Origin of the sequence: Brevundimonas sp. (genome assembly GCF_016742135.1) — a bacterium.
Taxonomy (GTDB): Bacteria; Pseudomonadota; Alphaproteobacteria; order Caulobacterales; family Caulobacteraceae; genus Brevundimonas.
Genome location: NZ_JACVCG010000003.1, coordinates 168416 through 277057, shown reverse-complemented (window position 1 = coordinate 277057; position 108642 = coordinate 168416). Strand labels below are relative to the sequence as shown.

Here is a 108642-nt window from a genome sequence, read left to right as displayed (position 1 = left end):
GGTCGAGGCCTGGGCTCCGGACCAGATCGTGCTCCTGCCCCTCTATCCGCAGTTTTCAACCACGACGACGGCGTCGTCGCTGAAGCTCTGGCAGGAGACCTATCGCGGGCCAGGGATCAGCCGGACGATCTGCTGCTATCCACGCCCGGAGGGCTGGATCGAGGCGCAGGCCGGGCTCATCGGCGAGGCCCTGAAGGCGGCGGGGGATCAGCCGGTCCGGGTTCTGTTCTCGGCCCATGGCATCCCTGAGTCGCTGGTGACCCGAAAGGGCGATCCCTACGCCGAACAGGTCGAGGCCGGGTGCCGCGCCGTCGCCGAACGGCTCGGCCTGACCGACTGGGGCCTGTGCTACCAGAGCCGGGTGGGGCCGATGAAATGGCTGGGACCGTCGACGCCCGAGGCGCTGGAACAAGCTGGCGGCGATGGCGTGGGAGTCATCCTGGTGCCGATCGCCTTTGTGTCCGAGCATATAGAGACGCTCGTGGAGCTCGACATCGAATACCGCGAGCTGGCCGAGGAACGCGGCATCCATCCCTATATCCGGGTGCCCACCGTCAGTGTGACCCCCGCCTTCATCTCTGGCCTGGCCGAAGGGGTGATCGCGGCGCTGGATCGGGCGGGCACGTCGCCGTTCGGCCCGGGCTGCCAGGCCGACTGGAAGGCATGCCCGTGTCAGGCGGAGCGCAGAGGGGGGGCAGCCGCGTGAACCTGTATGATCTCGCCCGGGCCCTGCACATTCTGGCGGTGATCGCCTGGATGGCGGGCTTGCTGTTCCTGCCGCGCCTCTATGCCTATGACGCCGAACTGGCCGACCGGCCCGAACCCCTGCGCGGCGAGATGCGCGGCCTGCTGCGGACCTGGCAGCGGCGCCTGCTGAAGATCATCCTCAACCCGGCCATGGCGGCCGCCTGGGCCTTCGGCCTGTGGCTGTTCTGGTTGCGCAGTGGCGGGGGCGCGGACTGGAGCTTTGCCCATCAGCCGTGGATGCTGGCCAAGATCGCGGGCGTCTTCGCGCTCAGCGGCTGGCACGGCTATCTGTCGGCCGAGTTCCGCCGCATCCAGGCGGGCACCTCGGTCCGGACCGGGCGCTTCTGGCGCATGACCAATGAGGTGCCGTTTCTGATCGCCATTGTCATGGTGCTGTCCGTGACCCTGGAGTGGGGGACGCGCTGACGTCGCGATGGCGACGGGCTTGACCCGGTGCATCGGGCGTGGTTTCCGTGGCCCTGAGCCGTCCTGCGGGGCGGTGCCCTTCTCTTCTCCCCATTTGCCCAGTCCCCGTCGCGTGAGCGACCCAGCAGATGGTGGAGCCTTCCGGATGGCCGCAAGGCCTTGAAATTCTTGGCGATTTTCTCCTGCGAGGTGTTGTTGCAGGAGGCAGCCCCTGTGTGAGTTCCCATGAGCGACACCCCAGACACCCCAGAATCGCCCGAAACCGACGTCCTGCCCGCAGAGGACGCGCATGCCGACACGCCGACGACCGAGATCGACACGACCGAGGACGATGAGGAAGACGGCGAGGCCATCGTCCCGTCCGGCCGCATCACCCTCGCCGAGCTGAACGAAAAGACCCCGGCCGATCTGGTCGCCTTCGCCGAACAGCTCGAGGTCGAGAACGCCTCCAACCTGCGCAAGCAGGATCTTTTGTTCGCCATCCTCAAGGCCCTGGCCGAGGAAGAGGTCGAGATCATCGCTGACGGGGTGCTGGAAATCCTGCCCGACGGCTTCGGTTTCCTGCGCAGCCCGGACGCCAACTATCTGCCCGGGCCCGATGACATCTATGTCTCGCCCTCGCAGATCCGCCGTTTCGGCCTGCGGTCCGGCGACACGATCCACGGGGCCGTCCGTGGCCCGCGGGAAGGCGAGCGCTATTTCGCCCTGCTCAAGGTCGACACGATCAATCTGGAAGACCCGGAACTGGTCAAGACCAAGGTCCTGTTCGACAATCTGACCCCGCTCTATCCGGAAGAGCGGCTGCACATGGAAATCCAGGACCCGACGCTGAAGGACCGCTCGGGCCGGGTCATCGACATCGTTGCGCCGCTCGGCAAGGGCCAGCGCTGTTTGATTGTCGCCCCGCCGCGGGTCGGCAAGACGGTCATGCTGCAGAACATCGCCAAGTCGATCGAGGCCAATCACCCCGAGGTCTTCCTGATCGTGCTGCTGATTGATGAGCGGCCTGAGGAAGTGACAGACATGCAGCGCACGGTGAAGGGCGAGGTGGTCGCCTCGACCTTTGACGAGCCGGCGTCGCGCCACGTGGCGGTGGCCGAGATGGTGATCGAAAAGGCCAAGCGTCTGGTCGAGCACAAGAAGGATGTGGTGATCCTGCTCGACTCCATCACCCGCCTGGGCCGGGCCTATAATGCGACCGTGCCGTCGTCGGGCAAGGTTCTGACCGGCGGTGTGGACGCCAACGCCCTGCAGCGGCCCAAGCGCTTCTTCGGCGCGGCGCGCAATGTGGAGCAGGGCGGGTCGCTGACGATCATCGCCACCGCCCTGATCGATACCGGCAGCCGCATGGATGAGGTGATCTTCGAAGAGTTCAAGGGCACCGGCAACTCGGAGATCGTGCTGGACCGCAAGGTCGCCGACAAGCGCATCTTCCCGGCGATCGATGTGCTCAAGTCGGGCACTCGCAAGGAAGACCTGATCACGCCGCGGGACCAGCTGGCCAAGACCTATGTCCTGCGCCGAATCCTCAATCCCATGGGCCCGCAGGACGCGATCGAATTCCTGCTCGACAAGCTTCGCCAGTCCAAGAACAACGCGGACTTCTTCCAGTCGATGAACACCTAATCTGGCCCTATCGCCTCGCAGGCGGTGCGAGGCTGCTTGAGGGCGTGTTTCACGTGAAACGTCCTCAAGCAGCGAGGTTCCGCGAACCGAGCGTTAGGACGAAGGAGACTTCATGAAGGTCAATGTCGAGATCGATTGCACTCCGGCCGAGGCGCGTGCCTTTCTGGGTCTGCCGGATGTGGCGCCCCTCAACGACGCCATGGTCGCCGAAATGCAGAAGCGCATGGCTGAGAATATGGCGGCCATGCAGCCGGAAGAGCTGATGAAGACCTGGACCGGCTTTGGCCTCCAGGCCCAGGAGCAGTTCCGGCGCATGATGGAAGCCGCCACAAAATGAGGCCCCGGTGACGGACACGCTCTTTGCCCTGGCCACGCCGCCGGGCCGGGGGGCGGTGGCCGTTATCCGTCTGTCGGGTCCGGACTGCGACCGTGTGCTGAAGGGGCTTGGCGTGGGCCTGCCGGCTCCGAGACAGGCGGTCGTCCGCATCCTCCGCTATCAGGGGGAGACGCTGGATCAGGCGCTCGTCCTGCGGTTCAAGGCACCCGCCAGTTATACGGGCGAGGATGCGGCCGAGCTCCATCTCCATGGCGGGCGGGCGGTGGTGGAAGGCGTCAGCAAGGCCCTGGTCGACTTGGGCGTGCGACCGGCCGAGCCGGGAGAGTTCACCCGTCGCGCCTTCGAGAATGGCAAGCTGGATCTGACGCAGGCCGAGGCGATCGCCGATCTGATCGATGCCGAAACGACAGAGCAATCCGCGCAGGCCCTCGGGCAGCTTGGGGGTGCCCTCGCCGAAGCCTATGCGGGCTTCCGTCGGGATCTCCTGACCGCCCTGTCGCTGGTCGAGGCGGAGATCGACTTTCCCGACGAAGATATTCCGGAGGCGCTCGCGAGCCGGGCAGGACCGGTGCTTGACGGCCTGGTCACGGATCTGGAGCGGGCTCTGGCGAACGGACGGCGGGGAGAACGAATCCGGGAGGGCTATCGGATCGTGCTGATCGGCGAGACCAATGCCGGCAAGTCCTCCCTGTTCAATGCCCTCGTCGAACGGGAGGCCGCGATCGTCACGCCGATCGCCGGAACCACTCGGGATGTGCTGGATGCAACCCTCGTGATCGGCGGCTATGCGGTGACCTTGTCCGATACGGCCGGACTGCGCGACAGCGACGACCCGGTCGAGGCCGAGGGGGTGCGCCGGGCCCGGGCCCGGGCCGAGGCCGCCGATCTGCGGCTCTGGGTGGTGGCACCCGGCGATCCGGTCTATCCCGCAGGTTCCCTGGTCCGTTCCAGTGACCTCTGCGTGCGGACCAAGGCGGATCTGGAGCGAACCGACTGGCCGGGTGCTGTGGACGGTATGGCGACGCTGGTCGTTTCACCCACGTCGGGTCAGGGGCTGGAGGCGCTGACCAACTGGCTGGCGGCGCGTCTTGCGCGGGACCTCAGCGGCGGGGATTTCCCGGCCCTGACACGGGAACGGCATCGGCTCAGGCTGGAAGAGGCGCTGGGTTCTGTCCGATCCGCACGGCAGGCCCTGACACGCTCGCCCGAGATGGCCGGAGAGGATCTGCGTCGGGCGGCGGCCAGCCTCGCCCGTATCACCGGAGAGGTGGGGGTGGAGGATATCCTCGGCGAGGTGTTCGCCAGCTTCTGCATCGGCAAATAGTTTCACGTGAAACAACCCGGCCACGGTGGCGAATGAGCTGGTTTTCCCCTATGTCCCGGCCATGAACACATTCGACGTCATCGTCATCGGGGGCGGGCACGCCGGCTGTGAAGCGGCGGCGGCCTCGGCGCGCGCCGGGGCCCGAACGGTCCTGCTGACCCAGCGGCTCGACACCATCGGCGAGATGAGCTGCAATCCGGCCATCGGTGGCCTGGGCAAAGGGCATCTGGTCCGTGAGATCGATGCCCTGGACGGCATCATGGGGCGCCTGGCCGATGTGTCGGGCATCCAGTTCCGCATGCTGAACCGATCCAAGGGCGCGGCTGTTCAGGGCCCGCGCTCCCAGATCGACCGGCGTCTCTATCGGGAGGCCATGCAGGCCGAACTGTCCGCAACCCCGAACCTGACCCTGATGGCGGGAACGGCGGAGCGATTGATCGTCAACGAAAACCGGGTAGTCGGGGTTGAGACCGAGGCGGGCGAGACTCTGCGCGCCGGGGCTGTGGTGCTGACAACCGGCACCTTCCTGAACGGCGTCATTCACCGGGGCGATCTGCGTATTCCGGCAGGCCGCCATGGCGAGGCGCCGTCGACGGGTCTGGCGGCCGATCTGCATGCTGCAGGCCTCGCTCTGGGTCGACTCAAGACCGGGACGCCCGCACGGCTGGATGGGCGCACCATCGCCTGGGACCGGCTGGAAATGCAGCAGGCCGACGCCGAGCCCGTGCCCTTCAGCTTCCTGACCGACCGGATCACCGTACCGCAGATCGCCTGCGGCATTACCCACACCACCGAAGAGACCCACCGGATCATCGCCAAGAATCTTGGCGAAAGCGCCGTCTATGGCGGGTATCTGTCCGGCCGGGGGCCGCGCTACTGTCCGTCGATCGAGGACAAGGTGGTCCGCTTCGCCGACAAGACCAGCCATCAGATTTTTCTCGAGCCCGAGGGTCTGGACGATCCGACCGTCTATCCGAACGGCATTTCGACGTCGGTCTCCGAAGCCACCCAGGACTCCTTCCTGCGCACCATTCCGGGGCTCGAGGGGGTGGAGGTGTTCCGCTACGGCTATGCGATCGAATATGACTATGTCGACCCGCGTGAGCTGTTGCCGACGCTGGAAGTCAAGGCGCGCCCGGGGCTTTATCTGGCCGGCCAGATCAACGGCACGACCGGCTATGAGGAGGCGGCGGCTCAAGGGTTGATGGCCGGGCTGAACGCCGCCCGCGCGGTGGGCGGACAAGACGCGGTGATCCTGCGACGCGACCAGGCCTATATCGGCGTGATGATCGACGATCTGGTCACACGGGGTGTGACCGAGCCCTACCGCATGTTCACCAGCCGCGCCGAATATCGGCTGAGCCTCAGGGCCGATAATGCCGACCGCCGTCTCACGCCGCTCGCGATCGAGCTGGGACTGGCCGGTGCAGAGCGCGCGCGAGCGTTCACCGCAAAACAGGCCGAGCTGGACGATGTTCTGGCCTGGGCCAATGAGACCCGCTTTACACCCGGGGAGGCGAAACGTCTCGGCATTCATGTGAACGCCGATGGCCAGCGTCGGTCCGTGCGCGATCTCTTGGCCCATTCCGGCGTGACCCTCGATCAGTTTCTGCCGATCCGGCCGGACCTCGCGGAGCGCAGCCCTGCGGTGCGCGACCAGCTGGTGATCGAAGCTGCCTATGCCGGCTATCTGGACCGCCAGTCGGCGGACGCCGAGGCTCTGCGGCGTGAGGAAGGGCTGCGCCTGCCGACCGACCTCGACTATGGCGCCATGGGCGGACTGTCGGCCGAAGTTCGGGAGAAACTCGCCAGGATTCGCCCCGTGACCCTGGGTCAGGCCTCCCGGATCGAAGGCATGACGCCCGGCGCCCTGACCGCCCTGCTGGCCCACGTGAAAAAGGCGCGTGTGGCGGCGTGAGCGTTCGGATCGCTGCAGACTTTCAGGACCGCACCGGGGCATCGGACGCGCGCATGGGCGAGCTGGAGCGCTTCCGCGCGATGCTGGAAGAGACCAATGCCGTCATGAATCTGGTGGGGCCTGACACCCTCCCGGACTTCTGGTTGCGGCATGCCTGGGACAGCGCCCAGCTTCTGGAGGTCGAGCCCCGGGCGCTCACCTGGGCCGATCTGGGAGCCGGGGCCGGGTTCCCGGGTCTGGTTCTGGCCATACTTCTCAAGGATCGGCCCGGGGCCCACGTCTGGCTGATCGACAGTCTGGGGAAACGCTGCCGTTTCCTGACCAAGGTCGTTGAAACGCTGGGATTGCCGGCAACCGTGGTTCATGGTCGTGCGGAAGAGCAGAAGATTTCGGTCGAGCGGGTCACCGCTCGGGCGGTTGCGCCGATGGAACGGCTGCTCGGTTATGCACAGCCCTATATGCAACGCGGTGCACAAGCCGTGTTTCTCAAGGGGGAACGGGCGGAGGAGGAGTTGCGCGAAGCGCGGAAATCCTGGCAATTCTCCCATGAACTCCGGCCGTCGCAAAGCGATCCCCGCGGCCGTATCGTCTGTATCGGGAGTCTGCGTCGTGTCCGTACCGCCTGAGACCAAGCCCGGACCGCGCGTACTGGCCGTGTCGAACCAGAAAGGCGGGGTGGGGAAGACCACCACGGCCATCAATCTGGGCACGGCCCTGGCCGCCATCGGCGAAAAGGTGCTGATCGTCGATATGGACCCCCAGGGCAATGCCTCGACGGGCCTGGGTGTTTCACGTGAAACACGGCGCGTCACCATCTATGACGTCGTGACCGATGGTAGGGCCGTGGCCGAGGCGGCGGTCGAAACGGCCGTTCCCGGGCTCCACATTATCCCGTCAGACCCCGATATGTCGGGGGTTGAAATCGAGCTCAGCCAGGCCGATCGGCGCTCCTTCCGCCTGCGCGATGCGCTGCTGGCGCACGCACGCGAAGGTCAGACCCGGTACGACTATGTTCTGATCGACTGCCCCCCTTCTCTGAACCTGTTGACCCTCAACGCCATGGCGGCTGCCGATGCTGTACTGGTGCCTTTGCAGTGCGAATTCTTCGCCTTGGAGGGGCTGACGCAGCTGATGAAGACCATCGACATGGTCCGCCAGAGCCTCAATCCCCGTCTGGAAATCCAGGGGCTGGTGCTGACCATGTATGACAAGCGGAATGCCCTGTCGGGTCAGGTGGCCAATGATGTACGGGCCCACTTCGGCGACAAGGTCTATGACGCCGTCATCCCGCGGAATGTCCGGGTGTCGGAGGCCCCATCGTTCGGAAAGCCGGCCCTGATCTATGATCTGAAATGCGCGGGCAGTCAGGCCTATCTGAAGCTGGCGCGCGAAGTGGTCAAACGCGAGCGCTCCCGCCGGCTGGCCGTGGCCTGAATTCCAGAGCAGAAAGAAGCACAAGTGTCTGAACGTCAAAGAGGTCTGGGGCGCGGTCTGTCGGCCCTGCTGGGCGAAAGCGTCGGGGAACAGCCGGTGGCCGTGTCCGGCGAGGGCGCGCCTGCGGGCGTGCGCATGCTGCCGATCGAGCTGCTGAGGCCCAATCCGGATCAGCCGCGCAAACAGTTCACCCCGGCCGATCTCGAGGAACTGACCGTCTCGATCCGCGATCGCGGTGTGCTGCAGCCCATTCTGGTCCGGGCCTGGCCGGGCGAGACGGACCGCTGGCAGATCATTGCCGGTGAACGGCGCTGGCGTGCGGCCCAGGCCGCCCGCCTGACCACCGTGCCGGTGATCGAGCGCCAGATGGACGATGTCGAGGTGCTCGAGATCGCCATCATCGAGAACGTCCAGCGGGCAGACCTCAACCCCATGGAAGAGGCGAATGCCTATGCCCAGCTGATGGAACGGTTCGGTCGCACCCAGGACGCGGTCGCCGGTGTGGTCGGCAAGAGCCGCAGCCATGTGGCCAACACCCTGCGCCTGCTGCAACTGCCTGTGCCGGTGCGCGAGCACGTCATGGCCGGTCGCCTCAGCGCCGGACACGCGCGAGCCCTGATTACCGCTCGGGACCCGGTGGCCCTCGCGGAAGAGGTGCTGGCCAAGGGGTTGAACGTCCGCCAGACCGAAATCCTGGCGCGTCAGGCGACAGAGGGCACCCGGCCGGTGCGGCCCTCGCAGCGGGGGGGTGCCGGCCCCAGCGAAGCCTCGGCCGACATCGAGGCCCTGCAGCAGGATCTGGCCGACGCCCTGGGCATGAAGGTCGAGCTGGCGGATCGGGGGGGGAAGGGCGAGCTGACCCTTCGCTACGCCAGCCTGGAACAGCTGGACGAGCTGTGCCGTCGATTGATGCGCCTTTGATCCGGGGTCGTGCTAGGGTGCGCGCATGACCGACGCGCCCCACAATCCCGGCAAGAGCAACCCGACCGCTGATGCCATGAAACGGGCCCTGGCGGCCAAGAAGGCCGGTAGCCGTGGTGCGGCCACGTCCGGGGGCTTCAAGCCGGGCCAGCACGAAGAGAAGACGGTCGCCCGCCAGAGCGCTGCGGCCAATAAGCCAGCCTTCCGCAAGGCGTCGAAGCGCGGTTAAACCCCTAAATTAACAGGATATTTCAGCTAGAGACCCAGCCTGCGGGCCCGGGCGGAGATCTCCAGAAACAGGCGCTCGGTGATCAGCCGGTCGGGCAGGCCGGTGGTCTTGGTTCGAACCTCGGCCAGCGCCACGGCCTCGGTGACCTCCTGCAGGTCACGCGGGGACCAGACCTTCACCTGCCGCAGGATCTCGGCTTCCTGTTTCCAGAAGACGCCGGCCGCCTTGGCGGCCTCGCGCGCGCCCTGACCCGAGGCGATGGACGCCGATATCCGTCGCAGCCGCCCCAGGTGCTGGCCCGCCGCGCGCACGGCTGCGACTGCCGCCTCGCCCTCGGCAAAGGCCCGGCGCAGGCCGGCCTGGCAGGCCGCCGCCTTGCCGCCAAAGGCCTGCTGGGCCGCGTCCTGAAACGAGGCCTGCGGTTCGACGCCCAGATGGGCCTCAAGCTCCGCCTCGTCGATCTGACGGCCCGATCCGGGCCCGATGTAGAGGATCAGCCGCTCCAGTTCCTGACGCATCAGGCCGCGTTCGCGTGGCAGGCGCGCGACGAACCGGTCCAGCGCCTCCCGCGTCAGGCTGACATTGTCGGCCTGCAGGGCTTCCCGCGTCATCCGCGCGACATCGCCGGTCTCATCCTCATAGCAGACGATGCCGACGGCGCCTGACTGGCTCTCGGCCGCGCGACGCAGTGCCGACTCCCGCCCCAGGTTGCCCGCCTCGATCACCCAGACGGCATCGGGGTTGTACTGGCCCTCGGCGTGGCCCTTCAGAACGGCGGTGAGCGCCTTTTCCTGCGGCACCCGCTCGCCGCCGAGGCGCAGTCGCACCAGCCGCCGCCCGCCCATCATCGACAGGGCCGACAGGGCGTCCTCCAGCCGTCCGTCATCGGCCTCGACGTCCGTCTCCGTCAGCAGGGAGACGTTGAAGGGGTCATTGAGGTCCGGCGTGACGGTCTTGCACAACCGTTCGGCCCGCTCGCCCACACCCGAGCGGTCGCGCCCGTGGATGAGGATGACGCGGACGGAAGGATCGGGGGCCTTCAGGAAGCGCTCGATCTCCGGAGCCTTGGAGAGCTGCATGGGCCCGGATCAGGGGCGGGCCGGGGCGGTCGGGCCCACGGCATGGATCAGGGCCAGACGGATTCGCTGGGCCAGGGTCTCTGCCGCACGCCCTTCGGCATCCTCCTGCGCGGCGATGGCGGCATAGGGCTGGTCGGACGCGGCATAGCTCACGGTTACGGTTTCGCGCCCCGCCCGGACTTCGCCTCCCGACAGCGGGGTCAGGGTCCACTGGCCGACGAGGGTCATCTCATAGCGAGCGGCCGTGTCGTCAATCCGTCGGCCCAGTGGTCTCCGGGACATTTCCAGCGCGACGTCCAGCCGCCAGTCAGGTGTGACGGCCCGATCATACAGAAGGGCATCTTCCAGCCGCTCGCGAAGGCGATAGCCCAGTCGGGTGTCGGGTGTTTCCACCGCAACGCGCGACAGGCCAGGCGCGGTCGCCTCGCCATACAGGGGCGTAAAGCCACAGGCCGACAGGGCCACGGACAGGGCCGCAGCCGCCGCCAACCCGAGGTCGCGCCGACCGCGGATCATCCGGCCACCAGGTTGACGATACGATCGGGCACGACGATCACCTTCCTGACCGAGAGATTGTTCGTCTCAAGGTAGGCGCGGACGGCCGGATTGGCCAGCGCCTCCGCTTCCACGGCTTTCGGATCGGCCCCGCGCGGCATGACGATCTCGCCGCGCTTCTTGCCGCCGATCTGGACGGGCAGGGTCAGTTCGTCATCGGCCGCCAGCGCCGGGTCCCATTCGGGCCAGGGGGCGTCCAGAACCATGCCGTCCTCTCCGAGCGCGCTCCAGCATTCCTCGGCCAGGTGGGGGGTGAAGGGGGCGATCAGGCGGGCAAAGGCTGACAGGGCCTCACGCCGGGCGATTCCTCCGGCTCCCGCATGGGCGCGCAGGGTCGACAGAAAGCCATACAGCTTCGCGATGGCCGAGTTGAAGCGGAAGCCCTCAACCCCCTCGGTCACCGCCTTGATGGCCTTGTGGGTTTCCCGGCGCAGGGCCAGATCGGTGTCCGCCTGATCGGGGGCCGTCCCGTCAAAGCCGTCAAACTCGGCCCAGACGCGCTGGACGAAGCGACCCGCGCCTTCCAGCCCGCCGGTGGTCCACTGGACATCGCGCTCGGGCGGGCTGTCGGACAGGACGAACAGACGCCCCGCGTCGACACCGTGGCTGTCGAGGATTTCCTGCGGTGCCACGACGTTCTTCTTGGATTTCGACATCTTTTCGATGTCGCCGATGGTCAGTGGCTCGCCGGTCGACAGGCGGGTCGCGACGCGCCGGCCGTCCACGGTCTCGAGGCGGACATCGGTCGGCTCGACCCAGGCCCCGGCCTCTGTGCGATAGGTCTCGTGGACCACCATCCCTTGGGTGAACAGGCCGGCGAACGGTTCCTTGACCGACATCATGCCGGCATCCGACAGGGCCCGGCTGATGAAGCGGGCATACAGCAGGTGCAGGACCGCATGCTCGACCCCGCCGATGTACTGATCGACGGGCAGCCAGTGGTCGGCGGCCGCCTTGTTGATCGCCGTCTCGGCCTTCGGGTCGGTGAAGCGGGCGAAATACCAGCTGGAATCGACAAAGGTGTCGAGCGTATCGGTCTCGCGGACCGCCTCGCCATCGCAGGACGGGCAGCGGACGTGCTTCCAGGTCGGGTGCCGGTCCAGCGGATTGCCCGGCGTGTCGAACGTCACGTCCTCGGGCAGCACGACCGGCAACTGGTCATCCGGCACCGGCAACGCGCCACAGGACGCGCAGTGGATGACCGGGATCGGACAGCCCCAGTAGCGCTGGCGGCTGACGCCCCAGTCGCGCAGGCGATAGAGCGTCTTGCCCTCGCCCGTACCGGCGGCCTCAACCCGGGCAATCACCTCGGCCTTGGCGTCGGCGATGGTCATGCTGTTCAGGAAGTCGGAGTTGAAGAGGGTGCCGGGCCCCGTCCAGGCCTCGTCGCCGACGGTGAAGTCGTCACCCGCGCCCTCGAGGCGGACCACGGGCAGCACGGGCAGGTCGTATTTGCGCGCAAACTCCAGATCCCGCTGGTCGTGGGCCGGACAGGCAAAAATCGCCCCCGTTCCGTATTCCGACAGGATGAAGTTGGCGATCCAGACCGGGATGTCCTTGCCGGTAAAGGGATGGCGGACGGTCAGACCGGTATCGCGCCCGATCTTCTCCGCCTGTTCGATCTCGGCCTCGGACGTGCCACCGCGACGGCACTCGGCGACGAATTCCGCGATCTCCGGGTCCGCCTCGGCCAGTTGCTTCGACAGCGGGTGGTCGGGTGCCAGGCCCAGAAAGGACGCCCCGAACAGGGTGTCCGGGCGGGTGGTGTAGATCTCGAGGCCGTCCTCGAATCCCGCCGGAGCCTCTCCGGAAAAGGCCCAAGTCATTTGCAGGCCGCTGGACCGACCGATCCAGTTCTCCTGCATGGTCCGCACCTTGTCGGGCCAGCGGTCCAGTGTCTTCAGCCCGTCGATCAGGTCGTCGGCATAGTCGGTGATCCGCAGAAACCACTGGTTCAGCTTGCGTTTCTCGACGACGGCTCCCGAGCGCCACCCGCGTCCGTCGATGACCTGCTCATTGGCGAGCACGGTGTTGTCGACCGGATCCCAGTTCACGACCGAGTCCTTGCGATAGACCAGGCCGCGTTCCAGCAGCTTCAGAAACCAGGCCTGCTGCCGGCCGTAATAGGCCGGATCACATGTGGCGAACTCACGCGACCAGTCCAGTGACAGACCCAGCAGCTTCAGCTGGTCCCGCATGGTGGCGATGTTGGACCAGGTCCACTCGCCAGGATGCACGCCGCGCTCCATGGCGGCGTTCTCCGCCGGCATGCCGAACGCGTCCCAGCCCATGGGATGCAGCACCTCAAACCCCCGGGCCCGTTTGAACCGGGCCACCACATCGCCCATCACATAGTTGCGCGCATGACCCATGTGGATGTTGCCCGACGGATAGGGAAACATCTCCAGCACATAATATTTGGGCTTGCCGGTCGGCGTGACCGGTGTGGTGAAGGCGTCAGCCGCGCGCCAGCGCTCCTGCTGGCGGGGCTCGGCGGTCTTGGGGTCGTAACGGGCCACGCGAAAGAGGGCTCCTTCAACGAGCCCGGCGCGGGCCGGGCCCGGATGCGTCGGTCGGGAGACGAGGCCCGACTGGGGGGCCCGTCCGGTCGGGGAGAAATGAGGCGCCGAGGATCAGCGGGCGTCGGACAGGTTGAGCTGGCGCGCGCGCGTCAGGATCGCGTTCTCGAGGTCGGTTTCGGTCTGGGGATCGACCGGAGCGGCGGTCCACTGGCCATCGGCACCCCGGACCTGCTTGACCACGGACACGTTCAGGGCATCAGCGCGAAGCCGCGTGTCGAGGATGAAGACCGTGGCCTTGAACCGCTCATTCGGAGCGGCCGGGTCGGAATACCAGTCGTAATTGATCACGCCCCCCCAGGGATCGGCGCTGGAAAGCGGCATGAAGCTGAGCGTATCCAGCGAGGCGCGCCACAGATAGGCGTTGACGCCGATGCCGACGGACGCCGCGCTGGAACTCGCGTTGTCGCGCGAACCGCCGATGATCGGTACCGAACTGCAACCCGCCAGGGCCAGGCTCGATGCCATCAGGACCAATGCTGCGCCGCGAACCACAGCCGACTGGGTGGCCATTCAGAACTCTCCGTTCAGATTCAACCTCATCGCTCCCGGACAGAAGCGCATGCGTCGCCCCGGATCACCCGGACCCGGAGCCACCCGTCCTATAGCACGGGGAAAAGGGGCAAAGACAAGGCAAAGCCGCATCTGTGGGCCGTGCGTCGGAACTCGCCCGTCCGGCGACGCCCGGGAACGGGGAATTCCCGTGACGCTTGCGCCACAGGCGATGACGGAGTCGCAGGCCGCGCAACCCTTGCCGCCGGTTTGCATTGACCGTCCATGCGGCCAGTGTCTTAGGTTTGAACCACAGAAGCGTCCGCAGGGACGTCAACCCGGGTCGAAGGCTCAAAGGGCAGGACATGCGCCAGACGCGCAACGGACAGGCGGGACGACAGCAGGCGCTCATGGGCGTGGCTGCCAGCCTGTCGCTGTCCCTGGCGGCGGCGGGACTGGCGCTTACCCTCGCTCCCGAAAGCGCGCAGGCCCAGGCGCGGACCACCCCCCGGGCCCAGGCACCGTCCGCCCAGACCCCGTCCGTGTCGCTCAGCGACGCGGATCGCGCGGCGCGCGCCGGCCAGCGCCGGGGCCTGCGCCTGAACGAGAGCGGACGCTGGGGCCTGGATTTCAACCTCAGCCAGCCGGTCGGCCGTGAGGCCGAATGGGGGGATGTGGAAGCGGGCGCCTATTACCGCGTCAATCCCAGCCTGCGGGTCGGGGCCTCGGCCGGACTGGCGGTTGCCGATCCCGACCCGGCCCGGGTCGAATCCGACACGCGGGCCCAGCCGCGCGTGCGTCTCGAAAGCATTTTCCGCTTCTGAGAATGAAGCGTTCAGTCCGCGCCAAACGCCTGCAGCACCCCGTCAATCGCCGCCAGGCCGCATAATCCGGTGCCGATCAGGGCGGGTGCCGTCTGCTCCGTAATGCCCCCCAACCCATAGGCAGGTACCGTCAGGCCCGCCACATGGCGGGTGACGACGCCAGTTCCCAGAGGAGGGCGGCCGGCACTCGCGCCACCCGCGCGAAAGACCGGCGACAGGACGACGGCGTTCAGGGCCTCGATCCCCGGTACGGCGGCCTCCCCATGCAAGGCCCCGGTGATCAGCCAGTCCGGATGGCGGGCCCTGAGCGCTGCGGCCTGATCCAGATCCCGCTCGGGCAGGTGCAGACCGTCGGCCGCGACCGCCCCGGCCAGATCGACATCCTGACCGATCAACAACCGCACGCCCCGCTCAATCGTCACGCGCCGCAGGCGGCGGGCCTCCACCTCGCGTTCGGAGCGACCGAAGCCCCGATAGACCACCCCGGCCCCGCGGGGTAGTCGCGCCGCGACCTCCCAGGGCCGGGTCGTGCGGACTGGATCGGTGAAGAACAGAAGGGGCGGCAGCACGGCCACAGCCGGGCTGACAGCCGCCGCCGCCCGGTTTAGAGCCTGTGCCGTCTGCCAGAGCTGGTTTTCGCCCGGATCGCCCGTCATGTCCTCCTCATCGCCTGTCTCCGCGCCTCCGTCCATTGCCGAGCGTCTGGCCGGGGCGCGAGCGCGGATCGGGGCTGCGGGCCGCGAAGCCGGACGAAATCCGGCGGATGTGACCCTCGTGGCCGTGACCAAGACCCAGCCCTGGGAGCGGGTGAAGGCCATGCTTGAGGCAGGCCAGGCGGTATTCGGCGAAAACCGGGTGCAGGAGGCCGACAGCCGCTGGGGCGCGCCCGAGGCCTCGGCCCACCCTGTGGAGCTGCGCCTGATCGGCCCGCTGCAGACCAATAAGGTCGAGGCGGCGCTGGCCCGTTTCGATGTCATTGAGACCCTCGACCGCGAGCGTCTGGCCGAGGCGCTGGCCCGGGCCGCCGACAAGCTGGGCAAGCGCCCGCGGGTGCTTATTCAGGTCAATACCGGCGAGGAGCCCCAGAAGGCCGGCATCGCGCCGCGCGATGCCGATGCCTTCATCGCCCGGGCACGGGACGTTCACGGCCTCATCGTCGAGGGTTTGATGGCCATTCCCCCGGTCGAGGAGGCCGCCGGGCCGCACTTCGCCCTGCTGGCCAAGATCGCGCGCCGGAATGATCTCAAGGTCCTGTCCATGGGCATGAGCGGCGATTTCGAGACCGCAATCCGCTTCGGGGCCACCCATGTGCGGCTGGGGACGGCCCTGTTCGGGCCCCGCGATGCGGACTGAACGACGGGAAAACGCGGGCGCGCCCTTGGCGTAAGGCGCGACGCTCGCCATTGTCATGCCATGCCCACGTCCAAGACCCTTCTGATCATCGACGACGACGACGACCTGCGCGAGGCGCTGGCCGAACAACTGGCCCTGCATGAAGAGTTCCTGCCCCGTCAGGCGGCCAATGCCACCGACGGCATCCGCATGGGCCGGGATTCGCGTATCGACCTGATCCTGCTGGATGTTGACCTGCCGGACATGGACGGGCGCGAGGCCTGCCGCCTGCTGCGAAAGGCCGGGGTCTCGACCCCGATCATCATGCTGACCGGCCAGACCTCGGATTCGGATACGGTGCTCGGTCTCGATGCCGGGGCCAATGACTATGTCGCCAAGCCGTTCCGCTTTGCCGTGCTGCTGGCCCGCATCCGCGCCCATCTGCGCAGTCACGAACAGTCCGAGGACGCCGTGTTCCGCATCGGCCCCTACGAATTCCGTCCGGCGGGCAAGATGCTGTCAGCCCCCGAAGGCCGGAAGATCCGGCTGACGGAAAAGGAAACCAATATCCTGAAGTATCTCTATCGCGCCGGAGCCAAGGCCGTGTCGCGCGAGGAGCTGCTGACCGAGGTGTGGGGCTATAACGCCGGGGTCACCACCCACACGCTCGAAACCCACATCTATCGCCTGCGCCAGAAGATCGAGCCCGAACCCGGGCAGGCCCGCATTCTGGTCACCGACCAAGGCGGATACCGCCTCCAGCCCTGAGACTTTCAGCGTCAGGGTTTGTCATCCCGGAAACGCCGAAGGCGTTATCAGGGACGCCACTCGCTGAGGACCGAGCCGGAGCTGCCATCCTCAAAGGCCACACGGTCCAGCTGGACGGCGGCGATACAGACCGGACGCTGATCGATGCCGGCGGCGCGGCACCGGATGGCGCGGCCGTCGGGGAAGCTGGCGAACCGTCCCTCCAGAACAACCCGATAGCCCATGGGTGAGGGGGCAGGGGCGCGACCGTCCTCGCCCCTTACGGTAAAGCGGTAGGCCTGGCCGTCGCGACGACCGAGGCGGGAGCTGTTGGTTTCATGGACCGAGGCCAGACCCACGGTCTGGGGGTCGGCCTGAGCGGCGCCGCCCATCAGGGGATCGCGCGCGATCGTCGGGCAGGCCTCGCTGCCCAGCCAGGGACGGGTAACCCAGAAACCCTCGACGGCTTCCCAGCGGTTCGCCGCCCCCGAGCCGATGATCAGGGCACTGTCGGACCAGTTCTCGGGGGTCAGCGACAGGACAAGCGTCCGGTTCTCCGGCCCCCAGGTCACGGTCGGCAGCCCGGCGTCGGCGACGCCCCGGTCGCTGTCGGCGGTCACGGCCGGGGCCGGTCGGTCGCAACCGAACGGCAGGCGAATGGCAAAGGTTCGACCGACGAGGGGGTCGGTACCGGAGGGTGCGACGCCCGTGGCATAGGTCGATCCGGCCCGCGAAATGGCGCCCAGAAACGCTGTCCGGTCGAGCGTGGTCGGGGGCGCAATATCCGGCTCGGGCACCGGCGTCTCGATGATCGGTTCGGCGTCGACGGGCTGTTCGCGGGGTTCGCGATCACACTGTGTCAGTCCCAGGGCCAGGACGGACGCCATCGCCAGTCGCGCGACAGGTGTCCACCGGATCGATTTCATCGGCTCATTTCCAACCATCCCAAGGCTTTAGCACAGTCCGCCCTCAAGACGAATTTTCGCCCCTGTATTGACGGCGGCCTCATGGGCGCGTCTTCAGGGACGGATGACCCTGGATCAGATCATAGCGCTCGGCGTCCTGGTGACCGTGGTCGGCGTGCTCATCCACGGGCGGGTGCGCGCGGATGTGGTAGCCTTGGCCGGGGCGGCCGTGCTGCTGCTGCTGGGCGTCGTGCGACCGGTCGAGGTGCAGGCCGCCTTTGCCAGCCCGGCGGTGATCGCCCTCGCCGGCCTGTTCGTCATCGCCTACGCCATCGAGCTCTCGGGCCTGCTGGGCCTGATGATCCGGCGGGCGACGCGCTGGGCCTCGCGGGTCGGCGCGGTGGGAATCTGGGTCGTGATCGGCATGTGCGGCTCGCTGGGCGGCTTCCTCAACAATACCCCGGTGGTGGTCCTGGCCGCGCCGGTGATCCGCGACGTGGCCCAGACGCTGAAGCTGTCGCCCAAGCGGTTCCTGATGCCCCTCAGTCACGTCACCGTGATGGGCGGTCTGCTGACCCTGATCGGCACCTCGACCAACCTGCTGGTCAACGACATGGCGCGCAATGCGGGGCAGCCCGTCTTCACCCTGTTCGAGATCACCCCGGTCGGCCTGTGTATCGCGGTCACCGGAGGCCTGTGGCTGTATTTCGTCGGCGCCCGGCAACTGGGCCGGACGGTGGCGGCGGACGAGGCCGAACAGGCCCGGCTGGCGGAGCTGGAGGAAAGCCGGCGCAAGGCCGAGGCCGAGGCGGCGGCGAAGCGCCGACGGATCCTGCCCTTCGGCCTGCCCCGGTTCGGAGAGGCCCGGGCCCACGAGGATGGCTCGGGCGACGCCCATCTGGGCGACGTGTCGCTGTTCGGCGCGGCCGACCGGCCCTTCGACCTGCGCCGGTCGCTGATCGCCTTCGGGGTCTTCGTCGCCGTCGTGGCCGCGGCCGGCCTCGGCTGGGCCCCGATCGCGGCCTCGGCCTTCGCCGGCGCCGTGGCCCTGATCCTGCTGCGGGTGATCACCCCCGAGGAAGCCTATGCCGGCCTGAGGCCGGAAATCCTGCTGCTCATCGCCGGCATGGTGGTGATCGGCATCGCCATCGAGGTCACCGGCCTGGCGGCGGCTGGGGCGGGGCTGCTGATCGAGGTGCTGCGGCCGTTCGGCCCCCTGGTCGGGCTGATCATCCTGTACGGGGTGACCCTGTTCGCGACCGAACTGCTGTCCAACGCCACGGTCGCGGTGCTGATCACACCCATCGCCGTGGCCCTGGCCGAGAGTTTCGGGGTCGATCCGCGCCCCTTCCTGGTCGGGGTGATGATGGCCGCCTCGGCCGCCTTCGCCACGCCGTTCGGCTATCAGACCAATGTGCTGGTCTACCAGATGGGCGGCTACAGCTACATGGACTTCGTCCGCGTCGGCCTGCCGCTCAACCTGGTCACCTGGGTCGCGGCCATGATCGCCATTCCGATCTTCTTCCCCTTCTGAGCCGTCAGACGTCCAGATCGACGCTGACCGGCGCATGGTCGCTGGGCCGCTCCCAGGCGCGCACCGGCTCGTGGATGCGGGCAGAGCCGGGCACGACGGCGGGGGTCAGCCCCGGCGAGGTCCAGATGTGGTCCAGTCTCAGCCCCCGGTTCGACTTGCGGAAGTCCTGGGCCCGATAGCTCCACCAGCTGGCCAGCTTTTCCGGTTCGGGAAAGGCGTCCCGGATCACGTCGCTGAAGCGCCCGGCTTGCTGCAGCCGGGTCAGGGTCTCGATCTCGACCGGCGTATGGCTGACGACCTTCAGCATGAAGCGATGGTTCCAGACGTCGAACTCGCCGGGGGCGATGTTGAAATCCCCGGCCAGCAGCAGCGGCGCATTCGGATCACGCCGCGCCACCTCGGCGGTCAGCCGTTCGTAGAAGTCCATCTTGTGATCGAATTTTGGATTGAGCACCCGGTCGGGCAGGTCGCCGCCCGCTGGAATATAGAAATTCTGGATCTCGACGCCCCGGACGGACGCCGAGACGCAGCGCGCATGGCCCTCGCGGCACAGGCCCAGGCTCGGGGCCTCATCCAGCGGCAGGCGGCTGGCGATGGCCACGCCATGCCAGCCCTTCTGACCGCCGATCTTCAGGTGCGGCAGGCCCATCTCCTCAAAGGCGCGCACCGGAAACTGGTCGTCGGTGCATTTGATTTCCTGCAGAAGCAGGACGTCCGTGGCGCTCTCGGCCACATAGCGGGCGACCTGGTCTATGCGCAGGCGGACCGAATTGATGTTCCAGGTGGTCAGGCGAAGGGTCATGCGCCCGCCTTAGCAGGGGATTGTGAGCCGGCGCAAAAAAACGCCCGGCCATCAGACCGGGCGCTTTCAGAGGTGTCTCTGCCGCAGGGAGGGGGATGACATCCGTAGCGGTCAATGGCTGCTCTCAGCCTGTGCTCATTCTGCAACGTCAAACTGAAAAAGTCAAATCCCAAAATGACACCGCCCTGCTGTGATTATTTCGCCACGATTCTCCGGTGCGTTGCATGCGTCAACGATTGCGTCCCGGGCGGCGGGTCGGATCGCGCAGCTGGAACAGGCTGTTCGACAGATTGCCCGCAGGCCTGAGGGTGGTCAGCTGGGTGCGGGTACGCGCGCCCTGGGCGTCGATCACCGTCCATTCCTGGAGACGCAGGGGGTCACCGGCAAAGGCCAGGGTCACGGAGCCGTCGTTCGGGCGACGGGAATCCCGCGCCACCAGGGCAAAGGCCCCCGACTCCCGGCGTACGACCCGATCGATACGCACGCCCTGGTCCAGCCGGACCTCGCGCGAGAGGAAGGTCGACAGCGGCGTCTCGCTGAGCGGAACTTGGCGGAACACCTCGAGCCGCGGGTCATAACGCATGACGTTGCTGCCGTCCGACACGACCAGCAGGCCCGCCGGATTGGTGTATTCAAAGCGCATCTTGCCGGGGCGCTGCAGCCAGAACCGGCCCGTCCGGCGCTGACCGCCCGCGCCCGTCTCGACAAATTCGCCCTGGGCCGAGGTCAGGCCGCGCAGATAGGCCTGGGCGCGGGCCACGACCGCCTGGTCCTCGGCCGACAGGCCCGCCTGGGCCATGACCGAGGGCGCGCCGACCAGCAGGCCGGTCACGCCGAGGGCGGCGCCCAGGCCAAAGTCGCGGCGGGACAGGATGTGAGGCGTCGTCATGAAATCCATCCTTGATAGTGAAGCGGATCGAGGCTCGAACATCCCCCGTCCGCAAGGCGCGGTCATGGCTCCAGCCTGACCATATTCCGGCGCTGCGATGAAGCCCCGTTCATCGAAATCGGGAGGCCCGCGCACCGACGACCCCGATCAACGCCCTTCCGGCGCGCAGGTTCACGCCCTCAAGCAGCGAGCGACCGCGTCGCGAGCGTCAGGGCGAAGAACCCTGCCCTCAAGCAGCGAGCCGCCGCGCGGCGAGCGTCAGGGCGAAGAACCCTGCCCTCAAGCAGCGAGGCTCCGCGAGCCGAGCGTCAGGGCAAAGAACCTGCCCTCAAGCAGCGAGCCGCCGCGCGGCGAGCGTCAGGGCCACTTACAACGGCGGCGGTCCGGCCAGCACGTCGCGCTTGCCGGCATGGTTGGCGGGACTGACCACGCCCTCCTGCTCCATCCGTTCGATCAGCGAGGCCGCACGGTTATAGCCGATTTGCAGCCGCCGCTGGACATAGGAGGTCGAAGCCTTGCGGTCGCGCGTGACCACGGCCACGGCGCGGTCGTACAGGTCATCGCCGGTGCCGCCGGCATCGCCGCCGTCGTCCCCGCCCTCGTCGTCAGGTTCGTCGGTGATCAGGTCCAGATAATCGGGCGCCCCTTGCGCCCGCAGATGGGCACAGACCTCCTCAACCTCGCGGTCGGTCACGAACGGGCCGTGCAGGCGGGTGATGCGGCCGCCGCCGGCCATATAGAGCATGTCGCCCTGGCCCAGCAGCTGCTCGCCGCCCTGTTCGCCCAGGATGGTCCGACTGTCGATCTTGGAGGTCACCTGGAAGGATATCCGGGTCGGGAAATTGGCCTTGATCGTGCCGGTGATCACATCGACCGACGGCCGCTGGGTCGCCATGATCAGGTGGATGCCGGCCGCGCGCGCCATCTGGGCCAGACGCTGGACCGCGCCCTCGACGTCCTTGCCGGCCACCAGCATCAGGTCGGCCATCTCGTCCATGACCACGACCAGATAGGGCATGGGCTCGGGCCGGATCTTCTCGGATTCATAGACCGGGCGGCCCTGCTCGTCGAAGCCGGTCTGGACGGTACGTTCGAAATGCTCGCCCTTCTCCTGGGCCTCCTTCGCCCGGGCATTGTAGCCGGCGATGTTGCGCACCCCCAGCTTGGACATGCGGCGATAGCGGTCCTCCATCTCGCGCACCGTCCACTTCAGCGCCACGACGGCCTTCTTCGGGTCGGTCACCACCGGGCTGAGCAGATGCGGGATGCCGTCATAGACGCTGAGCTCCAGCATCTTGGGGTCGATCATGATGAAGCGGCATTCGTCGGGGCTGAGGCGGTACAGGATCGACAGGATCATGGCATTGACCCCGACCGACTTGCCCGAACCGGTGGTGCCCGCGATCAACAGGTGCGGCATCCGCGCCAGATCGGCGACATAGGGCTCGCCGCCGATGGTCTCGCCCAGCGCCAGCGGCAACAGATGGGCAGGCTTGTCATATTCGCCCGAGGCCAGCAGATCGCGCAGATAGACGGTCTCGCGCCGGGCGTTGGGCAGTTCGATGCCGATGGCGTTCCGGCCCTGCACCACACTGATGCGACAGGCGCGGGCCGACATGGAGCGGGCAATATCGTCGGCCAGGGCCACGACGCGCCCGTGCTTCACGCCCGGGGCAGGCACCAGTTCGTAGAGCGTCACGACCGGACCGGGCCGGATCTGGTCGATCGAGCCGCGCACACCGAACTCCTGCAGCACCTCCTCCAGCAGGCGGGCATTCTGTTTCAGGGCGGTTTCGTCGACCGCGCCGACACGCTTCTCCGGCTTGGCCAGGGTCGCCAGCGACGGCAGGTCAAAGGCGCCGGGCGGTCGTACGAAATCAAAGGTCCGCTGGTCGACATCGGCGTCCTTGCGGGGGGTGCGGGCGGCCTTGGTCGGAGCGACGCGCGGCCCGGACACGTCCGGTGCGCGGGCAGCGGCGGGCGCGGCCTCCGGCACGGGTGGCGTTTCCGGATCGACGGGTCGGGGACGGGGTGGCGCGCGGCGCGCCGGGCGAGCGCGGGGCGTTTCCGAAGACGCGACCGGTCGGGGACGACGGCCCCGGCCCCGGATCCAGTCCAGTCCGTCGGTCAGATCGGCAGGCCGCAGACCCAGCGCATGGCCCAGCGCCGTCAGGGCCCCCGCCAGGAACATCAGGCCGATCGCCACGCTGACGATGACGCTGTTACCCGGCAGGCCCAGGGCATTCAGCCCTGCCACGATCACCCCGCTGAACCCATCGCCCGACAGGCCGCCCATGCCTGTGACCAGCGGCCAGATGGCGGGCGGGGTTGGTGTCGACAAGGCGGCGGCCAGGGCCAGCACGCCCAACGTTGCGGTCAGGCTGCGCATCGGGGTCACGATCAGCCGATGACGCAGGGTGTCGCCCACGGCGATGGCCAGGCCAAAGGCCAGCAGCAGCAGGGCCGCGGGCCAGGCCGCCAGCCCCAGCCCCTGCATGAACAGATCGGCGACCACCGCCCCCTGCGCTCCCAGCCAGTTGGTCGGGGCGTGGGTCGAGGAGGCGTTCCAGCTGGGATCGTTTCGATTCCACGAGATCAGGGCGATCAGCAGCAGCACTGACAGAAGCGCCTGCAGCATGCCGCGAAATCGCACGATCGCCGGCGCCTGCCAGACGATGCGGGCGCTCAGCCAGAGCCGATGACTGATGGCGAGGGCAGCGGACATGGGCGGACAAACCCCTTGCGGACGAAACGGCGACGAGACACCGACAGGGTGGCAGAGGGAGGGTTAAGGGGCTGTTTACCTCGCCGCAGACGCGGCCCTCTTTCGGGGGCCTTTCGCCGCACTGGACGCCGGGCCGTCACGGCGCGACAAGGGACCATGAGCGAGATTGCCGACACCGATGTCCTGATCGCCGGCGCGGGCCTCGCCGGGGCCAGTCTGGCGCTGGCGCTGGCGCGCGATGGGTTCGACGTGACCCTGGTCGATCCCCAGCCGTTCGAGGCCCAGCTGGCCCCGACCTTTGACGGCCGCTCGACTGCCATTGCCTTTGCCACCTACCGGATGCTTCACACCCTGGGGCTGGGCGAGGATCTGGCGCCCCATGCCTGCCGCATGGACCGCATTCTGGTGACCGACGGACGCCGGCCCGGGGCCTCGGCCAGGGCGCCTGATCCGGCCTATCTGCGCTTTGACGCGGATGAGATCGGTGACGCCACCGGCGGCGAACCGCTGGGCTATATGGTCGAGAACCGCCGCCTGCGGGTGGCCCAGGCCCGGGCTCTGGCTCAGACCGATGTGACCATCCGGGCCCCCGTCGGGGTAAGGGCGGTCGAAACGGGGCTGGGTCGTTCCCTTGTCACCCTCAGCGACGGATCACAGGTGCGGGCCGCTTTGGTGGTCGGAGCCGAGGGCCGCCGGTCGGTGGTGCGCGACGCAGCCGGCATCGGCGTGATCCGGCAGCCCTATGGCCAGAGCGGCGTGGTCGCCACCGTCCGCATGGCCGAACCCCACGGCAATGTGGCCCATGAATATTTCCTGCCGGGCGGCCCCTTCGCCATCCTGCCCCTGACCGATCAGCGCGCCAGTCTGGTCTGGACCGAGCCGACGCGGGCGGCCGAGGCCCTGCGCGGCGCGTCCGACGCCGCCTTTCTGTCCCACCTGAACCGGCGCTTCGGGGATTTCCTCGGGACAGCCCGGCCCGAGGGCCCGCGCTTCGTCTATCCGCTCGAGCTGAGCCTGGCGACCGCCATGGTCGCGCCGCAGATCGCCTTGATCGGCGATGCCGCCCACGGGGTGCATCCGGTCGCGGGGCAGGGACTGAACATGGGGCTGAAGGACGTGGCCGCCCTGACCGAGGTGCTCGCCGACGCCCGCACGCTGGGCGAGGACATCGGCGCCGAGCCGGTGCTGGAGCGATATGCCCAATGGCGGCGGTTCGACACGGTCGCCCTGACGCTGGCCTTTGATGCCTTTGTGCGGCTGTTCTCGAACGATATCGCCCCGGTCCGCGCGGTGCGTGACCTCGGCATGGCCGCCGTCAACCGCATTGCCCCCCTGCGCCGGGCCTTCATGCATGAAGCGGGCGGCGCCACAGGCGACCTGCCAAAACTCCTGCGGGGAGAGGCGGTCTAGTCCAGCGCCCGCGCTTCGCCGACCAGAAGGATCGGCACGCCGTCGCGGATCGGAAAGGCCAGTTTTGCCCCCTTCGACACCAGCTCCTGACGGGCCCGGTCATAGGCGAGCGTGCCGCGTGTCACGGGACAGACCAGCACCTCCAGCAGGCGCGGATCCACGGTCGAGGGGGTGTTGAAACTGTCGCTCATCCCGCGATCATAGAAGTGGCAGCGGCCGCGTCCAGACGGATGCGACCTATTGCAGCGAGGGCGGCGTATCCTCACCGCTGTCCGCCGCATTGATGCTCAGCAGGGTGGTCAGGGCCCTGGCCCGGGCGGTCAGATCCGCAGCCTCGACCAGCGCCTGTTTCTCGGCCACCTCGAACGGCAGGGCCATGCACAGGCTGTTGACCAGGGCCTCGGCGGGGGCGTCGCGCGCCGCATCCCAGTCGATCTCCAGCCCCCGGTGTTCCAGAAACAGGCGGAGCGACTCCAGCAGAGCCGGGCGGCCAATCGCGGCGCTCGACGGGGCCGGGATCAGGTCGGTGGCATAGGGCTGAAAGTCCGCCCGCACCTGTCGGTAAGGGGATCGGGCGGGAATTTCCTCGGCGATACGAAACCGGCAGATGCCCGTCAGGGTGATCATATACCGTCCGTCCGGGGTCTCGGCGAAATTGGTGATGCGCCCGACGCAGCCGACCGGGGCCAGGGCCGGGTTGTCCGCCGGCCCACCGGTGGTCTGCACCATGCCGACCAGGCGGTCGCCGGCCATGGCGTCATCGATCATGTTCAGATAGCGCGGCTCAAAGATGTTGAGCGGCAGCTGCCCCCGGGCCAGCAGCACCGCCCCGTCCAGCGGAAAGACGGGAATGACCTGAGGCAGGTCGCCAGCCTTGACTATGCCCTGGGCCAATGCGCCATCCCTATGAGAACAACAGCGACGACAGGCGCCGCCGTCCGTCCCTGGCCACGTCGGAATTCTGCCCCGCCGCCTCGAACACGGTCAGCAGTTGCTTGCGCGCCGCCTGATCGTTCCATTCCCGGTCGGCCTTGACGATATCCAGCAGCTGATCGACCGCTCCGGCCAGGTCGCCCCGGGCGGCCAGCACGCCGGCCAGATCAAAGCGCGCCTGATGGTCCGCGCGGTCGGCGGCAATCTTCGCCTTCAGGGCCTCGACCTCGCTGTCGTCGGCCACCTGGGCCCCCAGCGACAGCTGCGCGCGGACGCTCTGGATATCGGGATCGGTCGAATTCGGGCCCGCCATGGCCAGGGTCTGAAGCGCCTGCTCGCGGTCTCCGTCGGCCAGATAAACCCGCGCCATCCCGGCGATAGCCTTGGCATTGTCGGGCTCCAGCGTCAGCACCTGGGCAAAGGCCTGGGCCGCCCCGCCCAGATCGTCGAGCGACAGGGATTCCGCCCCCAGCGCCAGCAGTTGATCGACGTCGGAATTGCCGCTCTTGCCGCCGGTCAGCTTGTCGATGAAGGCCTTCAGCTGGCTCTCGGGCACCGCGCCCTGGAAGCCGTCGACCGGCTTGCCGTCGACAAAGGCATAGACGGTCGGGATTGATTGCACGCGCAGCTGGCCCGCATAGGCCGGGTTCTTGTCGACATCGATCTTGACCAGGGCGACGGCGCCACCGGCGGCGCGCACGGCCTTTTCCAGCATCGGCGTCAGCTGGCGGCACGGCCCGCACCAGGTCGCCCAGAAGTCGACGATGACCGGCCGGCTTCTCGACGCCTCGACCACCTGCTTCATGAAGCCCGCGTCCGAGCCTTCGACGATCAGATCGTCGGTGCTGGAGTGGCCGTTCGACTGTGCGGGATCGATCAGGGACATTCAGGCTTCCTCGGCAGGGGACAGGGCTTTATCCGCCACATGGTCATGGGGCACGGGATCGGCAACCGGGTCAACGATGCGCGGTCCCTCTTCACCAGTGAAATCGATGATCAGGGGCGTCCGTTCCAGCCGATCGAGGAAACGCCGGAAATCCGTCTGGTCCAGCGCCGTCGTCGCCGTATTGGTCAGGGGGTGAAAATTGACCACATCGGCCGTCCACAGGGCCCGGTCCAGCACGAACTGCACCCGCCCCTCTGTGTCATTGACCAGACCCAGCGCCGTCACCGACCCCGGTGTCACGCCCAGCGTCTCGACCATGGCCTCCTCCGGGGCGAACGACAGCCGGTCCGAGCCCAGCAGCTTCGCCAGCCGCTTCAGGTCGATGGTCGTGTCCTGACGCGCACTGACCAGCCACAGCTGACCGCCCCGGCCCTTCAGAAACAGGTTCTTGGTGTGGGTCCCGGGCAGAGCGGCTTTGATCGCATGGCCCTGATCCACCCGGAACACCGCCGGATGATCATGGGTGCGGGGGGCCAGACCCGCCTCGGCCATCCAGTCCAGCAGGCGGTCACGGTCAAAGGGGGCAGCAAGGCTCATTCCGCCATCATAGGTTTTGACCGCGTGCGGGGCCACCGGATAGGAGAGGGGCTGAGCCAATCTGAACCGGAGGTCCAAGGTGGAACTGGAGTGCTATCCGATGACGGCGCGGCCGCCGGACATGGTGCCGGGGCGACAGTCGCGCGCCTGGATGGACGCCTTTGCCAGCCGCCACCCCTATCGCTGCCTGCCGCTCAACATGGCCAACACCACGGGCTGGGAGATCCTGTGCCCGGTCGGCTTCACCGCCGAGTGGAACGGCGGCCCGCGTCAGGAAGACATCCGCATCACGCCCGAGCGGGTCAATTCCGACCTCAGCCACTTCGTCACCTCGCATTTCTCGCGCGGCGTGCTGACCATGCATCCCCAGTATATGTTCCGCACCCCGCCGGGCTGGCAGATGATGGCCACCGGCGCGCCCAATCACGTCAAGGACGGCATCCAGGCCCTGACCGGCCTGATCGAGACCGACTGGCTGCCCTTCCCCTTCACCATGAACTGGATCTTCACCCGCCCGGGCAAGATCACCTTCGAGCGGGGTGAGCCGTTCTGCTTCATCACCCTGATCGAGGCGCGCAAGGTCGAGGACTTCCAGCCCGTCATCCGCTCGCTGGAGTCCAACCCCGGCATGAAGGACCAGTTCGAGGCCTGGAACCGCCAGCGGACCGACTTCAACCAGCGCCTGGCCAGGGGCGACCCCGAGGCCGCCAAGGAGGCCTGGCAGCGCTACTACTTCAAGGGTGAAATCCCCGAGGCGCTGGGCAATGCGCCCGACACCCACGCCAACAAGCGGCGCCTGAAGACACCCCGACTGGGCTGACCCGGCCGGGGCGCTCCGGTCGTTCTAGCGCGTCACGCGCGGGGCCAGGTTCGAGATCACATCGCGCGCGTCAAAGGCGTTGGGGTCGCCGGCGGGCTTGGGTCCCCGGCCCATGATGATTTCCGAGGTCGCCTCGAAGCGGTCGATCTGGCGGACATTGATGTCGTTCCAGTACGGGTCGTACCGGCTCCAGGCCCCGCCGCGATAGAAGCGCCAGTAGGGGCTCCAGCCCCGGTAATAGGGATCATAGAAGGGGTCGCGCGTGCCGACATAGCGGGTGTCGCGGTCCGTGGTCCGCTCGACCGTGGCGAACCAGTCATAGCCCTCCTGCACCGTCAGCTCGGCGGCGCGCAGCAGCAGCGCCATCTCGACCTGCTCGCGCGAGGTCACGGAGTTGCCGGCAAAGGCCACGCGGAAGCGGTTGGCCTCCAGGCGCTGCTCGGCATAGCCGCCGGCGCGTCCGGGCTGCATGGGGCCATAGGGGGTCGGCGTGGCACAGGCCGCGACCGCGAGCGCCAGGGCGCTGGTGGCCACCACCAACAGGGCGGGTCGGCGAATGTTCGAGCGAGGCATGATGTCCATCTCCGAAAGCGAGGGCGTCCGCATAACAGGTGCGCGCACCCGTCATCCAAAACAAGGGGTTGGCTGTGGCCCAGCCAGGCACTTTCCACCTGAACGACGCCTGAACGGCCCCGGTTCCGCCTCCCGGCCCTACAGCCGCCCCTAAAGCCTTAGCCCGATCAGCACCGCCGCCGCCAGCAACAGCACTCCGACCCCGGCATCAAACCCGCGCCGGAACCCCGGCGCCGTCATCCGCCGCGCCAGCGCCGCCCCGCCCAGGCCATAGGCATTCATGGTGATCATATCCATGCCGACGGTCGCCAGCGCGAACAGCGCCAGCTGCGGCCCCAGCGGCCGCCCCACATCCACAAACGGCGGCAGCACGGCGGTAAAGAACAGCACCGCCTTGGGATTGGCCAGCTGCACCATGAAGCCGTCAAAGAAGGCACTGCGCCCCAGCGTCAGGCTCGGCCGCTCGGGCTTCCCCGGCGCCGCGCCCCGCACAGCCCCCCACAGGGCCTTGCTCCCCAGCCAGGCCACATACAGGGCCCCGCCCACGGCGATCACCCGGAACGCCGCCGGAAAGGCCAGCACCAGCGCCCCCAGCCCCAGCGCCGCCGCCGTGAACCACACCAGGGTCGCCAGACTCATGCCCAGCACCCCGACCACCACGGCCCGCCGCCCGCGCGCCATGCCATTGGCGATCGAGAACAGATTGGCCGGCCCCGGTGTGATCGCCAGCACCGCCATCACCCCCAGAAAGGCCGCATACCGCTCAGGATCGACGGGCAAGGCATAGGTCATGCCGCCCGATGGATGAGGGGGAGGGAGCGGTCAATACGCTCCATCACCTTTTATGACGACCCCAAATGTTCGGATCAGAATGCCAATGTCCAGAGCGACACTTCGGCGGTTTACGTATCGATGGTCGAGGCGCCCCATCATCTTGATAGGGAGATTGCTGCGTCCCGAAACCTGCCAAAGACCAGTCATCCCGGGCTTGAGGGTGCGACGTGCCGCGCGGTCTGCTGGCGACATACAATTCACCATGACCGTGGGCATGGGGCGAGGACCAATCAGGTTCATTTCCCCCTTCGCGACGTTTAGGAGCTGCGGTAGTTCATCGATGCTGAAGCGACGAGCGATCTGAGCGGCGGGGCCGGCGATTCGAGGATCATTAGTAACGAAGCCGTACCTTCGCCAGTGTTCCTCGGCTCCATCTGCCTTTTCAAGCAAGGAAATCAGGTTATATTCTGCATTCGGAATCATAGTGCGCAGTTTAAGCATTTTGAACTCAGCACCACCGCGCCCTTCGCGAACGGATGCATGAAGGAGGGGGCCGGGAGAGCGGATTTGAACTAGTATTGTGAAGGGCAAGGCGATCAGTATAGCCGGAGCCATAAGGAGAACAGCGAGGGGACGCTGAAAGACCTCCCAACCCTTTAATATGAGACCTGTCACGTTCAGACTCGTACGAGCCTAAGTATCCGGAATCGCTCGGCATAATCGACCCCGGCCTCCATGCCCCTCAAAGCGGCCAAGCGTTTCGATGCCTCGATCGACGTAGGGTGTGGATACTCACGTATTTGGGTCTCGTACGCCGATAGCGCGGCAAGTTTTACGTCGATTGTCGCGCTGATGTTTACAAGGAAGTCGCCCCCCGCGCCCATTGGGGATTGCCACCCCGGACGAGTGCCCTCGTACGTTGCGATCAATGAGGGAGTGTTGTTTGAGCCAAGCCTAAAGGCACCCAATGCGGCCTGATGGGTGAGGGTATGGTCCAGATTGTGGCTTGGCTCAGGGATGTAGCATTCGTCGTAGGCCTGCTCGGACAGCACCTCGTCTAGCGCCGAAACAAGATGAAGCATTGGTAGTGCTTCCAAGTGGATTTCGAGCCCTGGGAACAGCACCCTTGTACCGCAGACGCCCAGAATCTTCGATGCCGCATGTATCTCTTCAAGGCGTTGATCCAGTGAAGCCTCAACAGCCAAATGATAGTTGTGAACGCCGCCAGCGGCCATGATTATGATCGTGACAAGCGCCCCTTCAGCGCCGGCCCGCGCCACCATGCCACCGCAACCTAGAACCTCGTCATCGCCGTGAGGGGCAATGACGAGAACTTTTTTGCGACTCGATTCACGGATGCTCGCCATCATTGCCCCCGCCACTCATGACGTTCGTCGTGATTACCCATTCAAAAGGCCCCCTCAAAACTTGGTGGTGATGACCGGGGGCGCTGGCCAAGAGTTGGGCCTGTCTTAGGGATAGGATGCTGAATGGAATCCCGAGGCCCTTGAACCATACCCACCTGATCCAGTTGCGAACGTGATGCCGCGGAACGGTAGCCACTACTTTTCTTAGCGAGCGCTCCCGCAAGCGCCTGAAAGCGTCGATGGGGGAGAGGGCATAGTCGAGAAGGCCGATTGCGAGAACCGTTTCAAACTTGGTGGCACCGTCAAGTGAATCCCCGCAAATGGGCCTCACTTCATCGGCCCTGCCTGAAAGCACTTGAGAAGCCATGTCTGTTGACCATGCACAAATATCCTCAAGCTGAATCAGGCGCGGCCGTCCTGCGACAAGAGATGACAGCACGACGCCATCCCCGCATCCGGCATCCAAAACTGTGGACTTGTCTAGGTCCCCGACAACGCTGCGCAGAATTCGTATACGCTCCTTATCGGCATGTCGAAAAATTAGAGAACCTAACCGCGATGCGCGGTCGGGGTAAAAGCGACTGAAGTATCGCTCTCTTCGTATCGAGAGCATTCTCGTCTTCTCTTGGGTCAATGAACTGTAGATCGAAAGGATCTGGGGGACGGTGACGCGCTGGTCGAAAAGTCGGAGCGCACGTGTTCGGCCCGCTAGGCCGTATGCTGCGCGCAGTTCTCGAGAGCGAATGAGCTTGCCCAATGCATCGGCAATCTCGTTCACGGAGCCGGGCTTGACGAGCAGCCCATTCACCCCATGCTCGACGACGTCCCGGCATCCGGGAGCGTCCGTCGTCACGATGCACCGGCCCGCCGCTGCCGCCTCTGTCAGGGCCTTCGGCAAACCCTCGGCGTGGCTGGGTACGCAGACAATGTGACATTCGGAAAGAAGGGTCGCGACATCGGTGCGATGACCTAGCCATTGAACGGTGCCCTCCGTTTGCCACCGGACTAGCTCGTCCTGGGTGACTGCTGCCGCACTTCCCTCATCCAGCCCTCCTGCTATCAGGAACCGCGCGTCGGGGAACTCTAACCTCAGCAGTCGGGCGGCGCAGACGTACTCGACAATTCCCTTGCTCCGGAGAAGCCGGCCGAGAAACAAGACTTTTATAGGCCCTTCGGGCTCCGGGGTCGGACTGAAGAGATCGCAATCGACACCGGCGCCAGCCACAATCTGTGAGCGGTCCCTGTGCCGCTTGAAAATAAGGCAGTTTCGACGCTCATCATCGTTCTGGGCTATCAGAACCGCCTTTTCCGAAAGGCTAAGCGCTATGCCCCAGCGGATAACGTGACGAGCAATGCGGTTTTTCAGCCCCGACATTGTCTCGGGCGCCCCGATACCGCCCCTTGCCAGAACTGTTGGAATCCCGAGAACGCGCCCCGTCAGACCGCCCAGAACACAGGCCTTCGGGCCCAAGGTATGAATCAAGGTTGGTCGCAGTCGCCTGCACAGCCTGAAAAGTGCAGCCAGACTTGCAATTTCCCGGACGGGGTGCCCGATGGTTCGCACCAGATCGACGCGGTGCACGGTTATTCCGGGGTGGTCGATTGCATCCTGATCGAGGCCAATGGGCGCTGCGACGTGCACCTCCCAGCCCTCTGCCATAGCTGATCGGGCGAGCGGCAGCCTATGACTGATGAAGTAGCGACCCGGAACAACGACGAAAAGGATTCGTCCGAGTTTGGAGTGTGTCGTTGATTTCAGGTTTCCCTCTCCCTGCCTCAATCAACTATATACAAACTTCACCGCAGGACGAGTTCAGGCGCGCTGGCTATCCTACGCCGCCCGCAATGGCACAATCTTCGCCAACTCATCCCGCGCCGCGATCGCCGCCTTTGACAGGTCGTGCTGGGTCTGGAGGTTCATCCAGAACTCGGCCGTGGTGCCGAACACCCGCGCGAGGCGCAGGGCGGTGTCCGAGGTGACCGGCTGTTGCTCGCGCACCAGCCGCTCGATCCGCGTGCGGTCCTTCAGCCCCATGGCGCGGGCCAGGGCGCCGGGCGTCAGGCCATAGTCGGGCAGGAAGTCCTCGCGCAGATGCTCGCCCGGATGGGCCAGGGGCTCGGCGAAGGCGGTATAGTCGTGAGCGGGCTCGGGCGCGGTCATGCCGGTGTCCTCAGTGATAGTCCACGAACTCGACCTGCTCCGGGCCGTGGTCGCCCCAGACGAAGCAGATCCGGAACTGGTCGTTGACGCTGATCGACCACTGTCCGGCGCGGTCGGCGCCCAGTCTGTGCAGCCGGTGGCCCGGCGGCACGCGCAGGTCCTCGACGGTGGCCGCGGCGTCCAGCCGCTCCAGACGCCGCCGCGTCGCCCGGACCAGATCGGCCGGAAACCCCTTGGGCGCACGGCCTTCGAAGACCAGCCGTGCGTCGCGGGATTTCCAACTCCGGATCATAGCATGGTGTAGCGCGACGCGCTACGCTTTCTGGCGGATGGGCCCATAACGAACAAAACAGGAACACAGATACGCGAACCGGGCAACGAAAAAAGCGCCCCGGTCTCCCGGAGCGCCTCTTCTGTCTCAGCGATGAACCGCCGGACGTCCCGGCTCGGCCTCGGGAGGCGCTGAGGTGCCCCCCTCGTTGGCCGGGATGACGGACTTAAAAGTCCATGCCGCCCATGCCGCCCATGCCGCCCATGTCGGGGGCGCCGCCGGCCGAGGCCTTCTTGGGGGCGTCCGCCACGGCGGCTTCGGTGGTGATCAGGATGCCGGCGACCGAGGCCGCGTCCTGCAGGGCGGTGCGGACCACCTTGGCGGGGTCGATGACGCCCATCTTCACCAGGTCACCATATTCCTCGGTCTGGGCGTTGAAGCCGAACGAGGCGTCCTTGTTCTCCAGCACCTTGCCGACCACGATCGAGCCCTCGACCCCGGCGTTTTCCGAGATCTGACGGATCGGGGCCTGGATGGCGCGGCGGATGATGGCGATGCCGGCGGTCTGGTCGGCGTTGTCGCCGGTCAGGCCTTCCAGCGCCTTGGTGGCCTTCAGCAGGGCGATGCCGCCGCCGGGCACGATGCCTTCTTCCACCGCGGCGCGGGTGGCGTTCAGGGCGTCGTCGACGCGGTCCTTCTTCTCCTTGACCTCGACCTCGGTCGAGCCGCCGACGCGGATGACCGCGACGCCGCCGGCCAGCTTGGCCAGACGTTCCTGCAGCTTCTCCTTGTCGTAGTCCGAGGTGGTGTCCTCGATCTGGCGCTTGATCTGGGCGATGCGGGCCTCGATGGCGGCCTTCTCACCCACGCCGTCGACGATGGTGGTGTCGTCCTTGGTGATGGTGACCTTCTTGGCGCGGCCCAGCATGTCCAGGGTGACGTTTTCCAGCTTGATGCCCAGGTCTTCCGAGATCACCTGGCCGCCGGTCAGGACGGCGATGTCCTCCAGCATGGCCTTGCGGCGATCGCCGAAGCCCGGCGCCTTGACGGCGGCGACGCGCAGGCCGCCACGCAGCTTGTTGACCACCAGGGTGGCCAGGGCCTCGCCCTCGATGTCCTCGGCGATGATGACCAGCGGACGGCCCGACTGCACCACGGCTTCCAGGATCGGCAGCATGGCCTGCAGGCTGGAGAGCTTCTTCTCGTGGAGCAGGATCAGCGGCTCCTCGAGGTCGGCCTCCATCTTGTCGGCGTTGGTGATGAAGTAGGGCGACAGGTAGCCGCGGTCGAACTGCATGCCTTCGACGACGTCCAGCTCGGTCTCGGCGGTCTTGGCCTCCTCGACCGTGATGACGCCTTCATTGCCGACCTTGTCCATGGCGCGGGCGATCATTTCACCAACTTCGACATCGCCATTGGCGGAAATGGTGCCGACCTGGGCGATCTCCGAATTGGCCGAGACCTTCTTGGCGTTGGCCTTGACCTCGGCCAGCACGGCGGCGACGGCCTTGTCGATGCCGCGCTTCAGATCCATCGGGTTCATGCCGGCGGCGACCGACTTCAGGCCTTCCTGGACGATCGACTGGGCCAGCACCGTGGCGGTGGTGGTGCCGTCACCGGCCTTGTCGTTGGTCTTGGAGGCGACCTCGCGGATCATCTGGGCGCCCATGTTCTCGAAGGCGTCTTCCAGCTCGATTTCCTTGGCGACCGAGACGCCGTCCTTGGTCGAGCGCGGGGCGCCGAACGATTTCTGGATGACGACATTGCGGCCCTTGGGCCCCAGGGTGACCTTCACCGCATTGGCGAGGATGTTGACGCCGCGCAGCATCTTGTCGCGCGCATCGGTGTTGAACTGTACGATCTTGGCAGCCATGGAGGCAGCTCCTGTGTGTTGATTTCGTTGAAGAAGGGGGGTCGACGCGAGTGCTTAGGACAGCACGCCCAGAACGTCGGATTCCTTCATGATGATCAGGTCTTCGCCGTCGATCTTGACCTCGGTGCCCGACCATTTGCCGAACAGGATGCGGTCGCCGGCCTTCAGCTCGAGCGCATTGACCTTGCCGCTGTCGTCACGGGCGCCGGGGCCGACGGAGACGACTTCGCCTTCCTGGGGCTTTTCCTTGGCGGTGTCGGGGATGATGATCCCGCCCTTGGTCTTGGATTCTTCTTCCACGCGCTTGACCAGCACGCGGTCGCCGAGAGGACGAAACGCCATCTGTGGTATCTCCCTTTGGAATGGTCTCCCGACCGGCGCTTTGGCAGCCGCAGGGCGAGAGTGCTAATGCGGCCTGCAGGTAGGGGGGCAGCCCCCGGCCCGTCAAGGGGCGCGGCGCGGCACGCGGCAGAAATTTCTAGCGCGCGGCGGTGTCGGCCAGCTGATCCGCCCGGTCCCAGCTGGCCCGGACCTGCTGGGCGAACAGCGGCGCGGCCCGGCGCAGGGGGTCGCCGCCCTCAAGCCCAAGGCCGCTCCGCGCGAACAGGTCCCGCCGCGCCGGACGGATGACGGCCAGCGCCTCGCCCGGGCGGTCCCGGTCCGACAGGAAGTCCGCCATGCTTTCCGCCAGCCTCACGGCCTCGGGATGGCCGGGGGCCAGCCGCGCCGCGACGATCGCCTGGGCCCGCCGGTAGAGGACCTCGGCCTCGGCATGATCCCCGGTCTCCGCCAGCGCCCACGCCCGCTCTTCCAGGGTGGTGACCAGGTCCGGGCTGTCGGCACCCAGTCCCTGTTCCAGCACGGCCAGGGCCTCGGCAAACAGCGGCAGGGCCTCGGCATGCCGCCCCTGTCCAGACAGGGTGATGGCCAGATTGGCGCGCGCGATGCCGGTGAAGGGATGCTCGGGCCCGGCCAGCTCGACCGCCATGGCCAGCGCCCGCTCGAACACGGGCTGGGCCTCCACGTCCCGGTCCGCCAGATGCAGGTACCAGCCGTAGTTGTTCAGCAGCTGGGCCAGCAGGAAGGGGTCTCCCACGCCCTCCGCGATGCCGACCGCCCTGGCATAAGCAGCCCCCGCCTGATCCATCCGCCCGGTGCGCCGCAGCACATTGCCCAGATTGCTGAGCACCAGCGCCACCGTGTCGCTGTCCCGGCCATAGGCGACCTCATAGATGCCCAGCGCCCGGCGAAAGATCGGCTCGGCCTCGGCGAACCGGCCCTGGGCCATCAGGGCATTGGCCAGCTGGTTCATGGTGTCGGCGGTCAGCGGGTCGTCCGGCCCCAGCAGGTCCAGTCGCAGGCCCAGGCCGATCCGCGCGGCGCTTTCGGCCTCGGCGAAGCGGCCCAGCGCGTCCAGCGCCCGGCCTTCCTCGAAAAGCAGTTCGGCGATGGTGGCCGTGTCGGCCCGGTCCGCCAGCAGGGCCCGGGCCCGCGCGATATTGACCAGCGCCGCCTCATACCGTCCCTGGATGTAATACAGCCGCCCCTGGATCTGCAGCGGCTTGACGAGGGCGGGGTCGGCAGGACCCCGGGCCTGTTCGATCACGCTGACGGCCCGGAGCAGGGCCTGCTCCGCCTCGGCCGCGCGGTCGGTGGCCAGACGCAGGCGCGCCGTCTCGATCCAGGCGTCAGAGGCCTCGACCGGCCGGCCCAGCGCCGAAAAAGCCTCGGCCGCCTCGACAAAGCCCGCTTCCGCGACGGCCAGGTCACCGGCGTCGCGGGCCGCGACCGCCCGCTCAAGACGCTCCCGTGCCAGCGCGTCAGGCGCGGAGACCCGTATGTCGGTGCGCTCATCCACCGGGGGCGGCGGGGGCGGTGGCGGCGGGGGCGGGGCCTCCTGCGCCAGGGCCGTCTGCGCCAGCGCCATGGCGGCGATCATGACCCCGCCCGCCAGCAGGGCCTGTCCGAGGCGACGACGAAGGAACCGGATCGGGGACAGCATGGCCCGCCAAGGTGCGCCGAACGGCGTTCCGAGACAAGCCCGCCGCCGACCTCCCGGCAGATGAACACCGGATGAACGGACCCCTCCCGGCACGTTCAGGCGCAAAGGGGCATGCTCAGGCCACGAACCATATCCGATCCATCAGGAAAGGCTGATTTCATGACCCGCACCCTTGCTCTCCCGACCGACCCCGCCCGCCGCACCGCCACAGCCGGTGCCCTGACCGCCGGGCTTCTGGCGCTGGGCCTGATGGTGGCCAGCCCGGCCTCGGCCCAGAGCTATCGCTACGACCGCCATCCGGACCGCGACCGGTCCTCCAGTGGCCAGGACGCCCTGCTGGGGGCCGCCGTCGGCGCCGTGGCCGGTGCCATCATCGGCAACGGCGAGGGCGAATATATTCTCGGCGGAGCGCTCGCCGGGGCCGCCATCGGGGCCACCGCCAACCGCGGCAATGACTGCAACTACTATCGCGGGGGCCGCTGCTACCGGAACCAGGGCCACTGGGAACGCGAACACGGGATCAACAGTCGTGACCCGCGCTACTATGGCAATGACCGTCGCGACCAGCGCTACGACCGTCGCTATGATCGCCGGAATGACCGTCGCGACTACCGCTACGATCGCCGCTGGTAAGCGTCAGACCAGTCGCTCAAATAACGACCGCGTGGACGGGTCCCAGGTCTCTGGGGCCCGTTTTTCGTGGGCCGCGCCCAGCACCCGTTTGGCCAGCACCTTGCCCAGCTCCACCCCCCACTGGTCAAAGCTGTTGATGTCCCAGATCACGCCCTCGACGAAGGTCTTGTGCTCATAAAGGGCCAGCAGGGCGCCCAGCGCCTGCGGCGTCAGCCGGTCGATTAGCAGGGTCGTCGAGGGGCGGTTGCCCGGAAACGCCCGGTGCGATGCCAGCCGCTCAGCCGCGTCCCGGTCCATTCCCTGATCGATCATGTCGGCGAGGGCGGCCTCGGCCGACCGCCCGCGCATCAGGGCTTCGGCCTGGGCGACCGCATTGGACCACAGGGGCGCGCCGTCCCGGCCCTCCATCGTCTGTCGCACCACGACGAATTCGGCGGGGACGATCTCCAGACCCTGATGCAGTTGCTGGAAAAAGGCATGCTGACCATTGGTACCGGGCTCACCGAATACCACCGGCCCGGTGCCGCGTGTCGCCGGCGACCCATCACGGGTCACGCCCTTGCCGTTCGACTCCATCTCCAGCTGCTGCAGAAAGGCCGGCAGCCGTCTCAGCCCGTGGGCATAGGGGGCCACCGTCCGCGCCCGCCGCTTCAACCCCTCGGCATTATAGACCTGGGCCAGCGCCATCAGCACGGGCGCATTGTAGGCCAGCGGGGCCTCGAGGAAGTGCCGGTCCATCTCGCTCGCCCCGGCCAGCAGGCCGCGAAACGCCTCGCCGCCCAGCCCGATCACACAGGACAGGCTGACCGCCGACCACAGGGAATATCGCCCGCCGACCCAGTCCGAGAATCCGAACACCCGGCCGCAACCGAAGGCCTCGGCCTTGTCGGGCGCCGCCGACACCCCGACCAGATGCCGCCGCAGGCCGTCTTCCGGCAGGGCGGCGGCCAGCCAGTCACGCGCCAGCGTGGCATTGGCCAGCGTCTCCTGGGTCGTGAAGGTCTTCGACACCACGATCACCAGCGTCGAGGCGGGGTCCAGCCCGATCAGGGCTTCGGCCATCTCCCGCGGGTCGATATTGGCGACGAACCGCACCTCGATGGCGGGATCCAGCGGCCTCAAAGCATCCCATACCAGACGCGGCCCCAGATCCGACCCGCCGATGCCGATATGGACCACCGCCCGGAACCGTTCGCCTGTCGCGCCGGCCTCTTCACCGGCCCGGATCGCCTCGGCATACGCCACCATCTGGTCGCGCACCTGTTCCACCTGGCGCGAGATCGGCGTGCCCAGCGCCTCGAAATGCGCCCCGTCGGGGGCGCGTAGCGCCGGATGCAGCACCGCCCGGCCCTCGGTGGCATTGACCGCCGCCCCGTTGAACAGGGCCCGCTTCCAGTCGCCCACATCACAGGCCTCGGCCAGCGCCAGACAGGCGTCCAGCCCGTCTGTGGTAAAGGCCTGTTTCGACAGGTCGAGCGTCAGGCCCGCCACCTCCAGCGTCAGTCGCTCCACCCGCCCGGCCTCATGATCGAACAGGGTCTCGATCCGGGCGGCCCCGTCCCGCGCGGCGACGGCCTCGAACCGGGACCAGGCCTCGGCCCGGCGTTTCGGGTCGGTAACGGGCAGGGCGATAGACATGGGCGACTCCGGATCAGGGGGTAGGCGTCAAGGGCTCGTTTACGGCTGGGGCGTAAACCGGTGCAATCCCCAAGGTCGCCCCGATTCGGGCGGCGGCCTGACGATTGATGTCACTGAAGGGCGTTCTGGCGCCCGGAAAGGTTCCCATGTCCTGCGGACTGGCCCTCGCGACCGCCCTCCTGCTCACCAACCCTGACGTGGCCCTGGCGGCCTCGGTCGACCCGGCTACCGTGCCCGCCGACCTGACCGGTCTGGCGTCCGAGCCCCTGTTCATCGACATCGTCTCCCGGTCCGGCCGGCTCAAGAGCGTGGCCGAGGGCTGGGCCGCAACCGGCGCCATCCATACGCCCGGCTTCCTGGGCGGCAGCGAATGGCTGAACTTCCGCACCGAGGCCACCGCCCTGGGTGAGCTCAATATGCAGGGTCATCTGATCCTCAAGTCGCGCGAGAGCGAGGGCGACATGACCTGCATCCTGCGTGGCCTGTCCGAGGACCTGCCGGTCCGTCTGGCCGATATGGAGGCCGCCGACACCGCCGGTGCCCGCGACCTCGCCCTGGCCGAACTGGTGCATCTGTTCGACGACAACATCGCCGTCATCACCAGCCCGGCCCAGACCTTTCCCGAGTAGTGGCCCTCCCGGGATAGGGGCCGTTACGCCCCTTCCAGCTCGTCCGCATATTTGATCGAGCATCCATAGGGCGTGGCGAACGGTGTCGCGACCGGACGGCCCGCCTCCATGTCCGTCAGGGCGGCGCGGACATAGTTGTTGGCCCCTTCCAGATCCTCGATCTTGTTGGTCGGGCGATCATCGATCCCGCCGACGAACAGCAGCCGCCCTTCCGGATCGATGACCCGCATGTCCGGGGTGGTCTTCGCATCATAAAGGCGGCCGACCGTGCCTTCCGGGTCCAGCAGCAGATGGGTGGCGGCAGCGTTGTTGCGCGATTGCCATTCCCGCGCCGCATCCCCCTCGACATAGCCCTGCTGACCGGGGGCCGAAGAAATGATGGTCAGCCACACCACGCCATCGCCCGTTGCCTCGCGTTGCAGGGCCTGCATGGCACCCGACTCATAGTGCTTCTGGACATAGGGACAGCCCTCATTGGTCCACTCCAGAACGACCGTCCTGCCGCGGAAATCGGCCAGGCTGCGTTCCACCCCCTCGGCATCGACCAGGGTAAAGGCCGGGGCCATGTCGGCGGCCGATGCCTCGGCCGTCTCCGTCGACCCGGTCTCGGGGGCTTCGGTCGCGGGGCTACAGGCGGCCAGAAGGGCCAGGGCGGCACCGGTGGCCAGCAGTCGGATGATCATCGCAGTCTCTCCGTCAGGGTGGGCAGGAAGTCAGAACCTCATGAACCGGCCTCGCGGATCGCTTCCGCGACCAGTCCCGGCGTCAACAGTTGCGGCAAAACACGGGGGGCCTCCGTGCCCGGCGCATACAGCAGATACAGCGGAACGCCCGACCGACCGTGACGCTCCAGTTCGCGCGTAATGGCGGGGTCACGCACCGTCCAGTCGCCGACCAGATAGAGGGCGTTCGCCGCGTCCAGTGCCGCCCGGACCTGACCGGACGACAGCGCCACCCGCTCATTGATCTTGCAGGTCACGCACCAGTCGGCGGTGAAATTCACCAGCACGGGGCGTCCATCGGCCCGCGCCGCCGCGACCGCCTCCTCCGACCAGATGCCGGCCTCGGGGCCCGCCTCGACCGATGCCGGGGCCACCGTCGGTGCCGTAGGCTCCATCCGGCTGACAAGCACCAGAGCCGCAAGGCTTCCGACCAGCGACAGGGCCGCGAGGACCAGGGCCCAGCGCCCGGCCCCCGCCTGCCGCGTGCCCCACAGCCACAGGGCGAAGGCCAGCATCAGCCCGGCGATCAGGCCCAGCGCCAGCACCTCACTGCCTGCCTGCCGCGCCGCCACCCACGCCAGCCACAGGGCGGTCGCATACATGGGAAAGGCCAGTAGGCCCTTCATCCGGTCCATCCACGGCCCCGGGCGGGGCAGGCGCGCCAGCAGCGCCGGGCTGAACGCCACGACCACGAACGGCAGGGCCAGGCCCAGCCCCAGCATCAGGAACACGATCAGGGCCGCCCCCCACGGCATGATCAGGGCCGCCCCCAGCGCTGCGGCCATAAACGGGGCGGTGCACGGCGCGGCCACGGCCACGGCCAGCACGCCGGTGAAAAAGGCGCCCGTGCCGCCGGGCAGGCGCGACAGCCGCGCTTCGCCCACGGTCTGAAGGGACTGGCCGACATGATAGACGCCGGACAGGTTCAGCCCGACCGCCAGCGTCAGCAGCGACAGCCCCACCACCACGACCGGGCTCTGCAGCTGAAAGCCCCAGCCGACCGCCTCGCCCGCCGCCCGCAGCCCCAGCATCAGCCCGGCCAGCAGCAGGAAGGTCACCAGCACCCCGGCCAGGAACATCAAACCGTCCCGACGCGCCTCATGCGGGGCGTGCGCCGCCCGGGCCAGCGCCGCTGCCTTCATCGCCAGAATGGGAAACACACAGGGCATCAGGTTCAGGATCAGGCCGCCGACCAGCGCCAGAAGGGCGGCCTGGATCAGGGTGGCGACCTCGAACGGCCTCGCGGAATCGCCATTTGTGGCCGCCAGTGTGCCGCTTCCGCTGATTCCGCCCGGCAGGGGCCCTGGCTCGGCGATGATCTCGAACGCGCCCCGTCCGGTGGTTATGACCCCCCCGACTGGCCCGGCGAGCCCGCCTGCGCGAACCTTGCCGCCGGGTGCGAGGGTCAGGCTCAGCCCCTCCGGGCCCCAGGTGCCGGGCTGGGGCGCGGCATGGTCGATGATTCCGCCCTCAAACGGAAAGAAATAGACCGGCCCGGGACCCTCCGGCCCCCGAACGGCGTCGCCGGTCACGGCCAGCGTCAGGCCGCCGTCGTCGCCACGCACGATCCGCGCGCTCAGCCCGGCGGGCCGGGGCGAGGACTCCAGCACCGCCTGGATGGCGCTGGCATGGCGGGTCTCCAGCGGGGTCTGGTCCGCGGCCCCGACCGGCAGGCGCAGGCCCAGCGTCAGCTCATCCGGCACGCACATCTCGGCGCTGCACACCAGAAACAGGGCGGTCACCGACAGGTCCAGCGTCCGGCCCGGCTCGGCATCCGCCGGAACCGTGATCGGCACCGGCAGATAGACGACGTCCGAATAGCCGTAGTTCATCAGCCCCGACAGCGGCTGGCGCTCCGGCAGGGGCCAGACGATCTCGCCCGCTTCCCAGCCTTCCGGCAGGCGCCAGTCGAGCGTGGTCGCCCCGCCCGAATCCCCGGGGTTTCGCCAATAGGTGTGCCAGCCGGGCTCGATGTCCTGACGCACGGCCAGGATCAGCGTCGATCCCGGCGTCGCGCTCGCGGTCATCGACACCAGTTCGGCCGTGATCCGTTCGGTCGCGGCGGGTCCCGTGGACGAGGGGGCTTCCTGCGCGGGCGCGCTGACCGCCGCGAGCGTCAACCAGCCACCCATGAGGAGGGCCAGCAGGGCCCCGGACAGGGATTGTGATCGGCGCAGACTCTTCACCCGGTTCCTCGTCATCAGTCGGAGAAGGCGCACCCTAGACGGCGAGGACCCGCCGGGTCACGCCCCCCGGGTCCGGTCTGCGACCTCGGGTCGCGGCTATCGGCGCGGCACGGCCTCGACGATGACCTCGGTCCGGCGGCGCAGCGGCTCGGACCGGCCGTCGGCGGTCACCGCTCCGGAATCGCCCACCACCGCGATCTCGAACGCCGGCAGGGGCCAGCCTTCAGCCTCAAGCGCCGCGGTCACGGCGATCGCGCGCCGCTCCGACAGGGTCTGGTTGGCGGGCGATGATCCGGTGGCCGAGGCCAGGCCGATCACCTGCACCTTGCGGATATCGCAGTCCTTCAACTGGTCGGCGGTCAGACGGATCGCCTGGCGCGCCGGCTCCGTCAGCTGCGCCTGTCCCTCACCGAAATAGATGTCGAACCGCTTGGCGGTACAGGTCGTGGGCGCGGCGACCAGTTCGCTCCGGTCCCGGAACACACCCGACCCTTCGCACCCCGCCAGAGCAAGGGCCGCGGCCCCCGCGACGGCCATGAAACCCGGTCTCGACATCGATGACATGATCAGCTCCCACCCAACAGGCTCCCACCCTAACAGAAAAAGGCGGCCTTCCCGCATGGAAAGACCGCCTCTTGCTTCAGATTTTCAGTCCGCGATCCTTACCGCGGCGGGTTCCGGCGCGTGCCGTTTTCCCAATAGCAGTCGCCTTCCGGGTAGCAGTAGTAATACGCACCGCGCTGCTGGTCGTAGGCGCGACGCTGGTTGGCGCGGTCCTCGGCGGAACCGCGAATGGCCCCGGCCGCGCCGCCGACCACGGCACCAATGGCCGCACCGCGACCGGCATTGCCGTCGCCGACATTGTTGCCGATCACCGCACCGGCCACGGCACCGATGGCCGCGCCGGCCGCGCCCTGCCGGACGGTCTGGTTCGGATTGCCATACGGATCACTGGCACAGGCGGCGGTCAGCAGGCCCGCGGCCGCAATGGCGAAAATTGCCTTCTTCATCGTCAATCCCTTTTCCCTTCAGTTCGCCCCCGGGGTGAGAACGCTGGAATACTGCCCCGGTTCCTCGACTATATATCGCATTAAGACTGTATTAAGGTCCGGGAAGACGGCGGTCGGGGGGATGTTTGTGCCGCCGACGCTCTCGAACGTAGGGGGTTTTAGCGTATGCGGTTCAATCAGATCACTCGTATGTCGGAGGGGGATGCTGGCCCGGTCTGGGCCCGCAAGAAGCGCCGGTCCGGTGCCGGTCTCTCGGGCCTTATCGGCTTCATCATCACGCTTCTTGCCGTGTTTGGAGCCCTGACGATCGCGCTCGGCATCAAGGAACAGTCCCTTGCCGGGGGCGGGGCCGTGCTCGATGGCTGGATCACCCGGGGCGTCGACGGCGCAAGGGGTCTGGTCGGTCAGACCCCGGAGGCGGCGGAGACCGTCGCGGACGAAGCCGGAAATCTGGCCGAAAAGACGGGTGAGGCCCTCGAGACCGGTGCCGAAACGACGGCGGACGCGTTGCGCAACCCCTGAAGGCCCGCGCCTGCGGTGGAACGCCATGGCGGGTCGGCACGTTGACCGGCCATGGCTGAAACCTTGACCGTAGACGAGTCATCGCCTGCGCGGATGCTGACGACCGCCGTGCCGCTGGACTCCATCGTGGTCCTGGTCAATCCGCTGTCGGGCGGGGTCGGGGCCACCGCCGTGGCCGAGGTCGAGGCGATCCTCGCCGATTATCCCCTCCGCGCCACGATCATCGCCCTGGAACCCGACCGGTTCGAAGCCCAGGTGGATGAGGCCTTTTCCACCGGCGCCGACGCCCTGTTCGTTCTGGCCGGCGACGGGACGGCCGGTACCATCGCGGCGCGCGCGGGGCCAGACGGCCCCCTGGTCGCGCCCCTGCCCGGCGGCACCATGAACATGCTGCCCAAGGCGCTGTACGGTACCGGCGACTGGAAGGAAGCCCTGCGTCGCGCCCTGGAAACCGGCATCGAAGTCCCCGTCGCCGGGGGCCGCGTGGTCGATGCGGCCGACTCTCGCCCCTTCTTCTGCGCCGCCATTCTGGGGGCGCCCGCCTTGTGGGCTCCGGCGCGCGAGGCGGTTCGCACCGGACGGCTCCGGCTGGCCTGGCTTTACGGACAGAGGGCCCTGCGCCGGGCCTTCAGCGGACGGCTGCGCTATACCTTGGTGGGACATCACCCCTCGCGTGCCGAGGCCCTGGTTCTGATCAGCCCCACCATCTCGCGGGCGGTCGATGCCGCAGAAGGTCTGGAGGCCGCCGCCATGAATACCGCCGGGGCGGCCGAAGCCTTTCGCCTGGCGGCCCACGCCCTGTTTGATGACTGGCGGCGAGACCCGGCGGTCCGCACCCGCACAACCCGCTATGCCAGCGTCTCGGCCCGTTCGCGCATCCCCGCCGTGATTGACGGCGAGCCGACCCTGCTGGACGCCGAGGCCGAGGTGATCTTTGACGCCGTCGCCTTCCGCGCCCTTGCCCCCGCCCCCGAACCGGAAGCAAATCCGGAGGGCGAGGTCTGATGGGACGGCTCATCCAGATATCGGACATTCATTTCGGCTGTGAGATTCCGGACGCGGTCGCGGCGACTCATGCCCTGCTGCATGACACGCGGCCGGATCTGACCCTGATCACCGGCGACATCACCCAGGTCGGGGCCCGGTCCGAATTCGTCGCCGCCGCCCGCTGGATCGAAAGCCTGCCGACGCCGGTGTTCGTCACCGTCGGCAATCACGACGTGCCCTATTGGGACCTGATCGCCCGCGTCTTTCACCCCTGGACGGCGTTCGAGGCGGCGGTGGGTCATCCGGCCCATGACCACCAGTTCAGCGCCCGTCTGAGCCACACGGCCCTGATGGTGCGCGGCATCACCACGGCGCGCGGCTGGCAGGCCCGTCTGAACTGGTCCAAGGGCGTCATCGATCTGGACCAGACGGCCCGCGCCGCGGACGCCCTGACGCGGGCTCCGGCGGGGGCGCTCCGGATCGTGGCCGTCCATCACCCCTTGATCGAGATGGAGGGAGCGCCCGTCACCGGTGATGTGAAGCGGGGACGCAAGGCGGCCCAGCTGTTCGCCGACGCCGGCGTCGATCTGGTCCTGAGCGGTCACGTCCATGTGCCCTTCGCCCTGCCGATCCAGCTGGGCGACCACAGGTCCTATGCAGTCGGCTGTGGAACCCTGTCGCACCGGCTGCGGGGCGTACCCCCCAGCATCAACCGTATCGAGTGGGACGACGAGACCATCACCGTCACGGTTCTGGCGTTCGATGGACAGGCCTTTGTCGAGGACAAGACCTGGACGCTGTCGCGCCGTCAGGATACGCGCCGCGCCGAGACCGCCCCCCGGCCCGAAGCGATTGCCGAGGAAGTCCGACAGCTGGTCGAGCAGGATCCGGGCTGAGCGGACGGGCCGGTTTTGCGCGGGCGTCCGGGCGGTGCTAGACGCGCGGCCAGTCCCGCCCTCCCCGCGCCTTTCCAGACCGAGCCCCGCCATGCCCGCTGCTCCCGACTTTCCGCCCGCCCCCGATGCCGTACGCCCGGTCCGCGCCCTGATCTCCCTGTCCGACAAGGCGGGGCTGGAAGACGTCGCCCGGGCCCTCCACGACCTTGGGGTGGAGCTGGTATCCACGGGCGGCACCCGCGCCGCGATCGACAAGGCCGGCCTGCCGGTGCGCGATGTGACCGACCTGACGGACTTTCCGGAAATGATGGACGGCCGGGTCAAGACGCTGCACCCGGTGGTGCACGGCGGCCTGCTGGGCGTCCGCAACGCCCCGACCCATGCCGAGGCCATGGATCAACACGGCATCGGTCCGATCGACATCGCCTGGATCGATCTCTATCCCTTTGAATCCACCGTTGAGTCAGGCGCGGGTTTCGAGGCCTGTATCGAGAACATCGACATCGGCGGCCCGGCCATGATCCGCTCGGCGGCCAAGAACCACGGCCATGTCGCCGTCTGCGTTGACCGCGAGGCCATGGATCAGGTCATTGCGGCCCTGACGGCCGACGGCGCGACCTCTCTGGCCTTGCGGAAACAGCTGGCCGCCCGCGCCTTTGCCCGCACCGCCGCCTATGACGCCGCCGTCAGTGGCTGGTTCGCCGACCGGGTCGAGGATGCGGCGCCGGTCCGAAAGTCCATCGCCGGCACCCTGGCCCAGACCCTGCGCTATGGCGAAAACCCGCACCAGACGGGCGCCTTCTACCGCACGGCCGACCGCCGGCCCGGCGTCGCCAATGCCCGTCAGCTGCAGGGCAAGGAACTGGGCTACAACAACATCGCCGATGCCGACGCCGCCTATGAGTTGGTGGCTGAGTTCGCTGAGCCGGCCTGTGTGATCGTCAAGCATGCCAACCCGTGTGGCGTGGCGGTCGGGGCAGACCTGTCGAGCGCCTATCAGCGGGCCCTGGCCTGCGATTCCGTGTCGGCCTTCGGCGGGGTGGTCGCGGTCAACCGGCCTCTGGCCGAGGCGGACGCGCGGCTGATCACCGACATCTTCACCGAGGTGGTCATCGCCCCCGGCGCCGATGAAGCGGCGCTGGCCGTCTTTGCGGGCAAGAAGAACCTGCGCCTGATGCTGACCGACGGCCTGCCCGATCCGATGCAGGCGGGATCGGTGTTCCGCTCGGTGGCCGGAGGCTTCCTCGTCCAGTCGCGCGATCTGGCGCGCATCACGCCGGCCGACCTGACCATCGTCACCAGGCGCCAGCCCAGCGACGAGGAGGTGCGGGACATGCTGTTCGCCTTCACCGTGGCCAAGCACGTCAAGTCCAACGCCATCGTCTATGCGAAGGACGGCCAGACGGCGGGGATCGGCGCGGGCCAGATGAACCGCCGCGACAGCGCCCGCATCGCCGCCATCCGCGCCCGCGAGGCGGGAGAGGCCCAGGGTCTGCCCTCGCTGGCCGAGGGCTCGGCCTGTGCGTCGGAGGCCTTCTTCCCCTTCGCCGATGGTCTGCTGGAGGCGGTCGCCGCCGGGGCCACCTCGGTCATCCAGCCCGGCGGCTCGATCCGCGACGCCGAGGTGATCGCCGCCGCCGACGAGAAGGGCATCGCCATGGCCTTTACGGGGGTCCGTGTCTTCCGGCACTGATCGAGGGGCGCTAACGCTCGCAACGCGGTTGCTCGCGGCTTGAGGGCGACAGGGGGTGAACATGGACACGCTTGCGGAACGCTGGGCCCGGCTGGAGCCGCATGTGACGGCGGTCGGGCCGGACGACGGCCGGCCGCGTCCGGCGGTTTTGCTGTTCCATGGGTGCGGCGGGATTCGGGACCATCTGCCCCTCTATGCCGAAGCGGCGAAGGCGGCGGGCTGGCGGGCGTACATCATTGATTCCTTCGCGCCGAGGGGGTGGAGCCGCGCCTTCGCCATGGCCACGGTCTGCACCGGGCTGCATTTCCGCGGGCACGCCCGGGGTGGGGATGTGCTGGCCACGATCGACGGCCTGTCCCGCCGGCCCGAGGTCGATGCCGATCGCCTGTGCCTGGCCGGATGGAGCCACGGCGGCTGGGGGATCATGGAGGCCATGAGCGCCGACCCCCGGCCCGGGGCGCTGGGTCTCGCCGACCCCGCCGCCTGCGACCTCGCGGGGGTGAAGGGGGCCTGGCTGGCCTATCCCTACGTCGGCCTTCTGGCGGCCAACCGGATGAAGCCCTGGCGGCACTGTCCCCGGACCATCGGCGTGATCGCCCGCACCGACCACCTGACCACGGTCCGCAATGCCGAACGGGTCCATGCCATGGTCCGAAACTGTGGCGTCGAGGTCGAGACCTGGATCGCCGAGGGCACGCATTCCTTCGATGAGCCGATGAGCGCCCCGCCCATGCGCCACGACCCCGAGCTGACTCGCGAGGCGATCCAGCGCTTCACCGCCCTGCTGACGGATCTGGCGCCGGCGCTCTAGACCGGCTCGACGACCACCTCGCCCCGGATGGAATTGGCGAGATAGCAGGCCTCGTGCGCCCGGTGGTGCAGGTCGTCCAGCACCCCGGCCGGGGGAGTCTCGCCGCCCCAGCGGATGTCGGGGCGCAGGGTCACGCGCGTGATCGACACCTTGCCCCGGTCGTCCCGGCCCATCTCGGCCACGGCCGCGTCCGTATAGCGGTCAACCGTCAGGCCGGCCTTGGCCGCAAAGGCCAGAAAGAACAGCATATGGCAGGCGGAAACGGCCGCCACCAGCGCCTCTTCCGGATCGACGGCCGACGGGTCAGAGCCCGGCACCGGCGGCGCGGACGAGCCGCGCACCACGGCACCCCCGTCGAACCGCCACGCGTGGCCCCGGGAATAGACCCCGTCGGTGAACGATTGATCGCCCCTCGACCAGTCGACGGTTGCGGTATGGGTGCTCATCCTAGGCCCTCCAGAAGCCCACGATCCGCTTGACCTCATCGACCACGGGGTCGGCGACGGCGGCGGCGCGTTCGGCACCGTCAGCCAGCACGCGGTCGATCTCGGCCGGGTCGGCCATCAGGCGGCGCATCTCGGTCGTGACCGGGGCCATGGCGGCGACCGCCACCTCGGCCAGTTTCGGCTTGAAGGCGCCAAAGCCCTGCCCGGCGAACTCGGCCAGCACGGCCTCCTTCGTCTGGTCCGACAGGGCGGCATACAGGGTGACGAGGTTCTTCGCCTCGGGCCGGCCTTCCAGCCCCTCCATCGTATCGGGCAGGGGCTCGGGGTCGGTCTTGGCCTTTCGCACCTTGGCGGCGATGATGTCGGCATCGTCGGTCAGATTGATGCGCGACAGGTCGGACGGGTCCGACTTGGACATCTTGGCCTGACCGTCCCTGAGACTCATCACGCGCGGGGCCGGGCCCTGGATGACCGGGTCGGGGATCGGGAAGAAGCCCGGCACGCCAAAGTCATTGTTGAACTTCTGGGCGATATCGCGGGTCAGCTCGAGGTGCTGCTTCTGGTCTTCGCCGGTCGGGACCTCGGTGGCCTTGTAGACCAGGATGTCGGCGGCCTGCAGCACCGGATAGGTATAGAGGCCGACCGAGGCGCGTTCCTTGTGCTTGCCCGACTTCTCCTTGAACTGGGTCATGCGGTCCAGCCAGCCGAGGCGGGCGACGCAGTTGAACACCCAGGCCAGCTCCGCATGGGCGCGCACGGCCGACTGGGGGAAGATCACCGAGCGCGCCGGATCGAGGCCCGAGGCCAGATAGGCGGCGGCGATCTCGCGCGTCTGGGCGGCCAGCTTTTCGGGTTCCTGCCAGACGGTGATGGCGTGCAGGTCGGCGACGAACAGGAAACAGGGGGCGCCCGCCTCCTGCAGCTGGGTGAAGCGTTTGAGCGCGCCCAGATAGTTGCCGAGGTGCAAGGCACCCGAGGCCTGGATGCCGGAAAGGATGCGGCGCGGACCGGAATAGACGGGAGGCGTATCAGTCATGGTCAGGGCCATGCCCCAGCAGGGGCGGGAGGGCAAGAGCGGGCATCAGGCCCTGGCTCCATTGCCGCGCTGGACCAGCGCCTTCAGCTCGGAAATGCGCACCGCCCGGGTGGCGAGGGCGAGGACGGCATAGGCCAGGCCGCCGAGGGCGGTGACCAGCAGGACCGAGAGCTCCTTGGCGCCGTGGTCAAGACCGAGACCCGACAGGGCCTGTCCGACCGACGGCTCATAATACGGCCGCCCCCAGGTGGCGACGGCGACCAGCGCGCCCATACCGGCGGCGGCGAAGGCGATGCGGATCAGGCGCGAGACCAGCGCCGGGCCGGGCCGGTAATGGTCGCGCCGCCACAGCGTGAGCCCCAGCAGGCCGGCATTCGACCAGGCGGCGGCACTGACGGCGGCGGCGATGCCGGGCACGCCCATGCCCGAATAGAACAGCCCCACGGCCACCACGGCATTGACGGCCACCGACACCAGGGCAAATCGCATCGGCGAGCGGGTGTCGCCGCGCGCGAAGAAGGCCGGGGCGAGGATGCGGATCAGCACAAAGGCCGGCACGCCCCAGCCGAACTGGAACAGGGCCTCGGCCGTGGCGCGGGCGTCGACGTCGAGGAAGGCGCCGCGCGTGAACAGGGCGTCGATCAGGAAATAGGGCATGCCCATCAGGGCGGCGGCGGCGGGCAGGGTCAGGGCCATGGACAGCAGCACGGCCTGATCCATCGAGGCCTTCTGCCGCTCATGGTCGTTGGAGGCCACGGCCGCCGACAGGCGCGGCAGAAGGGCGATGCCGATCGCCACCCCCACCAGACCCAGCGGCAGCTGGTACAGCCGGTCCGCAGTCGCCAGCCAGCTGCGGCCGCCCTCGACGAAACTGGCCAGATTGCCCGAGATGAAGACATTCACCTGGGTGGCCGAATTGCCGATGGCGGCGGGGATGGCGGTGATGATGATGGCCTTGACCGCTGGCGTCAGGCGCGGGATCGCCAGGCGGATGTTGGCCCCGGCCCGGCGCACCGCCCACCAGCACAGGCCGGCCTGGGCCACGCCCGCCGCCAGCACCGCCCAGGACGCCGCATAGGCCGCGCCGACCTGTCCGCCCGTCGCCGGAATGACGGCGGCCAGCATGATCAGGTTCAGCAGGATCGGGTAGGCGCCCGAGACGATGAACCGGCCCCGCGCGTTCAGAACGCCGGACAGCAGGGCGGCGACCGCCATGCACGGCAGATAGGGCATGGTGATCTGGGTCAGGACCACGGCCAGCTTGAACCGCGCCGGATCGTTCAGGAATCCGACGTTGATGACCGTCATGATCCACGGCATGGCCAGCTGGGCGATGATCGTCAGGACCACGGTGACCATGGCGACCATGGCCAGGGCCTGCGTCGCAACCCGGTCGGCGGCCTCGGGGCCCTCGGTCTCGAGCGTGCGGGCATAGGCGGGTACGAAGGCCGCGGCGAACGCCCCCTCGGCAAAGATGCGCCGGAACAGGTTTGGGAAGCTGAGGGCGGTATTATAGGCGTCGGCGGCAGGTCCGGCCGAGGCGCCAAGCGCGGCCGAGATGACCACATCGCGCGCGAATCCCGCGCCGCGACTGATCAGGGTCAGGCCGCTAAAAATGGCCGAGGACCGCACCATGCCGCCTTCACGCCGGGTGGGCGGGGCGGAGGTGGCCGTCGCCTCGGGCGTCGGAACGGTCTCGGGGGGCAGGCTCACCGGCGGGCTCGGATCAGGACAGGAAGACCATCAGCCATAGGCCGATTTCAGATGCGTTGCACTCATCGAAAACACCGTCTGAATAGTCTGAATCCATTCCTCCCCCTTGGGGGAGGGGGACCATCCGAAGGATGGTGGAGGGGGCTCAAGTCAGCAGACATCGGGATGCCTTCGTCGGCAGGCGGCCTGCCCCCACCACCCCGGCGCTGCGCGCCGCGGTCCCCCTCCCCCGACGGGGGAGGAATTAAACACCGTCTGAACCGTCTGAACCGTCTGAACCGTCTGGAATGGCTACGCCTCCCTCGGCGGCGGCATTGGCAACCGGACAGTATGGGGTCTGCGGTGGCCAGGGCGGGCAGAACGGTGCGGGAATCTGCGGGGTGTTGAAACGGCGAGGGAATTCGGCTCGGGCCATCGTGATCGACGGCCCGAGCCCAGCAGTATCGGCCCTTCTCCCCTTGCGGGAGAAGGATGTTCGTCCTTGGCCCCACGAAAAAGGCCCCGGCGTTTCCGACGGGGCCTTTTCCTCAATCGTTGATCAGCGATCAGTCGCGGCGACGGCCGCGGCTGCGGTCGCGATCACCGCCGCCTTCCCGCTTGGGACGGCCGCCCGTGTCGTCCGACAGCGGCGGCTCGCCGCGTTCGGCGCGTTCGGCGTTGATCTTGTCGGTGATGTCCTCACCGGTTTCCTGATCGACGACCTTCATGCTGAGCTTGGTCTTGCCGCGATCGTCGAAGCCCAGGAATTTGACCTTGACCTCCTGGCCTTCCGACAGGACGTCGGCCGGGTTGGCGACGCGCTCCAGCGAGATCTGCGACACGTGGACCAGACCGTCCTTGGCACCGAAGAAGTTCACGAAAGCGCCGAAGTCGACGACCTTCACGACCTTGCCGGAATAGATCATGCCGGGCTCGGGCTCGGAGGTGATCGATTTGATCCACTCCTTGGCGGCGTCGATCTTGTCCTGTTCCGAGGCGGCGATCTTGACGGTGCCGTCGTCCTCGATGTTGACCTTGGCGCCGGTCTTCTCGACGATTTCGCGGATGATCTTGCCGCCGGTGCCGATCACGTCGCGGATCTTGTCGACCGGAATCTTGATCTGCTCGATCTTGGGCGCGAACTCGCCCAGCTCGGTGCGGGCCCCGTCGATGGCCTTGTCCATTTCATCGAGGATGTGCAGACGGCCGGCCGACGCCTGGGCGATGGCCTTCTTCATGATCTCCTCGGTGATGCCGGCGACCTTGATGTCCATCTGCAGGCTGGTGATGCCGTCACGGGTGCCGGCCACCTTGAAGTCCATGTCGCCGAGGTGGTCCTCGTCGCCCAGGATGTCGGACAGGATGGCGAACTCGCCCGAGGGCTCCAGGATCAGGCCCATGGCAATGCCCGAGACCGGCTTCTTGAGCGGCACACCGGCATCCATCAGGGCCAGCGACGAACCGCAGACCGTGGCCATGGAGGACGAGCCGTTCGACTCGGTGATCTCCGACACCAGACGGATGGTGTAGGGGAACTCCTCCGATGACGGCAGCATCGGGCGAATGGCGCGCCAGGCCAGCTTGCCGTGGCCGATCTCGCGACGGCCGGCGCCGCCCATGCGGCCCGTTTCCCCGACCGAATAGGGGGGGAAGTTGTAGTGCAGGAGGAACTTCTCCTTATAGGTCCCGGTCAGGGCGTCGATGTACTGTTCGTCCTCGCCGGTGCCGAGGGTGGCGACGACGATGGCCTGGGTTTCACCGCGGGTGAACAGGGCCGAACCGTGGGTGCGCGGGAAGACGCCGACCTCCGAAACGATCGGACGGACCTTGTCGAGGGCGCGACCGTCGACGCGGTGGCCGTTCTCGATGATGTCGCGACGCAGGACCTCGGCCTCGCATTCCTTGAAGGCGGCGGCGAATTTGGCCGGCTCGACGCCGTCCGGGTTCTCGTCGGTCTTGACCAGGGCTTCGGCGGCCTTCTTCTTGGCCACGTCGACGCCGGTGCGGCGCTCATACTTGCCGGCATGGGCATAGGCGGCCTTGATGTCCTCGCCGACCAGACCCTTGATCGAGGCGACCACGTCCGAGTGATCCTCGGGCTGGAAGTCGAACGGCTCCTTGGCGGCGTGCTCGGCCAGGTCGATGATGGCATCGATGACCGGCTGCATGCCCTTGTGGGCGAACATCAGGGCATCGAGGAAGGTGTCTTCCGACAGCTCCTTCGCTTCGGACTCGACCATCATCAGGGCGTCCTGGGTGCCGGCGACCACCAGATCCAGATCCGAGTCGGGCATCTGGTCGAGGGTCGGGTTCAGGACCAGCTCGCCGTTGACATAGCCGACGCGGGCCGCGGCGATCGGGCCCATGAAGGGCACGCCGGAGATCGTCAGGGCGGCCGAGGCCGCGACCATGCCGACCACGTCCGGATCATTCTCCAGATCGTGCTGCAGGACGGTGACGATCACCTGGGTCTCGTTCTTGAAACCCTTGACGAACAGGGGGCGGATCGGGCGGTCGATCAGGCGGGAAACCAGGGTTTCCTTTTCGGTCGGGCGGCCTTCACGCTTGAAATAGCCGCCGGGGATGCGACCCGAGGCAAAGGTCTTTTCCTGATAATTGACCGTCAGGGGGAAGAAATCGAGGCCGGGCTTGGGCGCGCGGCCATAGACGACGGTGGCCAGCACCACGGTCTCGCCATAGGTGGCCAGAACCGCGCCGTCCGCCTGACGGGCGATGCGGCCCGTTTCCAGCGTCAGCGGGCGACCGGCCCACTCGATGGTCTTGCGTTTGATATCGAACATATTTTCTCTTTCGTATCCCATGGCCGGATTGCCGATGGGGGCGGACAGTCAGGGCTATTCTCAGTCCTTCGGGCCCAGGAACCCGGATACGCCGTCGCATCCGGGCGGGGGTGGAAGAGGACCGGCGTGGCCCTCGCGTCGTGGAGGCGTCTGCCTCCGGTCCGCCGATGGCGGATAAGAGAAAGGGCCCGTCTCGCGGGCCCTTCCCGTCACCTGGCCCTAGCGGCGCAGGCCCAGTTTTTCGATGAGGGCGGCATAGCGGCCTTCGTCGACTTTCTTGAGGTGGTCCAGAAGGCCCCGGCGTTGCGACACCAGCTTGAGCAGGCCGCGACGGCTGTGGTTGTCCTTCTTGTGGGTCTTGAAGTGCTCGGTCAGGTTGGCGATCCGTTCGGTCAGGATGGCCACCTGCACCTCGGCGGAACCGGTGTCGCCGGCGCCGCGCGCATTCTCGGTGATGACTTCAGCCTTGCGTTGAGGCGTAATCGACATCGTTTAACTCCATAAAGTGGCCCTGACGCTCGCCACGCGGTGGCTCGCTGCTTGAGGGCCGTCCCTGGCTTTTTGGCGTCAGGACAGGTTGAAAACGCGGTCGGGTTCAAGCCGACCGGCCCGCATCTGACAAAGGGCGACCAGGGTTCCGTCCTCGAAGGCCGAAACGGTCCGCGAGCCGGGCAAAAGCCGGGCCTTCAGGGTTTCGATCTGTCGGGGAAGCAGAAGGATCGGCCGTCCCTGCCGAAGCGAGAAGGCATCCGTCGCGGTCACGGCCAGATCCGGGATGTCGTCCAGAGCGGTCGCGACCGGAAGAAGACCTTCCGAGGCGGCGCCCCTATGCACCATTTCCCGCAGAATATCCAGTGTGACCGCATTATCGGTCGAAAACGGCCCCACCCGCTCGCGCCGGAGCGCCGTCACATGCCCCTCGGCGCCCAGCATGACCGCCAGATCGCGCGCCAGCGAGCGGATATAGACGCCCTTGCCGGTCCGCACCCGGATCTCGACGCTGTCCGTGTCCGAGGCGGTGATCGCGGCCTCATGGATGGTCACGGGCCGGGCTTTCAGCTCGAAGGCCTCGCCCTCGCGGGCCAGGTCATAGGCGCGCTGGCCGTCGACCTTGATGGCGGAAAACCGCGGCGGCACCTGCTCGATCTCACCTACGAAGGTCGGCAGGGCGGCCTCGACCGCCTCCCGCGGGGGGCGGGCGTCCGAGCGGGCGATCTCCGTGCCTTCGGCGTCGACGCTGTCGGTCGAGACGCCCCAGGTGATGGTGAAGCGATAGACCTTTTCGGCGTCCATCATGAACGGCACCGTCTTGGTCGCTTCGCCCAGGGCAATCGGCAGGATGCCGGTGGCCAGAGGATCCAGCGTGCCAGCATGGCCCGCTTTCTGCGCATCGAACAGGCGCCGCACGATCGACACGGCCTCGGTCGAGCCCAGCGCCAGCGGCTTGTCGAGGCAGACCCAGCCGTTGACGGCCTGACCGCGCTTGCGGCGGGCCATCAGCGGATCCTCCCCACTCGCATAGCGAAGGGGGGAGGGGGACCAGCGAAGCTGGTGGAGGGGGCGAAATCAAGCGGTGCGCCGGCCGTCGCCCCCTCCACCCCTTCGGGGTCCCCCTCCCCCGCAAAGCGGCGGGGGAGGATCATTCTTCGTCCCCGTCGTCCTGCAGGTCGGCCTGAACGCGCGGGTCGGCCAGCAGGGCGTCCATGCGGGCCGCGACCTCAAAACTCTCGTCGTGGCGGAAGCGCAGGTCGGGGGTGAACTTCATGTCGATGCGGCGTCCCAGCACGCCTCGCAGGAATTTGGCGTGGGCGTTCAGGGCCTTGACGATCTCGCTTTCATGGCCGGCGACGGGGGCGGTCTCGATTCCGGCGCCCAGCGGCTCGACGAAACAGGTGGCGTGCTTGAGGTCGGGCGACAGGCGCACCTCGGTCACCGTTACCGAGACGCCGGACAGGGCCTCGTCGTGGATGTCTTCCTCGCGCAGGATGTCGACCAGGGCGTGGCGGACCAGTTCGGCGGCGCGCAGCTGGCGCTGGCTGGGGCCGTGGCCGGCCGTGTCGCTGTGTTTGCGTCGGCTCATGGCGGTTTTTCTCGCTCTATGGCGGCCGGCGAGGGGGCCGGCGCACAAGGGGGCGCGGTTTAGTCGCCCGCGCCCAACCTGTCCAGCGGCACGGCGGAGCGGGCATCGGCCAGCACGGCTCCGGCCACGACCGTCCGCCCGGGATGGACGGTCAGGCCTGCGGCCGCCAGCACCTCGGCCGTCCAGCGATTGCACATCCGCCCGATCCAGAAAGTCTCTGCCGAGGCATAGAAGCGGGTGCGCCCGTCCGGCCCCGTGGCGCTGAGCCGGGGCGCACCCCCCGGCAGGTCCAGCGATGCCTCGATCCGGGCGGCCAGGGCCTCAAAGGCGTCGGGCGACAGGGTCAGTTTCACCTGGCGCTCTGGATCGCGCACCGGGGTCAGTCGATCAACCGGGCTGAGCATGACGACCGAGGGATTGCCGGGCGCGAACAGGGCCCGGACCCCGTCGGGCAGGCGCGCGGTGACCGGGCTCTGATCGACGTAGAAGCGGGCATCGCCCCAGCCGATGCGTACGGCCTCGCCCGGGCCGAGGCCTGCGACCAGTTCGGCCAGTGGCCCGCCCCGCGCGATCAGGGGCGCGCGGTCCATGACCAGATCGGTGTGAAAGCCGTTGCTGTCGATCCGCACCGGCACGGCGTCAGACCCGCCGCGCGGCAGGTCCGGTCCGGACACGGACCAGCTGATCAACCCCAGGATCGCCCCGGCCAGTCCGGCCATCAGGATGCGGATCGCCCCGCTCATGTCCGTCTCCGCACTGCCGGTCGTCAGGGAATATCGAAGGCCAGATCGGCGCAAGCCCGGGCATCACCTTCGGGCCGGTCGGCGAAGGCCATCAGGCGCAGGGTCCGCCCCTGACCCGCCAGCGCCAGATAGCGGGGCGCGTCAGGGGCGCACAGGGGCCGGCCCCGCTCGGCGGGGATCATGTCGACGATCTCGCGCAGCTCAACCTGTTGCCCGGGTGTGAGGCCCGCCGAGGCAAAGGGCGGCTCCGATCCCGAAGCGATGCGGTGGGGCCGCGTCCGCAGGGCCCCCAGTCCGGAAATCTCCAGCCGGGCCCCGTCGGCCAGCAGCGCGGGCCAGGGCGAGGCCTCGCCCGAGGCGGCGAACGCGCCGCGCAGCGCATGATCCGCCGCCCGGGTCGGCACGGAAGAGGCCGCCGGCGTCGAGGGGGACACGCGGGCCCATATGTCGGTCAATTCGGCGCGGACACGGGTGACCGTCTGTTCCGCGCCGCGTTCGTCAAAGGCCGACAGCAGCAGGACCAGACCCAGCACCCCGAGCAGGTCGAAAAGGCGTCTCATGCGGCGCTCGGGCGGGACGGATCGGGACACATGGATCGACGCTAACAGCCATCCATGACGGTTCGAAAGCCTTATCGCGCCGAGGGGGAGGTTTCGTCAGGCTGGGGCACGGCGCCCTCGGGTAGGGTCCACTCGCCGCGATAGGAATAGCTGAGCGTCACACAGTGGCGATAGGCGCCGTCGGCCCAGCGACCTACGGCGTGCAGGGTTATGGGATCGCCCTGGCGGATGCGCCCGGTCAGCAGCCAGGCGTCGTCGGCACCGGGACACAGCGCCCGGACCAGACCCCGACCGTCGCCCTCCTTGACGATGCCATAGATGTCATTGGCGCGAATGCCGGCCGGCAGGGCCGCGCGGGTGGCGGCGGGACCGCCCCGGCGGATTTCGGCCGAGCCGCGTGCGGTGGTCGAGAACAGGCGCTGGACACTGACGGCACCAAAGAAATTCCGCCGGATTTCGATGGTGATGCCGCGCGTCAGGGCCTGGGTGACGCGGTCGGCCGCGTCATAGGCCCAGAAGCGGGTTTCGGCCGCCGCCGGGCCGGCCATGAGGGCGAGCAACAGAAGGCCTGTGGCAAGACGTTTCATGACCGGTCTCCGGTGGGGGGTGATGATCAGGCGCGTCTACAGTTCGCGCTTGATCTCCTCGACGGTGAAGCACTCGATGAGGTCGCCTTCCTTGATGTCCTGGAAGCCCTGGAACTGCATGCCGCATTCCTGGCCCGAGGGCACTTCATTGACCTCATCCTTGAAGCGCTTGAGCGTGTTGAGCGTGCCCAGTTCCAGCACGACGATGTCGTCGCGCACGATCCGGACGCGGGCACCCTTGCGGACCACGCCCTCGCTGACCCGGCAGCCGGCGATCTTGCCGACCTTCGAGATGTCGAACACCTGCAGCACCTTGGCATTGCCCAGCCAGGTCTCGCGCTGGATCGGCGCCAGCATGCCCGACAGCACGCCCTTCATGTCGTCGAGCAGGTCGTAGATGATCGAATAGTAGCGGATCTCCACCCCTTCCCGATCGGCCAGCTCGCGCGCCTGCTTCGAGGCCCGGACGTTGAAGCCCAGGATGGGGGCCCCCGCCGTCTTGGCCAGGTTGACGTCGCTTTCGGTGATGCCGCCGGCACCCTGGAAGACGACCCGGGCGCGGACCTCGTCATTGCCCATGGCCTGCAGCGATCCGGCGATGGCCTCGCTCGAGCCCTGCACATCGGCCTTGATGACCACGGGCAGTTCCGAGATCTTCTTCGAGCCCAGCTTGGCCATCATGTCGGCCAGCGACACGGGGTTGGCGGCGGTCGCCTTTTCACGCTGCTTGCGCTCGCGGAAGTCGGTCAGCTCGCGGGCGCGGGCCTCGGTCTCGACCACGGCGAACACCTCACCGGGCGAGGGCGGCTCGTCCAGGCCCAGAATCTCGACCGGAACCGAGGGTCCGGCCTCTTCCAGCTGGGCGTTGCGTTCGTCCAGCAGGGCACGAACCTTGCCCCAGGCGGAGCCGGCCACGACGATGTCGCCACGACGCAGGGTGCCGCGCTTGACCAGCACGGTGCCCACGGGGCCGCGGCCCTTGTCCAGCTTGGATTCGATCACCACACCCTCGGCCGAGCGGTCGGGGTTGGCGCGCAGGTCCATGACCTCGGCCTGCACCAGAATGGCCTCGATCAGGGCGTCGAGATTGGTGCGTTCCTTGGCCGAGACCTCGATCATCTGGGTGTCGCCACCCAGGGTTTCGGCGATCACCTCGTGCTGCAGCAGCTCGTTGATGACCTTCTGCGGATTGGCCCCGGGCTTGTCGATCTTGTTGATCGCCACGATCAGGGGAGCGTCGGCCGCCCTGGCGTGCTGGATGGCCTCGATCGTCTGGGGCATGACGCCGTCGTCCGCCGCCACCACCAGGATGACGATGTCGGTGACATTGGCGCCGCGCGCCCGCATGGCCGAGAAGGCCGCGTGGCCGGGCGTGTCCAGGAAGGTGATGCGCTGGTCATCCTTCAGGCGCACCTGATAGGCACCGATGTGCTGGGTGATGCCGCCGGCCTCTCCGGTCGCCACATCAGTGGTGCGCAGGGCATCCAGCAGGCTGGTCTTGCCGTGGTCGACGTGACCCATGACGGCGACGACGGGGAAGCGCGGCGTGGTGGCGTCGGCGTCGTCCGCCTCGGCCAGGAAGCCTTCCTCGACGTCGGACTCGGATACGCGCTTGACCGTCATGCCGTATTCGTCGGCCACCAGTTCGGCGGTGTCGGAATCGATCACGTCGTTGATCTTCATCATCATGCCCTGACGCATCAGGAATTTGACGATGTCCACGCCGCGCACGGCCATCCGGTTGGCCAGATCGCCGACGGTGATGACGTCCGGAATGACCACTTCACGCGGACGGTTCGGCACTTCCGAGGTGCCGCCCTTGCGCTTTTCCTTCTCGCGTTCGCGGGCCCGGCGCACCGAGGCCAGCGAGCGCATCCGTTCGGCGGCGTCCTCGTCACCCCCGGCCAGGGCCTGGATGGTCAGACGGCCTTCGCGGCGCTTGGGCTCGCCGCGCGTGCGGCTGATGGCCTTGCCCGGACCGGCATCCGAGAAACGGCGATCCCGATCATCCTCGGGACGACCGGCGCGCCCGGCAAAACCACCGGCGGAACGGGCGGGACGCGAAACTTCGGGCGTGGCCGGGGCAGCGGCGGGCGCGCCGCGACCGGCGGGTGCTCCCCGACCGCCGGGCGCTCCACCCGGCGCGGGGCGCGGGGCATTGGCGGAATAGCGCACCGGCTCGCTGGGCACGCGGGGGCGACCGGCGGCACCGCCGGGCGGTCCGCTGAGCGCGACCTCGCGCGCCGACCGCCCCCCAAAGGCGGGGCGTTCGGGGGGCGCGCGGCGCGGCTGGCCGGGCTTGGGCACGCGCTGGCCGAAATTGACGGCGGGCCGCGCCGGACGGGCCGGGGCCTCGGGCGCGGAAGGGGTCGTCGGGGCGGGCGCGGGCTTTTCGGCGATCGGCTCGGCCCTGGGGGCCTCGGTCTTGGCCGGCGCGGCCGGCCTGGGTGCGGTCGCGCCCAGCTTGGCGGCTTCGGCCCGGGCGGCTTCGGCCGCGGCCCTCGCGGCGGCGGCTTCGCTCTGGGCGGTTTCGGCCAGCTTGCGCGTGGCTTCCTCGCGCTTGGCGCGCTCGGCGGCGGCGGCCTTTTCGCGGGCGGCGCGCTCGGCCTGGGCGGCCTCGATGGCGCGGCGGCGGGCTTCCTGTTCCTCGGAGGACAGGCCGCCGGCATCCGTCGGGCGCGGCGCGGGGGCCTCGGCACGCGGCGGCGCGGGCCGGCGTCCGGCGACGTCAAAGCCCTGGGTGCGCGGCTGCACCGGCGCTCCGGCACGGCGCTTGGTCTCAACCACGACCGTCTTGGTGCGGCCGTGGCTGAAGCTCTGGCGGACCGTGCCGGTCGAGACGGAGCCCGTCGCGCGCGGCTTCAGGCTCAGCGGCGCGCGCGGTCCCGTCTGCGGGGTCGCGGCACCCGTGCCCGTGGCGCTGGAGGTCTCGGTCTTCTTGCCGTCCTGGGTCTTGTCGTTCTCGTCGGTCATCCGGTCGCTTCGTCTGGACGCCGGGACAATCCCGACGCCACGTATCAAACACAAAAGGGCGAGCGCGCCCCGCCTCCCCTTCAGGAGTCGGAACCCCGCCCGTCCACAGCCTGCCCGGGCCCGCCAAGGAGCCCATCGTCACAAGGGTCGTTCGGTCCGTCCCCGGAGGTGTGGCCGGGCCCGGCCCGATCCCACTCCCGCGGATGAAGCGGACGAAAACCCGCCAATCTGTTGACCTCAAGGGTCCAGCGATCCGCGCGTCCGCCTGCAAGCAGCACGCTGTGTATCGCATTTTCCAGCCCCAGGGCCAAACTCAATTCTTCCGCCCCGAATGCGCCGCACAGGCCGACGGGTCGGGCGGCGTGCCGCATGAGGGCCATCAGGCGCTGGCGCCCGTCGCGCGCGCCGTCCGCGGCCTCGATCAGCCAGGCGGCCCGACCGCCCTTGATCGCGGCCGCTGATTTCTCGAAGCCGGAGATAAGCACGCCTTCGCGGCGGGCAAGCCCCAGCTGCTCCAGACAGCGACGGACCAGCAGGCTTTCGACCTGATCGGCCAGATCGGGGGCGGCCTGGACCGGGGCCTTCGCGGCTCGCGAAAACAGACCCCTGGCAGCCGCCGTGACCGAGGCGCGGTCGGCGGCGACCCACAGGCCCCGACCCGGCAGTTTGCGCGCCAGATCGGGCACGACCTGACCGTCCGGGGCCACGACGAAGCGGATCAGGGCAGACTCGTCCATGACCTGGCGCGTGACCAGATCGCGGCGTTCCCGTTCAGCCTGTGCTTCGGCGAGCCCCATGGACGGTCCGGTCTCCCATCACGCGTCGCGGTCGTCGAGGTCGGCGTCGACGGTGTCGAGGGTCTCGCCCTCGACATCCTCTACCGTTTCATCGTCGCCGCTCTGGCCCGAGAAGACGGCGTCGGCGTCATAGGAATCCTCGCCTTCCTCCGCCTCATATTCGGGCTCGGGCTCCGGCTGCGGCAGTTCCGAGGCGTCGATCCAGCCGGCAGCCACGCGGGCCTGCAGGATCAGCAGTTCGGCATCTTCCTGGGCCAGGTTGAAGCTCTCCAGCACGCCGGGCACCTTGACCCGCTCGCCGTTCTTCATCTCATAGCCGCCGCGGATTTCGTCGGTGGCCAGATCGGCCAGGTCCTCGACCGTCTTCACGCCGGCCTCGCCGAGGGCCACCGCCATCTGCAGGGTCACGCCCGGAACCTCCAGCACGCCGTCCTCGACGCCCAGGTCCTTGCGCTTCGCGTCCAGCTCGGCGGCCTGACGGTCCAGGAAGTCACGGGCGCGGGCCTGCAGCTCCTCGGCGGTTTCCTCGTCGAAGCCCTCGATGTCCGAGATTTCATAGGGCTCGACAAAGGCCAGATCCTCGACCGTGGCAAAGCCTTCCGTGACCAGCAGCTGGGCGATCACCTCGTCCACGTCCAGCGCTTCCTGGAACAGGGTGGTGCGTTCGGCGAACTCGCGCTGGCGACGCTCGCTGTCCTGGGTCTCGGTGATGATGTCGATCTGCCAGCCGGTCAGCTGCGAGGCCAGGCGGACGTTCTGGCCGCGACGGCCGATGGCCAGCGACAGCTGTTCGTCGGGCACCACCACCTCGACGCGGTCGGCCTCTTCATCGAGCACGACCTTGGACACCTCGGCCGGGGCCAGGGCGTTAACGATGAAGGTGGGCTCGTCCGGGTTCCACTGGATGATGTCGATCTTCTCGCCCTGCAGCTCGGCCACCACCGCCTGCACCCGCGACCCGCGCATGCCGACGCAGGCCCCGACCGGGTCGATGGAGCTGTCGTTCGACACGACGGCCATCTTGGCGCGCGAGCCGGCATCGCGGGCGGCGGCGCGGATCTCGATCACGCCGTCATAGACCTCGGGCACTTCCTGGGCGAACAGCTTGGCCATGAAGCCGGGGTGGGCGCGCGACAGCATGACCTGCGGGCCCTTGGCCTCGGGCCGGACGTCATAGATGTACGTGCGGATGCGGTCGCCCACGTTGAACAGTTCGCGCGGGATCGAGTCGTTGCGGCGCATGATGCCCTCGCCCCGGCCCAGGTCGACAATGGTGTTGCCGTATTCGACGCGCTTGACCGTGCCGTTGACGATCTCGCCGACGCGGTCCTTGAACTCCTCGTACTGGTTGGCGCGCTCGGCCTCGCGGACCTTTCCGGTGACGACCTGACGGGCCATCTGGGTCTGGACGCGACCGAATTCGAACGGCGGCAGTTCCTCGACATATTCCTTGCCGACCACGGCGTCCGGATCGCGCTTCAGCGCATCGCGGAGACGGACCATGGCCGAGTCGTTGAACTCTTCCAGCTCGTCCTCGGGCTGCCAGTCGTCCTCGACGATGGTGACGTGGCGGGTCAGGGACAGTTCGCCCGTCTTGGGATCCAGGCTGGCCCGGATGTCGTGGTGAGCACCGTAACGCGACTTGGCACCCTTCTGGATGGCCTCCTCGATCGCCTCGATGACGATCTCGCGGTCGATGTTCTTCTCCTGCGCCACCGCATTGGCGATCTGGAGCAGTTCGAGACGGTTCGCGGAAACGCCGGTCACGGCCATGGGTCAGTCCTCGGAGTCGGTAGAATGGGTGTCGATGTCGGAAGCGGTACGGGCGGCGCGCCTTTCGGCCCCCGCCTTCATCAGGTCGTCGGTCAGGACCAGCTTGGCGTCGACCAGCCAGTCAAACGGGATCAGGGCGGTGTCCTCCTCGCCCTCGAGGTCGATGCAGACATGGCCTTCGTCGGTCCCCGCCAGGGTGCCCTTGAAGCGCTTGCGGCCCTCGATCATGCGATCGGTTTCCAGTCGCGCCTCATAGCCCTGGAACAGGTCGAAGTCAGACAGCCGGGTCAGCGGCCGGTCGATCCCGGGCGAGGAGACCTCCAGCCGATATTCGCCGGCGATCGGATCGGCGGCGTCGAAGACTTCCGAGATGGCGCGGCTCAGACGGGCGCACTCCTCAACCGAGATGTCGTTGTCCGAGGGGCGCTCGGCCATGACCTGCAGGCGACGACGCTGGGTACCCCCCATCAGCCGCACGCGCACCACCGCCAGGCCGAGAGTCTCGGCTATGGGGTCGATCATCTCGATCAGGGCGCGGTCTTCGGCGGTCCTGGCGCGCACGCGGGCTGTACTCCAACAAAAAAGCGGCCGACCGTCTCAGGGCCGCCGCTTGATCACGACGCCGTTTGACGCCGGTCCAACGATGTGGCCCGCCCTATAGCGCCCCCGGCGCGGCTTGTCAGCCCCCTTGCCGCGTATCGGGCTTTGCAAGCCCCGTTTCCTCGCCTAGAGGCCCTTCCATGGAGATTCACTGGATACCGCAGGACACGCGCGGCAGCCTCGGCGTGTCGCGCCGGCCGCCCGGCGGTGAGGCGATGGAGGCCGTGCTGGTGGCCCAGCTGGGCTATGTCGACCGGGTCGTGACCCTGCTGGAGGCGGACGAGGCCGAGCGGCTGGAGATCGCTGACGAGGCCCGGGTCTGCAAGGCGCACGGCGTCGCCTTCGACAATCTTCCGGTGCCGGACCACGACATCCCCCCCGACGTTGCGGCCTTCGATCGTCTGGTGAAGCGGCTGCGCAAGCGTCTGGAAGCGGGCGAGCGGATGGTCATTCACTGCAATGCCGGCCTGGGCCGGGCGCCGACGCTTGCCTGCTGCCTGCTGGTGGCCGGGGGCCTGCACCCGGATGAGGCGGTGCTCCGGGTCGGGGCCGCGCGCGGTCGCACCGTGCCCGAAATGGACAGTCAGTACGCCTTTATCCACGCCTTCGCCGAACGTCAGGCCGCGACAGCGTCCCGTCGGCGTTCGAAGAGCAAATAGACCGGCTCGGTATCGCCCAGCCGCTTTTCCTCGTAGCGGGTGCGGATGTGGTCGGGGGGCGCGATCCGCCAGTCGTCGGCGCTTTCGGCCATCCAGACCAGGCCGGGCGTTTCCAGAAACCGCGCCAGCGCCCAGTCGGCATAGGCCTTCCAGTCGGTGACAAAGCGCAGGCGGCCGCCCGGCTTCAGGATGCGGGCCAGCTCTGCGGCGACATCGGTCTGGACCAGACGCCGCTTGGCGTGGCGCGCCTTGGGCCAGGGGTCGGGGAACAGGATCAGCACATGGTCGACCGAGGCATCCGGCAGGGCGGCCAGCACCGCGCGGGCGTCATCGGCGTGAATGCGGACATTCTTCAGCCCGCCCTCCTCGATGTGACGCAGGGCCGAGCCGACGCCGTTCAGGAAGGGCTCGCAGCCGATCATCAGCGTGTCGGGGTGGCGCGCCGCCTGCCCCGCCAGATGCTCGCCGCCGCCAAAGCCGATCTCCAGCCACACCTGTCTCGCGCCGGGCATGAGCGCCTGCGGGTCCAGCGGGCCCTCGTCCGGGTCCGGCAGGGCGACCGCCGGCAGCAGGGTGTCGAACAGGGCCGCCTGGCGCGGCTTCAGCGCGCGCGATTTGATGCGGCCAAAGCTGCGGATCGGGCCGTAGGAGGAGGGGTCGGACATGGGTTTCGAGTGGCGAGTGGCGAGTGGCGAGGAAGGCGCTGCGGTTCCGAACCGGGGTACGGCTCAGCAGGCCTGCCAGCCATAGGGCGTCACCGGGTGGGTTGAAAGGGTCTCGCCACTCGTCACTCGCTACTCGCCGCTCTCTTTCAAGCCAGCGCCTTCAGCCGGTCGACCAGATCGGTCCTCTCCCAGCTGAAGCCGCCGTCGGCTTCTGGCTCGCGACCGAAATGGCCATAGGCAGCGGTGCGGGCATAGATGGGCTTGTTGAGGCCCAGATGCCTGCGGATGGCGCGCGGGGTGGCCCCGCCGATCAGCGCCGGCAGCTCGCGCTCCAGCACCTCTTCGGAAATCCGGCCCGTGCCGTGCAGGTCGACGTGAATCGACTGGGGCTCGGCCACGCCGATGGCATAGCTGAGCTGGATGGTGCAGCGGTCGGCCAGACCCGCAGCCACGACATTCTTGGCCAGATAGCGACAGGCATAGGCCGCCGAGCGGTCGACCTTGGTCGGATCCTTGCCGGAAAAGGCCCCGCCGCCGTGCGGGGCCGCCCCGCCATAGGTGTCGACGATGATCTTTCGCCCGGTCAGGCCCGAGTCGCCATCGGGACCGCCGATCTCGAAGACGCCGGTCGGATTGATGTGCCAGACCGTTTCAGGGGTGATGAAGCCCTCGGGCAGGATATCCTCGACCACGGGTTTCACCAGCGCCGTGACGTCGGCCTGGGACAAGCCCTTCGCGTGCTGGGTCGAGACCACGATCGAGGTGGCGCGCACCGGGCGGCCGTTCTCATAGAACAGGGTGACCTGGCTCTTGGCATCCGGCTCAAGTCGCTTTTCCCCGCCGTGGCGCAGCTCGGCCAGACGACGCAGGATGCGGTGGCTGTAGGCCAGGGTGGCCGGCATCAGCTCGGGTGTCTCATTCGAGGCATAGCCGAACATGATGCCCTGATCCCCCGCGCCCTCGTCCTTGGTCTCCGTGGCATCGACCCCGACGGCGATGTCGGCCGACTGGCCGTGCAGATAGTTGGAAAAGGTCAGCCTCTCCCAGTGGAAGCCGTCCTGCTCATAGCCGATGTCGCGCACGGCCGCGCGCACCACCTTTTCGATCTCGGCCTCGATCCCCGGGGCCCAGCCGCCGTTCTCCCAGATGCCCTTGCCGCGGATTTCCCCGGCCAGCACGACCCGGTTGGTGGTCGTCAGGGTCTCGCACGCCACGCGCGCCTCGGGGTCCTTCGACAGGAACAGGTCGACGATGGTGTCCGAGATGCGGTCCGAGACCTTGTCGGGGTGCCCCTCGGAAACGCTCTCCGAGGTGAAATGGAAGGAGGTACGGGACAAGGGCGAACTCCGCGCGGCCATGGACGCCAGGGATGGGCCGCCAGACATATAAAGATATGCTTATATGTTCAAGCGCTGTCGCAGGCACAGCAGGACCGGCGCCGCGACGGCGACGATCACCGACTTGACCGCCATGCCCCACAGGAAGGGCCAAACGCCCGCCGACAGGGCCCCTCCCGGGCCCAGCCGCAGGGCCAGCCCGGACCAGCCGAGCGCCAGAATGATGGCGTGGCCCGCCAGCGCCAGGCCGAGGGCGGTGACGATCTGTCGCCCCCATGGCCGGTCCATCAGATCACCGCTCAGGCCCCCCACGAGGCCAGCAGCCAGCACAAAGCCCGCCAGATAGCCGGCGGTCGGCCCCGTCAAGGCGGATAAGCCCGAGCCCCCGCCCGCGAACACCGGCAGCCCCACGGCCCCCGCAGCCAGATAAAGCAAACCCGCCGCCAGTCCCCGGCGCGGCCCCAGCGCCAGTCCCGCGGCCAGTACCGCCAGGGTCTGCAACGACTGCGGCACCGGCGACCCCGGCACCGCCATATCCACCCGCGCGCCCAGCGCGATCAGCCCGACGAAGGCCAGGGTGGCGACGAGGCCCGGAAGATGACGAACAAGGGGGGATGGGGTCATGGAAGGAAGTGGTGCCGCCTAGGTGACTCGAACACCTGACCCCCGCATTACGAATGCGATGCTCTACCGGCTGAGCTAAGGCGGCCCACATCGGCGGGCCTGACCGGCCCGGCGCGAGGGCGGTGTTTATACGGGGCCGGGCGGCTTGCCAAGCGTCTCCGGGCGAAGCGTGTCGAGAAGGGCGTCCTCGTCCGGCCGGTCGGCGATGCGAACCTCGGCAAAGCCCAGGGCCTGCAAGGGTTCGGCCACGGCTTCGGACAGGGCAAAGGCCCAGCGTCCCGGGGCCGAGGCGGCGTGGCGGCGGGCAAAGGCGGAGGCTGCGCGCGCCGAATGGAACAGGATGCCGTCGACGGGGGCGGGGGCCGCGATATCTGTCTCGACCGTCTCATAGACCGCACGCGGCATGACGCACACCTCAGGGCCGACGAGGGCGGCAAGGTCGGCGGCGGGCCGGGCCGGGCCGGGCACCAGAACGGGGCCTGGGGCCGCCTTCCGGATCAGGGCGGCGAGGGCGCGGGCATCGCCGGAGGCAGAGCGTACATCGGTGAAGCCGGCGGCCCGGGCGGCGTCCGCCGTGGCGTCGCCGACGCAGAACACCGGCAGGGGGCGGTGGGGGCTTAGCCCGGCCCAGACGGCCACGGCATTGCGACTGGTGAAGGCCAGCGCCGCGTGGGCGGGGACGGGGCTCTCACCCGCAAGGACGCGGACGGCCAGCAGCGGCGCGATAACCGGGTCATGACCCAGTGCCGCCAGCCGGTCTGCCGTATCGCGGGCGGCGGGCCGGGTGCGGGTGATCCACAGGCGCATGGCCCTAGTTCTCGAAGGGCTCGCCGTCGGCGAGGGCGCGGTTCTGGACGGTCTGGCCAAGGGCCTCGGCCGCCGCCTCGACGTCGGAGGAGAGCGGAATCCGGGCCATCTCGCGCCAGCGGCGGGTGCCGTCCGGGCGCAGGCGCTCGGCGATCAGCACCAGATCCTCGCCCTCCAGCCAGGCATGGGCACCGACGGCGGTGCGGCAGGAGCCCTCGAGCGCCCGCATGGCGGCCCGCTCGGCCATGATGGCCAGTGCCGTGGCAGGGTGGTTGAGCGCCGGGCCCCAATGCTCGAGGCCGGGCGCGCCCTCCTCGCGCGTCTGCAGCGCCAGGGCCCCCTGACCGGGCGCGGGGACGAAATCCTCGACCGGCAGCAGCGCGCGGATGCGGTCGCCCCGACCCAGCCGGTTGAGGCCCGAGGCCGCCAGCAGGATGGCCTCGAACTCGCCGTCGGCGACGCGCTTCAGCCGGGTGTCGACATTGCCCCGCAGCAGCTCGATGCGGAGGTCGGGGCGCAGGGCCAGCAGCTGCGCCTGACGTCTCAGGCTGGCGGTGCCGACGCGGGCCCCCTCGGGCAGGTCCAGGACGCTGTCGAACCGTTCGCTGACGAAGGCGTCGCGCGGGTCCTCCCGCACGGGAATGGCGGCCAGTTTCAGGCCGGGCGGCGGCTCGACCGGCACATCCTTGAGCGAATGAACCGCCAGATCGCAGCGCCCGTCGATCAGGGCAGCCTCAATCTCCTTGGTGAACAGGGCCTTGCCGCCGACCTCGAGCAGGCGCCGGTCCTGAATCCGGTCGCCGGTGGTGACGATGGGTACCAGCGGCAGGCGCGCGTCCATCTCGGCCGCCTCCACGCCCAGCGCCTCGGCCAGAGCGTCACGAACGTGACCGGTCTGGGTCATCGCCAGGGTCGAGCGGCGCGTGCCGATGCGGAGGGTGAGCGTCATGGTGGAATCGTCGCCGTTGCGTCGCGGGTTGCGGGCCGCTACCTCGACCCGGTGAACAGGATTGTGGCCACCCCGATGAGCATGGACACCAGAGCCGCGCCCTATAGCACGGGGCCGGGCACGGCAACCGGGCCGCTTGTCCTGCTGGGGATTGAGACCAGCTGCGACGAGACGGCAGCCTCGGTGGTGCGTCAGGCCGCAGACGGCACGGTCGAGGTGCTGTCTTCGGTGGTCCACAGCCAGATCGACGACCATGCGGCCTATGGCGGGGTGGTGCCCGAGATCGCGGCGCGCAGCCATGTCGAGACCATCGACGGGGTGGTCAAGCGCGCGCTGGAGGAGGCCGGCTGTGACTGGAGCGATCTGGATGGCGTGGCGGCGACCGCCGGGCCCGGGCTGGTCGGCGGGGTCATGGTGGGCCTCAGCTATGCCAAGGGCGTGGCGCTGGGGCGCGGCCTGCCGCTGGTGGCGGTCAACCATCTGGAGGGGCATGCGGTCTCGGCGCGGCTGGGCCGGCCGGTGGCCTGGCCCTTCCTGTTGCTGCTGGTCTCGGGCGGGCATTGCCAGCTGCTGGAGGTGCGCGGCATCGGCGACATGAGCCGGCTGGGCACCACGCTGGACGATGCGGCGGGCGAGGCCTTTGACAAGATCGCCAAGGCCATGGGGCTGGGCTATCCGGGCGGCCCGGCGCTGGAACGGCTGGCGGCCACCGGCACGGATGAGGGGGCTGAGCGGTTCGACCTGCCCCGGTCGCTGCTGGGACGCCGCGATTGCGACTTTTCCTTCTCCGGCCTGAAGACCGCCGCCGCGCGCCTGTCGCAGGGGCTTGAGACCGAGGCCGACAAGGCCGATCTGGCCCGCGCGGTGCAAAACGTCATCGCCCGCCAGCTGGCCGAGCGTTCGGTGCGGGCGCTGGACCTGTTTTCCGAAAGCCATCCGGATATCGACCGGCCCGCCTTTGTCGTCGCCGGCGGGGTAGCGGCCAATGCCACGGTGCGCGCCCGCCTGACCGCAGTGGCTGAGGCGCGCGGATTCGACTTTGTCGCCCCGCCCATGGCCTATTGCACCGACAATGCCGCCATGATCGCCCTGGCGGGCGCGGAACGGCTGCGGCTCGGTTTGACCAGTGATCTGGCCGTGGCGGCGCGCCCCCGCTGGCCGCTGGACGAGGCCCGGGCGCTGAGCGACCCTACCCACGCGCCGGGCCGCAAGGGCGCCAAGTCATGAGCTGTCAAACCGGAGCAGACCGATGCAGATGAAGACGGCAGGCGTGATCGGGGGCGGCGCCTGGGGCACGGCCCTGGCCCAGGTGGTGGCGAGGGCGGGCTTTTCGGTCACCCTGCAGGCGCGCGAGACCGAGGTGGTCGACAGCATCACCCGCGACCGGGTCAATGCCGCCTTCCTGCCGGGGATCGAACTGGATCCGGCCATTCGCGCGACCACCGACATGGCCGATCTGTCTGACTGCGATGTGGTGCTGGCGGTGCCCCCGGCCCAGCACCTGCGAGACACGCTGGCGGCCTTTCGCCCGCATTTCCGCCCGGGCACGCCGGTCATCCTGTGCTCCAAGGGTATCGAGCGCGGCACGCTGAAGCTGATGACCGATGTGCTGGCCGAGACCCTGCCCGAGGCCATACCCGCCGTCCTCTCGGGGCCCAGTTTCGCGGCAGAGATGGCGCGCGGCCTGCCCTCGGCCGTGACCCTGGCGGTCGCCGATGCCGAGCTGGGCGAGGCCTTGATGGCACGTCTGTCGCCGCCCGGGTTCCGCCTGTACCTGACCGACGACCTGATCGGGGCCGAGGCGGGCGGGGCGCTCAAGAATGTGCTGGCCATCGCCTGTGGCATCGTCGAGGGCCGTCAGCTGGGCCGCAGCGCCCACGCCGCCCTGATCACCCGGGGCTTTGCCGAAATGACCCGCCTGTGCGTGGCCCTGGGCGGCCGGGCCGAGACCGTCGCCGGCCTGTGTGGCCTCGGTGATCTGGTGCTGACCTGCTCCAGCCCGCAATCGCGCAATATGAGCCTCGGCATGGCGCTGGGCCAGGGCCAGACGGTCGAGCAGGCGCTGGCCGGAAAGCGGTCCGTGGCCGAGGGGTATCAGAGCGCGCCGGCCGTCCGCGACCTGGGCCTCAAACTGGGCCTCGATATGCCGATCGCCTATGGGGTCGCGGCCCTGCTGGCCGGGGACGCAACCGTTGATCAGGTGATAGAAAGCCTGCTGTCGCGTCCCCTGCGCGCCGAGACGGACGGATGACCGGGGAGGCCGAGCCCGGGGCCCCCGACCTTGAGCGCAAACGCGTCTGGAAGACCCCGGCGGGTGTCGCCCTCTGTGCACTGGACGACATCGCCGAGCCCGGTTCGCGCGGCTTTGTTCTGCAGATCGGCGAGGCGTATTTTCATGGGTTCGTGGTGCGCAAGGACGGTCAGGTCGCGGGGTGGGTCGACCGTTGCCCGCATCAGGGCTTTCCCATGGCTATCGAGCTGGACCGCTATCTGACCCCCGACGGATCGCTGATCCTGTGTGGCTGGCACGGGGCGGTGTTCGAACCACTGGACGGCGCCTGCGTCGGCGGCCCGTGCGCCGGTGCGCGCCTGACGCCTTGGCCGGTCGAGGCCTCGGGCGGTGTGATCCGGACAGCTTAACGCTTCAGCCGATCGGCATTGGCGATGGTCGCCCGGTGAAAGGGCCTCAGCGCGTCCTGTCCCGCCGTCTCCATCCTCCGGGACAGCGCAAGGCCGGTCTCGGCGGCTCGGTACCAGAGGCCCAGCATCCAGGCGGTTTGCAGCGACGCGACGGTCAGGGGATTGCCCGCCGTCAGGACCGCGCGGGCCGTCCGAGCGGCTTCACCGGCCTCGCGCGAGGCGGCCTCTGACATCTGACCGGCAATATGATGCAAGTGTCGGCTGGTGGCTGCCGCCGAGGCTGACAGGGCCTCTACCTTCTCGCTGGCCATCAGCCGCATTTCGGTGTGATCGGCGTTCAGGGGGTCCGCCAGACCCTCGGCCATCAGGCGCAGGCGGGCGGCGATGACCTCGGGCGCCCGGGCCAGAAGTTCCGGTCCGTGCTGACCGGACTTCGCCCGCCTGCGGCCCGTCATTCCGGCGCGACCTCGGCGGAAAAGGCCGCCACATCCTTGATCAGGGCCGGCACGGCGGCGTCGATGATCTGCTGGCCCTTTTCCGGACTGGCCTGGGCGGGGTCCGAGCCGATCCGCCCGTCGGGGAAGCGGGCGCGGTAGTCCAGCGCATCGCGGATCGGGCCGACCGGCGCGATCTTCGGCGCATAGTCGGCGGTCTTGATCCGGTCGGGATAGGCCGCCTGGGTCACGGCGATTTCCGACGGGGTGGCGTGCATGCCGTGGCCGGTCGGGAAGATCGAGCTGCAGAGGGCGTGAATGCCCGGCAGGTCCCACCAGTTGGTCAGCTTCAGAGCGAACGGCGCGCGTTCCTCGAGGAAGCTCCACTCGGCATAGATTTCGGCGAAGGTCGCCTCGATGGTCGCGACATTGCCGCCGTGGCCATTGAGGAAATAGATGCGCTCGAAGCCGTGTCGCGTCAGCGAGCTGACCCAGTCGGAAATGGCGGCCATGAAGGTCGAGGGCCGGAACGAAATCGTTCCTGGGAAGGCCAGATGGTGCTGGGCCATGCCGATGTTGAAGGTCGGGGCGATGACCAGGCTGTCGTCCTGCCTTTCGGCGGCGTGGGCGATGATTTCGGGGCACAGCCAGTCGGTGCCCAAAAGGCCGGTCGGGCCATGCTGTTCGTTCGAGCCGATCGGCACGATGACCGTCTTCGTGGTCTTCAGCCGGGCCTCGATCTCGGGCCAGGACGACAGATGGATCAGCATGACAAACTCCGCAACTCAGATACAGGAACAGCGCCCCCCCATGGGCCGGACCCGCATACGCCGATTGGTCGCAGCCGACAAATGGCGACTTGGCCCGCACGCCCCGGGCTGGCAGGAACAGGGTTCGAGGGAGGCGGCTCTGGCCCGGACGACGGTGAAGACCAAAGTTAAGGCAGTAACCGGCAGGGCCCGGGGCGCGCGCGGCTGGCCGCCCGATCCCGCACGCGTCGAGGCCATTTTCGCCCTGCTGGCGGCGGTCATGCCCGAGCCGAAGACCGAGCTGAATTTCACCAGCCCCTATACACTGGTGGTCGCCGTCGCCCTGTCGGCCCAGGCGACGGACGTCTCGGTCAACAAGGCTACCGACCGGCTGTTTGCCGTCGCTGACACCCCGGAGAAGATGCTGGCGCTGGGGGAAGAAGGCCTGATCTCCTACATCGCCTCGATCGGCCTCTACCGGAACAAGGCGAAGAACGTCATCGCCCTCAGCCGCATGGTGCTGGAGCAGCACGGGGGCAAGGTGCCCCTGACGCGCGAGGGCCTGCAGGCCCTGCCGGGCGTCGGCCGCAAGACCGCCAGCGTGGTGCTGAACGAGCTGGAGATCGAACCCGCCATCGCCGTCGACACCCATGTGTTCCGCGTGTCCCACCGACTGGCGCTGGCCAATGCCGCGACCCCCGACAAGGTCGAGGCCCAGCTGCACCAGATCGTGCCTGCGGGATGGCTGCCGAAAGCCCACCACTGGCTGATCCTGCACGGCCGCTACACCTGCGTGGCGCGAAAGCCGAAATGCGAGGTCTGCGTGATCCGCGACCTCTGCCCATCGGTCTCCGACTTGGAGCTGCTCGGCAGGAGGGTTTAGGGTCGTGAACGATCACGGGAGGCTCCCTTGCGTCGCTATCCGTCCCCATTGACCCTGTCCGCCGGCGGTATGGCCATCGTCCTTGTGGCGACGATCGGCGTCGTCTGGAGCGCCATGAGCCAAGGCAGCGACGTCAGCGAGACCCTCCCTGCCATCATGGCCACAGTCTATTTGGATGAGCTACTTCCCAGGCTGGCGGTGGCTGTGTTCTTCGTTCTGGGCGGATATCTGCTGACCCGGTCGGGGCCTCAGCCGAATCTTCCGGTCGTCGCTGCCGCCTGCGCGCTCACAGGGATTCTGGCGTGTCTGTACCTGATCATTCGCGCTGAACTCGCGTTTGCGGAGGCCTATCCGGACGGGAGCATTTCAGCCGGCTGGCCGCCCGGCGAGGCGCGGGCAGAGTTACTGCCGATTCCCTACCTGGCCGCTCTTGTGCAGGCGCTTATCGGGCTTGTCGCCAGCACCATCCTGCTGACAGCCATGGCCGTCAAACGCTCGCAGGCCTGAGCCTCAGGTTTTCGCCGGTCGTCAACGATTGAGGCGCTCGGCGACGGCGGTGACGAAGGCCTGACCGCCGTCCGGTGCATGATTGAGATAGAAGTCCGGCTCGATCAGCTCGGCCTCCATCAGCAGCCACTCGCCCTTAGCCCCGCGCGCCAGGTCGATGCGGGCATACAGCAGCTCTTCCCCGACCGTGGCCAGCACGCGTTCGGCCAGCGCGAGGGCCACAGGGTGGGGGTCGGCCTCGGCCCCATAGAGGCCGCCGAACTGCTGCTGGATGCGGAACTCGCCGGCGCGGGGGCGTTTTCGCACCGCATGGCTGAAACGACCGCCGAAGAATAACAGGGACAGCTCGCCCTCGGTCTCCAGCGCGGCGATGAAGGGCTGGATCAGGGCCGGGCAGTCGGGCGCCTCGGTCAGGGCCTCGCCGCGCGCCAGACGCGTGGTCTGCCAGCCTCCGCCGGAGACACGCGGTTTGACCACCAGTTCGTCTGTGCCGAGGGCGTCAAAGGCCGACGCGACCTGATCCGGCGTGATTTGCTCACTCCAGATCGTCGCCGGGATGGGGACGCCCGCCGCGCCCAGCCGCTCCAGATAGGATTTGTCGGAGTTCCAGCCCAGCACGGACGGCGGGTTCAGCATGCGCACGCCCGCCGCCTGCCAGGTCGTACAGGCCTTCATCCAGCGGGCGTGATCGCGGTGATAGCCCCAAGCTACCAGTGGCAAAACCAGATCCGCCCCCGCCAGACCCTCCGCCCGGTCGACATGGTCGGTCCAGGCCTCGGACCGGGCCGTGAGACCGCCTGCGGCAAGGGCGCTGACCAGCCGGTCGCGCACCTGCGGCCACTGCCCCGCAAAGGACGGGTCGTCGGGATTGGGGGTCAGGATCACAATGTCGGTCATTGGCGCCTCATAGCGGAAATTGCCGCACCGGGAAGCCGCGTTCCTGCGCCCCCACTGGCCATCGCCGACCGGGCGGGCTAAGCGGCGCCCATGACCCACTCCGCCCCCGCCCATGATGTCTGCGCTGTCGGCAATGCCATCGTCGATGTGCTGAGCCCCTGCACCCCCGAATTCCTGAGCGACAAGGGGCTGGAGCCCGGCTCGATGCGACTGGTCGACGAGAGCGAAAGCGCGACGCTCTATGCGGCCATGGCGGCCGGGGTCGAGGCCTCGGGCGGTTCGGCGGGCAATACGGTGGCCGGCATCGGCAGCCTCGGCGGGCGCGCGGCCTATATCGGCAAGATCGCCGACGACCAGCTGGGTAGTGTCTTCGCCCACGACATCCGCGCGGCGGGCGTGACCTTTGACACACCGGCGCTGACCGGCGGCGCGGGCACGGGCCGCTGCCTGATCAATGTCACGCCCGACGGCCAGCGCACCATGTGCACCTTCCTCGGCGCCGCCAACCAGCTGGCTCCCGAAGACGTCGATCTGGCCCGGGTGGCCGACAGCGCCATCGTCTATCTGGAAGGCTATCTGTTCGACCCGGCCCCGGCCCGCGCCGCGTTCGAGGCGGCGGCCGAGGCGGCGCACAAGGCCGGCCGCAAGGTCGCCATCACCCTGTCCGATACCTTCGTCGTCGCCCGCTGGCGCGCCGAGCTGCTGGCCTTCCTCGACGGCTCGACCGACATCGTCTTCGCCAATGAGGCCGAGGCCCGGGCCCTGTTCGAGACCGACGACGTTGAGGCGGCGACCGCGGCGCTTGCCGAAAAGGTCGAGGTGGTCGCCGTGACGCATGGGGCCAAGGGCTCGGTGCTGGTGCGCGGCGATGAGCGCGCCGAGATCGCCGCCGAGCCGGTCGGCATGGTCGTCGATACGACCGGGGCGGGCGATCAATATGCCGCCGGGGTGCTGTTCGGTCTGGCGCGCGGCCTGCCGCTGGAAACCTGCGGCCGGCTGGGTGCGATCGCCGCCGCCGAGGTCATCTCGCACTGGGGCCCGCGCCCCATGACCTCGCTGAGGGACCTCGCCGGGGTGGCGGGTATCCGGCTTTAGTCCACCCGCTCCAGGGCGGCGACGAAGAAGCCGTCCAGCCCGCCCTTATCCGCCCACTGGCCGGGCAGGATGCGCAGCCAGCCCTCGAGCGTCAGGGCCTCGAGCGGGGCACCCACGGCCGCCGGATCGGCCACCACGGTGCGGAACGCCTCATTGCGGCGCAGGAAGGCGGTGATCTGGGTCTCCCCTTCCTCGCGTTCCAGCGAACAGGTGCAATAGACCAGCCGCCCGCCGGGCGCGACGCGGGCAGCGGCGGCATCCAGCAGCCGGTGCTGCACATCGGCCAGATTGCCGATGTCGGCAGGTCGGGTGGCGCGCAGGGCCTCGGGATTGCGCCGGAAGGTGCCGGTTGCCGAACAGGGCGCATCCAGCAGCACCCGGTCGAAGGTGCGCGGATCCTCCCATGCCTCGGCCGGGGTGGCGATCACCTCGGCTGTGAGCCCCGTGCGCGCCAGATTGTCCCGCAGGCGGTCCAGTCGCTTGTCCGAGCGGTCCAGCGCGGTGACGGTTGCGCCCGTCGCTGCCAGTTGCAGCGTCTTGCCGCCCGGGGCCGCGCACAGGTCCAGCACCGTATGGTCGGCGCTCACCTCCAGCAGGCGGGCGGGAACGGCGGCGGCGGCGTCCTGCACCCACCACAGACCGTCCCCGAACCCCGGCCAGTCACGCAGGTCTCCCCGGCGATCGGTGCGCAGGGTGTCGGGGGCGAGGACGCGGGCCTCCAGCGCTTCGGCCAGAGCCCCGGTGTCCGCCTCGGGCTTGAGACTGAGATCGGTCGTCGGCTCGAGGCTGGCGGCCTTCGCCATGGCCTGCAGCGCGGCCTCACCGTACGTCTGGCGCCAGCGGGCGGCCAGCCAGTCCGGAAAATTGGTGACCGGATCGGTCGGCCCCGGCCCGTCGCGATCTATCCCGCGCAGCACGGCATTGATCAGGGCCTTGTAGGGCCGGGTCGCCGGATCGCGCTCGGCCAGCTTGACCGCGCTGGAGACGGCGGCAAAGGCCGGCGTGCCCAGCGTCAGCGTCTGGGCCAAGGCGGTGCGCATCAGGGTGCGGACCGCCAGCGGCGGTGACCGCTTCAGCCGTCGGTCGAGGATGGCGTCGATCTCGCCCAGCCGCCTGAGCGCGGCCATGGCCACGGCCCGGGCAAAGGCCCGGTCCTGCGGCTCCAGCGCCGACACCGGCGGTTTCGACAAGGCCTCGTCAAGGCCGTTCCGTCGCTCCAACGCGGCGTTCAGCAGCAGGCCTGCGGCGTGACGGGCCTGAATTCCGGGGTCCTCGGCCATCCTAGACCGACACCTGGGTGCCCAGCTCGACCACGCGGCCGGGCGGGATGTGGAAGAAGTCGGTCGGATTGGCGGCGTTGCGCATCAGGAAGATATAGAGCCGGTCCTGCCAAAGGGGCATGCCCTGGGTGGATGAGGGCACGACCGACCGCCGACCAAGGAAGAAGCTGGTCGACATGATGTCGAACTTCAGCCCCTGTTTCCGGCACAGGCCCAGCGCCTTGGGCACATTGGGCTGTTCCATGAAGCCATAGGACAGCACCACCCGCTTGAAGTCCTCATTGATGGGCTCGATGGCGATGCGGTTGTCATCGCGCACCCGGGGCCGGTCGACGGTTTTGACCGTCAGGATGATGTTCTTCTCGTGCAGCACCTTGTTGTGCTTGAGGTTGTGCATCAGGGCGACCGGGGCGACGCCGGGGTCCGAGGTCAGGAAGATGGCCGTTCCGGGCGTGCGGTGCGGCGGTCGGGCGGACAGCATCTCGATCAGGTCGGACAGGGGCAGGCTGTCGCGCCGCGTCTTGGCCGTCAGGATCTGTGTGCCGCGCACCCAGGTCCACATGATCAGGACAATGCCGCCTCCCAACAGCAGCGGTGCCCAGGCCCCGTCCGGGACCTTCATCAGATTGGAGCCGAAGAAGGCGAGGTCGATGATCAGGAAGGGGGTGATGGCGGTGATGCTGAGCGGCAGGCTCCACTTCCACAGCCGTCGGACGATGAACCAGGCCAGCAGGCTGTCGACCAGCATCGCCCCTGTGACCGAGACCCCATAGGCGCCGGCCAGCTGGGACGATGTCGGGAACATGACCAGCAGCAACAGAACCCCGACCAGCATGATGCCGTTGATCGCGGGGATGTAGATCTGGCCGGCCTGGGTCTCGCTCGTCTGCAGGATGCTGATGCGCGGCAACAGGCCCAGCTGCACTGCCTGCTGCGTCAGGGAAAAGGCCCCGGTGATGACCGCCTGGCTGGCGATGATTGTGGCCAGCGTCGCCATGATCAGCACCGGCCAGTAGATCGGCGCGGGGATCATCTCCCAGAAGGGATTGGCGGCCGCCGAGCGGTCGCTGAGAACCAGCGCCCCCTGGCCCAGATAGTTGAGCATCAGACAGGGCAGAACGAACCACAGCCAGCCGGCGCGAATCGGCGCTTTTCCAAAGTGACCCATGTCGGTGTAGAGCGCCTCGGCACCGGTGACGGCGAGGAAGACGCTGCCCAGCAGAATGAAGCCCAGCACGCCGTTGTCGATCAGGAACATCACCCCGTAGTGGGGCGACAGGGCTCTCAGGATCGAAACATCGTCGAAGATGTGAAACACGCCGAGACTGGCCAGAATCAGAAACCAGACCGTGGTGATGGGACCAAAGGCGCGGGCCATGCTGGCCGTGCCGCGCGACTGCACCATGAACAGACTGACCAGAATGCCGGCCGCGATGGGCACGACGAAGGGCATCAGGCTGTCGCCGACGCGGGGGGCCTGGCCCAACCCTTCGACGGCGGACAGCACGGAAACTGCGGGGGTCAACACCCCGTCGCCATAGAACATGGCCGCACCGCAGATACCGAGGAAGAAGACGACGGCCGAACGCTTGCCGATCGCGTGCTGGGCCAGCGCCATGAGGGCCAGGGTGCCGCCCTCGCCCTTGTTGTCGGCCCGCATCAGGAAGACCACGTATTTGACGGTCACGACCAGGATCAGGGCCCAGAAGACCAGCGACACCGTGCCCAGCACCGCCAGTTCGGCCTCGCCCCCCGAGCGACTGTGGCTGAGGGCTTCACGCATGGCATAGAGGGGGCTGGTGCCGATATCGCCGAACACCACGCCGATGGCCCCGATCACCAGACCCAGCTTGCCCCTGGCCGCCAGTCCGTGCCCACCATGACCGTCGCCGTGCCCATCGCGGGGCGCGGTCGCATCCGGGGCGGGCCGGGGCGCGGCGGAGCCGGACGTCTCACCCGGTGGCGGTGCGTCGGGCCTGGGGGTGTCCCCGGTCATGCCTGGTCTCCGGGAGCCGTGGGAGGACGGCCCCTTCCATGAAGCCGCGGGGCTTTAGACCCTTTCTACGGACGGTTCAATCGTGGCCCCGGCGCGGCCTGCGGGCCTGCGGTTTGTGATTCCTCCGACAAAGGCCTAAATCCGCATACGGAAACCCATATCATGTCCGACAGCCAAAGATTCCCCGTCGCGGCCCACGCCCTGGCCTATCTGGCCCACAAGGGGGCCTATGGGCCTGCGCAGGCGGTGCCCAGCGCCATTCTGGCGGCGTCCGTGCCGACCAATCCGGTGGTCATCCGCCGCGTGACCGGTCTTCTGGCGCGCGCCGGCCTGATCGAGACCCGCTCGGGGGCCAATGGCGGGGCCTGGCTGCTGCGGCAGCCCGAGAGCATTCGTCTGGATGAAGTGCTGATGGCCGTGCACGGCTGTGCCCATCTGGGCTCGCCACCGGCGGGGGCCAAGGGGTGCCCTGTCGGCGAACATATCCCGCGACAGGTGGCCCGGGCGCTGGTTGCCGCCGACCGGGCGGCGGGCGAGGCCCTGTCGCGCATCACCATCGCCGACCTGCTGGCGGAAAATCCGCCGTCGCTGGCGGGTTTCGCCCTGCCGGTCGCGGCCGCCAGATGATCCGCAGGCGGGCGTTGGTCACGGGCGCATCGGCCGGGATCGGCCGGGCGCTGGCCGCCGTCTATGCCGCCGAGGGCTGGGACCTGATCCTGACCGCCCGTCGCAAGGCCCCGCTGGATGCTCTGGCCGCAGAGCTCAGGCCCGCGCATGGCTGTGACGCCCGGGTGATCCTCGCCGATCTGGGAGTGGACGGCGCAGCCGCACAGCTGGTGGCTGATATCGAAGCGCAAGGCCTGACGGTCGACGGCTTGGTCAACAATGCCGGCTTCAGCCGCACCGAAGGGTTTATGAACACCCCGCCGGCCGATCAGGCGGCCATGATCCGCGTCATGCTGACCGTGCCGGTCCAGCTCAGCCGCGCGCTGGTGCCCGGCATGGTCGAGCGCGGCTTTGGCCGGGTGCTGAATGTCGCCTCGCTGGCCGGACGCATGCCCGCGACCGGCGGCGACACCCTGTATGGGCCGATCAAGAGCTTCATGATCAAGGCGTCCCAGGGTCTGTGGCTGGAGATGCACGGCACGGGGGTGCACGTCACCGCCCTCTGCCCCGGCTATACCCTGACCGAATTCCACGATGTGAACGGCACGCGCGAGGAGGTCTCGGCCGCCTATCCCGCATGGATGTGGCAGACCGCCGACCATGTGGCCCGCGTCGGCTGGCGCGCCTGCGAGGCCAATCGCCCGCAGGTGACGCCGGGCGTCATGAATAACGTCATGGCCGGTCTGGCCAAACACCTGCCCGACCGCATGGCGCTCGCCATGGTCGGCGGCCACGCGAAACGGCTGAAGCGAATTTAGTGCCCGCCTGAGGGGTAGGGCGTCGTGGCGATCGAGCTGAACATGCCGGGTATGGCCTCGGACAGGCCCGCCAGGATGAACTGGATGGCGAGCGCGCACAGGATCAGGCCCAGCACCCGCACGACAATGGCCATGCCGACCTCGCCCAGCAGGCGGCTGATCGGCCCCGTCATGGCGAAACAGATGAAGGTGGCCAGACCGGCGGCCACGATGGCGGCCACGCCTGCGACCTGACCGGACGGGCCGATCTTGGTCGCCTCGCCCGCCTGGATGATGATGGTCGAAATGGCGCCCGGGCCGATCAGCAGCGGCATGGCGAAGGGCACGATCAGCCGCTGGAAGCGGCGACGGGCATAGCCGCGCACATCGGCCAGATCCGACTGGGCGTCGGCATCGGCGAACAGCTTGAGGAAGTCCTCGCGGGCCATGTCGAGACCCAGCAGCAGCAGCAGGATACCGCCGGCGATGCGGAAGGCCGCCAGCGAAATGCCGAAGAACTCCAGCAGCGCCAGACCGGTGAAAAAGAAGAAGACCAGAAAGGCGACGATGAACAGGCAGATCAACGCCGAGACCGACATCCGCTGGCTGAGCGTCGCGCCCGCCGTGGCGGCCGCGAAGATCGGGATATTGCCGATCGGATCGACCAGGGCGAACAGGGCCACGAACAGGTTGACGCCAAGATCGACCGCGCCCATGGCTGAAAGTCCCCTGTAGAAATCCGTCCGGTGAGGTGAGGCGCGCCCCGGCGCACCGCTGTTCTCCCCATAGCCGCTTGTTTGGAGCCCGTCGATGACCTCTCCCGTTCTTGCCGACCCGCGCCTGATCGTCGGGCTGGACCTGCCGTCGGTCGAGGCGGCCGAAGCGCTGGTGGACCGGATCGGGGACGGGGTTCTGGCCTATAAGGTCGGGCTGACCCTGCTGGCCCGGCCGGGCGGGGTGGCCTTTGCGCACAAGCTTCGGGCGCGCGGCAAGTCGGTCTTTCAGGACTGGAAGCTGCACGACATCGGCGCCCAGGTGGAGGGCGCGGCGCGCGCCGTGGCGGAGGGCGGCTGTGACCTGCTGACCGTCCATGCCGAGCCCCAGGTGATGGCCGCCGCCATCCGGGGGCGCGATGCGGCGGGGACCGGGACGAAACTTCTGGGCGTGACCGTGATGACCAGCCTGTCCGACGCGGACCTCGTCGAGATCGGCTATGGCCAGTCGGCCCCGGATCTTGTCGAGCGGCGGGTGCGTCAGGCCCTGGATCTGGGCATGGACGGCGTGGTCGCAAGCCCGCTGGAAGCCGCCCGCGTGCGAGACCTGGCGCAGGCAGCGGGGCGTCCGGACTTCCTGATCGTCACCCCGGGCGTGCGGCCTGCGGGGGCCGACAAGGGCGATCAGCAGCGGGTGGCCACACCGTCAGAGGCGCTCAGGGCCGGAGCAACCCACCTGGTCGTGGCCCGACCGGTCGTTGCCGCGGACAGCCCCGCAATGGCTGCCGCCCGGATCGCGGCCGAAATGCTCGAAGCCGCCTAGCGGTCGTACATATAGACGTCGGCGCAGTCGCAGCCCCGGCGGCGGACCTCGCGATATTCATACCGGTCGGAGCGACGGGATCGAACGGTGCGCGGCCGGTCGTCCTGATAGCCGTATTCGTCGCGATAGCCCTGATAGGGACTGTAGCCGTAACGCCCGCCCCGGTCATAACCCCGGTCGTAACCGTCATGCCGCTGGCGATAGCGGTAGGAAAAGCCGTCATGCGGGCGGGGCGGCTGATAATAGCCGCCACCGTAGCCGTAGTCGGCATAGCCGTATCCGTCCCGACCCGTGGCGGCGGCCCCGGTCGCGGCATAGACCCGCGTTTCGCCTTCATAGACGGCGGCCCCGACACCCGCCCGACCATAGCTGTAGCCATAGTCATAGGGAGAGGGCTGGCCATAGGTGACCACCACGCGGCTGTCCGCCCGGCCCCAGGCCTGCCCATAGCTTCCATGGGGCGCATAGGCCGGTGCCGGCGGATGATAGGACCCGCGATACTGGGCGGCGGCGGGCGCGGCGGCCGCAAGCATCAAGGCCGCGAGGCCGATGCCCAGGGTCAGGGTGCCAGGCGTCGGGGCGCGAACGGGGCGGGAGGTCGACATCGCCTTTTCCTCGAAATCGCCGGAGCGGCGGGCTGGGATGAAAAGGTTAACGCCATGCGCGCCGGATCGTTCGCTTTTCCCCCGACAGGCGACGGATTCGCCCGGAGCCCGACCTAGATCATGCTCTAGAAGTCGACGGCCAGTCCCTTGCGCTCCCAGTCGCCATAGCGGGTCGGCTCCGGGCCGCGCGGCCCGCCGACCTCCTCGCCAGACGTCTCCGCCGCCCGCGTGGCCGCCTGGCGGGCCGCCGCCTCCTCCAGAGCGCGCCGTTCGATGGCCGTCAGGGGGCGGTTCGGTGTCGCACCCGGCAGGTCGGTGTTGTGAACCGGGGCTTCGGCCGGGGGGGTGGGCGCTTCGGTCACAGGCGGGTCCTCTTGAGGCGGAAAAGGGCTGAGGACACATAGGAGGCCGGTGACGCGACGGCCAGCCCGTCCGCCACCCGACCACAGTCAGAGTTCCGTCCGGTTATGAACCACGCCAAGACCTTCATCCTGCTGGCCGCCCTGACGGCCCTGTTCGTCGGCATCGGCTATCTGATCGGCGGTGCCATGGGCATGGTCATCGCCCTCGTGCTGGCGGCGACCCTCAACCTCGTCAGCTACTGGAACGCCGACAAGATCGTCATGCGGATGTACCGGGCCCAGCCGGTCGATGAGACCCACCCCAATGCCGTGGTGCGCGCCTATGTCGCCGATGTGCTCCAGATGGCCGAGGGGGCCGGCCTGCCCCGCCCCGTCGTGGCCATCATCCCGAACGACCAGCCCAATGCCTTTGCCACCGGCCGCAATCCCGAGAACGCCGCCGTCTGCGCCACCTCGGGCCTGCTGGACCTGCTGACGCGCGATGAGGTGCGCGGCGTGATGGCCCACGAACTGGCCCATGTGAAGAACCGCGACACCCTGGTGATGACGGTCACGGCGACGGTGGCGGGGGCCATTTCGGCGCTGGCCAATTTCGCCCTGTTCTTCGGCGGTGACCGCGAGCGCACCGGCGGGTTGATCGGCACCCTGGCCCTGATGCTGCTGGCCCCGCTGGCGGCCGGTCTGGTGCAGATGGCCATCAGCCGCACGCGTGAGTATCAGGCCGACCGCATCGGCGCCGAGATCGCGGGCGATCCGCATGCCCTCGCCTCGGCCCTCGGGAAGATCGAGGCCTATGCCCGGCGCATCCACAATCCGGTGGCCGAGCGTAATCCGGCCTCGGGCCAGCTGTTCATCATCAACCCGCTGGCGGGCAAGGGGGCCGACAATCTGTTCTCGACCCACCCGGCCACGGGCAACCGGGTCAAGGCCCTGATGGCGCTGGCTGTTTCCACGGGCGCCGCCCCGCCTCGCCCCCGCCCGGTGATCAATGAGGCGCGCGCCACGACTGTGCCGACCACCCCCACCACGCCCCGCGGCCCCTGGGGCTAGGCCCGCAACCACAAGGCGGGGCTTGCGCTTCCGGGCGTCAGGTTCTTTAAGCGCGGCCATCGTTCCGTGCGCCTCCCCGCGCCCCGACCCCGAGGTTCCCCACCATGTCCGACTTCAAGCCCAAGAAGGTCGTCCTCGCCTACTCCGGCGGGCTCGACACCTCCATCATCCTGAAGTGGCTCGAGACGGAGTACGGCGCCGAGGTCGTGACCTTCACCGCCGACCTGGGCCAGGGCGAGGAGCTGGAGCCTGCGCGCGAGAAGGCGCTCCGCATGGGCATCAAGCCCGAGAACATCTTCATCGACGACCTGCGCGAGGAATTCGTCCGGGACTTCGTCTTCCCCATGTTCCGCGCCAATGCCCTCTATGAAGGCCAGTATCTGCTGGGCACCTCCATTGCCCGGCCCCTGATCGCCAAGCGCCAGATCGAGATCGCCCGCATGGTCGGTGCCGACGCCGTCTGTCATGGCGCGACCGGCAAGGGCAATGATCAGGTCCGGTTCGAGCTGGGCTATTATGCGCTGGAGCCCGACATCCGCGTCATCGCCCCCTGGCGCGAATGGGACTTCAAGTCCCGCGAGGCCCTGCTGGACTTTGCCGAAAAGCACCAGATCCCGATCGCCAAGGACAAGCGCGGCGAGGCCCCCTTCTCGGTCGACGCCAATCTTCTGCACAGCTCGTCAGAGGGCAAGGTTCTGGAAGACCCGGCGGTCGAGGCGCCCGAGTTCGTCTATCAGCGCACCATTGCGCCCGAGGACGCACCGGATCAGGCCACCGTCATCACCATCGGCTTCGAACGCGGCGACGCGGTCTCGATCAATGGCGAGGCCCTGTCGCCTGCCACCCTGCTGGCCCGCCTGAACGATCTGGGCCGCGACAACGGCATCGGCCGTCTGGATCTGGTCGAGGGCCGGTTCGTCGGCATGAAGTCGCGCGGCGTTTATGAAACGCCGGGCGGCACCATCCTGCTGGCTGCCCACCGGGGCATGGAGTCGATCACCCTCGACCGCGGCGCCATGCACCTGAAGGACGAACTGGCCGTCCGTTACGCCCAGATGATCTACAACGGCTTCTGGTTCGCACCCGAGCGCGAAATGCTGCAGGCCGCCATCGACAAGAGCCAGGAACAGGTCACCGGCACGGTCCGCGTCAAGCTGTACAAGGGCAATGCTACCGTCATCGGTCGCGAAAGCCCCTTCAGCCTGTATGATCAGGACCTGGTGACCTTCGAGGAGGGCGTCCAGGCCTATGACCACCGCGACGCGGCCGGCTTCATCAAGCTGAACGCCCTGCGCCTGCGGGTGCTGGAGCGGCGGAATCGCCGGACGCGCGGCGATAATTCGCCGGCCTGATGCCGCCTTACCGCGATTTCACTTGAAGATTGCGAGTATTGGGTGAAGGCTTGGGGCAACATTCCTCCACGCCCAAAGGCACTCCCCATGCGTCGTCTGATCGTCTCCGCCGTTGCCGTCTCCGCCCTCGGCCTGTCGGCCCTCGCCCTGCCCGCCGTGGCGTCGCCTGTCGCCGCAGTCGTCGTCGCCCAGGATCCCGTCACCGAGGAAGAACTGGAAGCGCGCGCCGAAGCCTTCGAGGCCGTGCTTGAGGCCCTGGTCGTCGAGATCGAGACCATCCGCGCCGATACCAGCCTGACCGAGGCCGACCGCCAGGCCCGCATGCAGGCCGCCATCGACCGCAAGAAGCCCGAAATCGATGGCTTTGTCGCCATGCTGTCGGGCTTCGTCCGCCAACAGACCCTCGATGAGGGCGGCACCGCCGAAGACGCGGAAATGGCCGCCGGCATGATCGAGGACATGTTCCTTGAAATGCTGATCCCCGGCCTGCTGTCCGGCGAACTGGCCGCCGCCATGGCCGCCGAAGGCGAATAAGCCACCCCTACCCCTTGGCTCAGGAGAGCTGACCATGATCCGTGCCCTGTCGCTTGCCGCCGCCCTGGCCCTGCTGCCGGCCTCCATGGCCATGGCCCAGTCGTCCGAACCGGAGTCCGCCGAGGCGGTGCTGGAGGCCGCCGCCGAGGCCTTTGAGAGCCGCATGGACGAGTTCGCCGACCGCGCCGAGGCCATCGCGGAAGACGACAGCCTGACCGAGGACCAGAAGGAAGCCGCCGTCATGGCGCTGTGGGCCGAGTACCAGCCCGACGTCATGACCTTTACCCAGACGGTGTCGGGGTCTGTTTCGGGCATCGTCGCCGAGGCCCTGGCCGAGGTCGACATCGAGGCCGTGGTCGCCGAGGCCCTGGCCGACGTGGATATCGAGGCCGTGGTCGCCGAGGCGGTCGCGGTCGGCCAGGGCGTTATGACCAACGGGGCCTGGGCCAGCAATGATCCCGAGCATCAGGCGACCTACGGGCTGATGGCCGACTATGCCGTCGGCATGGCCATGGACGAGCTCGACGCCGGGTTCGGCGACGAGGTCGAGGCCGACCCCGAACACTGAAACCGGCACCCCCCTCCCACCGTCATCCTCCGACTTGACCGGGGGATCGGTCCGGGCAGGCGCTCGCCGGGCGATCTGGGCTGACGGGAGGTTGAGGCCCCCAGCAAGGATGGCCGCCGCCGGAATTCCTATCCTTTACAAGGGGGCTGTCGTTTCCCGGACCGTTCTTCCCGCCCTGGGTGCCGCATCGCCTATCCTGTCCGGTTGCCAGAGCCCGGGACAGCGGAGGTGCGAATTCAGACGATTCAGACGATTCAGACGGTTTATTCCTCCCCCGAGGGGAGGAATGGATTTCAGACCATTCAGACCATTCAGACGGTAATTTTGCGGACCGATCGCGCCAGTTGAACGGCCCGACCGATGTGGCCCTCCAGACCGTCCCAGTCGGCCTCGTCGACCAGCTTGTCGGGGATCAGGCGCGAGCCCATGCCGGCGGCGATGATGCCGGCGTCGAACCAGGCCTTGAGCGAGGCCTCCTCGGGTTCGACCCCGCCGGTGGGCATGATCTTCGTCCAGGGCATGGGGCCCATGACCGCCTTGACGAAGGCCGGGCCGCCGACCTGGGCGCCGGGGAACAGTTTGACGACGTCACAGCCCCATTCCTGGGCCTGGCTGATCTCGGTGACCGAGCCGCAACCGGGCATATAGGCCACGCGCTTGCGGTTACAGAGTTTGGCCACCGCCTCCACGCCGCAGGGGCTGACGACGAAGCGGGCGCCGCGCGACAGATAAAGCGCCGCCGTGCCCGGATCGACGATCGAGCCGATGCCGAGGATCACCTCCGGGTCGGTGCGGGCGAGCGTCTTCGTCAGCTCGGCGAACAGGTCGGCGGCGTGGTCGCCCCGGTCGGTGAACTCGATCACCCGGGCCCCGGCGCGGGCCGCCGACCGGATGACCCCGAGACAGGCGACGGGATCGGGGTGGTAGAAGACCGGGCAGATACCCTGCGCCTCCAGCGCGGCCACGACGGTCAGGCGGTCGGCGGGATAGGCGGGCATGAGGCAGGCTCCGGAGGCTGGGTCAGTCCGAGGGGTGCGACCAACCGGGCCGCGCGTCAAGCCGGGGCGGCTTCACGCTTGGTGTCGTGCGCCAGTTCCACCAGCCGCGCGACCTCCGGGCTGTCGGCCTCGAACAGCGGGTCCAGCACGGTGAAGTGGTTCAGCCCGGCCAGTTCAACGACCCGGGTGTCGGCTCCCGCCGCGCCCCAGCGGTCGGCCATGGCCTGCGACTGGCGGCGGAACTCGGCGCTCTCCCCGGCCCCGACCCAGCAGTCCAGCGTCGTGCCGCCGGGGCTGGATCCGTCCGGCACCGGCCAGTGGATCGGTGACAGGGCGTTGGCCATCAGCGGGTCGAGCCGCAGCGCCTCATTGAGGCTGGTCTTGAGCAGGGGGGCGAGGTCGAACACCCCCGAGATCGCCACCGCCGCCCCGGCCCGGCCCTCGGACAGCAGGGCCGCCGCCATATGGCCGCCCGCCGAATGGCCGAACACCAGCGGGCGGTATCCGGCGCGCGCGCGGATCAGCTCGGTCGCGGTCCTGACCTGCCGCAGGATCTGGCCGAGGCTCACCGACGGCGCGAGGTCATAGGTGGGGAGGGCGACCGCGACCCCGTGGCCCAGCAGCGCCGGGGCGATCCCGTGAAAGGCCGCCCCGTCCAGCGCCTGCCAATAGCCGCCGTGGAGGAAGATCGCGACCGGCGCGTCCGCCCGACCCTCCGGCGTGAACAGGTCGATGACCTCGCGCGGCCCGGGGCCATAGGCGATCCGCTCGTGCGGATGGTCGGCCCGCGCCGCCTCGGCCCGTTCGGCCCACATCGCCATGACGGCCCCGTGGCCGGGCACCCGGCCGCGATTGTTGTACTCGGCTTCGAGGTCCAGGCCCTTACTCCGTCCGTTCGCATCCGCTACAGACCTCCGACCGACCGGAGGGACCGCCCATGATGACCGCCATCTTCGTCTTCATCAAATGCGAGCTGGGGCACGCCAACGACGTCGCCGCCGACATCGTCGACAACGTCGAGCGCGTCTCCGAAGTCTATTCGACCTCGGGCCAGTACGACCTGCTGGCCAAGTTCCAGCTGCCGAAGGAGATGGACATCGGCACCTTCGTCACCAGGCAGGTCCAGACCCGGCCCCACATCCGCGACACCTTTACCGTCATCACCTTCTCGCCCTTCCTGCCGGGCAGCTGACGCCCCCTAGCGCGTGGGATAGGCGGGGGGACGGGCCCCCTCGCCCCCGCCGAGATAGCGGTCGCGCAGCAGGAATGCCCGGCTCTCCAGCGACTGCTCGACGCCGTTGATGAAGAGGGCCACGGGCTGGCTCAGCGGCTCCAGCGGATCGCCGGTCCAGATGACCACATCGGCGGCCGCGCCTGCGCGCAGTTCCCCGAACTGGCCGTCCATGCCGAAGATGCGCGCCGGATTGACCGTGATGGCCGCGACAGCCGCTTCGTACGGCAGGCCGTGCGAGACGGCGTTTCCGGCATTGTAGCGGGTCTCGCGCGCGCGGTGGATCGAGCCCTCATTGCCCTTGATGGCGATGACGACGCCCGCGGCATTCAGGGCGGCGGCATTCTGCATCCGCGCGGCCCGCCGCTCGAAATTCCCGGGCAGGTTGGAGAGGGGGTTGAGCAGAACGGGCACGCCTGCGGCCGCGATCTGGTCAGCGACCAGCCAGCCTTCCTCGGCACCGTCCAGAATGACCTTCAGGCCTTCCTCTTGCGCAAGCCGGAGGACCTGCAGGATGTCGGCTGCGCGCGACACGGTGATGATCAGGGGCATGCGCCCTTCCGCCACCGGGATCAGGGCTTCCAGATCGGCGCGCGACAGCGACAGGGGCCTGAGGTCATCGCGCTGATAGGCGGCCTTGTTGCGGGCATAGAGCCGCACCTCGGCTAGGGTCTCGCGGAACAGCACCATGGCCCCGCCGCGTGAGCCGCCGGCGACACCGGCCCCGGCCTCGCCGAAGGGGGCAACCATGGCCACGCGCGGACGGACCAGGATGTCGGTTCCGGCTGCCAGATGAATCACGGCGGCCTGACCGGCGAACAGGCCAGGCGAGTGATAGCCCCCGGCGCCGGCCCCGGCGGTGTCTTCCTCGTGATAGTGTCCGCCGGACGAACCGGGGTGGTTCGGTACCACAATGGCGCGCGTCACCCCGCCCAGCCGCGCGACCGGCAGGGTAATGGACCACGGGTCCAGCCCGTAGGAGACGTCAAAGGCCGCGCTCAGCGTATTGGAGGCGTTGCGGAGGTCATTGGTGCCGCCGACCGACGAGACTTCGGTCGCGCCGAGGCCCGAGTCGACCGCGACGAAGCCGGGGGCGACAACCCGGCCCGTGGCATCGATCACCCGGGCTCCGGCCGGAGCCGCGCCCGTGCCGACCGAAACGATCCGGCCGCCGCGCATGACGACGGTGCCGTTCTCGATGACCGAGGTGCCAGTCAGAACCCGGCCGCCGGTCACAGCGACCGTGTCCTGCGCGAGAGCCGGGGTGGCCAGGAGGCCAGCCGCAGCGACCGCACCAACGACCAGCGACTTGAGGGGAGAAAGATGACGGATCATATCAGCGGGCTCCCTGGCGGACACCGGCGGCCGGCAGGCCATAGCCCGGCTGGCCCAGTTCAAAGTCGGACACCGGCTGATAGGCCGGGTCGAACCGGTCAAAGGCCAGCCCTCCATCGACGAACACCTGATCGGCCCGCGCATAGATGGAGAAGGGGTTGGCGCTCCAGATCACGACATCGGCGCGCTTGCCGGGGGCCAGCGATCCCGTCTCGTCGTCGATGCCGATGGCGCGTGCCGCGTTCAGGGTGATCCAGCCGATGGCGTGTTCCTCGGTGAGGTTCAGGCCCGCCCGGCGACCCGCGGCCAAGGCGGCCGCGGCTTCCTGGTTGAGCCGCTGGATCAGTTCCGCGTCATCCGAGTGGACCACGGCGCAGGAGCCCTCTGGCGCGTCGACCAGGGCGACGTTCTCCTCGATCGCGTCGAGGCTCTCCATCTTGAAGCCCCACCAGCCCGTCCACATGGCCGCGCAGATGCCCTCGCGCGCCAGCAGGGGCGCCACCTTGTAGGCCTCGGTCGCGTGATGGAAGGTGGTGATGCGATAGCCGAACTCCCTCGACATATCGATCATCAGGGCCATTTCGTCCCCGCGATAGCAGTGGTTCTGGATCAGGATCGAGCCGTCCAGCACGCCGACCAGGGTCTCATGCTGCAGGTTGCGGGTGGGCGGCGTACCCTCGCCCGTCTCGCGCCACCTGTCCCATTTCTGCTTGTAGTCCTGGGCCGCGATGAAGGCGGCCCGATAGCCGGCCATATTGCCCATGCCGGTCGCGGGCGAACGGCCCCGACCGCCATAGACCCGGCTGGGGTTCTCGCCGCACGCCATCTTGACCGTATAGGGAGCGCCCGGGAACTTCATGCCCTGCATGGTGACCGAGGGCACATTGCGGAGCGTCACGCCGCGCCCGCCGAACAGATTGGCGGAACCGGGCAGGATGTGAAGGGTGGTGACTCCGCCGGCGCGGGCGGTGTTGAAGCCCGGGTCCTGCGGCCAGATCGAATGCTCGGCCCAGACCTCGGCGGTGTTGGGGTTGGTCGCCTCATTGCCGTCGCTCATCCCCTGAACGCCGGGGGACGGATAGACGCCGAGGTGGCTGTGCACATCGATGATGCCGGGGGTCACAAAACGCCCCTCGGCATCGATCACCCGGTGTCCGGCCGGAACCGCTGTCGACGAACCGCCGACGGCGGCGACCTTGCCGTCCGTCAGAATGACGGTGCCGTTCTCGATCTTGCGCCCGTCACCGGTGAATACGGTCGCGCCGACAATGGCCAGATTCTCGCGCGGCAGGCCCCGATAGGTCGAGGGATAGGGATCCGGATTGCTGGCGGCGTCCATGCCGGCGGGGAGGGCCCGCGCCTGCCGCGCCGGTGCGGCATCGCCGTTTCCGCCAGAGGAGGCGCCTTTACCCGTTGTGGCGCAGGCCGCCAGGCCGAGCGTGGCCGCAAGAATGACGGCGAGCGGTCCCGAGGCGGACCCCCGCAGGCGTGATGTGATCATGGTGGTCAGCTCCCCCGTCAACCGGATTGCCGCGGGCCCCGGCGGAGCACGCGAAGCAGGGATTACAAAAGGGTTCCGTCCACCCCGTCAAAGCCCGATTCATTACAAAGCTGTAAGGCGAGCGTGGACCTCGGCCTCTCTCAGGCCGGTAATCTGCAGGCGTTTGATGCGGCCGCGGTCGCCGTGAACGAGAGAAACGGCGCTGCGCGGCAGGCCGAGGGTGTCGGCCACCAGACGGACAAGCGCTTCATTGGCCTTCCCCTCGATCGGCCGGGCGCGGACCCGCACCTTGAGAACGGGTCGGCCGTTCGGATCCGTGCCCCAGCCCTCCACCTGGTCCTGCGCCGCCCCGGGTGTCAGCCGAACGGACAGGCGGGCCCTCATGCCAGGGTCAGGATCACCGGGCCTCGCCGGGTCGCCACCAGGGTGTGCTCATACTGGACCGTGGGTTCATGCATCGGCGGATAGAGCGTCCAGCCATCGTCGCGTTCGTCGACCCAGTCGGCACCCAGCGACAGGAAGGGTTCGATGGTGAAGACCAGACCTTCAGGGATCACACGACGATCCTCCGGCGCGTACCAGGTGGCGATCTCGGCCGGGTCATCGTGCAAGGATCGCCCGATGCCGTGACTGAAGAGATTGCGGACCAGGCTGTAGCCGTTCCGGACGGCAAAGGTCTGGATGGCGCGGCCGACGGCATTCAGTCGACCCCCCGGCTTGACGGCCCGGATGCCTGTCCACATGGCCCGGCGACCATCCCGACACAGGCGTTCGATGCGCGGCCTGACCGGCGGCACCGCGAAGCTGGCACCTGTGTCACCGAAGAAACCATCCAGCTCGGCCGAGACGTCGATGTTGACCAGATCGCCTGCCCTCACCGGTGTGTCATCCGGAATGCCGTGCGCGCAGTCGGGTCCGACCGAGATGCAGGTCGCGCCCGGAAATCCGTAGGTCAGCTCCGGCGCGGAGCGGGCCCCTTCGGCCTCCAGCAGGGCCCGGCCCAGGTCGTCCAGTTCGCGCGTCGTCATGCCCGGCTCCAGCGCCTTGCCCATGGCCGCCAGCGTCCGGGCGACCAGCCCGCCGACCGCGCGCAGCTTGACCAGTTGCTCTTCGCTCTCAATGGTCATCCCACGCTCCTGCCCTTCAACGAAAAAGGGGCGCGGGCCACTGGCACCGCGCCCCTGCTTGCAACCTTCAGCCAGGCCTATCCCAGCGCCGTCATCAGCTCCGGCACGGCAGTCTTGTAGTCGGCGACCAGTCCATAGTCCGCGACCTGAAAGATCGGGGCGTCCGGATCCTTGTTGATCGCGACGATGACCTTGGAGTCCTTCATGCCGGCCAGATGCTGGATAGCGCCCGAGATACCGATGGCGATGTAGAGCTCGGGGGCGACCACCTTGCCGGTCTGGCCGACCTGATAGTCGTTGGGCGCATAGCCGGCGTCGACCGCGGCGCGTGAGGCCCCGACCGCGGCGCCCAGCTTGTCCGCCAGCGGGTCCATGACGGCATGGAATTCCTCGGACGATCCGAGAGCGCGGCCCCCCGAGACGACGATCTTCGCCGCGCCCAGTTCGGGCCGGTCGGACTTGACCTTTTCCTCGGAGACGAAGGTGGTCTTCGGCGCGTCGCCGCCCGTCACGGATTCAACCGGGGCCGAGCCGCCCTCTTCCGCCGCATCAAAGCCGGTGGGGCGGACGGTGATGACCTTCCTGGCATCGGACGACTGGACGGTTTCCAGCGCGTTGCCCGCATAGATGGGGCGCACGAAGGTATCGGCCGACACCACTTCGATAATGTCCGAGATCGGGGCGACATCCAGTTTCGCGGCGATCCGCGGGGCGAAATTCTTGCCGTCCGTGGTGGCCGGGGCGAGGATGGCGTCATAGCTGTCGGCCAGCGGCAGGACGGTGGCCTCGACAGCCTCGGCCAGCACCTTTCCCAGACCGGCGCTCTCGGCCAGCAGCACCTTGCGCACGCCCTTGATCCTGGCGGCAGCCTCGGCGGCGGCCTTGGCACCTTCGCCGACGACCAGAATGTCGATGTCGCCGCCGATCTTCGAGGCGGCGGTCACGGTCTTGTGCGTGGTGTCACGGACGGTCGCACCGTCGTGGTCCGCAATAACGAGGACGGCCATCAGAGAACTCCCTTGGACTTGAGCTTGGCAACCAGTTCGGCGGCGTCGGCCACCTTTTCACCGGCCTCACGTTTCGCGGGCTCGGTGACCTTGACCACCTTGAGACGCGGCGCGGTATCGGTGCCGTAGTCGGCAACCGCCTTCGTCGCGATCTCCTTCTTCTTGGCCTTCATGATGTTGGGGAGGGAGGCATAGCGCGGCGTGTTGAGGCGCAGGTCGACGGTGATGACCGCCGGCAGGGCGACCTCAAGGGTCTGCAGGCCACCGTCGATCTCGCGCGTGACCTGGGCCGTGCCGTCCCTGATCTCGACCTTTGAGGCAAAGGTCGCCTGCGGCCAGTCCAGCAGGGCCGCCAGCATCTGGCCCACGGCGTTGTTGTCGCCGTCGATGGCCTGTTTGCCCATCAGTACCAGATCGGGCTTCTCCTCATCGACCACGGCCTTGAGCACCTTGGCCACGGCCAGAGGCTCGAGGTCCGTGTCGGACTGGACCAGGATGCCGCGGTCGGCGCCGATGGCCAGGGCGTTGCGGATGGTCTCCTGGGCCTGGGCGACACCGATCGAAACCGCGACGATTTCCCCGGCCGTATCGGCGGCATGATGACCCTTGCCTTCCTTGAGCCGAACGGCCTCCTCGACGGCGATTTCGTCGAAGGGGTTCATGCTCATCTTGACATTGGCGAGGTCGACCCCGCTCTGGTCGGCCTTGACCCTGGCCTTGACGTTATAGTCGATCACCCGTTTGACAGGGACGAGAACCTTCATGAGCCTATCCATTAAAGCGCCGGAATGCGTGGCGTTGGACATGGAACGGTCAAACCGGCCTGTCAATGTAACGCCGGGTCAAGCTAACTGCGGCAAAGCCACGCCGCGCCCGGCCAAAGGAGCCCCGGACCGACCATGCACCGCTTTCTGAGCTTTCGGCGACTGGGCATCGTTTTCCTGGGCGTGTTCGGCATGATCGTCGCGGGACTGCTGGTCTATCAGCAGGTCTGGGTCAGTCCGGGCGAGCGTTGCGAGGCCGCAGGCAACTGGTACGACATCACTACCCGCACCTGTGCCACGCCGATCTTCATTCCCGACATCACCGGGCGTCCCATAGGGGTCAGCCGGCTTGAGGCCTCCAGGGCGAAGAACGCCGAACTGCTCGTGCTGGAGCGTCAGGTCGCGGCCCAGAAGAAGGCAAGGCAAGACGCGGTCAACGCCGAGCGGGCCCGGCTGCGGGCCCAGCAAGGCCGGTGATCCGTAACCGCTAGCGGGTGGCCCCGGGCCGCCATTTCACATCATCGGCGCCGTGATGGTTGGCCCTGCGCCCCGCCACGAACAGATGGTCGGACAGCCGGTTCAGATAGCGCAACGCCGCGGGCGTGACGGCCACGCCGGCCTCGGCCAGACGGACGGCGCAGCGTTCGGCCCGCCGGCAGACGGTGCGGGCCAGATGCAGATGGGTCGACAGCGGCGACCCGCCGGGCAGGATGAAGCTGTCGAGCGGCTTCTGGCTCTCGTTCATCCAGTCGATTTCCTGCTCCAGACGCTCGACCTGGCTGTCGATGATGCGCAGGGCCTCCCATTCCGGGGGCGGGTCGAGCGGCGTGGCCAGATCGGCGCCCAGATCGAACAGTTCATTCTGGATGCGCGCCAGCATGGCATCGATCCGGTCGTTCTGGCCGGAATTCAGCCGGGCCAGGCCGATCACGGCATTCAACTCATCGACCGCGCCATAGGCTTCGACCCTAAGGTCCGTCTTGGACACCGGAGCACCGTTGGCGAGGCGGGTCCGCCCCTCGTCCCCGGTGCGGGTGTAGATCTTGTTCAGAAGGACCATGGCCTAGCTTCCCTGGGTGGATTTCCACCACATGGCGACGACCAGCAGCACCACGGCGACGGCCTGCAGTCCGACGCGCAGGCGCATCAGATGGTTGGACTGGGTCCGGGCGGCATCACCCGGCGTGAACAGGGCCTTCAGCCCGAACCCGAGGGTGATAGCGACCGCGGCGATGGCGATCAGGATCAGGATGTCGACGATGTTGCCCATGCGGGCAGACTAGGCCGCGTGCCCCCGCCTGACCAGAGGGTGGGGCGGGGTGCGGCATCGATCCCGATCAGTAACGATAGTGGTCGGGCTTGAACGGGCCTTCGACCGGGACCGAGATATAGTCGGATTGTTCCTTGCTGAGCCGGGTCAGTTTGGCGCCCAGCTTGTCGAGGTGCAGGGCGGCGACCTTTTCGTCCAGATGCTTGGGCAGGACGTAGACCTTGTTCTCGTACTTCGACTTGTTGGTCCACAGCTCGATCTGGGCCAGCGTCTGGTTGGTGAAGGACGCCGACATCACGAAGCTGGGGTGGCCCGTGGCGTTGCCCAGGTTCACCAGACGGCCCTTCGACAGCAGGATGATCTTCTTGCCGTCCGGGAATTCGACGTGGTCGACCTGCGGCTTGATCTCGTCCCACTTCATGTTCTTCAGGCCCGCGACCTGAATTTCGCTGTCGAAGTGGCCGATGTTGCAGACGATGGCGTTGTGCCGCATCGCGCGCATGTGGTCGACGGTGATGACGTCCTTGTTGCCCGTCGCGGTGACGAAGATGTCAGCCTTGTCGGCCACGTCGTCCAGGGTCTGGACCTCATAGCCTTCCATGGCGGCCTGCAGGGCGCAGATCGGGTCGATCTCGGTGACGATCACGCGGGCGCCGCCCTGACGCAGCGAGGCGGCCGAGCCCTTGCCGACATCGCCGTAACCGCAGACCACCGCGACCTTGCCCGACAGCATGACGTCGGTGCCCCGGCGAATGGCGTCGACCAGCGATTCCCGGCAGCCGTACAGATTGTCGAACTTGGACTTGGTGACGCTGTCGTTGACGTTGATGGCGGGGAAGGGCAGCTCGCCGCGCTCGGCCATCTGGTACAGGCGGTGGACGCCGGTGGTGGTCTCTTCCGACACGCCGCCGATGGCGTCGCGGATGGCCGAATAGAAGCCCGGCTTTTCCTTCAGATACCGCTTCATGACCGAGAAGAGGGCCTCCTCTTCCTCGTTCTGCGGGTCGTTCAGGACAGAGATATCCTTCTCGGCCTTGGGCCCCAGCACGCACAGCAGGGTGGCGTCGCCGCCGTCGTCGAGGATCAGGTTGGGGTAGCCGCCATCAGCCCATTCGAAGATCTTGTGCGCGTAGTCCCAGTATTCTTCCAGCGTCTCGCCCTTGGTGGCGAACACCGGCGTGCCGTTGGCGGCGATGGCCGCGGCGGCGTGATCCTGGGTCGAATAGATGTTGCACGAGGCCCAGCGGACCTCGGCGCCCAGCGCTTCCAGCGTCTGGATCAGCACGGCGGTCTGGATGGTCATGTGCAGGCTGCCGGCGATGCGGGCCCCCTTCAGCGGCTGCGCCTTGCCGAACTCCTCGCGCAGCGCCATCAGGCCGGGCATTTCAGTTTCGGCGATGGCGATTTCCTTGTTCCCGTACGGGGCAAGCGAGATGTCGCGGACGATGAAGTCGGTCATGGGGGAGCGCTCTTTCGCGGCAGGGGCCATCAAGGCCGGTCACGGGTATGGCCGCCGCTATAGACCGCAAGGGTCGTCGGGGCAACAAACATATAAGGATATCCTTATATCCCGCCCTCATATCCCGCCCCTCGCCTCCAGGCGCATCCTGTGCCAGCCTCCTCTCGGACACCGCTTTGGGAGGAGCGATCCGTCATGGACAGGGCCGGGCTGTCACGTCGCCGGGTGCTGGCGGGGCCTGCGGGTCTCGTCCTCTCCGGACATGCCCTGGCCCAGGACCCCGTGCCTGCCGCTCCGGATCACTCCGGGCGGGGCGTGGTGGATGTGGAAATCGACGGTCGGCCGGGTCTGCGCTTCGCCCTGGATACGGCGGCCAGCGCCTCGGTTCTCGCGTCCGACCTTGTGGCCCGCCTGGGCCTGACCCTGGGCGGCGAGATCGACATGCATACGGTGATCGGGGTCGAGCGGGTACCCTGGGTCAGGGCCGGGCAGATCCGCAGCGGGGCCCTGCACCGGCGCGATACGCGGCTGGCCATCGGGGACCGGCGCGGTCTTCTGGGGCTGGACGGCCTGTTGGGACTCGACCTGCTGGCCGGTCACCGGCTGGAGTTCCGCTTTCGCGGGCGGCACAGGGCCTCGATCGGACGCCCGCGCATTGAGGAACGGGGCTTCCTCGCGGCCGAGAGGCCCCGGGTGCGCTTCGCTCCCCCCGTTGTGCGCGAACCGGATGGCGTGGCGGAACGGCTCATGGTCGTCGATGCCTGGGTAAGGGGCATCCGTGTTCCGGCCGTCATCGACACCGGGGCCGAGGTCAGCCTGATCAACGCCTTGCTGGCCGAAGCCGTCGGGGCCCGGGACCTGATGCTGCGCGGGACCGATACCGCGCAGGCCGTCCAGTCCCCGACAGGCCGCGCAGCTGTCGCCCGTCCCATGATGGTCAATGCCGTACGGCTCGGCGACATGATGCTGGACCGGTTGGGGGTGCTGATGGGCGACTTCCACATCTTTCGTCACCTCGGACTGGGTGAGCAACCGGCCATGCTGCTGGGGGTCGATGTGCTGGGCGTCTTCAACCGGGTGGTGATCGACCTGAGGCGGGGCGAACTGCTGATGGAGATCTGAGGACAGGGCTTGCCCCCGGGCGACGGTCATCGCATCAAGCGCCCATGACCCGTGATCTCGCGACCCCCCGCCATGACTGGACCCTTGAAGAGATCGAGGCCCTGTTCGCACAGCCGTTCATGGAACTGGTGTTCAGCGCCGCCGAAGTGCACCGCCAGACCTTTGACCCCTCCGAGGTGCAGCTCAGCCGCCTCCTGTCGATCAAGACCGGGGGATGCGCCGAGAACTGTGGCTACTGCTCCCAGTCGGCCAGCTTCGATACAGGGCTCAAGGCCGAAAAGCTGATGGACACCCAGGCCGTGCTGGCCGAGGCCATGGCGGCAAAGGCAGGCGGCGCCGACCGGTTCTGCATGGGAGCCGCCTGGCGCGAGTTGAAGGATCGCGACACGCCGAAACTGGCGGCCATGATTTCGGGTGTTAAGGCCCTGGGCCTCGAGACCTGCGCGACGCTCGGCATGCTGACCGCCGAACAGGCCCGCCAGCTCAAGGCGGCCGGGCTCGACTATTACAACCACAACCTGGACACCGGGCCCGACTATTACGCCGATGTCGTCACCACCCGGACGTATCAGGACCGGCTGGATACGCTGAAGCACGTCCGCGATGCGGGCCTCAGCACCTGCTGCGGCGGCATCGTCGGCATGGGCGAAAGCCGCCGGGACCGCGCCGGCCTGCTGCACGCCCTGGCCACCCTGCCGGTCCATCCCGACAGCCTGCCGGTCAATGCCCTGGTGCCGGTGGCGGGCACGCCGCTGGGCGATCAGGTCAAGCGGGAGGGAGAGATCGATCCCATCGAATTCGTCCGCACCGTCGCCGTCGCCCGCATCGTCTGCCCCCGGTCGATGGTGCGCCTGTCGGCAGGCCGCGAGGCCATGAGCCCCGAGATGCAGGCCCTGTGCTTCCTCGCCGGGGCCAACTCCATCTTCGTCGGCGACCGCCTGCTGACCACGGCCAACCCCGATGCCGACGCCGACAGCCGCCTGTTCGCCAAACTGGACCTCAGGCCCATGGTCACGGACCGTCCGCAGGTGATCGACAGCGCGGCGTAACCGACCCTTAAGCCCGGTGTGCCAGGACTGCCCCGGAAGCAGTTTCACGAGGGGCTCATGACCGGTGGCGGCGGCGGCGGGGGATCGCGCCCGACCTATATTGCGATCGGCACCTCGACGGCGAATTTCAGCGGCACGGGGGGACGACGCGGCGTTCTGACGGTTGAAACCGGGCTGGATGTGGCCGATGCGGCCCTGCATACCCGGGCAAGCCAGTCCGCGCCCCGTCTGAGAGCGGCCTATAATCAGGTGATCGCCCGCGTGGCCGCCGGCCTGCGCGGTGATGCCCCGCCCGACGTCGAACGGCTGGCGCGCGAACTGCAGGCGGCCACCGATCAGGCCCTTGGTCGGTCCGGGGCCCGGCTGCTGCTCGGCACCGTCATGGCCTTCTGACGACTTTCAGTCCCGCGTCGGGTCGCCCTGCGCCTGATCTCCGTAGGTCAGGGCCAGGAAGACGTCTTCCAGATCCGGGTCCTCGGTAGAGATGTCGGCAATCGTGACGCCTGCCGCGCGCACCGCAGCCAGCACCTGCTCCACCGAGGACCGGCCCTTGCGATAGGTAACGGCAAAGCCGCCGCCCGGTCGGGACGCGACCTCGAACCCGTCCAGCACCGGCGGGGTGGTCAGCGGAGTCTCGGGCACGACCACCACATTGCGGGTATCCAGCCGCCGCAGCAGCTGGGGCGTCGGCTCGCAGGCTACCACCTGACCCCGGTTGACGATGGCGATGGTGTCGCAGAGCTCCTGCGCCTCTTCCAGATAGTGGGTGGTCAGAAGGATGGTGACCCCCTCGGCGTTCAGGCGGCGCACATACTCCCACAGCTGGCGGCGCAGCTCGACGTCCACGCCGGCCGTCGGCTCGTCGAGGATCAGGACCGGCGGGGCGTGGACCAGCGCCTTGGCCACCATCAGCCGCCGCTTCATGCCCCCCGACAGGGCGCGGACATAGGCATTGGCCTTGTCCGACAGGCCCAATGCGGCCAGCAGCGCGTCGGAGCGGCGTTCATCCGCCGGCACGCCGTAGAAGCCGGCCTGGACCTCCAGCGACTCGCGCGGCGTGAAAAAGACGTCCGCGACGATCTCCTGCGGCACCACGCCCAGGGCGGCCCGGGCATCGCGCGGCTCGGTGTCGATGTCGCGGCCCCAGATCGACACCTCGCCCGAGGTCTTCTTCACCACGCCCGCCAGAATATTGATCAGGGTCGACTTGCCCGCTCCGTTCGGGCCCAGCAGGCCGAACATGGCGCCCCGGGGGATGTCCAGATCGATACCCTTCAGCGCCTCCTTGGGCGGGGCCTTCTTCGAGCCCGCATAGGTCTTGGTCAGGCCACGGATGCGAATGGCGGAGTCGGGCAGCGGGGAGACAGCGGTCATGGGAGTCCGGAATGAGGGATCAGGCGTTTGACGCCGGTGGGCGCGCCGCATAGGTATGCCTCGCCCGCCTCCGCGCCAAGCTCAGGGTTCAGAAATGCCGCCCCGTCATCCCGTTCCTGCCCCCGGTTCCGCCGAATTGGTCCCCGAGGAGATCGCCGTCACCCGGCACCGTGTCGCCTGCGACGGCGGCGGCGGGGCTCTGGGTCATCCGCTGGTCTATATGGAAATCGGCGACGGTGGCTTCGTCGACTGCGGCTATTGCGACCGCCGCTTCGTGCTGGTGGCTGACCGGCTGCAGGACAACGAATACCGCGACCCGGCGCCCCGCCACGACGCTCACTGAGCCGGGAGCGTCCACCTCTTACGCAAATTGATTCTGCGGCCAGGCCCTGAGCGGCTAGACCACCGCCTTCCTGTTCCCTCTCCCCGAACCGGCCAGACGTCATGCGTTATCTGCACACCATGGTCCGGGTTTCCGACCTGGACGCCTCACTCCGCTTCTACTGTGACCATCTCGGCCTGACCGAGGTGCGGCGAATGGACCATGAAACGGGCCGGTTCACCCTGGTCTTCCTCGCGGCGCCCCGGGACGAAGCTCGCTCGGCGGCGGAGCGCTCGCCCGAGCTTGAACTGACGTACAACTGGGATCCGGAGACCTATAGCGGCGGGCGCAATTTCGGACACCTCGCCTATAAGGTCGATGACATCCACGCGACCTGTCAGCGGCTGATGGACGCGGGGATCACCATCAACCGCCCGCCCCGTGACGGGCGGATGGCCTTTGTCCGCTCGCCGGACGGCATCTCCATCGAACTTCTGCAGGAGGGCGAGGCCCTGACCCCGTGCGAACCCTGGATCTCCATGCCGAACGAGGGCAGCTGGTGAGGGGCGCGATTTGCACCGGTCTGCTGGCGCTGACCCTGGCGGCCTGTGCCTCGACGACCGAGACCAATCCCGGGCGTACCGCGACGGAGCAGCTGCTGGTGGCCCGCGCCACCGATGCCGCCGTGGACGGGCTGCGCCTGCCGGTGCCGCCGGGGACCCGCATCTTCGTTGATGACACCTATTTCCGGGCCGAGAGCGCGCCCTATGCCGTCAGTGCCATTCGCGGCGCGGTGCTGCAGGGGGGCTATCCCCTGGCCCGCACCCGGGACGAGGCGGATGCCATCTTCGAGATTCGCGCCGGGGCCCTGTCGTTGGAGCAGATGCGGCGGGTGTTCGGCATCCCCGCCGTGCGCGTGCCCATCAACGATACCTTCAATGTGGTGTCCCTGCCCGAGCTGTCGGTCTACAGCCGACGGGACCGGGTGGGCGTGGCCGAGTTCTCGGGCTTTATCTACGACGCCAAGACCGGCCAGGCGCTGGGGGCCATCGTGCCCATGACCGGCCAGTTCCGCATCCGCAGCCACCAGATGCTGATGATCTTCGCCTGGGGCCAGCAGCGGCTGGATCCGGGTGATCGGGAACCGGGCGACAGCTGGTTCCAGTTCTGACGGCGGATACGGTGCTTCGCGGCTGACGGACGCCCCGGACCTCTCTATGGTCGTGTCATGAGCCCGTCCGACACCCCAGACCCGAGCGGTCCGCTGCGCCTTTGGCTGATCGATGCCTCGGCCTACATTTTTCGCGCCTACCACGCCCTGCCGCCCCTGACGCGCAAGTCGGACGGCCTGCCCGTCGGGGCCGTCCAGGGGTATTGCAACATGCTGTGGAAGCTGTTGCGCGAGATGAAGGGCGACGGCGGTCCGACCCACCTGGCCGCCATTTTCGACCATTCGGAAAGGACGTTTCGCAACGACCTCTATCCCGCTTACAAGGCCCACCGCCCCCCGGCACCCGAGGATCTGGTGCCCCAGTTCGCCCTGGTGAGAGAGGCGACGGCGGCGTTCGGTGTGCACTGTGTCGAACTGCCCGGTTATGAGGCCGACGACCTGATCGCCACCTATGCCTGCAAGGCCCGCGATGCCGGGGGCGAGGCCGTCATCGTCTCGTCCGACAAGGACCTCATGCAGCTGGTCGGCGGCGGCGTCGTCATGTGGGACCCGATGAAGGACCGGGTGCTGGCCGAGGACGCGGTCATGGAAAAGTTCGGTGTCACGCCGGACAAGGTGATCGAGGTCCAGGCGCTGATCGGCGACAGCTCCGACAATGTTCCGGGTGCCCCGGGTATCGGCCCCAAGACCGCGGCCCAGCTGCTGGCCGAATTCGGCGACCTCGATACCCTGCTGGCCCGCGCGGGCGAAATCAAACAGCCCAAGCGGCGCGAGACCTTGCTCACCCACGCCGACCAGATCCGGTTGAGCCGACAGCTCGTGACCCTCAGCTGCGACGCGCCGGCGCCCGAGCCGATCGCCGACTTTGCCGTCCGGGATCCGCATTCGGAAACCCTGTCAGCCTTTCTGGAGAAGATGGAGTTCCGCTCGCTGGCCCGCCGGGTGGGTGACGGCAAGGCCACGCCGCTTGAGCCCGCGCCCAATGGACGCCCCAAGGCCCTGAACGCCCCGGTCGCCGCGCCCCGCCATGCGCCCAAGCCGGCCACCGAGCTGGCGACGCCCGAGGCTTTCGATACATCGACCTATGTCTGCGTAAGGACGATTGCCGACCTTCAGAACTGGATCGCCCGGGCGACCGACGTGGGCGTCGTGGCCTTCGACACCGAGACCGATGCCCTGTCCTCCAGCCATGCGGGCCTGTGTGGCCTGTCCCTGGCGGTGGAGCCGGGCGAGGCCTGCTATGTGCCCCTGACCCATGAAGCCGAGCCGAAAGCGCAGTCGGGCGGGCTGGACTTCGACGGCGAGGCCCCGCCCGAAGCCATCGACCAGATTCCTCTGGATCAGGCGCTGGCCCTGCTGAAGCCGCTGCTTGAGAACCCGGCGGTCCTCAAGGTCGGCCAGAACATCAAATACGATCTGGCGGTCATGGCCCGTCACGGCATCGCGGTCGGTCCGATCGACGACACCATGCTGATCTCCTATGTGCTGGAGGGCGGCGTCCACGGCCACGGCATGGACGAACTGTCGCGCCTGCACCTGGGGCATGAGCCCATCCCGTTCAAATCCGTATGCGGGACCGGCAAGTCGCAGAAGAGCTTCCGCCACGTGCCGCTCGAGGCCGCGACCTGCTATGCGGCCGAGGATGCCGATGTCACCCTGCGCCTGTGGCGGCTGCTGAAGCCGCGACTGGCCGAAGAACGGCTGGTCACCGTCTATGAGACGCTGGAACGCGGCATGCCCGCTGTGCTGGCGCAGATGGAACTGGCCGGCATCCGCGTGGATCCCGACCGGCTGAGGCGGCTGTCGTCCGAGTTCGGACTGAAGATGGCCGAGCTGGAAACCCGCGCCCATGCGGTGGCGGGCAGGCCCTTCAACATCGCCAGCCCGCGCCAGATCGGCGAAATCCTGTTCGGCGAGATGGACCTGCCGGGCGGCAAGAAGACCGCCTCCGGACAATGGGGTACCGATGCCGCCATGCTGGAGACCCTGGCCGAAACCCATGAGCTGCCGCGCGTGATCCTGGACTGGCGTCAGCTGGCCAAGCTGAAAGGCACCTATACCGACGCCCTGACCGAGGCGGCCGATCCGGCCACCCACCGCGTGCATACGGCCTATCAGCTGGCCGCAGCCTCGACCGGACGGCTGGCCAGCTCCGACCCGAACCTGCAGAACATTCCGATCCGCACCGAGACGGGCCGCCAGATTCGCCAGGCCTTCATCGCCTCGCCCGGCCATGTGCTGATCAGCGCCGACTACAGCCAGATCGAGCTGCGCATCCTGGCCCACATCGGCGACATCCCGGAGCTGAAGGCCGCCTTCAAGGCCGGTCTCGATATCCACGCGGCAACCGCGTCCGAGATGTTCGGCGTGCCGATCGAGGGCATGTCGTCCGAGACCCGGCGACGCGCCAAGGCCATCAATTTCGGCATCATCTACGGCATCTCGGCCTTTGGTCTGGCGGCCCAGCTCGGGATCGATAACGGCGAGGCCGGGGCCTATATCAAGACCTATTTCGAGCGCTTTCCCGGCATCCGCACCTATATGGACCGCATCCGGGGAGAGGTGAAACAGGCGGGCTTCGTCACCACCCTGTTCGGGCGCAGGGTTCACATCCCGGCGATCCATTCCAAATCCGGTGCCGAGCGTCAGTTCGGCGAGCGGGCAGCGATCAACGCCCCGATCCAGGGCACGGCCGCCGACATCATCCGGCGCGCCATGATAAGAATGCCCGGGGCATTAAGAGACAGTGGGCTGCATACTCGCATGCTGCTGCAGGTCCATGACGAACTGGTGTTCGAAGCGCCCGAGGCCGAGGCGGAGCGCGCCATTGCCGTCATCCGCCGCATCATGGAGAGTGCCGCCGAGCCCGCCGTCTCCCTGAGTGTGCCTCTGGTGGTCGATGCCCGGGCGGCCCCGAACTGGGATGACGCCCACTAAAGCATGATCGTTTGAGACAGAACCACTTCGTGCTTCAGTAGAGGTCGCGCGCCAGCCAGGCGATGTAGCCGCCATAGGCCACCAGCAGGGCCAGACCCTCAAGGCGCACGATCCGCATGCCGGTGCGCACAAACAGGACGACCAGGGCGGTGGCGGCCACCATCACCCAGATGTCCAGCCGGATGATCTCGGGCGGCACGCGGACCGGAGCGACCAGGGCCGTGATCCCGAGGATGCCCAGCACATTATAGATGTTGGAGCCGATGATATTGCCGAGCGCCACGTCGGAATGCCGCCGGAACGCCGCGACGGCGGACGTCACCAACTCCGGCAGCGAGGTCCCGACCGCGACAACCGTCAGGCCGATGACCGTATCCGACACGCCCACGTCCCGCGCGACGATGACGGCGTTGTCGACCAGCAACCGCGCGCCCCCAATCGTCAGGGCAATACCAACGAGGGCGAGGCCCAGACCGGACCAGATGCCGCCGCGGACGACAGGGACATCCTCGGTCAGGTGCTCGAACTTGCGGGCTTCGCGGTCGGGGCTCCGGCGCTCGCCCATCCAGGCCCAGACCAGATAGGCCGCAAGCCCCGCCAGCATGACGAGGCCCCAGACATAGGTCACGGTTCCGGCCAGTACGGCGGCGACGCAAACCACCGTCGAGGCGACCAGCATCCAGCCATCCCGGCGAAAGGCACCCCGGTCCACGATGATCGGCGAGATCAGGGCGGCCAGCCCGAGAATGAGCAGGATATTGGCCGTATTCGATCCCACTACATTGCCCAGGGCGATGCCCGGTGATCCCGCCAGCACGGCCGTGAGACTGGTCACCAGTTCCGGGGCCGAAGTGCCCATGCCGACCAGGGTCAGACCGATCAGCAGCGGCGAGACGCCGAGGCTCCGCGCAACCGTCGTCGCCCCTCGCACCAGCGTCTCGCCCCCGGCGATCAGCAGCACAAGGCCGACCGCCAGCAGGCCATAGGTCATGGTCATTAGTGAAGCCTCCCGCTAGAACCGCCCTCTCACAAACCGGCGGGCCAGACAACGGCGCTCGCAAAGGATGGATGCGACATCTTGGCGACCACCGACATCGATGTGCTGATCGTCGGAGCGGGGGCGGCCGGGATGATGGCCGCCATCGAGGCCGGGCGTCGGGGACGTCGGGTCCGCATCGTCGATCACGCCCGGGCCCCGGGCGAGAAGATCCGCATTTCCGGCGGCGGGCGCTGCAATTTCACGAACCTCGGATGCGGTCCCCATGCCTTCCTTGGCGAGAACCCTCGCTTTGCCACCTCCGCCTTGAAGCGCTTCACCCAACAGGACTTCATCAGGCGGGTCGATCAGGCCGGGATCGCCTGGCATGAGAAGACGCTCGGCCAGCTGTTCTGCGACGACAGTGCCCGGCAGATCATCCGTATGCTGACGGATCAGATGCGCGAAGCCGGGGTCATCCTTTCGCTGGGCGTGTCGGTGGATGGGGTAACGCGCGCCGGGCCAGGGTTTGAGGTCGCGTTGTCCGACGGCGGCCAGCTGCGCTGCGCCTCCCTGATCCTCGCCACCGGCGGCAAGTCGATCCCGAAAATGGGCGCGACCGGCTGGGCCTATGAGACGGCGCGGGCCCTCGGCCTGCGGGTCACCGACACCCGCCCGGCGCTGGTGCCCCTGACCTTCGAGCCTGGCTTCCTCGAAACCTGGAGCGATCTGTCCGGCGTGGCCGTGGAGGCAGATGTCAGCCATCAGGCACCGGGAGACGCACGACGCACAGGGCGTCCGCGGGGGACCACCCGCTTCCGGGAGGGGCTGCTGTTCACCCACCGGGGGCTGAGTGGTCCGTCCATCCTCCAGATCAGTTCCTACTGGCGCGAGGGCGAGGCCATAACCGTGGACCTGATGCCCGGCACAGCCGCGCTGGACTGGCTGAAGGGGCTGAGGCCCACGGACGGGCGACGAAACGTCACCACTGTCCTGTCCCGCGCCCTGCCCCAGCGGGTCGCCGAGCGCGTGGTCCGGAACACCGGCCTGACGGGCAAACTGGCCGATCTGTCCGACAGGACCCTCGGGCAATTGGCCGATCAGTTGAACCGATGGGCGATCACTCCGGTCGGCAGCGAGGGCTATCGCACGGCCGAGGT

General features: G+C 68.1%; 115 protein-coding genes and 1 tRNA gene (2 of these 116 only partly in view). 47 read left to right on the top strand and 69 right to left on the bottom strand.

Annotated features, from left to right (window positions below):
- The 10 genes from hemH to IBJ06_RS08175 all read left to right on the top strand — a co-directional run.
- Positions 1 to 706, top strand: the 3' portion of a protein-coding gene (gene hemH, locus IBJ06_RS08220; RefSeq protein ID WP_292159081.1) for a ferrochelatase. It extends 359 nt beyond the left edge of the window; only the last 706 of its 1065 coding nucleotides appear in the window; the start codon falls outside the window, past its left edge; it ends in the stop codon at positions 704 to 706.
- Positions 703 to 1173, top strand: coding sequence for a CopD family protein (locus tag IBJ06_RS08215; protein WP_292159079.1), 471 nt, complete (start codon positions 703 to 705; stop codon positions 1171 to 1173). The genes hemH and IBJ06_RS08215 overlap by 4 nt, the downstream gene beginning before the upstream one ends.
- Before the next feature lie 225 nt (positions 1174 to 1398).
- Positions 1399 to 2799 (top strand): transcription termination factor Rho, encoded by a 1401-nt coding sequence (gene rho, locus IBJ06_RS08210; protein ID WP_292159077.1) that lies wholly within the window; start codon positions 1399 to 1401, stop codon positions 2797 to 2799.
- 112 nt (positions 2800 to 2911) lie between these two features.
- Positions 2912 to 3136 (top strand): DUF6489 family protein, encoded by a 225-nt coding sequence (locus IBJ06_RS08205; RefSeq protein WP_292159075.1) that lies wholly within the window; start codon positions 2912 to 2914, stop codon positions 3134 to 3136.
- Between the two features lie 7 nt (positions 3137 to 3143).
- The gene (mnmE, locus tag IBJ06_RS08200) at positions 3144 to 4460 is read left to right on the top strand and encodes a tRNA uridine-5-carboxymethylaminomethyl(34) synthesis GTPase MnmE (RefSeq protein ID WP_292159073.1); all 1317 of its coding nucleotides are present in this window, start codon (positions 3144 to 3146) and stop codon (positions 4458 to 4460) included.
- Positions 4461 to 4521: 61 nt separating this feature from the next.
- Entirely contained in the window at positions 4522 to 6378 is a 1857-nt protein-coding gene (gene mnmG, locus IBJ06_RS08195; RefSeq protein ID WP_292159071.1) for a tRNA uridine-5-carboxymethylaminomethyl(34) synthesis enzyme MnmG, read from the top strand.
- Positions 6379 to 6431: 53 nt separating this feature from the next.
- Positions 6432 to 7004 (top strand): 16S rRNA (guanine(527)-N(7))-methyltransferase RsmG, encoded by a 573-nt coding sequence (rsmG, locus tag IBJ06_RS08190; protein ID WP_292159420.1) that lies wholly within the window; start codon positions 6432 to 6434, stop codon positions 7002 to 7004.
- A complete protein-coding gene (locus IBJ06_RS08185) occupies positions 6988 to 7812 on the top strand; it encodes a ParA family protein (RefSeq protein ID WP_292159069.1) in 825 nt (274 codons plus the stop codon). The genes rsmG and IBJ06_RS08185 overlap by 17 nt, the downstream gene beginning before the upstream one ends.
- A gap of 24 nt (positions 7813 to 7836) precedes the next feature.
- Complete coding sequence (locus IBJ06_RS08180) at positions 7837 to 8733, top strand: ParB/RepB/Spo0J family partition protein (protein WP_292159066.1); 897 nt, start codon at positions 7837 to 7839, stop codon at positions 8731 to 8733.
- A gap of 25 nt (positions 8734 to 8758) precedes the next feature.
- Positions 8759 to 8962, top strand: a complete 204-nt coding sequence (locus IBJ06_RS08175; protein ID WP_292159064.1) for a hypothetical protein — start codon at positions 8759 to 8761, stop codon at positions 8960 to 8962.
- A gap of 26 nt (positions 8963 to 8988) precedes the next feature.
- Here IBJ06_RS08175 and holA read toward each other — a convergent pair whose 3' ends face one another.
- The 4 genes from holA to IBJ06_RS08155 all read right to left on the bottom strand — a co-directional run bounded on the left by holA (position 8989) and on the right by IBJ06_RS08155 (position 13688).
- Positions 8989 to 10041, bottom strand: a complete 1053-nt coding sequence (holA, locus tag IBJ06_RS08170) for a DNA polymerase III subunit delta (protein ID WP_292159062.1) — start codon at positions 10039 to 10041, stop codon at positions 8989 to 8991.
- A 9-nt stretch (positions 10042 to 10050) separates the two neighbouring features.
- The gene (gene lptE / locus IBJ06_RS08165; protein WP_292159060.1) at positions 10051 to 10557 is read right to left on the bottom strand and encodes an LPS assembly lipoprotein LptE; all 507 of its coding nucleotides are present in this window, start codon (positions 10555 to 10557) and stop codon (positions 10051 to 10053) included.
- Positions 10554 to 13115, bottom strand: a complete 2562-nt coding sequence (gene leuS / locus IBJ06_RS08160) for a leucine--tRNA ligase (RefSeq protein ID WP_292159058.1) — start codon at positions 13113 to 13115, stop codon at positions 10554 to 10556. The genes lptE and leuS overlap by 4 nt, the downstream gene beginning before the upstream one ends.
- Positions 13116 to 13229: 114 nt before the next feature.
- Positions 13230 to 13688, bottom strand: coding sequence for a DUF3576 domain-containing protein (locus IBJ06_RS08155; protein WP_292159056.1), 459 nt, complete (start codon positions 13686 to 13688; stop codon positions 13230 to 13232).
- 344 nt (positions 13689 to 14032) lie between these two features.
- Between IBJ06_RS08155 and IBJ06_RS08150 the strand changes: the two genes are divergently transcribed.
- Entirely contained in the window at positions 14033 to 14491 is a 459-nt protein-coding gene (locus IBJ06_RS08150; RefSeq protein WP_292159054.1) for an NtrZ family periplasmic regulatory protein, read from the top strand.
- 11 nt (positions 14492 to 14502) lie between these two features.
- On the opposite strand, the gene IBJ06_RS08145 is transcribed toward IBJ06_RS08150, so the two are convergent.
- Positions 14503 to 15147 (bottom strand): thiamine phosphate synthase, encoded by a 645-nt coding sequence (locus IBJ06_RS08145; protein WP_292159052.1) that lies wholly within the window; start codon positions 15145 to 15147, stop codon positions 14503 to 14505.
- Between IBJ06_RS08145 and IBJ06_RS08140 the strand changes: the two genes are divergently transcribed.
- Both IBJ06_RS08140 and IBJ06_RS08135 read left to right on the top strand, forming a co-directional pair.
- Complete coding sequence (locus IBJ06_RS08140; protein ID WP_292159050.1) at positions 15146 to 15844, top strand: YggS family pyridoxal phosphate-dependent enzyme; 699 nt, start codon at positions 15146 to 15148, stop codon at positions 15842 to 15844. The two genes, IBJ06_RS08145 and IBJ06_RS08140, sit on opposite strands and share 2 nt — an antisense overlap.
- Before the next feature lie 60 nt (positions 15845 to 15904).
- Positions 15905 to 16591, top strand: a complete 687-nt coding sequence (locus IBJ06_RS08135) for a response regulator transcription factor (protein ID WP_292159048.1) — start codon at positions 15905 to 15907, stop codon at positions 16589 to 16591.
- Positions 16592 to 16638: 47 nt separating this feature from the next.
- On the opposite strand, the gene IBJ06_RS08130 is transcribed toward IBJ06_RS08135, so the two are convergent.
- Positions 16639 to 17496, bottom strand: coding sequence for a hypothetical protein (locus IBJ06_RS08130; RefSeq protein ID WP_292159046.1), 858 nt, complete (start codon positions 17494 to 17496; stop codon positions 16639 to 16641).
- A gap of 103 nt (positions 17497 to 17599) precedes the next feature.
- Between IBJ06_RS08130 and IBJ06_RS08125 the strand changes: the two genes are divergently transcribed.
- Entirely contained in the window at positions 17600 to 19009 is a 1410-nt protein-coding gene (locus IBJ06_RS08125; RefSeq protein ID WP_292159044.1) for an SLC13 family permease, read from the top strand.
- A gap of 4 nt (positions 19010 to 19013) precedes the next feature.
- On the opposite strand, the gene IBJ06_RS08120 is transcribed toward IBJ06_RS08125, so the two are convergent.
- From IBJ06_RS08120 to IBJ06_RS08110, 3 genes are all read right to left on the bottom strand, one after another.
- On the bottom strand, positions 19014 to 19811 hold the full coding sequence (locus tag IBJ06_RS08120) for an exodeoxyribonuclease III (RefSeq protein ID WP_292159041.1): 798 nt from the start codon (positions 19809 to 19811) through the stop codon (positions 19014 to 19016).
- Between the two features lie 229 nt (positions 19812 to 20040).
- Complete coding sequence (locus tag IBJ06_RS08115) at positions 20041 to 20700, bottom strand: outer membrane lipoprotein carrier protein LolA (RefSeq protein WP_292159039.1); 660 nt, start codon at positions 20698 to 20700, stop codon at positions 20041 to 20043.
- 367 nt (positions 20701 to 21067) lie between these two features.
- Positions 21068 to 23425 (bottom strand): DNA translocase FtsK, encoded by a 2358-nt coding sequence (locus IBJ06_RS08110; protein ID WP_292159037.1) that lies wholly within the window; start codon positions 23423 to 23425, stop codon positions 21068 to 21070.
- Between the two features lie 156 nt (positions 23426 to 23581).
- Here IBJ06_RS08110 and IBJ06_RS08105 point away from each other — a divergent pair, with 156 nt between their 5' ends.
- Positions 23582 to 24835: a UbiH/UbiF/VisC/COQ6 family ubiquinone biosynthesis hydroxylase gene (locus IBJ06_RS08105; RefSeq protein ID WP_292159035.1), complete on the top strand. Its 1254-nt coding sequence runs from the start codon at positions 23582 to 23584 to the stop codon at positions 24833 to 24835.
- On the opposite strand, the gene IBJ06_RS08100 is transcribed toward IBJ06_RS08105, so the two are convergent.
- From IBJ06_RS08100 to IBJ06_RS08085, 4 genes are read right to left on the bottom strand one after another with little or no spacing between them, the layout of a single operon-like run.
- Entirely contained in the window at positions 24832 to 25026 is a 195-nt protein-coding gene (locus IBJ06_RS08100; RefSeq protein ID WP_123288092.1) for a Trm112 family protein, read from the bottom strand. The two genes, IBJ06_RS08105 and IBJ06_RS08100, sit on opposite strands and share 4 nt — an antisense overlap.
- A gap of 46 nt (positions 25027 to 25072) precedes the next feature.
- Positions 25073 to 25729, bottom strand: coding sequence for an LON peptidase substrate-binding domain-containing protein (locus IBJ06_RS08095; RefSeq protein ID WP_292159033.1), 657 nt, complete (start codon positions 25727 to 25729; stop codon positions 25073 to 25075).
- 10 nt (positions 25730 to 25739) lie between these two features.
- Complete coding sequence (gene trxA, locus IBJ06_RS08090; protein WP_292159030.1) at positions 25740 to 26654, bottom strand: thioredoxin; 915 nt, start codon at positions 26652 to 26654, stop codon at positions 25740 to 25742.
- Positions 26655 to 27251 (bottom strand): prolyl-tRNA synthetase associated domain-containing protein, encoded by a 597-nt coding sequence (locus IBJ06_RS08085; RefSeq protein WP_292159028.1) that lies wholly within the window; start codon positions 27249 to 27251, stop codon positions 26655 to 26657.
- Positions 27252 to 27330: 79 nt separating this feature from the next.
- Between IBJ06_RS08085 and IBJ06_RS08080 the strand changes: the two genes are divergently transcribed.
- Positions 27331 to 28071, top strand: coding sequence for a DUF6065 family protein (locus IBJ06_RS08080; RefSeq protein WP_292159026.1), 741 nt, complete (start codon positions 27331 to 27333; stop codon positions 28069 to 28071).
- A 24-nt stretch (positions 28072 to 28095) separates the two neighbouring features.
- On the opposite strand, the gene IBJ06_RS08075 is transcribed toward IBJ06_RS08080, so the two are convergent.
- The 10 genes from IBJ06_RS08075 to IBJ06_RS08030 all read right to left on the bottom strand — a co-directional run bounded on the left by IBJ06_RS08075 (position 28096) and on the right by IBJ06_RS08030 (position 37092).
- Positions 28096 to 28644 (bottom strand): hypothetical protein, encoded by a 549-nt coding sequence (locus IBJ06_RS08075; protein ID WP_292159024.1) that lies wholly within the window; start codon positions 28642 to 28644, stop codon positions 28096 to 28098.
- Positions 28645 to 28794: 150 nt separating this feature from the next.
- Positions 28795 to 29436, bottom strand: a complete 642-nt coding sequence (locus IBJ06_RS08070) for a LysE family translocator (protein ID WP_292159023.1) — start codon at positions 29434 to 29436, stop codon at positions 28795 to 28797.
- A 30-nt stretch (positions 29437 to 29466) separates the two neighbouring features.
- Entirely contained in the window at positions 29467 to 30033 is a 567-nt protein-coding gene (locus IBJ06_RS08065; RefSeq protein ID WP_292159417.1) for a sugar transferase, read from the bottom strand.
- A gap of 62 nt (positions 30034 to 30095) precedes the next feature.
- On the bottom strand, positions 30096 to 30785 hold the full coding sequence (locus tag IBJ06_RS08060; RefSeq protein WP_292159021.1) for a PIG-L deacetylase family protein: 690 nt from the start codon (positions 30783 to 30785) through the stop codon (positions 30096 to 30098).
- A complete protein-coding gene (locus IBJ06_RS08055) occupies positions 30769 to 32565 on the bottom strand; it encodes a glycosyltransferase family 4 protein (RefSeq protein WP_292159019.1) in 1797 nt (598 codons plus the stop codon). Before IBJ06_RS08055 ends, IBJ06_RS08060 begins: the two co-directional genes overlap by 17 nt.
- A gap of 51 nt (positions 32566 to 32616) precedes the next feature.
- A complete protein-coding gene (locus IBJ06_RS08050) occupies positions 32617 to 32946 on the bottom strand; it encodes a HigA family addiction module antitoxin (protein WP_292159017.1) in 330 nt (109 codons plus the stop codon).
- A gap of 10 nt (positions 32947 to 32956) precedes the next feature.
- Positions 32957 to 33238: a type II toxin-antitoxin system RelE/ParE family toxin gene (locus tag IBJ06_RS08045; RefSeq protein WP_292159015.1), complete on the bottom strand. Its 282-nt coding sequence runs from the start codon at positions 33236 to 33238 to the stop codon at positions 32957 to 32959.
- A gap of 205 nt (positions 33239 to 33443) precedes the next feature.
- Positions 33444 to 35090, bottom strand: coding sequence for a chaperonin GroEL (groL, locus tag IBJ06_RS08040; RefSeq protein ID WP_292159013.1), 1647 nt, complete (start codon positions 35088 to 35090; stop codon positions 33444 to 33446).
- A 54-nt stretch (positions 35091 to 35144) separates the two neighbouring features.
- A complete protein-coding gene (gene groES / locus IBJ06_RS08035; protein ID WP_123288102.1) occupies positions 35145 to 35432 on the bottom strand; it encodes a co-chaperone GroES in 288 nt (95 codons plus the stop codon).
- Between the two features lie 136 nt (positions 35433 to 35568).
- Positions 35569 to 37092, bottom strand: coding sequence for a tetratricopeptide repeat protein (locus tag IBJ06_RS08030; RefSeq protein WP_292159011.1), 1524 nt, complete (start codon positions 37090 to 37092; stop codon positions 35569 to 35571).
- Between the two features lie 159 nt (positions 37093 to 37251).
- Here IBJ06_RS08030 and IBJ06_RS08025 point away from each other — a divergent pair, with 159 nt between their 5' ends.
- A complete protein-coding gene (locus IBJ06_RS08025) occupies positions 37252 to 37725 on the top strand; it encodes a hypothetical protein (RefSeq protein ID WP_292159009.1) in 474 nt (157 codons plus the stop codon).
- Positions 37726 to 37728: 3 nt separating this feature from the next.
- Here IBJ06_RS08025 and pgi read toward each other — a convergent pair whose 3' ends face one another.
- Positions 37729 to 39363 carry a glucose-6-phosphate isomerase gene (gene pgi, locus IBJ06_RS08020; protein WP_292159008.1) on the bottom strand — a complete coding sequence of 545 codons (1635 nt, stop codon included), beginning with the start codon at positions 39361 to 39363 and terminating at the stop codon, positions 37729 to 37731.
- A gap of 146 nt (positions 39364 to 39509) precedes the next feature.
- Here pgi and IBJ06_RS08015 point away from each other — a divergent pair, with 146 nt between their 5' ends.
- Complete coding sequence (locus IBJ06_RS08015) at positions 39510 to 39992, top strand: hypothetical protein (protein ID WP_292159006.1); 483 nt, start codon at positions 39510 to 39512, stop codon at positions 39990 to 39992.
- A gap of 23 nt (positions 39993 to 40015) precedes the next feature.
- Here the strand turns inward: IBJ06_RS08015 and IBJ06_RS08010 are convergent, their stop codons facing one another.
- The 4 genes from IBJ06_RS08010 to IBJ06_RS07995 form a co-directional block, all read right to left on the bottom strand.
- Positions 40016 to 40675, bottom strand: a complete 660-nt coding sequence (locus IBJ06_RS08010) for a thioredoxin family protein (RefSeq protein WP_292159004.1) — start codon at positions 40673 to 40675, stop codon at positions 40016 to 40018.
- 38 nt (positions 40676 to 40713) lie between these two features.
- Entirely contained in the window at positions 40714 to 42900 is a 2187-nt protein-coding gene (locus IBJ06_RS08005) for a thioredoxin family protein (protein WP_292159002.1), read from the bottom strand.
- A gap of 96 nt (positions 42901 to 42996) precedes the next feature.
- Complete coding sequence (locus tag IBJ06_RS08000; protein WP_292159000.1) at positions 42997 to 43464, bottom strand: OmpA family protein; 468 nt, start codon at positions 43462 to 43464, stop codon at positions 42997 to 42999.
- Positions 43465 to 43562: 98 nt separating this feature from the next.
- Positions 43563 to 43910 (bottom strand): YMGG-like glycine zipper-containing protein, encoded by a 348-nt coding sequence (locus IBJ06_RS07995; protein WP_292158998.1) that lies wholly within the window; start codon positions 43908 to 43910, stop codon positions 43563 to 43565.
- A gap of 189 nt (positions 43911 to 44099) precedes the next feature.
- On the opposite strand from IBJ06_RS07995, the gene IBJ06_RS07990 reads away from it, so the two are divergent.
- The 5 genes from IBJ06_RS07990 to IBJ06_RS07970 all read left to right on the top strand — a co-directional run bounded on the left by IBJ06_RS07990 (position 44100) and on the right by IBJ06_RS07970 (position 48819).
- Positions 44100 to 44432: a hypothetical protein gene (locus IBJ06_RS07990; protein ID WP_292158996.1), complete on the top strand. Its 333-nt coding sequence runs from the start codon at positions 44100 to 44102 to the stop codon at positions 44430 to 44432.
- A 51-nt stretch (positions 44433 to 44483) separates the two neighbouring features.
- A complete protein-coding gene (locus IBJ06_RS07985) occupies positions 44484 to 45437 on the top strand; it encodes a diacylglycerol kinase family protein (protein ID WP_292158993.1) in 954 nt (317 codons plus the stop codon).
- The gene (locus tag IBJ06_RS07980) at positions 45437 to 46315 is read left to right on the top strand and encodes a metallophosphoesterase (protein WP_292158991.1); all 879 of its coding nucleotides are present in this window, start codon (positions 45437 to 45439) and stop codon (positions 46313 to 46315) included. The genes IBJ06_RS07985 and IBJ06_RS07980 overlap by 1 nt, the downstream gene beginning before the upstream one ends.
- Before the next feature lie 91 nt (positions 46316 to 46406).
- Positions 46407 to 48008 (top strand): bifunctional phosphoribosylaminoimidazolecarboxamide formyltransferase/IMP cyclohydrolase, encoded by a 1602-nt coding sequence (purH, locus tag IBJ06_RS07975; RefSeq protein ID WP_292158989.1) that lies wholly within the window; start codon positions 46407 to 46409, stop codon positions 48006 to 48008.
- A gap of 61 nt (positions 48009 to 48069) precedes the next feature.
- A complete protein-coding gene (locus tag IBJ06_RS07970; protein WP_292158987.1) occupies positions 48070 to 48819 on the top strand; it encodes a dienelactone hydrolase family protein in 750 nt (249 codons plus the stop codon).
- On the opposite strand, the gene IBJ06_RS07965 is transcribed toward IBJ06_RS07970, so the two are convergent.
- The 14 genes from IBJ06_RS07965 to rimP form a co-directional block, all read right to left on the bottom strand.
- The gene (locus IBJ06_RS07965; protein ID WP_292158985.1) at positions 48816 to 49265 is read right to left on the bottom strand and encodes an OsmC family protein; all 450 of its coding nucleotides are present in this window, start codon (positions 49263 to 49265) and stop codon (positions 48816 to 48818) included. The two genes, IBJ06_RS07970 and IBJ06_RS07965, sit on opposite strands and share 4 nt — an antisense overlap.
- A gap of 1 nt (position 49266) precedes the next feature.
- Positions 49267 to 50301, bottom strand: coding sequence for a tryptophan--tRNA ligase (gene trpS, locus IBJ06_RS07960; RefSeq protein ID WP_292158984.1), 1035 nt, complete (start codon positions 50299 to 50301; stop codon positions 49267 to 49269).
- Between the two features lie 45 nt (positions 50302 to 50346).
- The gene (gene murJ, locus IBJ06_RS07955; RefSeq protein ID WP_365812282.1) at positions 50347 to 52014 is read right to left on the bottom strand and encodes a murein biosynthesis integral membrane protein MurJ; all 1668 of its coding nucleotides are present in this window, start codon (positions 52012 to 52014) and stop codon (positions 50347 to 50349) included.
- A 545-nt stretch (positions 52015 to 52559) separates the two neighbouring features.
- Positions 52560 to 54794, bottom strand: a complete 2235-nt coding sequence (gene pnp, locus IBJ06_RS07950; RefSeq protein WP_292158983.1) for a polyribonucleotide nucleotidyltransferase — start codon at positions 54792 to 54794, stop codon at positions 52560 to 52562.
- A 219-nt stretch (positions 54795 to 55013) separates the two neighbouring features.
- The gene (gene rpsO, locus IBJ06_RS07945; protein ID WP_292158982.1) at positions 55014 to 55283 is read right to left on the bottom strand and encodes a 30S ribosomal protein S15; all 270 of its coding nucleotides are present in this window, start codon (positions 55281 to 55283) and stop codon (positions 55014 to 55016) included.
- A gap of 78 nt (positions 55284 to 55361) precedes the next feature.
- Positions 55362 to 56291: a tRNA pseudouridine(55) synthase TruB gene (gene truB, locus IBJ06_RS07940; RefSeq protein WP_292158981.1), complete on the bottom strand. Its 930-nt coding sequence runs from the start codon at positions 56289 to 56291 to the stop codon at positions 55362 to 55364.
- Positions 56292 to 56433: 142 nt separating this feature from the next.
- Positions 56434 to 56874, bottom strand: a complete 441-nt coding sequence (gene rbfA, locus IBJ06_RS07935; protein WP_292158980.1) for a 30S ribosome-binding factor RbfA — start codon at positions 56872 to 56874, stop codon at positions 56434 to 56436.
- 59 nt (positions 56875 to 56933) lie between these two features.
- Positions 56934 to 57617, bottom strand: coding sequence for a DUF2459 domain-containing protein (locus IBJ06_RS07930; protein ID WP_292158978.1), 684 nt, complete (start codon positions 57615 to 57617; stop codon positions 56934 to 56936).
- Positions 57618 to 57640: 23 nt separating this feature from the next.
- Positions 57641 to 58177: a hypothetical protein gene (locus IBJ06_RS07925; RefSeq protein ID WP_292158976.1), complete on the bottom strand. Its 537-nt coding sequence runs from the start codon at positions 58175 to 58177 to the stop codon at positions 57641 to 57643.
- A 71-nt stretch (positions 58178 to 58248) separates the two neighbouring features.
- Complete coding sequence (locus tag IBJ06_RS07920) at positions 58249 to 58764, bottom strand: hypothetical protein (protein ID WP_292158974.1); 516 nt, start codon at positions 58762 to 58764, stop codon at positions 58249 to 58251.
- Between the two features lie 36 nt (positions 58765 to 58800).
- Positions 58801 to 61737 carry a translation initiation factor IF-2 gene (gene infB, locus IBJ06_RS07915; protein ID WP_292158972.1) on the bottom strand — a complete coding sequence of 979 codons (2937 nt, stop codon included), beginning with the start codon at positions 61735 to 61737 and terminating at the stop codon, positions 58801 to 58803.
- A gap of 80 nt (positions 61738 to 61817) precedes the next feature.
- A complete protein-coding gene (locus IBJ06_RS07910; protein ID WP_292158970.1) occupies positions 61818 to 62534 on the bottom strand; it encodes an RNA-binding protein in 717 nt (238 codons plus the stop codon).
- An 18-nt stretch (positions 62535 to 62552) separates the two neighbouring features.
- A complete protein-coding gene (gene nusA / locus IBJ06_RS07905; RefSeq protein ID WP_292158968.1) occupies positions 62553 to 64307 on the bottom strand; it encodes a transcription termination factor NusA in 1755 nt (584 codons plus the stop codon).
- A gap of 3 nt (positions 64308 to 64310) precedes the next feature.
- Positions 64311 to 64868 carry a ribosome maturation factor RimP gene (gene rimP, locus IBJ06_RS07900; RefSeq protein WP_292158966.1) on the bottom strand — a complete coding sequence of 186 codons (558 nt, stop codon included), beginning with the start codon at positions 64866 to 64868 and terminating at the stop codon, positions 64311 to 64313.
- A gap of 179 nt (positions 64869 to 65047) precedes the next feature.
- Between rimP and IBJ06_RS07895 the strand changes: the two genes are divergently transcribed.
- Positions 65048 to 65566: a protein-tyrosine phosphatase family protein gene (locus tag IBJ06_RS07895; protein ID WP_292158964.1), complete on the top strand. Its 519-nt coding sequence runs from the start codon at positions 65048 to 65050 to the stop codon at positions 65564 to 65566.
- Here IBJ06_RS07895 and trmB read toward each other — a convergent pair.
- The 6 genes from trmB to hemC all read right to left on the bottom strand — a co-directional run bounded on the left by trmB (position 65524) and on the right by hemC (position 69948).
- Complete coding sequence (gene trmB, locus IBJ06_RS07890) at positions 65524 to 66231, bottom strand: tRNA (guanosine(46)-N7)-methyltransferase TrmB (protein ID WP_292158962.1); 708 nt, start codon at positions 66229 to 66231, stop codon at positions 65524 to 65526. The two genes, IBJ06_RS07895 and trmB, sit on opposite strands and share 43 nt — an antisense overlap.
- 146 nt (positions 66232 to 66377) lie before the next feature.
- Positions 66378 to 67568, bottom strand: a complete 1191-nt coding sequence (metK, locus tag IBJ06_RS07885) for a methionine adenosyltransferase (protein ID WP_292158961.1) — start codon at positions 67566 to 67568, stop codon at positions 66378 to 66380.
- A 60-nt stretch (positions 67569 to 67628) separates the two neighbouring features.
- Positions 67629 to 68192 carry a biotin transporter BioY gene (locus IBJ06_RS07880; protein WP_292158959.1) on the bottom strand — a complete coding sequence of 188 codons (564 nt, stop codon included), beginning with the start codon at positions 68190 to 68192 and terminating at the stop codon, positions 67629 to 67631.
- Positions 68193 to 68201: 9 nt separating this feature from the next.
- Positions 68202 to 68277: transfer RNA gene (locus tag IBJ06_RS07875), tRNA-Thr, on the bottom strand.
- 41 nt (positions 68278 to 68318) lie between these two features.
- The gene (locus tag IBJ06_RS07870) at positions 68319 to 68999 is read right to left on the bottom strand and encodes a uroporphyrinogen-III synthase (protein WP_292158958.1); all 681 of its coding nucleotides are present in this window, start codon (positions 68997 to 68999) and stop codon (positions 68319 to 68321) included.
- A 4-nt stretch (positions 69000 to 69003) separates the two neighbouring features.
- Complete coding sequence (gene hemC / locus IBJ06_RS07865) at positions 69004 to 69948, bottom strand: hydroxymethylbilane synthase (RefSeq protein ID WP_292158957.1); 945 nt, start codon at positions 69946 to 69948, stop codon at positions 69004 to 69006.
- 81 nt (positions 69949 to 70029) lie between these two features.
- On the opposite strand from hemC, the gene tsaD reads away from it, so the two are divergent.
- From tsaD to IBJ06_RS07850, 3 genes are read left to right on the top strand one after another with little or no spacing between them, the layout of a single operon-like run.
- Positions 70030 to 71175, top strand: coding sequence for a tRNA (adenosine(37)-N6)-threonylcarbamoyltransferase complex transferase subunit TsaD (gene tsaD / locus IBJ06_RS07860; RefSeq protein ID WP_292159412.1), 1146 nt, complete (start codon positions 70030 to 70032; stop codon positions 71173 to 71175).
- A 22-nt stretch (positions 71176 to 71197) separates the two neighbouring features.
- Positions 71198 to 72199, top strand: a complete 1002-nt coding sequence (locus IBJ06_RS07855) for an NAD(P)H-dependent glycerol-3-phosphate dehydrogenase (RefSeq protein ID WP_292158956.1) — start codon at positions 71198 to 71200, stop codon at positions 72197 to 72199.
- On the top strand, positions 72196 to 72588 hold the full coding sequence (locus tag IBJ06_RS07850) for a Rieske (2Fe-2S) protein (RefSeq protein WP_292158955.1): 393 nt from the start codon (positions 72196 to 72198) through the stop codon (positions 72586 to 72588). Before IBJ06_RS07855 ends, IBJ06_RS07850 begins: the two co-directional genes overlap by 4 nt.
- Here IBJ06_RS07850 and IBJ06_RS07845 read toward each other — a convergent pair.
- The gene (locus tag IBJ06_RS07845) at positions 72585 to 73043 is read right to left on the bottom strand and encodes a phasin (protein WP_292158953.1); all 459 of its coding nucleotides are present in this window, start codon (positions 73041 to 73043) and stop codon (positions 72585 to 72587) included. The genes IBJ06_RS07850 and IBJ06_RS07845 overlap by 4 nt on opposite strands.
- Positions 73040 to 73792, bottom strand: a complete 753-nt coding sequence (locus IBJ06_RS07840; RefSeq protein ID WP_292158951.1) for a creatininase family protein — start codon at positions 73790 to 73792, stop codon at positions 73040 to 73042. The genes IBJ06_RS07845 and IBJ06_RS07840 overlap by 4 nt, the downstream gene beginning before the upstream one ends.
- Positions 73793 to 74027: 235 nt before the next feature.
- Here IBJ06_RS07840 and nth point away from each other — a divergent pair, with 235 nt between their 5' ends.
- Positions 74028 to 74654, top strand: coding sequence for an endonuclease III (nth, locus tag IBJ06_RS07835; RefSeq protein ID WP_292159410.1), 627 nt, complete (start codon positions 74028 to 74030; stop codon positions 74652 to 74654).
- 27 nt (positions 74655 to 74681) lie between these two features.
- Positions 74682 to 75161, top strand: coding sequence for a hypothetical protein (locus IBJ06_RS07830; RefSeq protein WP_292158949.1), 480 nt, complete (start codon positions 74682 to 74684; stop codon positions 75159 to 75161).
- Between the two features lie 21 nt (positions 75162 to 75182).
- Here IBJ06_RS07830 and IBJ06_RS07825 read toward each other — a convergent pair whose 3' ends face one another.
- Positions 75183 to 76058 (bottom strand): transporter, encoded by an 876-nt coding sequence (locus tag IBJ06_RS07825; protein ID WP_292158947.1) that lies wholly within the window; start codon positions 76056 to 76058, stop codon positions 75183 to 75185.
- Between the two features lie 90 nt (positions 76059 to 76148).
- Between IBJ06_RS07825 and IBJ06_RS07820 the strand changes: the two genes are divergently transcribed.
- The gene (locus IBJ06_RS07820) at positions 76149 to 77153 is read left to right on the top strand and encodes an adenosine kinase (RefSeq protein WP_292158945.1); all 1005 of its coding nucleotides are present in this window, start codon (positions 76149 to 76151) and stop codon (positions 77151 to 77153) included.
- Here IBJ06_RS07820 and IBJ06_RS07815 read toward each other — a convergent pair.
- Both IBJ06_RS07815 and IBJ06_RS07810 read right to left on the bottom strand, forming a co-directional pair.
- The gene (locus tag IBJ06_RS07815) at positions 77150 to 78433 is read right to left on the bottom strand and encodes an RsmB/NOP family class I SAM-dependent RNA methyltransferase (protein ID WP_292158942.1); all 1284 of its coding nucleotides are present in this window, start codon (positions 78431 to 78433) and stop codon (positions 77150 to 77152) included. The genes IBJ06_RS07820 and IBJ06_RS07815 overlap by 4 nt on opposite strands.
- A gap of 1 nt (position 78434) precedes the next feature.
- On the bottom strand, positions 78435 to 80429 hold the full coding sequence (locus tag IBJ06_RS07810) for a potassium transporter Kup (protein ID WP_292158940.1): 1995 nt from the start codon (positions 80427 to 80429) through the stop codon (positions 78435 to 78437).
- Between the two features lie 162 nt (positions 80430 to 80591).
- On the opposite strand from IBJ06_RS07810, the gene IBJ06_RS07805 reads away from it, so the two are divergent.
- Positions 80592 to 81056: an Rrf2 family transcriptional regulator gene (locus tag IBJ06_RS07805; protein WP_292158938.1), complete on the top strand. Its 465-nt coding sequence runs from the start codon at positions 80592 to 80594 to the stop codon at positions 81054 to 81056.
- Complete coding sequence (locus IBJ06_RS07800) at positions 81053 to 81853, top strand: SDR family oxidoreductase (protein ID WP_292158936.1); 801 nt, start codon at positions 81053 to 81055, stop codon at positions 81851 to 81853. The genes IBJ06_RS07805 and IBJ06_RS07800 overlap by 4 nt, the downstream gene beginning before the upstream one ends.
- Here IBJ06_RS07800 and IBJ06_RS07795 read toward each other — a convergent pair.
- The gene (locus IBJ06_RS07795) at positions 81850 to 82548 is read right to left on the bottom strand and encodes a MarC family protein (RefSeq protein ID WP_292158934.1); all 699 of its coding nucleotides are present in this window, start codon (positions 82546 to 82548) and stop codon (positions 81850 to 81852) included. The two genes, IBJ06_RS07800 and IBJ06_RS07795, sit on opposite strands and share 4 nt — an antisense overlap.
- Before the next feature lie 94 nt (positions 82549 to 82642).
- On the opposite strand from IBJ06_RS07795, the gene pyrF reads away from it, so the two are divergent.
- Complete coding sequence (gene pyrF / locus IBJ06_RS07790; RefSeq protein WP_292158931.1) at positions 82643 to 83368, top strand: orotidine-5'-phosphate decarboxylase; 726 nt, start codon at positions 82643 to 82645, stop codon at positions 83366 to 83368.
- Here pyrF and IBJ06_RS07785 read toward each other — a convergent pair.
- Positions 83365 to 83973, bottom strand: coding sequence for a hypothetical protein (locus tag IBJ06_RS07785; protein ID WP_292158929.1), 609 nt, complete (start codon positions 83971 to 83973; stop codon positions 83365 to 83367). The genes pyrF and IBJ06_RS07785 overlap by 4 nt on opposite strands.
- A 125-nt stretch (positions 83974 to 84098) precedes the next feature.
- Positions 84099 to 84335 carry a DUF1674 domain-containing protein gene (locus IBJ06_RS07780; protein ID WP_292158928.1) on the bottom strand — a complete coding sequence of 79 codons (237 nt, stop codon included), beginning with the start codon at positions 84333 to 84335 and terminating at the stop codon, positions 84099 to 84101.
- A gap of 105 nt (positions 84336 to 84440) precedes the next feature.
- On the opposite strand from IBJ06_RS07780, the gene htpX reads away from it, so the two are divergent.
- The 4 genes from htpX to IBJ06_RS07760 all read left to right on the top strand — a co-directional run bounded on the left by htpX (position 84441) and on the right by IBJ06_RS07760 (position 87839).
- Positions 84441 to 85385, top strand: a complete 945-nt coding sequence (gene htpX / locus IBJ06_RS07775; protein WP_292158926.1) for a zinc metalloprotease HtpX — start codon at positions 84441 to 84443, stop codon at positions 85383 to 85385.
- Between the two features lie 104 nt (positions 85386 to 85489).
- Complete coding sequence (locus IBJ06_RS07770) at positions 85490 to 86737, top strand: argininosuccinate synthase (RefSeq protein ID WP_292158924.1); 1248 nt, start codon at positions 85490 to 85492, stop codon at positions 86735 to 86737.
- An 87-nt stretch (positions 86738 to 86824) separates the two neighbouring features.
- Positions 86825 to 87271: a hypothetical protein gene (locus IBJ06_RS07765; protein WP_292158922.1), complete on the top strand. Its 447-nt coding sequence runs from the start codon at positions 86825 to 86827 to the stop codon at positions 87269 to 87271.
- Between the two features lie 34 nt (positions 87272 to 87305).
- Positions 87306 to 87839: a hypothetical protein gene (locus IBJ06_RS07760; RefSeq protein ID WP_292158920.1), complete on the top strand. Its 534-nt coding sequence runs from the start codon at positions 87306 to 87308 to the stop codon at positions 87837 to 87839.
- Between the two features lie 311 nt (positions 87840 to 88150).
- Here the strand turns inward: IBJ06_RS07760 and IBJ06_RS07755 are convergent, their stop codons facing one another.
- Both IBJ06_RS07755 and IBJ06_RS07750 read right to left on the bottom strand, forming a co-directional pair.
- Positions 88151 to 88837, bottom strand: a complete 687-nt coding sequence (locus IBJ06_RS07755; protein ID WP_292158919.1) for a bifunctional 4-hydroxy-2-oxoglutarate aldolase/2-dehydro-3-deoxy-phosphogluconate aldolase — start codon at positions 88835 to 88837, stop codon at positions 88151 to 88153.
- A gap of 56 nt (positions 88838 to 88893) precedes the next feature.
- Entirely contained in the window at positions 88894 to 89658 is a 765-nt protein-coding gene (locus IBJ06_RS07750; protein ID WP_292158917.1) for an alpha/beta hydrolase, read from the bottom strand.
- Between the two features lie 116 nt (positions 89659 to 89774).
- On the opposite strand from IBJ06_RS07750, the gene IBJ06_RS07745 reads away from it, so the two are divergent.
- The gene (locus tag IBJ06_RS07745) at positions 89775 to 90029 is read left to right on the top strand and encodes an Lrp/AsnC family transcriptional regulator (protein ID WP_292158914.1); all 255 of its coding nucleotides are present in this window, start codon (positions 89775 to 89777) and stop codon (positions 90027 to 90029) included.
- 6 nt (positions 90030 to 90035) lie between these two features.
- On the opposite strand, the gene IBJ06_RS07740 is transcribed toward IBJ06_RS07745, so the two are convergent.
- The 6 genes from IBJ06_RS07740 to IBJ06_RS07715 all read right to left on the bottom strand — a co-directional run bounded on the left by IBJ06_RS07740 (position 90036) and on the right by IBJ06_RS07715 (position 95802).
- Entirely contained in the window at positions 90036 to 91403 is a 1368-nt protein-coding gene (locus IBJ06_RS07740; RefSeq protein ID WP_292158912.1) for an amidohydrolase family protein, read from the bottom strand.
- 1 nt (position 91404) lies between these two features.
- Positions 91405 to 92904 carry an amidohydrolase gene (locus IBJ06_RS07735; protein WP_292158910.1) on the bottom strand — a complete coding sequence of 500 codons (1500 nt, stop codon included), beginning with the start codon at positions 92902 to 92904 and terminating at the stop codon, positions 91405 to 91407.
- Positions 92905 to 93006: 102 nt separating this feature from the next.
- The gene (locus IBJ06_RS07730; RefSeq protein WP_292158908.1) at positions 93007 to 93288 is read right to left on the bottom strand and encodes a DUF167 domain-containing protein; all 282 of its coding nucleotides are present in this window, start codon (positions 93286 to 93288) and stop codon (positions 93007 to 93009) included.
- Complete coding sequence (map, locus tag IBJ06_RS07725) at positions 93285 to 94031, bottom strand: type I methionyl aminopeptidase (RefSeq protein ID WP_292158906.1); 747 nt, start codon at positions 94029 to 94031, stop codon at positions 93285 to 93287. Before map ends, IBJ06_RS07730 begins: the two co-directional genes overlap by 4 nt.
- 77 nt (positions 94032 to 94108) lie before the next feature.
- Positions 94109 to 95038 carry an electron transfer flavoprotein subunit alpha/FixB family protein gene (locus IBJ06_RS07720; protein ID WP_292158904.1) on the bottom strand — a complete coding sequence of 310 codons (930 nt, stop codon included), beginning with the start codon at positions 95036 to 95038 and terminating at the stop codon, positions 94109 to 94111.
- On the bottom strand, positions 95038 to 95802 hold the full coding sequence (locus IBJ06_RS07715) for an electron transfer flavoprotein subunit beta/FixA family protein (protein ID WP_292158903.1): 765 nt from the start codon (positions 95800 to 95802) through the stop codon (positions 95038 to 95040). Before IBJ06_RS07715 ends, IBJ06_RS07720 begins: the two co-directional genes overlap by 1 nt.
- Before the next feature lie 135 nt (positions 95803 to 95937).
- Between IBJ06_RS07715 and IBJ06_RS07710 the strand changes: the two genes are divergently transcribed.
- On the top strand, positions 95938 to 96279 hold the full coding sequence (locus IBJ06_RS07710; RefSeq protein WP_292158902.1) for a hypothetical protein: 342 nt from the start codon (positions 95938 to 95940) through the stop codon (positions 96277 to 96279).
- A 10-nt stretch (positions 96280 to 96289) separates the two neighbouring features.
- On the opposite strand, the gene IBJ06_RS07705 is transcribed toward IBJ06_RS07710, so the two are convergent.
- From IBJ06_RS07705 to ahcY, 3 genes are all read right to left on the bottom strand, one after another.
- The gene (locus IBJ06_RS07705; RefSeq protein ID WP_292158900.1) at positions 96290 to 96862 is read right to left on the bottom strand and encodes a cob(I)yrinic acid a,c-diamide adenosyltransferase; all 573 of its coding nucleotides are present in this window, start codon (positions 96860 to 96862) and stop codon (positions 96290 to 96292) included.
- Positions 96863 to 96865: 3 nt separating this feature from the next.
- Positions 96866 to 97072 (bottom strand): twin transmembrane helix small protein, encoded by a 207-nt coding sequence (locus tag IBJ06_RS07700; RefSeq protein ID WP_292158898.1) that lies wholly within the window; start codon positions 97070 to 97072, stop codon positions 96866 to 96868.
- Positions 97073 to 97139: 67 nt separating this feature from the next.
- Entirely contained in the window at positions 97140 to 98531 is a 1392-nt protein-coding gene (ahcY, locus tag IBJ06_RS07695; RefSeq protein WP_292158896.1) for an adenosylhomocysteinase, read from the bottom strand.
- Positions 98532 to 98726: 195 nt separating this feature from the next.
- Here ahcY and IBJ06_RS07690 point away from each other — a divergent pair, with 195 nt between their 5' ends.
- Genes IBJ06_RS07690 through IBJ06_RS07680 form a run of 3 tightly spaced genes read left to right on the top strand, consistent with a single transcriptional unit; the run spans position 98727 to position 101095 of the window.
- Positions 98727 to 99653 carry a pepsin/retropepsin-like aspartic protease family protein gene (locus IBJ06_RS07690; protein WP_292158895.1) on the top strand — a complete coding sequence of 309 codons (927 nt, stop codon included), beginning with the start codon at positions 98727 to 98729 and terminating at the stop codon, positions 99651 to 99653.
- Positions 99654 to 99697: 44 nt separating this feature from the next.
- Positions 99698 to 100702: a biotin synthase BioB gene (gene bioB, locus IBJ06_RS07685; protein ID WP_292158893.1), complete on the top strand. Its 1005-nt coding sequence runs from the start codon at positions 99698 to 99700 to the stop codon at positions 100700 to 100702.
- A gap of 57 nt (positions 100703 to 100759) precedes the next feature.
- Complete coding sequence (locus IBJ06_RS07680; RefSeq protein WP_292158891.1) at positions 100760 to 101095, top strand: Tat pathway signal protein; 336 nt, start codon at positions 100760 to 100762, stop codon at positions 101093 to 101095.
- A gap of 6 nt (positions 101096 to 101101) precedes the next feature.
- Here the strand turns inward: IBJ06_RS07680 and IBJ06_RS07675 are convergent, their stop codons facing one another.
- On the bottom strand, positions 101102 to 102076 hold the full coding sequence (locus tag IBJ06_RS07675; protein WP_292158889.1) for an ABC transporter ATP-binding protein: 975 nt from the start codon (positions 102074 to 102076) through the stop codon (positions 101102 to 101104).
- 94 nt (positions 102077 to 102170) lie between these two features.
- Here IBJ06_RS07675 and IBJ06_RS07670 point away from each other — a divergent pair, with 94 nt between their 5' ends.
- From IBJ06_RS07670 to polA, 4 genes are all read left to right on the top strand, one after another.
- On the top strand, positions 102171 to 102419 hold the full coding sequence (locus IBJ06_RS07670; protein WP_292158887.1) for a zinc-finger domain-containing protein: 249 nt from the start codon (positions 102171 to 102173) through the stop codon (positions 102417 to 102419).
- A gap of 101 nt (positions 102420 to 102520) precedes the next feature.
- On the top strand, positions 102521 to 102961 hold the full coding sequence (locus IBJ06_RS07665; RefSeq protein ID WP_292158885.1) for a lactoylglutathione lyase: 441 nt from the start codon (positions 102521 to 102523) through the stop codon (positions 102959 to 102961).
- Positions 102958 to 103569, top strand: a complete 612-nt coding sequence (locus tag IBJ06_RS07660) for a DUF6655 family protein (protein WP_292158883.1) — start codon at positions 102958 to 102960, stop codon at positions 103567 to 103569. Before IBJ06_RS07665 ends, IBJ06_RS07660 begins: the two co-directional genes overlap by 4 nt.
- Positions 103570 to 103626: 57 nt before the next feature.
- Positions 103627 to 106506: a DNA polymerase I gene (gene polA / locus IBJ06_RS07655; RefSeq protein WP_292158881.1), complete on the top strand. Its 2880-nt coding sequence runs from the start codon at positions 103627 to 103629 to the stop codon at positions 106504 to 106506.
- A gap of 34 nt (positions 106507 to 106540) precedes the next feature.
- On the opposite strand, the gene IBJ06_RS07650 is transcribed toward polA, so the two are convergent.
- A complete protein-coding gene (locus tag IBJ06_RS07650) occupies positions 106541 to 107503 on the bottom strand; it encodes a calcium/sodium antiporter (RefSeq protein ID WP_292158879.1) in 963 nt (320 codons plus the stop codon).
- Positions 107504 to 107584: 81 nt separating this feature from the next.
- On the opposite strand from IBJ06_RS07650, the gene IBJ06_RS07645 reads away from it, so the two are divergent.
- Positions 107585 to 108642, top strand: partial view of an NAD(P)/FAD-dependent oxidoreductase gene (locus IBJ06_RS07645; RefSeq protein ID WP_292158877.1) — the 5' portion only. Its footprint extends 169 nt past the window's final position; the window shows 1058 of its 1227 coding nt (coding positions 1-1058); its start codon is at positions 107585 to 107587; its stop codon lies beyond the right edge, outside the window.

Excerpts from the sequence above, each read along its gene's own strand:
- rho (WP_292159077.1), top strand. The coding sequence starts at position 1,399 with ATGAGCGACACCCCAGACACCCCAGAATCGCCCGAAACCGACGTCCTG.
- IBJ06_RS08205 (WP_292159075.1), top strand. The coding sequence starts at position 2,912 with ATGAAGGTCAATGTCGAGATCGATTGCACTCCGGCCGAGGCGCGTGCC.
- mnmG (WP_292159071.1), top strand. The coding sequence starts at position 4,522 with ATGAACACATTCGACGTCATCGTCATCGGGGGCGGGCACGCCGGCTGT.
- rsmG (WP_292159420.1), top strand. The coding sequence starts at position 6,432 with ATGGGCGAGCTGGAGCGCTTCCGCGCGATGCTGGAAGAGACCAATGCC.
- IBJ06_RS08175 (WP_292159064.1), top strand. The coding sequence starts at position 8,759 with ATGACCGACGCGCCCCACAATCCCGGCAAGAGCAACCCGACCGCTGAT.
- holA (WP_292159062.1), bottom strand. The coding sequence starts at position 10,041 with ATGCAGCTCTCCAAGGCTCCGGAGATCGAGCGCTTCCTGAAGGCCCCC.
- lptE (WP_292159060.1), bottom strand. The coding sequence starts at position 10,557 with ATGATCCGCGGTCGGCGCGACCTCGGGTTGGCGGCGGCTGCGGCCCTG.
- IBJ06_RS08155 (WP_292159056.1), bottom strand. The coding sequence starts at position 13,688 with ATGGCCACCCAGTCGGCTGTGGTTCGCGGCGCAGCATTGGTCCTGATG.
- IBJ06_RS08150 (WP_292159054.1), top strand. The coding sequence starts at position 14,033 with ATGCGCCAGACGCGCAACGGACAGGCGGGACGACAGCAGGCGCTCATG.
- IBJ06_RS08140 (WP_292159050.1), top strand. The coding sequence starts at position 15,146 with ATGTCCTCCTCATCGCCTGTCTCCGCGCCTCCGTCCATTGCCGAGCGT.
- IBJ06_RS08145 (WP_292159052.1), bottom strand. The coding sequence starts at position 15,147 with ATGACGGGCGATCCGGGCGAAAACCAGCTCTGGCAGACGGCACAGGCT.
- IBJ06_RS08135 (WP_292159048.1), top strand. The coding sequence starts at position 15,905 with ATGCCCACGTCCAAGACCCTTCTGATCATCGACGACGACGACGACCTG.
- IBJ06_RS08130 (WP_292159046.1), bottom strand. The coding sequence starts at position 17,496 with ATGAAATCGATCCGGTGGACACCTGTCGCGCGACTGGCGATGGCGTCC.
- IBJ06_RS08125 (WP_292159044.1), top strand. The coding sequence starts at position 17,600 with ATGACCCTGGATCAGATCATAGCGCTCGGCGTCCTGGTGACCGTGGTC.
- IBJ06_RS08120 (WP_292159041.1), bottom strand. The coding sequence starts at position 19,811 with ATGACCCTTCGCCTGACCACCTGGAACATCAATTCGGTCCGCCTGCGC.
- IBJ06_RS08115 (WP_292159039.1), bottom strand. The coding sequence starts at position 20,700 with ATGACGACGCCTCACATCCTGTCCCGCCGCGACTTTGGCCTGGGCGCC.
- IBJ06_RS08110 (WP_292159037.1), bottom strand. The coding sequence starts at position 23,425 with ATGTCCGCTGCCCTCGCCATCAGTCATCGGCTCTGGCTGAGCGCCCGC.
- IBJ06_RS08105 (WP_292159035.1), top strand. The coding sequence starts at position 23,582 with ATGAGCGAGATTGCCGACACCGATGTCCTGATCGCCGGCGCGGGCCTC.
- IBJ06_RS08100 (WP_123288092.1), bottom strand. The coding sequence starts at position 25,026 with ATGAGCGACAGTTTCAACACCCCCTCGACCGTGGATCCGCGCCTGCTG.
- trxA (WP_292159030.1), bottom strand. The coding sequence starts at position 26,654 with ATGTCCCTGATCGATCCCGCACAGTCGAACGGCCACTCCAGCACCGAC.
- IBJ06_RS08085 (WP_292159028.1), bottom strand. The coding sequence starts at position 27,251 with ATGAGCCTTGCTGCCCCCTTTGACCGTGACCGCCTGCTGGACTGGATG.
- IBJ06_RS08075 (WP_292159024.1), bottom strand. The coding sequence starts at position 28,644 with ATGCCTCGCTCGAACATTCGCCGACCCGCCCTGTTGGTGGTGGCCACC.
- IBJ06_RS08070 (WP_292159023.1), bottom strand. The coding sequence starts at position 29,436 with ATGACCTATGCCTTGCCCGTCGATCCTGAGCGGTATGCGGCCTTTCTG.
- IBJ06_RS08065 (WP_292159417.1), bottom strand. The coding sequence starts at position 30,033 with ATGGCTCCGGCTATACTGATCGCCTTGCCCTTCACAATACTAGTTCAA.
- IBJ06_RS08060 (WP_292159021.1), bottom strand. The coding sequence starts at position 30,785 with ATGGCGAGCATCCGTGAATCGAGTCGCAAAAAAGTTCTCGTCATTGCC.
- IBJ06_RS08050 (WP_292159017.1), bottom strand. The coding sequence starts at position 32,946 with ATGACCGCGCCCGAGCCCGCTCACGACTATACCGCCTTCGCCGAGCCC.
- IBJ06_RS08045 (WP_292159015.1), bottom strand. The coding sequence starts at position 33,238 with ATGATCCGGAGTTGGAAATCCCGCGACGCACGGCTGGTCTTCGAAGGC.
- groL (WP_292159013.1), bottom strand. The coding sequence starts at position 35,090 with ATGGCTGCCAAGATCGTACAGTTCAACACCGATGCGCGCGACAAGATG.
- groES (WP_123288102.1), bottom strand. The coding sequence starts at position 35,432 with ATGGCGTTTCGTCCTCTCGGCGACCGCGTGCTGGTCAAGCGCGTGGAA.
- IBJ06_RS08030 (WP_292159011.1), bottom strand. The coding sequence starts at position 37,092 with ATGCTGTCCCCGATCCGGTTCCTTCGTCGTCGCCTCGGACAGGCCCTG.
- IBJ06_RS08025 (WP_292159009.1), top strand. The coding sequence starts at position 37,252 with ATGACCCGCACCCTTGCTCTCCCGACCGACCCCGCCCGCCGCACCGCC.
- pgi (WP_292159008.1), bottom strand. The coding sequence starts at position 39,363 with ATGTCTATCGCCCTGCCCGTTACCGACCCGAAACGCCGGGCCGAGGCC.
- IBJ06_RS08015 (WP_292159006.1), top strand. The coding sequence starts at position 39,510 with ATGTCCTGCGGACTGGCCCTCGCGACCGCCCTCCTGCTCACCAACCCT.
- IBJ06_RS08010 (WP_292159004.1), bottom strand. The coding sequence starts at position 40,675 with ATGATCATCCGACTGCTGGCCACCGGTGCCGCCCTGGCCCTTCTGGCC.
- IBJ06_RS08000 (WP_292159000.1), bottom strand. The coding sequence starts at position 43,464 with ATGTCATCGATGTCGAGACCGGGTTTCATGGCCGTCGCGGGGGCCGCG.
- IBJ06_RS07995 (WP_292158998.1), bottom strand. The coding sequence starts at position 43,910 with ATGAAGAAGGCAATTTTCGCCATTGCGGCCGCGGGCCTGCTGACCGCC.
- IBJ06_RS07990 (WP_292158996.1), top strand. The coding sequence starts at position 44,100 with ATGTCGGAGGGGGATGCTGGCCCGGTCTGGGCCCGCAAGAAGCGCCGG.
- IBJ06_RS07985 (WP_292158993.1), top strand. The coding sequence starts at position 44,484 with ATGGCTGAAACCTTGACCGTAGACGAGTCATCGCCTGCGCGGATGCTG.
- IBJ06_RS07980 (WP_292158991.1), top strand. The coding sequence starts at position 45,437 with ATGGGACGGCTCATCCAGATATCGGACATTCATTTCGGCTGTGAGATT.
- purH (WP_292158989.1), top strand. The coding sequence starts at position 46,407 with ATGCCCGCTGCTCCCGACTTTCCGCCCGCCCCCGATGCCGTACGCCCG.
- IBJ06_RS07970 (WP_292158987.1), top strand. The coding sequence starts at position 48,070 with ATGGACACGCTTGCGGAACGCTGGGCCCGGCTGGAGCCGCATGTGACG.
- IBJ06_RS07965 (WP_292158985.1), bottom strand. The coding sequence starts at position 49,265 with ATGAGCACCCATACCGCAACCGTCGACTGGTCGAGGGGCGATCAATCG.
- trpS (WP_292158984.1), bottom strand. The coding sequence starts at position 50,301 with ATGACTGATACGCCTCCCGTCTATTCCGGTCCGCGCCGCATCCTTTCC.
- pnp (WP_292158983.1), bottom strand. The coding sequence starts at position 54,794 with ATGTTCGATATCAAACGCAAGACCATCGAGTGGGCCGGTCGCCCGCTG.
- rpsO (WP_292158982.1), bottom strand. The coding sequence starts at position 55,283 with ATGTCGATTACGCCTCAACGCAAGGCTGAAGTCATCACCGAGAATGCG.
- truB (WP_292158981.1), bottom strand. The coding sequence starts at position 56,291 with ATGGCCCGCCGCAAGCGCGGTCAGGCCGTCAACGGCTGGGTCTGCCTC.
- rbfA (WP_292158980.1), bottom strand. The coding sequence starts at position 56,874 with ATGAGCCGACGCAAACACAGCGACACGGCCGGCCACGGCCCCAGCCAG.
- IBJ06_RS07930 (WP_292158978.1), bottom strand. The coding sequence starts at position 57,617 with ATGAGCGGGGCGATCCGCATCCTGATGGCCGGACTGGCCGGGGCGATC.
- IBJ06_RS07925 (WP_292158976.1), bottom strand. The coding sequence starts at position 58,177 with ATGAGACGCCTTTTCGACCTGCTCGGGGTGCTGGGTCTGGTCCTGCTG.
- IBJ06_RS07920 (WP_292158974.1), bottom strand. The coding sequence starts at position 58,764 with ATGAAACGTCTTGCCACAGGCCTTCTGTTGCTCGCCCTCATGGCCGGC.
- infB (WP_292158972.1), bottom strand. The coding sequence starts at position 61,737 with ATGACCGACGAGAACGACAAGACCCAGGACGGCAAGAAGACCGAGACC.
- IBJ06_RS07910 (WP_292158970.1), bottom strand. The coding sequence starts at position 62,534 with ATGGGGCTCGCCGAAGCACAGGCTGAACGGGAACGCCGCGATCTGGTC.
- nusA (WP_292158968.1), bottom strand. The coding sequence starts at position 64,307 with ATGGCCGTGACCGGCGTTTCCGCGAACCGTCTCGAACTGCTCCAGATC.
- IBJ06_RS07895 (WP_292158964.1), top strand. The coding sequence starts at position 65,048 with ATGGAGATTCACTGGATACCGCAGGACACGCGCGGCAGCCTCGGCGTG.
- trmB (WP_292158962.1), bottom strand. The coding sequence starts at position 66,231 with ATGTCCGACCCCTCCTCCTACGGCCCGATCCGCAGCTTTGGCCGCATC.
- IBJ06_RS07880 (WP_292158959.1), bottom strand. The coding sequence starts at position 68,192 with ATGACCCCATCCCCCCTTGTTCGTCATCTTCCGGGCCTCGTCGCCACC.
- IBJ06_RS07870 (WP_292158958.1), bottom strand. The coding sequence starts at position 68,999 with ATGCGCCTGTGGATCACCCGCACCCGGCCCGCCGCCCGCGATACGGCA.
- hemC (WP_292158957.1), bottom strand. The coding sequence starts at position 69,948 with ATGACGCTCACCCTCCGCATCGGCACGCGCCGCTCGACCCTGGCGATG.
- tsaD (WP_292159412.1), top strand. The coding sequence starts at position 70,030 with ATGGACACCAGAGCCGCGCCCTATAGCACGGGGCCGGGCACGGCAACC.
- IBJ06_RS07855 (WP_292158956.1), top strand. The coding sequence starts at position 71,198 with ATGCAGATGAAGACGGCAGGCGTGATCGGGGGCGGCGCCTGGGGCACG.
- IBJ06_RS07850 (WP_292158955.1), top strand. The coding sequence starts at position 72,196 with ATGACCGGGGAGGCCGAGCCCGGGGCCCCCGACCTTGAGCGCAAACGC.
- IBJ06_RS07845 (WP_292158953.1), bottom strand. The coding sequence starts at position 73,043 with ATGACGGGCCGCAGGCGGGCGAAGTCCGGTCAGCACGGACCGGAACTT.
- IBJ06_RS07840 (WP_292158951.1), bottom strand. The coding sequence starts at position 73,792 with ATGCTGATCCATCTGTCGTCCTGGCCCGAGATCGAGGCCCGGCTGAAG.
- IBJ06_RS07825 (WP_292158947.1), bottom strand. The coding sequence starts at position 76,058 with ATGACCGACATTGTGATCCTGACCCCCAATCCCGACGACCCGTCCTTT.
- IBJ06_RS07820 (WP_292158945.1), top strand. The coding sequence starts at position 76,149 with ATGACCCACTCCGCCCCCGCCCATGATGTCTGCGCTGTCGGCAATGCC.
- IBJ06_RS07815 (WP_292158942.1), bottom strand. The coding sequence starts at position 78,433 with ATGGCCGAGGACCCCGGAATTCAGGCCCGTCACGCCGCAGGCCTGCTG.
- IBJ06_RS07810 (WP_292158940.1), bottom strand. The coding sequence starts at position 80,429 with ATGACCGGGGACACCCCCAGGCCCGACGCACCGCCACCGGGTGAGACG.
- IBJ06_RS07805 (WP_292158938.1), top strand. The coding sequence starts at position 80,592 with ATGTCCGACAGCCAAAGATTCCCCGTCGCGGCCCACGCCCTGGCCTAT.
- IBJ06_RS07800 (WP_292158936.1), top strand. The coding sequence starts at position 81,053 with ATGATCCGCAGGCGGGCGTTGGTCACGGGCGCATCGGCCGGGATCGGC.
- IBJ06_RS07795 (WP_292158934.1), bottom strand. The coding sequence starts at position 82,548 with ATGGGCGCGGTCGATCTTGGCGTCAACCTGTTCGTGGCCCTGTTCGCC.
- pyrF (WP_292158931.1), top strand. The coding sequence starts at position 82,643 with ATGACCTCTCCCGTTCTTGCCGACCCGCGCCTGATCGTCGGGCTGGAC.
- IBJ06_RS07785 (WP_292158929.1), bottom strand. The coding sequence starts at position 83,973 with ATGTCGACCTCCCGCCCCGTTCGCGCCCCGACGCCTGGCACCCTGACC.
- htpX (WP_292158926.1), top strand. The coding sequence starts at position 84,441 with ATGAACCACGCCAAGACCTTCATCCTGCTGGCCGCCCTGACGGCCCTG.
- IBJ06_RS07770 (WP_292158924.1), top strand. The coding sequence starts at position 85,490 with ATGTCCGACTTCAAGCCCAAGAAGGTCGTCCTCGCCTACTCCGGCGGG.
- IBJ06_RS07765 (WP_292158922.1), top strand. The coding sequence starts at position 86,825 with ATGCGTCGTCTGATCGTCTCCGCCGTTGCCGTCTCCGCCCTCGGCCTG.
- IBJ06_RS07760 (WP_292158920.1), top strand. The coding sequence starts at position 87,306 with ATGATCCGTGCCCTGTCGCTTGCCGCCGCCCTGGCCCTGCTGCCGGCC.
- IBJ06_RS07755 (WP_292158919.1), bottom strand. The coding sequence starts at position 88,837 with ATGCCCGCCTATCCCGCCGACCGCCTGACCGTCGTGGCCGCGCTGGAG.
- IBJ06_RS07750 (WP_292158917.1), bottom strand. The coding sequence starts at position 89,658 with ATGGCGATGTGGGCCGAACGGGCCGAGGCGGCGCGGGCCGACCATCCG.
- IBJ06_RS07745 (WP_292158914.1), top strand. The coding sequence starts at position 89,775 with ATGATGACCGCCATCTTCGTCTTCATCAAATGCGAGCTGGGGCACGCC.
- IBJ06_RS07740 (WP_292158912.1), bottom strand. The coding sequence starts at position 91,403 with ATGATCCGTCATCTTTCTCCCCTCAAGTCGCTGGTCGTTGGTGCGGTC.
- IBJ06_RS07735 (WP_292158910.1), bottom strand. The coding sequence starts at position 92,904 with ATGATCACATCACGCCTGCGGGGGTCCGCCTCGGGACCGCTCGCCGTC.
- IBJ06_RS07730 (WP_292158908.1), bottom strand. The coding sequence starts at position 93,288 with ATGAGGGCCCGCCTGTCCGTTCGGCTGACACCCGGGGCGGCGCAGGAC.
- map (WP_292158906.1), bottom strand. The coding sequence starts at position 94,031 with ATGACCATTGAGAGCGAAGAGCAACTGGTCAAGCTGCGCGCGGTCGGC.
- IBJ06_RS07720 (WP_292158904.1), bottom strand. The coding sequence starts at position 95,038 with ATGGCCGTCCTCGTTATTGCGGACCACGACGGTGCGACCGTCCGTGAC.
- IBJ06_RS07715 (WP_292158903.1), bottom strand. The coding sequence starts at position 95,802 with ATGAAGGTTCTCGTCCCTGTCAAACGGGTGATCGACTATAACGTCAAG.
- IBJ06_RS07710 (WP_292158902.1), top strand. The coding sequence starts at position 95,938 with ATGCACCGCTTTCTGAGCTTTCGGCGACTGGGCATCGTTTTCCTGGGC.
- IBJ06_RS07705 (WP_292158900.1), bottom strand. The coding sequence starts at position 96,862 with ATGGTCCTTCTGAACAAGATCTACACCCGCACCGGGGACGAGGGGCGG.
- IBJ06_RS07700 (WP_292158898.1), bottom strand. The coding sequence starts at position 97,072 with ATGGGCAACATCGTCGACATCCTGATCCTGATCGCCATCGCCGCGGTC.
- ahcY (WP_292158896.1), bottom strand. The coding sequence starts at position 98,531 with ATGACCGACTTCATCGTCCGCGACATCTCGCTTGCCCCGTACGGGAAC.
- IBJ06_RS07690 (WP_292158895.1), top strand. The coding sequence starts at position 98,727 with ATGGACAGGGCCGGGCTGTCACGTCGCCGGGTGCTGGCGGGGCCTGCG.
- bioB (WP_292158893.1), top strand. The coding sequence starts at position 99,698 with ATGACCCGTGATCTCGCGACCCCCCGCCATGACTGGACCCTTGAAGAG.
- IBJ06_RS07680 (WP_292158891.1), top strand. The coding sequence starts at position 100,760 with ATGACCGGTGGCGGCGGCGGCGGGGGATCGCGCCCGACCTATATTGCG.
- IBJ06_RS07675 (WP_292158889.1), bottom strand. The coding sequence starts at position 102,076 with ATGACCGCTGTCTCCCCGCTGCCCGACTCCGCCATTCGCATCCGTGGC.
- IBJ06_RS07670 (WP_292158887.1), top strand. The coding sequence starts at position 102,171 with ATGCCGCCCCGTCATCCCGTTCCTGCCCCCGGTTCCGCCGAATTGGTC.
- IBJ06_RS07665 (WP_292158885.1), top strand. The coding sequence starts at position 102,521 with ATGCGTTATCTGCACACCATGGTCCGGGTTTCCGACCTGGACGCCTCA.
- polA (WP_292158881.1), top strand. The coding sequence starts at position 103,627 with ATGAGCCCGTCCGACACCCCAGACCCGAGCGGTCCGCTGCGCCTTTGG.
- IBJ06_RS07650 (WP_292158879.1), bottom strand. The coding sequence starts at position 107,503 with ATGACCATGACCTATGGCCTGCTGGCGGTCGGCCTTGTGCTGCTGATC.